The following is a 115,343-nucleotide window of genomic DNA, read 5'->3' on the forward strand; positions in this document are numbered from 1 at the left end:
ATTAGTTTTACGGGAGCATGCATTTGGTATTTGAAGAAGAAAGCAGATGAACTGGAATTGGATATATGTACTCCTGGACATCTTTCGATACTTTCTACGGTTAAAGTAGACCTGCTTATGCAAATAATGATGCAGGACAAAGAGGTGCGTCAAATCTTAATACCCTTTAAGGATGCCTTGGAAAAGAAAGCTATGGAACAGCTATCTGGTCAAACAAGTACGGTTCAAATCAGTTTATCCAAGTTGGCAACCAAAGAGATTTTTTACGTGATGTCGGGCAATGATTTCACATTGGAAATTAACGACCCCGACCAGCCCAAAATACTATCCTTACAAAACAACCCTGAACGTAAACAAGTGTACTCCGCAGCTTTGGGCATGTATATGAACGGACTCATGAAAAAAGTCAACAAACCACAAAAACGGCCCATGGCTTTAATATTAGATGAGTTGCCGACACTATTTATCATGTTATTACGCACCATTATTGATACCGGTAGGGAAAATAAAATAGCCACGATTTTAGGTATACAAAGTTTTACCCAATTGGTTTTGGATTACGGTAAAGATATGGCAGAGGTAATTTATGATAACTGCGCAAATGTTATCTGTGGAGCTGCCAAAGGAGAAACAGCAAGAAGATTGAATGAACTATTCGGAAAAATACATCAAGAACAGATCAGTAAAAACACAAGTTCCAATGATGTTGGCACCAATATAAGTACACAAATGATGGATCTATTACCAAGAAGTAAAATTGCGACCATGTCCACTGGATATTTTGCAGGCATTGTTGCAGATACGTTCGAGCATCAAATCAAGGAAAAAAAGTGCTTTGGACAATTAGAACCAGATATTCGTGCAAAAAGCTCAGCTATGGGATATGAATTACCTATAATCAATGAGTTCGTCCCAAAAGACTTTCAAATGAAGCATGATATGCTTCTAAAAGAATTGAAGGCTGTTTACAAGGTTCCCTTTTTTAAATCACTTTTTGAAGAAACGAAAAGGCAAGTAGTCTTAGGAAGTTCATTTTTCTTTGAATATATAGATAAATATGAAAACAATGCTACAAAAGCAGTTCAGATGAAAGGCTTAGCCAAGCGCTATAACTTGGTGAAACATAAGAAAGATCTAGTGAATGTAATGTCCAGTGGAAATCCAGATAAGGCGATAAGGGAATTTTTCTCCGATATCATTAGAGAATATCTTATTGCATGCGAAATAGAGAGCGTGTCCAGCCAGAACTTTGAAAACATTATGAGGGAGGTTGACACCTTAGTGAAAAATGAATATTCATCGTTAACCGGTGAAGTTTTAAAAAATGCAATCTTTGATGAAGAAAAAATAAATAGTGAAATGGCCAGTGCAATGAGTAATTCTGATGAAGCAGCCAAGTCCTTTATGGAGAACTTCCAAAAGAACTTGTCCGAGGAGGATTTAGAAACTTTGATTACATTGCAGGAAGAATATGATACGGAAATGGAAGAGCCTTTTTCTTCCTATCCCATAGAAAGTTATGAATGATGGATATTGAAGGTATAATAAAACTTGATTCAAAGGACTTTGGTTATATTGGAGAACGTTTAAAGGAGATACGTCTTGAATTAATTGAAATAGATGATATTTCAGATAAACGGTTCAGCGAATTTTCGTTGACGAAACTGAGTGATAAGCTCCAAATAGACCGTAATACTTTAGTAAACGTAGAGCGGGGAATGTCCACGGTCAATTCTATAAAAATTATCCTTTATTATTATACTTTAGGCTATAATCCTATCTGGATTTTACTCCCGGATAATGAATTTGTGCCAAAACGTAGTTTGATTGAAAACATGGCCTACAAGGATGATCTTCAAAAGAAATTCCTTGAAATGGAATCTCAGATGATAGAGGCCATGAACGAATTCAAATCTTCATTGTAATACACCAGAACTTCATATTAACGACGTTCACTTCCTTATTTTCAGCATTTCTTGAACTAATTAAATGCTAAATATATAGCTATAGGGCATTATTCATTTGAAGTACTAAATCAATAGATATAGCATTATTTGTATATAGCAATATTTACATATAGTAATAGCGATACCTATAGTTGAACAAAGCATTGAGGCTAGCATTAGCCCAATAGTGCAACCATTACATCTATAAACATATAATCAAACCTATATAGCATCATATGACTATATGTTCATATGACCCTATTGTCATATGATGCCAAAAACGAATACTATGAAAACAACAATTATATCTTGTGCAAGTGAAAAGGGAGGCAGTGGCAAAACGACCATTAATATTATACTGGCTACTAACTTATTCTTTAAGCACGCTAAAAAAGTGGTTCTAATAGACTTGGATAACCCACAATACTCGGTTTACAAGAAACGGCAAAGGGATTTAAAGGAACTTTCTGAAGCGGAACAGCAGACCGCTAAATTTTACCCAATAGAAAAATCAACTGTGAAAGAGTTGGATTCTATTATCAAAACCTACTATGGAACCGTTGACTTCATCATTTTAGACTTCCCTGGTAATCTTAACGAAGAAATGGTGAAAGGCCTCCTTTATGTAGAACATATATTTATCCCTTTCTTTTTGGATGAACTAGAAATCAATAGCACCGTAATTTTTTATAAAACATTAAAAAATAATTTTTTAGAAAACGATGGTCGGGTATTAAGAGGAGTTAACTTGTTCTTTAATCGCTACGAAAAAATAAAAGTAAACAAGTTTGCAGCAATAAGGCGAGGTTTTAAAAAATCAGGCATGCCGCTAATGCAATCAGTAGTGATGGATAGGACTATTTACAGAGAGAAGTATCGCAATACCCTACAACCCATTCCTGAATCCCGTGAAAACGGTGAAATGGAATTGAATGAATTCATAAACGAAGTAATCGAAATTTTAAATGATTGACCATGGGAAAAAAAATAAATGTTAGCAGCTTGCTTAACGCGGCAATGAACGACGATATGAGTCCGGCAGAAACTGTAAAGAACTTAAAGGCTCAGCGGAATGAGGGAACCTCACCCGACATAAATCCAGGTAGTAGCCGAAGTAATAGTAATTTTGATGAAATATCCAATGCTTCTATTTCTACCCATCGGAATATAACAGCAACTAAGGAACATCCTAAGATTATAGGCTTGGAACACCTTTTGGCAGAGGAAAACTTTTCAGACAGAAAAGAACAATTTATCTTTAGGTTGAGCCAACAGTGTTTTGATGACTATGAAGAATTGACAAGGACTGTTAATTATAAGCTACATAAAAAGCTATCGAGGAACGATATTATGCGAAAAGTACTTGAACATTACCATACCAATGAATTGGAAGATTTATTAAGACTATTACATAACATTTGAATTGGAAATGGGAACATATCGCTTGGTTAATCATTGGTGTACTTTGTATTCTTTGGTATATCATCGTATTTGTTATTTTGAAAAAAAGCAAACAAAAAAAAATTTCCGATTCTCTTTCAAATGTGCAAAATTCTAATATATTTGTAAATAATTCATCTTTTGAAGATTTAGACATGGACCATTTACTCAACCAAGTCGATAAGAATGTAAGCAGTTCCGAACTGTTGGACATTTTTGGAACGTCTGAAAAGGATACCGAATCCTTAATTCCTAAAAAAAATGAAAAACTCAAGGTTATCAGAAATGAAGACCTTCCTGAGAACGAGGAAGGTCAGCCCCCACCAGATTAAGTATCTTCTTTTTGGTGGTATCCTATTATTACTACCATTTGAAACCCATGCTCAAATTAATGAGCTGGTAAATCAAGTAAATGCTGCCGAGCAAGGTGCATCACAAATTGGGAATAGTATTTTTCGAATAATCAAAATTGCTGCAGCCGTATTACTAGGAATCGCCGCAATTACTTTTTTGATTGTTCGGGAACAAAGTCAGGATTTGACCAAAAAAGTCGGGAATATCATTCTTGGCTTGGTAATTTTCTATGGACTATTGGAAATAGGCGAGAACCTATCTAGGTAGTCATGGAAGATAAATATTATCCTATCCCTAAGGCCTTACAGAAGGACGTGACCTTCTTTGGCCTAAAGGCTAAATATGTAGACCAAGCATTTAAAGGCATATTCATTTCGCTTGTACTTGGTATGATCTTAGGTGCCTTCACCACAACCTTACTAGGGTTTCTAGTGTCGTTAATAGCAGCATTTAGCTACTTTTTTCTAATGCTTTACTATTCATTTTCATTTGGTGAAAGTGGTTATTTAAAGGCAAGGGCAAACAAAGCCAGACCTACCTCCATTAAAGGGTCCTCAAATAAAAAAACGCTCTTGACATGGATACACTAAGCTTAATGGATGCTTTTCCAATTTATGGATATGAATCCCCGATCCTAGTTTCCAAAGAAAAAGGATGTCTTTGTATTCCACTCGAATTAAAACTCCCGGAAATATTCTCATTGGACAAGAATGATTATGCCAAGTTCAATCGCTTATTCGCCAATATTATAACCACTTTGGGAGAAAATACTTTGGTTCATAAACAAGATTTGTTCCTTACCGACAGATACAAACTGGACAAAACGAGAGTTGATAAGGATTTTTTTGAATTGGAGGACGAGTTACACTTTGTAAACAGACCTTTTTTGAAACATCGCTGTTTTCTTGGACTTCATCTAGTTCCAAAGAATTATTTTAAATGTAATCCGCTAAGCGCAAATGGTTATTTAAAAAAATCAAAAAATGGTCTGTTCGATGGTCCAATACCTAAGGAGTACCTTGATACGACGGTCTTAGAGACTTTTAGGTTAAAGGCAATGGCGATTAATCAACTTATAAATGAAAGTGAGCTTTTAACTTCTACAATATCCAATTTTGACCACTTATTTGAAAAGGACGGCTATTATTCGAATTATTTAGAGGCAACATTTGAGGAGGGCTCCGGTGTTGATATTGATTTTGAAAATGCAACCTTATTCAATGGAAAAAAACAAGGTCAATTTTTCACATTGGAAAATTTGGATCAATTTGATACCGAAGCCATTTTTGATCATAGCTATTACGGTAAATATCACTCTGATGAGCATCCCTTTCCTATTGGAAACCTTTTCTCCTTAGGGTTCAAAATACCCTACGAACACATTATCAACCAGTATATATATCTACCGCCCAAGGACGCAGGTGTTAATAATCTTAAGAAAAGGGCAAAAAGGTTGAATAAATATGCAAACAATCGTAAAGGGGATAAAAATAGTATCTATAGAAATCAAATTCATCAGTTTGAGCAGAATTTGATTGAAGAGCATCAAGAACTGGTCTACTATCATTTAAATGTTTTGGGGTATTCTGAACACAGTGATGATTTTGGCATGATGTGCAATACCATAAAATCAGCTTTTAAAAAAATAGGGGTTCATGTCAAGACCAATTCTGTAGATAGAAAGAATTTATTCTTCGGCGGAATTTTAGGAAATGGTGTCGGGATAAGTTCAGAATTATATAGCCCAATGTCTTCCAAAATGGCTGCTTCCCTTCTTTATTCAGAGGGAGGTTATAAAAATCCAGTTCATGGATTACATGGACTTCGAATGATTGACCGCGCTACACACAAGCCTTTGTTGGTAAGCCTATATAGGGAACCAGAAAAAAATCATTGGATTTTTAATCGGGGTATGTTAATAGCTTCTGGCTCAGGTGGTGGTAAGACGTATTTTGCAAATGCCTACCTATATGCCGAATATCGGGAGGGTGCAGAGGTCATCATTTTGGAAAATGGCAATTCTTATGACAAGCTAACAGCTTATTTGAAAGGTTTTACCATAGAACACAATGATGATAGGCCCTTTTCGTTCAATCCCTTTGTTCTGGACGAACAGGACTATCATATGAATCAAGACAACCTACAACTGGGAGAGCATAAATTGACACAATTGATCGTATTGTTACAACTTATTTTAGGACATGAGAAAACCAAAAGAAGCACGTCAAGCAGTATCATACACCAGACAATTTTTGAGCGTTTAATCAACGGTTATTACCAAAATTCAGAAGTAACGGATAATTCCAATTTCGGGTTCAATAGTTTTTATAGCTATTGTGCTGATGCACTGCCTTTATTACTTAGTGAGCATAAAATCAACACCGACACTTTTGATTGCAATACCGCATTAATGATTTTAGGGAATTATGCTGAAGGAGGACCCCGAGAATACCTTTTGAACAGTAAAGACGAAAGAATATCAAAGCTAACGGGAGAACGCTGGATTTACTTCAAACTAGGTAACCTAATAGATAATCAACAGTTATTTCCCATCATCTCCTTTTTACTTATGGATGTTTTCAATAAAAAGCTTAAAGACCCCAAAAAATTAAGCATCAATAAAATACTTAATGTTGACGAAGCCTGGAATCTTTTTGATAATGAAATCATGGCGCAGTACTTAAATGCCCAGTCTAGAATGGCTCGGAAATATGGAGGCCAGCCTATATTCATTTCCCAAAAAGTGGACGATTTCATCACATCAAAACATATCGGAAAAACACTTGTGGTAAATAGTCACATAAAGGTTTTACTTGACATGGCCGAGTACTCCAATTCCTTTGATGACATTCAGGAAATATTGGGTCTGAACGCTAAGCAAAAACAAATGGTACTGTCCTTAAACAAGGACACATCTGAAAAAAGAAAATATAGGGAAATTGCCATTTGTTGGAAAGAAAAGGTAGGAGTATATGGTCTGGAAACGTCTTATTCTACAAAATGTCTCTTTGAAACTAATCCAAATGAAAAGGCGCTTATCAATTCTCTTTTGGAAAAAAATAAGAACGATTGGAAAAAAACTGCACTTGACTATAAAGAACTAACTACAAAAAACGAGTCCTTATGAAAAAAACGACACTAGTACTCATACTCTGTCCAATATTAAACTTTGCTCAAATACCTGTAACGGACGTTGCGGCAAATGGTCAATTGGGACTTTTAAATACGAACATCCTTGCCCTTCAAGGTCAGGTTAGTTCATTAAACGGAAATATGGCGACCTTAATTCAATTGATGCAAAAAAACGTTACGGCTACCACCAGTACATCCAAAGACATATCCCAAGAAATTTCAGCCAAGCGAACAACAGCAAGTTTTGTGCTTGGAGCTCCTGAAATGTCACAGCTTATAACTATCAAGAAAAAATTTCTAGAGGCGTATAATGGTGTGAAGAAGAACTTAAATGATTATAACCATTTAACGGAAAAAGAGCATCATGAAGCGGAGCAATTTCTAAGTGAAATGGTTGCAATGTTATCCACACAGATTGCGCATGCAAAAACGATGGCTTCAACTCCTGAACTAATAGATTCCTCTGCACGCCTCAACAAACTCCAAAATATTGTTCAAAAAATGGAAGATATTTTGAATAGTGTAATTGAACTCAACGGGAAATTGGCGCAAAGAAACGAGCACCGTAGGGCGATACAATCTATAATTTCCGTAAACTGATCAGAGCATGCAAGAAAGTTCCGGCTTCCGTTTCTTGGTCAATACACTTTTTGATGAATACCTTCAGGAAGCTTTTGATTCATTGGGCCCCACCTTATCGGTTGGATTCCATTTTGCGAAGATTGGTATCGGCATATTTGCAATACAGCACTTTGCCAGCCCAGACAGGGGCGATTTATGGAAAGCATTAAAATGGTTCCCCTTGTTATTTATACTATTCAATTACGAAGTGTTTGCCTTAGCCATTTTTGAGTTCTATGACAACTTGGGAAAATCCTTTGTTGGCACTGAAAAAAATTGGGACAGTATTAATATGAAGGTGGCCAAAGCTCAAATCGAGTTCTTTTCAGAATCCACAGCGGAATGGAATCTATTTAGTATTGACCTAAATGCGATACAATCCCTTGCTATGGCGGGGCTATCTGGGGGTATAACTTCAATTGCGCATGTAGTGTCGTCCATAATATTTGTAGGTATCAAATCACTCTCTATTATTTATTTATTCATTCTCATCATTTTTGGACCCATAAACATTGGGCTTTCCTTTATCCCAGCCCTTTCAGGGCTTTTCAAAGCATGGCTCCAGAAATTCATGAGTGTTTGTTTATGGGTTCCCATGTTATATGTTGTAGACGCATTTATGGTAGAACTAGTTGACTTGTTGACCACGCATTTGCTTCAGAATAATGCAAAAGATATTGGCATAGTCCTAACCGCATCCCTTTTAATATTGATGACCTCTTTTTTTTATATCAAAGCCCCTACCCTAGCCAATTTTGTTGTGCAAGGTTTGAACATTTCGGGGGGTAATATGGTCTCAAAACCTAAACATTATGGGAAAAAAGCAATAAATACCGTAATCGATGCCAAAACTGGGGGTGCATCAAAGGGGATACGAACCTTAACACAATGATATTATGAATAATCACACCCTCCTGAATGGTGCAGTCGGGCAGGTTCGACCCATGAAAAACGATAAAAATAAACAGATGAAACATCAGTATTACATTTTTAATGATATCCAAAGGAATCAAAAGAGAAATAGGATTTTGGTTTATTTAGCATTAGCCGTGGTCCTGATAACCGCTATCGTTTCAATGTTTCTAGTCCATAACGCACATAAACAGGCGCGCTTTAATGCCTATGTTATCCAAGGAGGCCTGCGGACACCAATTGAACCTATCACAGACAAAAAAGAGCAGCTTCGTTTGTTGACAGAAGGCCATATTCGTCAGTTCCATGAGCTTTTTTTCTCCCTTGAGCCCGACTTAAACCACATAAGAAATAATATAGAACAAAGAGCTCTTTACATGATCGACAATTCAGGTAAACGGTTATATGTTCGGTTGGTCGAAAAAAAATATTTCCACGATGTTGTAATGAACGACTATCGCTATCTTATTGAGCTTGATTCAGTTGTAGTTGATTATTCAAAGTATCCGTTTCCATTTACCTACTATGGAAAACAATCTATAGAAAAAGGAAAAAATATGACCTACAGAAATTTGCTTACTAAGGGATTTGTAAAAGAAACCGGAATAACGGCAAATAATTTAAACGGAATGAAAATTATGGACTTTGAGGTAGTCGATAATTCTGATGTAACAAAGTAAATGATGGGAGATGTAAAATCTAAAATAAATGATTTTAAGGATTGGGTGGTAAAACATAAAACCCTCTCCATTGCACTGCCGATAGTTTTTGTACTCAGTAGTTTTTTTGTCATTGAAAATATAAAGGATTATCAATCCATTTCCTTGAAAGCAGAGGAATCAAATGGTTTTAATCCTAACCTTCCTTCACCAAACACAAAAAAATCAACACAGTTAGAAGACGAGGCATTATGGAAACAATCTTCTACGAATGATGTCTACCAAAATTCCAACTTTGAAAACTCTCCGGAATTGATTGAAAAATCTCAAAAAGAGGATTCCATTAAAAGGGTTTTAAAGGAATTGGAAGATATTTCATTTGACTTAGAACAAAATCAACTTTTAATATACGAAGAAAGTTTAACTCAAGAAAAAGAGGGAAGTAAGAGCTCCAGAGGACAAGGAGGCCAAATGAATGAAACTTTGGAAGCTCGCATTAACTATAAAGAATTACTGCGGGAGAGCAAAGAAAAAATGCTCGAAACCAGTAATGCGAATCCCCCTTCACTTCTAGCCGAAAAAGGGACTCAAATATCCAATTTGGTTCAAGCTAAGGTCAAAGTTTACCGAGATCAATTCGTGTTGCCCGATGATCGGGTTCAACTCATTGTAGCTGAAGAATTTAAGTATGATGGCAAAATTATTCCTAAGAATACATTTTTTTATGCCCTCGCATCTGTACAAGGGAATCGGGTGCTATTAGATGCGGATAACATAAACCATATACCGATTAAGGCAACATTAAAGGACCTTAGGGATGGAATGGAAGGAATTTATAGTGAAAGAGCTGGGGGTCTATGGGGAGAGTACATGGCCGAATCCCAAAATAGGGCCGTAACCGAATTAACAAATGAATTAACCACTGGATTGGGCGGGAATGTAAGCGGTCTTATGACAGGCTTGGGGTCTTTTTTGAAAAGGAAAAAATTAAGGGAAAGAGATAAAATTCTATTGATCAATAATCATGAACTTCTAATGACAATTGAATGAGGCATATTTACCTTATACTATTAATCATCTATCCTTACGATGTTCTATTCGGACAAGCGGATACCATTCAGGTTTCAAAGGATTATAAAACCATTTTAGTTTTACCGGAACCCTTTTCATTCTCAATAAATGGCAAAGATTTGAACTTTATTGAATCATTCCCTAAAAGCACTTCTGAAAAGGCTACCCACATCGTAATGCTTACCTATAACGATGTTGCACCGGTCAAACAGGACTATACCAACTACACGGTTTATACAAAAGATGGATTGGCTTACGATTTTATTCTTGATTTGATAGACATCCCAAAAATTAAACGATGGAATATCAATATAGAAATGGCAGATAATGTATCCAAGGAACATCTTGCAATAAATAATTCCGAAAATACCGATAAAGAAATCATCAAAATAGAGGATGTAGCATTGCCCAATCAAATTGAAACTTCAGCCAATGACGGTATAGAAAATATTAAAATCACCCCACTATCAACTTCTTTATATGACGAAGACAGAATTGCCTATCTGAAACAAAAATGTGAAAACCATATTGGTGATAAAGGAAATATAGCCCGATATTTTTCAAAAATTGGGGACGTTTTTGTTTGGCTAAAGGGAGTGTATTATGATCGTGAAGAGCTATATTTTTTATTTAACATAGAAAACAAAGAGCCAATAGACTTGGATATCAATTTTCTCAAATCTTTCATCGGCACTAATTACAAACAAAGTAGCAGCAACCAAAAAAGTGAATTCGAGCCAATATACAGATATGCCCAACCCTCCAGGGTAGAAGGAAATACATCGACCACATTTTTCATGGTTTTTGAAAAATTCACATTAGATAAAAACAAGCACCTAGTAATAGAACTGGATGAATTAAATGGCAATAGAAATATTGGTCTTGACATTGAACATCTATTGATAAATCGACCTAAAAAATTTGGAAAATGAGAAAAATCAAAAGATATGCTTTCGTATTAATTGGTATACTTTCCTTTCTTTTAGGAGGCCAGCATTTAAAAGCGCAAAACTATGCCAGTAGTTTGGAATTATCCTCAGGTATAGTCGAGGATGGTTATGGGATAAATGCTGGGTATAATTATTACCTAAATAGGTTCAGATATATTCAAGGGGCCGTGTTCTTATCCTTTGCTGAAGATAATCAACAGGGTTTCAGTGTACCCTATAACAATTTCACCCTAAATATTGGCTATTTCAATAATATCATTGAGGCCCTTAATAGAAAATTTACCGCTTCTTTAGGTGCTGGGCCGGTAGTTGGGTATGAAATTATAAATAACGGGGAACAAGAACTTTCTACCGGAGCCTTGGTCAATAATAGTTCTGAATTCATCTATGGTGGCTTCGTTGGCGCAGAATTGGATTTTTATTTGAGTGAGTCATTTTCAATAATTGGAAAAGCAAATCAATACTACCACCCCTCAAGTGATTTAGGTCAATTCGCCTTTTTCGGTGGGGTCGGTATTCGGTATATACTGTTTTAGGGTTATCCCCTGCAAAATTGAGAACATATGAAAAAACGAATTAACCCACTATTTGGTCTTTTGTGCCTTTTCATTTTTACAACTTGTGACAAAGATGTTGAAATCATTAGCAGTTTCGATTATACCATCTCTATGAATTTTAGGGATAAGGCCACAGTAAACCTTCCCGAAAACGTATCTCTTTCCGTTGTACCTGAGCGCTTGGTAAAAACACAGTCGTACCAATTTAAGTATGAGTCGAAAGACGGTTCAGGGTATTTTGTATCGGATGGGTCAATACTACCCCAAAGAGAGTGGATGCCTCTTAACGAATTAACACTTTCCCTTGACTTTGTGGCGCCTACCATTGGTTCAAAAGAAATCGAGGTAACTTTTACAGATGCCGATGGACTGGAAAAAACCGAAACTTTAAACTTTTTAGTAGCGCATAATCCATTTATTTGGAAAGCATCAACAACAACCAATACGATAAACATTAATGAAGAGGTACCTATTTCATTGTTATTAACCAATACAGGAATTGATGAAAATGCTACGTATGAGCGAAACATATATTTTATCCAAGGATCTGGAAATTTAAACTTTGTCAATGAAGAAGAAGCATCGGAAATCCCAATTGAAACTGGAAAATTTGTTGAAATGCAACCCGGTTCTTTCAATTTAAAAGGAGAATTTAAGGAAACAGGTGTCAATAAATTGATTTTTGAAGCTAGGGATAAAAATGGTCAATCCCAGAAAGACACATTGAGCATAACGGTGGAAGAAATCGAGTTTTCCTTTACCGCTTCGCCGCAGAAAAATGAAATTGACATAAGCGAAAACACCAATCTAAATTTCAATATTACGGAATCAAATCCTTCAGGGACATCCTACCAAATGAGGTATGAGATTATCTCAGGTAGTGGTATTATTAGCTCAGGAGGCGAGACAGTTGCTCCCAATACATTTACAGTTGTACCAACTGGCAATTTTTCATGGGATTTTGAATCCAGTACACCTGGTAATGTTGAAATGATATTCTTTGTCAGAAATGAAACAGGAGTTGAAAGCCAGCGTACAGTCACTTTAGTAGTTTCAGAAAGGGATTATGACCTTACCGTTACACCGGCCGCTATTGAAGCCTTCGTGGGCAGTTCCATTAACATTACACTTCTAATAAACGAATTAGGTGCAACCGGAGACACATATACTGGTTTTTATTCTTCCACCGGCACTGGGTCTATAAAAATAGCAGGGGATGAATATACAGCAGGCCAGCAATTTGTACTCACCAAAGAATCAAATACACTTATATATACTGGAATAAGTGAGGGGAGGCATGCATTGACTTTTAAAGTAAAATCGTCTTCAAACATTGAAAAGGAAGTAACGACTGAGGTAGATTTTGTGAGTATTGACTTTGATTTTTCAGGTAGTGTCACGGATAATGATTTGTTCATTACTGAAACAACAAACCTCAACTTTATAATAAACCAAACAGGCATAGGTGCAACAACCTATGAATCCCGGTATGTCATAAATCAAGGAGAAGGTCTTGTTCGTGGTTCAAATGGTGCCCTATTAACACCAAATACGTATTATGGGACATCGGAAGGTCCAGGTAACTATACCTGGAGTTTTGAAGCCACTAAGGCCGGTAGGGTGGATATTACCTTCTTTACCAAAAACGTAACAGGACAAGAAGAAGAAATTCGGTTGTTCATTGATGTAGAAGCCACGGATTTCAGTTTAGATGTAGTAGCAGCAAACACCAATGATTTTGTTTTTCAAACCGTACCATTAAGTTTTACTCTAAACCAACAAGGTGTGGAACAATTAAACTACAATATGACCTATTCCAGTAACGGTGATGGGGTATTAACTATTGGAGGAGTGGATTATAATCCCGGTGAAAATATTGCCTTGACGAGTGTACCTGGAACGTTTAATGGTTCTTATACCGGTAATTCTGTCGGAAACCATCAAGTGACATTTAGAGTGGTATCATCCAATAATATCACCGAAGATAAGACCGTAAATATTAATTTTAACACCATTGGATTTCAAATTAGTGTACCGGCCAACCTTTCTATTAAAGAAACATTGACCGAAAATTTTAATGTGGTAATTAATCCAGACAGAACTGATTTGAATGTGAATTATGAGATTCAATTGGTAACTGATCAAAACGGCAGTTTTAACTACGGTGCCATCAGTCCAGGAATTTTTAGACCAGCTTCAACGGGAAACAATTCATTTAACTACACGCCATTGGATTATGCCAATGGAACCCATATAATTTCGGTTTCGGTGCGGGACAACTTAGGCAACACCAAAGTTGAAAATATGACGGTAAATGTGAATAGAAGGCCTGTTGCTTTTGGGCGAGCTGAAAAAGAAAATGTGAGTTGTGGAGGCTTAAATGGCTGTGATTACCGAGTACGAATGTATATAAGGAGGTCCGGCTTTGGGGAATCCCAAGCATTTGATGGGGCAACTATAACTACCGTCCGAATCAGGATATACAATAGGCAGGACAATCGTTGGGATACAATTGTCAGAAATTTTAATGAATTGGAAACCAACACCCAAGGGGATATCTATTGGCGCTTGGAAGAGGAAAATAGGGAAAGTAGGCTTCGTTACTTGGATCAGGATTTTGAAATTGAAGTGCAGGATAGCGATGGTATCTGGTCGGATAAAAGTTTTGGGTCCGTTATACGTGTTTAATCAATCTCGATTAAAGATATAATTGACTCGAATGGTTTGACCATCAATGACTTCATCAAATTCCAACTCAAGGGTGTTTGAGGATAGTTCTTGAACAAAGTATATAATATCGCTTTCAACAAAGCTTAAAATCGTTTTGTCATCATTGAACATATAATTATCCCGGAACTTGGTTGAGCTTCCTTGCGGGGTGTCATTGCATCTACTTGCGTTTTCATCAATTCTAAAGACATTGGCTTCTCCCCCGGTATCCCCAAAAAAGAACAGGTCGTCCAACAAACAGGTTTCAACCTCTTCAAATCCATCGGTATTTGGAATACCGTCATTATTAAGGTCAATTGATGGAGTTAGGGTAATGGCCCTAAAGCTCCATTGCCCCTTGATGGCTTCATTCCTGTTTTCTAAGGCAAAATCATCGTCTTGACAAGCTGACAAAAGAAAACAAGAGAAAATCAAAAGAAAATTATTTTTCATTATCTACTCAATTAATCAATTTAAAGATAACAAAATTATGGCTGTTCTATTTGGCTGGAATGGCAGAAGGCAAGTGCTTTCCTTGGTAAACGAAACTTGTGATTTTAAAGCATGTGTGGATGTTGCAAGGGGCTTTAAAATGCAAGACTGGAGTGTTGCCAAAGAAAGCTCTTGCCGCGCACCCGAGGAGGTTGGTCATTGCACCTAACTTTAGGAGGGTACAACTGGCCAACTTCCGCAGGGGGATTATTCTCTGTATTTTGACTTATCGTTTTTTGTCATCTTTTTCAATTCTGTCATAAGCATGTCCTCTTCTTGACCCAATGGGAACAAAACATGATACCACATACAATTCATATTGTATTTTAAAATTCTGAACCATCTTGGGTATTGTGATTTTGCCACTTATTGCAATTAAGACACTTAAGATAGTGATTTATAATTTTTTAGTAGCCTGATTTTATCATTTGATGAAGTTCAGAATGGCCAAAGGCAAGTGCTTTCTTTGGCATGCGCCTTGTGGTTTTAAAGGGTATTTGATGGTGCCGTTGGAGCTTTGAAACCGCAAAGCGGGCGTGTGCCAAAGAAAGCTCTTGCCGCGCACCCGAGGGGGTTGGTCATTGCACCCGACTTTAGGAGGGTACAACTTACCAACTTCCCCAGGGGAATTGCATAAGTAAGAAATCTATACTTGAAAATAAGTTTTGTTTTATCACTTTTTCTTGGAGATAATAAAACGGAATTTAAATTTGGTTAGGGCATCATAGATGTTTATTTTAACAGTTATTTTCCGTTGTATCCCCCTACAAATTCCGGAATTCAACTAACTGATTAAAAAGCAGAGAATTACATATGTCATCAAGTGAAAAACTAGACCTTACTTCTCCAGATTTTGTAAATGAAAACTTTGAAAAGCTGGCCGAATTATTCCCTAATTGCGTTACGGAAAGTGCAGAAGGAAAAGCAATCGATTTTGATTTATTAAAGCAGGAACTGAGCCATGCGGTGGTCGAAGGTAATAAGGAGCGTTATCGCTTGGAATGGCCAGGCAAAAAAGAGGCTATTGTTACCGCAAATCTACCTACCACTAAAACTTTAAGGCCAGTTCGGGAAGATTCTGTTGATTTTGACAATACAGAGAATCTCTATATAGAGGGCGACAATTTGGAAGTGCTCAAACTTTTACAAGAAAGTTATTTGGGCAAAATTAAAATGATTTATATCGACCCCCCTTATAATACTGGGAAAGACTTTGTCTATAAGGACAATTTCAGTAATGATAGGCAAGAAGAATTGCTTGATAGTGGTCAAATAGATGAACTTAATCAGCGTTTAATAGCAAATCCAGAAACATCAGGACGTTATCATTCAGATTGGTTAAGCATGATATACCCAAGGCTAAAACTTTCACGTAATCTTTTAACCGATGATGGTGTGATTTTTATTTCAATCGGTGAAGATGAGGTTCAAAACCTAAAAAAAATATGTGAAGAAATTTTTGGGGGGAATAATTTTATAGCTCAAATAGTCTGGCAAAAAAAATTTTCAAGAGCGAATGATGCGACATATTTTTCAACAATGCATGATTATATACTTTGCGTGGCTAAAAAACACAAATTAAATGATCCTATTGGATTTGAACTTCAATTATTACCAAGAACATTAGAAGAAGCCTCAGGTTATTCTAATCCTGACAATGATCCCAGAGGGGAATGGACTTCTGTTGTATTAAGCACAAAATCTGGTTCGGCCTCATTAATTTATGAGATTGTAACTCCAAGTGGAAGAAAGTGTTTTCCACCTGATGGAAGATTTTGGGGAGTTAAAAAAAGTAAATTTGAAGAGTTAGTTGAGGATAATAGAATTTGGTTTGGGAAAAATGGAGAAGGCATACCACGATTGAAAACTTTTTTTAGCGAAGTTCAATCTGGTTTAAGGCCAAATACTCTATGGTTTCATGAAGAAGTAGGACATAACCAAGAGGGAAGGCAGGAATTAAAAAAACTATTCGATGATAAAGGTTATTTTGATGGTCCAAAACCAGTTAGGTTATTAAAACAAATATTGCATGTAGCAAATACAAAAGATTCAATTATTCTAGATTTTTTTTCAGGCTCGGCAACTACAGCACACGCAACTTTTCTGCTTAACACTGAGGATGGCGGAAATAGAAAATTTATACAAGTGCAATTACCAGAGGCAATTGATGAGGACAGTGAGGCTTTCAAAGATGGTTTTAAGAATATATGCGAAATAGGACAAGAACGCATCCGACGTGCCTCAAAGAAAATCAAGGAAGAAACAGGAGCCGATATTGATTATGGCTTCAGGGTATATCGTCTTGACGAGAGTAATATGGAGGATGTGTATTACAAACCTCAAGAGTATAGCCAAGATAAACTTGATTTATTTGCCGACAATGTGAAGTCTGATAGAACTCCTGATGATTTGCTTGCTCAGGTGATGTTGGATTGGGGTTTGCCACTTTCACTCAAAATAGAAAAAGCCAATATTGAGGGTAAAAATGTTTTCAAGGTCGCTGAGAATTCTCTTTATGCCTGTTTTGATGAAGGTATAGATGAAGCTTTAGCAAAAGCCCTAGCGGAAGAAAAACCTCTGCGTATTGTCTTTAAGGATAGTGGTTTTAAAGATGATACAGCCAAAACCAATGTAAAACAGTTGTTGAAGCAATTGAGTCCTGAGACTGAAATGAAAGTTATATAAATGCAAGAATTAAATATGCAAAGCCCAAATTGGGTAAACGAAAATAGCAAGTTCATAGCCGAGAGGTTCCCAAATTGTGTTACTGAAACAGCAGAGGGGTTTAAGGTAGATTTTGACTTATTGAAGCAAGAGCTATCAACTGATTTAGTTGAAGGAAACAAAGAACGTTATCGCTTAGAATGGCCAGGTAAAAAAGAAGCTATTGTTACAGCCAACTTGCCTACCACTAAAACACTGAGACCTGTAAGGGAAGATTCAGTTGATTTTGATACCACCGAAAATCTTTATATAGAGGGCGACAATTTGGAAGTCCTCAAGATTTTGCAGGAAAGCTATTTGGGCAAAATCAAAATGATTTATATCGATCCGCCCTATAATACAGGTAAAGACTTTGTATATAAAGACAACTTTAGCAAGGATAGCCAAGAAGAACTTTACGAAAGTGGTCAACAGGATGAGAACAGCCGTCGATTAATTTCAAATCCCGATACCTCAGGTCGTTACCATTCTAATTGGTTGACTATGATTTATCCCCGCTTAAAATTGGCAAGAAATTTATTATGCAAAAAGGGAATAATTTTCATATCCATAGACGATATCGAACAACATAATCTAAGAAAAATATGTGATGAAATATTCGGGGAAGAAAATTTCATTGCTAATATTATTTGGCAAAAAAAATATGCTCCGCAAAACGATGCTAAATATTTTTCTGATAGTCATGAACACATTTTAGCATATTCAAAGAATAAAGAATTTTTTAAAATTGGTTTGCTTCCAAGAACAGAGGAAGCAAATAAGAGATACAGTAATCCTGACAATGATCATAGGGGGCCATGGAAGTCTAGTGATTTGACAAGAGCAGAGTATCGCCCAAATGATGATTTCGCAATAGTCAATCCAATTAACGGAATGGAGTTTTATCCACCAAAAGGAAATAGCTGGCGTCAACCTAAGGATAAAATAGAAGAGTTAATCTCGGAAAATAGGATTTGGTTTGGGGTAAATGGGGACAGTAGGCCTTCATTAAAAAGATACTTAAGTGATGTAAAACAAGGAATTACTCCTCAAACTATTTGGGAGCGAAAGGACGTTGGTGACACCCAGGAAGGAAAGAAAAGAGTTAAAGAGATTTTTGAAAATGCATCAATCTTTGAAACAGTAAAACCACATAGATTAATTCACAGGATGCTTAAAATTGCGAATGTTAAACAAGGAGATACAGTTCTTGATTTCTTTTCAGGTTCAGGCACTACTGCCGAAGCAGTACTTCGCTATGACTGTGATTTAAAATTCATACAAGTTCAAATTCCTGAAAAAACAGATTTAACAAGTGAAGCTCACAAAATGGGCTTTGATAACATCTGTGAAATAGGAAAAGAACGCATCCGACGTGCCGCAAAGAAAATCAAGGAAGAAACAGGAGCCGATATTGATTATGGCTTCAGGGTATATCGTCTTGACGAGAGTAATATGAAGGATGTGTATTACAAACCCCAAGAATATGCCCAAGATAAACTCGATTTGTTTGCCGACAATGTAAAATCTGATAGAAATCCTGATGATTTGCTTGCTCAGGTGATGTTGGATTGGGGTTTGCCACTTTCACTCAGAATACAACAAGCCAACATAAATGGCAAAAAAGTGTTCAAAGTCGCTGAGAATTCTCTTTTTGCCTATTTTGATGATAATATAGATGAAGATTTTGCAAAGGCAATTGCAGAAGAAAAACCTCTGCGTATTGTCTTTAAGGATAGTGGTTTTAAAGATGATACAGCCAAAACCAATGTAAAACAGTTGTTGAAGCAATTGAGTCCTGAGACTGAAATGAAAGTATTATAATTATGAAGTTACAATTTAAAGAACAGGATTTTCAGTTAGAAGCTGTTAAAGCAGTCGTAGATTGCTTTGAGGGCCAACCACTAAAAACAAACCGATTTACCTTGGAGCGTAGTAAAGAGATTATGCGCAAGGCTAAAATGGCCGCTACAGGAGCTTCCACGTTTGATTTCAGTATCGAAGAGGAAATTGGTTATAGAAATAGCAGTATTCAGATTCTAGAAGGTCAGGTGTTGAAAAACATTCAAGAGGTTCAAAAGGAAAATGACCTTTATCAAAGCCAACAAGTAGAACGTCCAAAAGGCGTTAAGCTCGGATACAACCTGACGATTGAAATGGAAACGGGCACGGGTAAAACCTACACCTATATCCGAACGATGTATGAACTTTTCGAGAAATATGGTTGGAGCAAGTTCATTGTAATTGTTCCAAGCATTGCCATTCGAGAAGGGGTTTATAAATCGTTCCAAGTGACCCAGGATCATTTTCAGGAAAAGTACGGTCACAAGATCAATCCATTTATATACAATTCTGGTCGCCCACAGGACATTGAGAATTTTGCTTCGGATAGTCGTATCAGTGTCATGATTATTAATACCCAAGCCTTTAATGCGCGTGGTAAGGATGCCAGACGAATTTATCAAGAGTTAGATCAATTTGGTACGAGAAAACCAATTGAGATTATTTCCCAGACCAATCCCATTCTGATTATTGATGAGCCTCAATCGGTTGATGGCAAGAAGACCCTGGAGAGTATGCAGGATTTTAATCCACTCTTCACATTGCGTTATTCTGCAACCCACAAAGTGGAGTATAATAAAGTCTATCGCTTGGATGCATTGGACGCCTACAACAAAAGGCTAGTCAAAAAAATCCAAGTGAAGGGGATTAATCTCAAAGGGTCAACAGGGACGACAGGATATTTGTATTTGGAGCATATCAGTTTGAGTACCACCAAACCGCCTTTTGCGGTCATGGAATTTGAACAACGTTCGGGTTCAGGGGTTAAAAGAGTTCGCAAAAAGCTGGGAGAAGGGGACAATCTTTATGAATTGTCCGGAAATATGCCAGCTTATAAGAATCAAACGATTACTGAGATTAATGGGTATTTGAACAAAGTTGTTGTGGGTGGCGAAGAAATATATCCAGGTGATATTGTCAATGACATGGATGAATTGGCATTCAGAAGAATCCAAATACGTGAATGTATTTTATCCCACCTCCAAAAAGAAAAACAACTCTTTGAAAAGGGGATTAAGGTTCTCTCACTATTCTTTATCGATAGTGTCGATAAATACAGAATTTATGATGAGTTTGGAGGCCCTCAATTAGGTGAATATGCTCAAATTTTCGAAGAAGAATACAAAAAAGCGGTCAATGACTTCCTAGACCTATTCCAACAAGATTATAATGATTACCTGAAGGACAACGATCCAAGTGATGTTCACAAGGGCTATATGCCAGTAAATTACAAGGAATATCTGAAAAGGGATGATGCCGATAAGGTACATAACGGCTATTTTTCGATTGATAAGAAAGGATTGAGTGTTGACCCTAAGGTTAAGCGCGGAAGTGAAGAGTCTGATGATATATCCGCCTATGACCTGATTATGAAGGATAAGGAAAGGCTTTTAAGTTTTGAAGAGCCAACCCGCTTTATCTTTTCACACTCGGCGCTCAAAGAAGGATGGGATAACCCCAACGTATTCCAAATATGTGCTTTAAAAAACCCTGAGAGTGGTAGTGAAACCAGAAGAAGGCAAGAAGTTGGGCGTGGTATGCGCTTATGCGTCAATAAAAATGGTAATCGATTGGATTTCGAAGCCGTTGGCGAACAAGTTCATGAAATCAACAAATTGACGGTCATTGCCTCTGAAAGTTATGAAGCTTTTGCTAAAGGATTGCAAAAAGAAATTGCGGCGACATTAAAAGATAGACCACAAAGAGCAGAGGTTGATTATTTTGTCGGCAAGGTGGTGACGGATGAAAAAGGCGAAGAACATCGTATCACCGAAGAAGAAGCAAAAAAGATCCAGTTCAAGCTGATTGTCGGTCAAGTCATCGATGAAAATTATAAGATAACTACGGATGGTAAGGAATTGATTGAGCAGGATAAGATGCCACTTCCTGAACAGTTGGAATCCTATAGAGCTTCAATCGGTAAGTTATTACAAGCCATTTATACAGGAGAAGAATTCAAACCTGAAAATGAACGGGAAACGGTTGTTTTAAGAACTAACAACAATTTCAAGAAAAAGGAATTTCAAGCACTTTGGGACAAGATTAACTTAAAGACCATTTACGAAGTTAAGTTCGATACCGAAAAGCTAATTGAAGACAGTAAGATTAAAATCAATGCCCAACTACATATTGGAGACAGGGTTTATGAAGTTAAGACGGGTGAGCTTCATGATGGGACCAAGGACCAAATGAAGGATGGTTCTCTTATCAAGGAATCTAAAAGAGAACAACAAAAACTGTCCAATGATTTATTTGCTGATGCGGTCTATGATGTTGTCGGTGAAATTGAAGAGCAAACCAACCTAACCAGACGAACCATTGTTGCGATATTAAAATCCATCAGCGAAAAGAAATTCTTGCTCATTAGAAAGAACCCCGAAGAGTTTATTGCCAAGACAAGCAAGTTGATCAATGAAGTTAAGGCCAGTCTAATCATTAACAATATTGTTTATCATAAAACCGAGGAAAGACATGATGCTAAAACGGTTTTCACCAATGATAAATTTGCGCTGAGAAAATCGGACTTGCTTAAAAAGCATATCTACGATTTCCTCACATCTGACTCAGGCATTGAATCCAAATTTGCGGAAGCATTGGAAAATAGTGTTGAGGTTGTTGTTTATGCCAAGCTACCAAAAAGCTTTTATGTTTCAACGCCTGTTGCCAATTATAGTCCAGACTGGGCAATTGTTTTTGATAAGGACAAGGTGAGGCAAATATATTTTGTGGCTGAGACCAAAGGCTCGGACTCTGATTTGGATTTAAGGGAAATTGAGAAACTTAAAATCCATTGTGCGGATGAGCATTTTAAAGAAATCAGTGGCAATGAAGTCCGATTTGAAAAGGTCAGCAATTATGCGAAACTATTGGAAATAGTGCAATCAGAATAGATGAATGAAATTAATTGATAACGTAAATAACCGCCTTGGCGATGACTTGAAAGAAAGTATAGAAAGAGGCTCAAAGCTGAGTATAGCGGCAGCCTCTTTCTCCATTTATGCATTTGAAGCCTTGAAAAAGGAATTGGGCAAGATTGAAGAGTTGAGATTCATCTTTTCATCACCAACTTTCATTGAGGAAAAGTTCCAAAAATTAGACAGAAAATTTTACATACCGCACATTTATAGGGAATCTGAACTATGTGGAGGTGAATTTGAACTTCGTTTAATGAACCAATTGAACCAACGCGCTATTGCAAAAGAATGCGCAAAATGGGTCAAAAACAAGGTAACTTTTAAATCTAACAAGCAAAGTAATCTACCTTTGAATGGAATGATTCATGTCTCAAATAATAATGAGAATGAATACGCCTATACGAATGTCAGCAGTTTTACTTCATCAGATTTAGGCGTTACCCATAAAAAGGGATTTCCAACTTTAATTCAAAAGACTGAGTTTCCCGATAGTAAACACTATCTAGACTGGTTTAATCAGGTTTGGGAAAACGATGAATATTTACAGGATGTAACAGAGCGTGTTCAAAGCTACTTTGAAAGTGCCTATAAGGAGAATAGCCCTGAATTCATTTACTTCATCACTCTATATAATATTTTCAACGATTTTCTCGATGATCTTTCCATCGACAACCTCCCAAATGACCAGATAGGCTTTAAAGAGTCTGTTGTTTGGCAAAGGCTATACAATTTCCAGCAGGATGCGGTTATCGGGGCAATCAATAAGTTGGAAAAATACAAAGGCTGTATTTTGGCAGATAGTGTTGGTTTGGGTAAAACCTTTTCTGCTCTTGGCATTATTAAATATTACGAGATGCGTAATAAAGACGTGTTGGTTTTATGTCCGAAGAAGCTAGAGGCCAACTGGAATACTTTCCGGCATAACGACAAGAATAATATATTAGCAAAAGACCGTTTTCGTTATGATGTTCTCTTTCATACGGACCTATCAAGGGACAGAGGCACAAGCAATGGGCGCAATTTGGAATCCGTCAATTGGGGGAATTATGGCTTAATTGTAATTGATGAATCCCATAATTTCAGAAATAACAACACTGTTGTCGGCAAGGAAAATCGTTATCAAAGATTACTAAGAAAGGTTATCCAGGAAGGAATTGAAACAAAAGTCCTCATGTTATCGGCAACACCAGTGAACAATCGTTTTAATGATTTGAAAAATCAATTAGCCTTAGCCTATGAAGGTGAAGCGGTAAATATTGATGACAAATTAGAAACAGACCGCGGTATCGACCAAGTATTTAAAAGAGCACAGACCGCATTCAACATTTGGAGCAAATATGATGCTTCGGAGCGAACAACGGACAGATTGCTCGATATGTTGGATTTTGACTTTTTCGAGATTTTGGACTCCTTGACCATCGCCAGGTCTAGAAAGCACATAACCACCTATTACGATACGGCTGCTATTGGCAAGTTTCCAGAACGAAACAAACCAGTTTCCATTCAAGCACCTTTGACCGAGGAAATGGATGTTACTTATGTTGATATTGCAGAAAAGCTAACCTTGCTTAATCTGTCCATTTATACACCGCTTAATTATATCCTACCTAGTAAGATGCAACTCTATGCAGATTTATATGACAAGACGGTAAAGTCAGGAAGGCTTACCCAGATTGACCGTGAGAATAGTTTAAGAATATTAATGCGGATTAACCTTCTTAAGCGATTGGAGAGTTCTGTTGATTCATTTAGGATTACACTGGAAGGCATTATATCTCAAATAGAGAATGCTATAAAAATCATTGATAATGGTGACAAGTCTGATTACGAAGGCCTTCAAGCAAAATTGGATGACGAGAACTTTGATTGGGAAGCGGATTGGGGTGATGAAGAAAACGTAATCGGCAAGAAGATCAAGGTGCATATTAATGACATGGATGCAACCAAATGGCGTGAAGACCTAAATGAAGATTTGGAGGTTCTACATGGACTTTGGAATAGCGTGGTTGACATCACAGGTGAAAAAGATGCGAAGCTTCAAAGATTGATTTCAATTTTAGATGAAAAGATAAATAACCAAATTAACCACGGAAATAAGAAAGCGATCATCTTTACGGCATTTGCAGATACTGCAAATTATCTTAATGAGCATTTAAGTAAACACCTAAAGAATAGACATGGCTTGAATACGGCCTTGGTGACTGGAATTAAGAAGTCTTCAAATGCAAAGAAAATCCCACCAGATTTAAATGCAATCCTTTCCTGCTTTTCCCCAATTTCAAAAGATAAAGCCCAACTATATCCCAAGATTACTGAGTCAATCGATTTATTGATTGCAACGGATTGTATTTCAGAAGGTCAGAACCTGCAAGATTGTGATTACCTTATCAACTATGATATTCATTGGAATCCGGTCAGAATTATTCAACGATTTGGTAGGATTGATAGAATTGGATCAAAAAATGAATCGATTACCATGGTCAATTTCTGGCCAGACATAACGCTCGATAATTATATAAATCTAAAACAACGTGTTGAGAGCAAAATGCTTATCAGTAACATGGCCAGTACTGGAGATGACAATATTCTCAACACAGATGAAAAGGATTTGGATTACCGGAAAATCCAACTTCAAAAGTTGCAAGAAGAAGTCATCGATTTAGAGGATTTGCGAGAAGGGGTCAGTATCACTGATTTAGGCCTCAATGATTTTCGGGTGGATTTGACTAATTACATTAAAACTTACGGAGAATTAAAGGATATTCCAGAAGGTTTGCATGCTGTTGTTGGGTCAACGCCGATTTTGGAGCCAGGTTTGATTTTCATTTTGAAGAATGTCAACTCAGGGGTGAATATCAATAAGTTGAATAGACTGCATCCTTATTACATGGTTTATATAAAAAATTCCGGTGAATTATTCCTAAACCATATTGATTCAAAGAAGATTTTAGATGCTGTAAGAATGCTTTGTAAGGGTAGGTCAGAACCGATTGTTGATCTTTGTCAGGACGTTGCAAAAGAAACAGATGACTACCATGAGATGCAAGGATATTCTGAGTTATTAAAGAAAAGCATCGGCAGTATACTTCAAGTTGAAGAAGAAAAGGAAATTCTCAGTCTTTTTAGATCTGGGGGTACCACCGCCTTACAAGATAAGATCAAGGGTATTGAAGATTTTAAACTCATTTCATTTTTAATTGTGCGATGATGGAATATTTTAATCTTCCAGAAACAACAAGGGTGAACAGAGTTGTTCCGAAAAATGCTTTTGACAAGTACACCAACTCGAAACAAAAAAAGCGTTTTACGGATGTTGTACAGCGTATTTCTTGGACCAATAAATTATCGAAGGATACGATCAATTTAAGAAAAGGGGGAGTCGAAGAAATTCAGCTATTCCAAATAGAATTAAAGGTTAAAGATGATATCCGAGATTTGCTAGAAATAATTGATAAATCTATTCCATATCCACTTGTCTTTATCCTTCGATTTCAAAAGGAAGTATTGGTGTCATGCGCAAAAAAGCATGCCCACCCAATAAATGAAGACCATGCGGTGGTTGATTGGGTTTTTAGATCTGGTTGGCATCCTGTGACGGATAAAAGATATGTCTTAAATCTAAAAAAGGATTTGGGCTTTGTAATCCATGATTTATGCCTTCAATTATCAGGCAGAAAGGGTGCTTCAAACGTTTCTTTTGAAAACTTAATTGAGTTTCAGCAAAAGAAGCATTCTTTAGAAAATGAGATTACAAGGCTTGAAAATGCAATGGCGAAGGCAAAACAGTTTAACAAAAAAGTGGATTTGAACACTCAATTAATTGAGACTAAAAAAGAACTAGAAAAATTACTGGCTATTTGAATAATGCAACTAACCAAGACAGATTACATACAATATTTAAATTGCCCAGAATCACTTTGGTTATTCAAAAACAAACCCGATGAATACCCTAATGGCGAATTCTCTCTTTTTCTTCAAAAATTGATTGATGAAGGGTATGAGGTTGAAGAGTTTGCACAAAAATTATTTCCTCATGGTATAAAGCTACCGGAATTTGGTACATCAAAGGACACAGAGGACGCGTTGGAGAATGACGGTGTTTGTTTTTTTCAAGCCGCATTTAAAACAGATAAAGGAGGTTTTGCCCGCATTGATATCTTGGAGCATCTTCATAATAACACCTGGCATATTTATGAGGTGAAATCATCCACGAGTGTCAAGACCAATAAAAAGCATAATCATCTTAAAGATGCCTGTTTTCAAAAAAATGTCCTGGAACAAAATGGGTATAAAGTCTCTAAGGTTTCAATTATTCATTTGAATAAAGATTACATTCGAAATGGTGCTATTGATCCTGGGGCATTATTAACTGTTGAAGAGGTCACTGATCGCATAGAGGAAGTTTATGCAGATGTGGCTATGGAAGTAGAACAAGCGGTTCACTATATTAATCAACCTAGCATTAATGAGACGAAGTGTTCTTGTCGGTTAAACACGCGTACAAATCATTGCGATAGTTTTAGCTATTTCAATGAGGATATTCCGGAATTTAGCATCTATGAAATAGGAAATATCCGAGCTAATAAAATTGAGGAACTTCATGATGCAGGAATTCTTAAAATCAAAGATATACCTAACAATTTCAGTCTAAACGCTAAACAAACCTTGCAACTACAATCCGCTCGAAAAGACAGTCCCATAATTGCACATGCTAAGATTAACAAAATTCTATCTTCTTTAGAGTTTCCCTTACATTTCATTGATTACGAGACCTATGCAAGTGCAGTGCCCCGAATTGATGGGGTAAAACCGCATCAACATATTCCGTTTCAGGTTTCCATTCACACGATGCAAATAGATGGCTCAATAGAGCATTTCGAATTTCTTGCCGAAAAACTTGAATTGCCAAACCAGATGGTAAAGTCAATGTTGGATTATACAGGAAAGGAAGGAACTTTTGTTTCGTGGCACAAAAGCTTTGAAATGGGCCGAAATACTAACATGATTGAATGGTTTCCTCATCATACCGAGTATCTGGAGTATATGAATTCTAATATGTTTGATTTAGAGGACATATTCAAAACAGAATATGTTGATTATCGTTTCCATGGCTCAACATCTATTAAAAAGGTTTTGCCTGTTCTTCTACCCAAATTAAGCTATGATGATTTGGAAGTTCAAAACGGAACAATGGCTCTAGACCTATGGGGTCGAATGGTTCTGGATAATGACTTTGATGAGGATATAAAAGAAGTCCGTCAAAAACTTCTAGAATATTGTAAGTTAGACACTTGGGCTATGGTTAAGCTTTATTGTGTCTTAAACAAAAACTGAAAAAAGAATACGGAAATTTAAATTATGAAGGTTTGTAGGCTAAAAATAAAAAATTTTAGAGGGGTAAAAAATGCAGTCTTAGACTTTAATTCCCAGAACCTTTTGGTTGGCAAAAACAATGTTGGAAAATCAACAATCTGTGAGGCTTTAGATTTAGCATTGGGACCTGATAGATTGAATAGAATTAATGCAATTGATGAGTATGATTTTTACAATAGCAGATATCTTAATGAAGAGGGAGAAAATCCCAAAATAGAAATTGATGCCTATCTGATAGATATGTCAGATGAATTGAAATCTATTTTTGGTTCTCATTTGTCTTTTTGGCATCTAGAAGAGAATAGACTTTTGGGAATAGGTGAAATTGATCATGTCGATGAAGATATCATTGATGAGTGTTTACACTTGAAATTCGTGGGAAGTTATAATGAAGAAGAGGATGAATTTGATGCAAATACATTTTATGTGGATACGGTTGGAAGCGATGAAAGCGATGAATTAGACGTTGTGCGTAAATCATCTAAAAGGATGATTGGGTTTTTATATTTAAGAGCTTTGAGGACTGGTAGAAGAGCTTTGAGTCTGGAAAGAGGCTCCCTATTGGACATTTTATTGAAAGTTGGCGAGTTACGGCCAAAATTTTGGGAAGATACCAGAGCCAAATTAATGAATTTATCTCCACCTTTAGAAGATGACATAGGGTCTTTAAGAACTGTTTTAAACGGAATTGAGGAACGTATAGGGCAATATATTTCTTTGCCAAATGAAGGGAATTCAACGTCCCTCAATGTTTCACAATTAACAAGGGAGCATTTAAGGCAGACTTTATCCTTTTTTATGAAGGGTACTTCAGGGCAATCACATGTTCCTTTTCAGAGACTAGGCACAGGTACTTTAAGTACTTTAGTTTTTGCTATGTTATCGGCGATTGCAGAGCTTAAAAAAGAGAATGTCATTTTTGCTATGGAGGAACCTGAAATATCAATTCCACCCCATACTCAAAGGAGAATTGTTAATTATCTTTTTGCGTCAACCAATCAATCATTTATTACATCCCATTCGCCATATATTATTGAAAGATTTGAAGCCGAAAACATTAATATTCTTGCTAGAAATGAAAATGGTGATTTAACCAATACTAGAATTTCTGACTCTGACTTTATTAAACCAAAAACATATCGCAATAGAATAAGGCATTCAATTGCTGAAGCGATTTTGGGAAATGCGGTCATTATTGGTGAAGGGCTGTGTGAATTAGAAGTTCTATCTGCTGCTTCCGATATACTTGAAAATGATTGTGATAATTACCCTCTGGATTTATCAGGAATCACAATTTTTGATGCCGGAGGTGATGGGCAATTGATAAAGTTCGGCAAATTTTTTGCCTCATTAGGTTTAAAGACCTATGCGTTTTTTGATTACCTGGATAGAACCCCGGAACAAAAAGTAGAATTGAATGAAACTTTTTGTCATTACAAAGAGATTGAATACAAGGGTATTGAAAAATTACTTGTTAATGAGATAAATCCAGATATTCAATGGGAGTTTTTAATATCACTTAAAGAGATGGGGGATTTGCCAAATCATGTAGATATTGAACCTGATAATAGACCTCAAACTAATGCAGAAATATGTGATATAGTATTCAAAATATTGAAAGGGAATAAAGGAGAGCAGATGGCGGTTAGATTGCTCTCGTCCTGTCAACGTACTGAATTACCTAATTCCATTGTTGAATTTTTGAATAAAATATATGAACTACACCCTAAGCCTGATGATGTAGAGCCTTTTGATTTTAATATAGAGCCGGAAAGCGGTAGTCAAAATTAGGTATAGGTAATGGACTTAGATGAAAACAGACGAAAAATAATTAGGTCTAATAGTAACATTTTAGTCATTGGAGGTCCTGGAAGTGGGAAAACTACAATTGCGCTACTTAAATGTTTTGATTTTATAAAGGAAAAAAAATTAAATCGAGGGCAGCAAGTACTTTTTTTAAGTTTTTCCAGAAATGCAAAAGCAAGAGTCATAGAGTCCGCCAGTAGTTTTGAAGAATATGTAGAGCTTAAAAATAAGATTGTAGTTCAAACATTTCATGGGTTTTTCTTGGATATTGTAAAAGATTACGGATATCTATTAGGTGCGAGAAAAAAGATTTCAATTATACCGCCCCATGATGAGGCAATCTTGAGAAGAGGAAGGGAGGAAAATTCCCCAGATTGGTTAAGTGAGCTTGAAAATAATTTTGTAGAGGAGGGTAAAATTGTTTTTGATTTGTTCGCTCCTAAGGCTTTGTCAGTTTTAAAGCGCAGCAGAAGAATACTAAAATTACTTTCAAATAGGTTTCCATTAGTAATTGTGGATGAAGCCCAAGATACTGGTTCTACTCAATGGGAAATTGTCCAATGCTTTTCAAAATACTCGCAATTACTGTTGTTAGCTGACTTGAAACAACAAATATATGACTATAGGCCAGATGTGAGTATTGAGCGAATAAATGAAATACGTGAAGTTTTAAGACCGGTTGAGTATAATTTAGAAGGTGATAATTTCAGAAGCCCCAACACTGAAATTTTGCAGTTTGCATTAGATATGTATGAACGGAAAGATATTAAAAGAACCTACAATGGAGTTGAAATATTTGGTTACAGAAATCAGCTGGGTTATAAACAAAGAGCTTTAAAAAGAGCATTGGGTCAAACATTCAAAACTATTAAAGAAGCCACTGGCGAGTCTCCAAAAAGCGTTGCCATACTTTGTACAAGAAACAAAGGGGTAAAATCAGTTTCAAAGATTTTAAATGAGGCTGGAATATCACATAAATATCAATTTGATGAAATCGCGACTAATATATCTAGTAGGTTAGTAGCCTGCCTCTTAGAACCTGTAATGGATGAACAACAACATTTGATTTTTTGTTTATTTATTGTCAGAGAGTTTTATAGTTCTAAAGGAAAGTCAAAAGATGTTGATAAGGTTGATCGTTGGATTAATGATGTTAAAGAAGGTAAAAGAATAAGAGGAACGTTTGTTTCTTCTCTATCTAGAGTTATATCACAAATAAAGCTAGTGAGATTTTCAGGAAACCCAGCTAAAGATTGGAGAAATATTCAATCGATATTGGTGGATTCAAATAATAACAATGAGCTTATCAGAATTGCAAAGTACTCAGAAAATCTCGTTGCGTTTAACCGAGGGAAAAAAATAATGGAAGGGTTGACCAGGGCTTGGGATCAAATGAGGGGTTATATTGATGCCAGAGGTGTTTTACAAAATGCATTGATAGAAACTCAAATTTCTAATACGACTCCAAAGGAAAATGGAATAAATGTCATGAATATGCATCAATCCAAAGGGAAGGAATTTGACTCGGTAATCATTTATCAAAATGATTACGAATGTTCATTTGAATTAAGAGATGAAAGAAATAATCAAGAAAAAATAAGAAAATTACTTTTTGTAGGTTCGACTAGGGCAAAACAGCATTTACAAATTGTAATTCAGTTTGGTGCGAATATTTCAATGATTCAAAACCTTAAAACGGCATGAGAAGTAACAAAAAATAATTGGCACTTGATAGTATAGAAAAATCTCAAAATAATTATTTCCTAAATCTCCAATCTCTCCTGATATTCATCCATCACATGCGTTGGCAGTCCCTTGATGTAAATTTCCGTAGTGGAGAGTTTGGAATGACCGAGCATTTTACTCAAGGCATTAATTGGCACATCATTTAAAATGAGATTGGTCGCCATTGAGTGACGGCTTACATAACTGGTCAAATGCTCTTCAATGTCGCAAAGGCCCGCAATTTCTTTTAGGTTTTCGTTATAGCGTTTTCTTTCCCACCGCATATCATTGTATTGATGTAGGGGCGATTTGCGTTTGATAATAGGGAAGATAAAATTGTTCTTGGACTTACCCTTTGTATAGAATTTCAAGATAGAGGATAACTGTTCTGTTATCTTAATATCATAGGGCTTGGCCGTCTTTTGTCTTTTGTATTATACCCGTCCATCAATAATATTAACTCATTTTTAAAAATGCGAAATGAATCCACCAGATAATTTTCAGTAATTCAAAGTATCTTGAATATTTAGTATATTCGGTATGGATGGATACCCTAAAAACAGTATGGGTAGTTTAATAATTATATTTGCTCCATAAATATGGCTATAATTCGAACAAATATCGAACAAATTTCAATAACATATAATATAGTATATTGAAAATAAGAAATTTAACTTATGGAATATGATATTCAGAACGTGTTCCACAATATGAACGAAGAGGGGTAAACCCGTTTATTTTTCGGTATTCAAAACATGCACTAGACACTTAGTACTATTTACTAAATACTTTGTACTAAATACTAGAAACTAAAAATCCCCCATCACTCAAATAAACCCGGGTCAATATCCGGCAACAGTTTTAGGGCGTTTTTGTAGTACACTTTTTTCAACACCTCATCAGGTAGGCCTAGTCCGTATAGGGCCCAAAAGGCATGATATTTCTTGTGGTAGGGAAAATACTCGTCGCTCGATTCCAACACCCTAAAATAGGTGGGAAATTCCTTAGGTTTCCAACTGTCCTTCCCAAATAGGATGCGGTCTTGGTACTTTACAAAAAAATCGTGTGCGAACCGGGGTTGACGGCCTAATTCGGCAATCACCGCCGATATGCCCACATACATATTGGGCATGGCATCCAACAATTGACTTAGTCGATCCAAATCATTGGCAAACCAGCCCATATGAGCATTAACAAACTTGGTTTTGGGGTGTTTTTTGAACATACGGTGTTGTTCGGCAATGATCTGCTCCCAAGGGGCCGGATTTGTAGCCGAACGCTTTCGCCTTGGATGCGTCTTCAGCTCTAACCAACGTTCGTTATCGGCATCCATGGGGTCCCAAAACGATTTGGGATCGGCCGAATGGATCAAAACCGGCATACCCAACTCCCCGCACTTGGTCCATATCGGATCTAGACGGGGATCGTCGACCGCAATGCGCTTACCATGCACATCTTTGTTCCGTAAACCCAGACTTTTATATACTTTGAGTCCGCGTGCCCCGTTATCGTAATCGGCCTGTAGCTGACTTACGGCTTTTTCGGCCCAATCGGCCGTACCCACCCCTTCGAAATCGACATTGGCAAAAACGATAAAGCGGTTTGGATAATGCTTTTTCACATTGGCTACGGCCCGTTTTAGGTTATCGCCATTACCGCCACTTAAATTCACCATAACCGCCATATTAAGAGCATCCATTTCTTTGATTAAAACCGAAAGGTCTTGGGTGGGCATACGAAATTGATGGCTATGGATATCTACAAAAGGGAACTTGGCCCGTTTCACAGAGTCTCCGGGTACCACCAAGGTGGAGGTGGGGTTGTATTCTTCAAAACCCATATTTTGGCCCCATACCGTTGCCGTACCAAAGATTAGCAATGCCATTAAGGGTATACGAAAAGTAAAATGCATGATTTATTAATTGGTTCACCCCTAAAAATAAGGGAATAGGCATAAACCGGAAGAAATTTAACACCTTCTTACCAAGACCATCCTATCAGTTAGGATTGCGGCTCAAAAGAATACTCAGGCACTTTTCCCAAAGCCCCCTTAAAAAAGGCTTCGAAACGGGCCATATCGGCAGCCACATCGCCTGTGGTGTATTGGGGTTCGGAGAATCGAATTTCCTTTTTGCCATAATCAAAGGCCACCAGTACTACCGGTACCTGGGCCCCATGGGCGATATAATAAAATCCGGTCTTAAGTTTAGCTACTTTTTTGCGGGTACCCTCGGGCGCCAAAGAAAGTCGGAACTCGTCGCGTTCGTTATATATATCGATGATCTGCTGCACAAAATTGGTCGATTTACTGCGATCTACGGGTACACCGCCGAGTTTTTTGAACCACCAGCCCAAAGGGGAATCGAAAAGACTTTTTTTAGCCACATAGTTTACTTGGGCGTTACGCGAATTCCGCACGAATATGCCCAAAAAGAAATCTTGCCAATGGGTATGGGGCACCACCGCAATCAAATATTTTTTTAATTCTGGGAAACCTCCGATTACCTTCCAACCCCAGACTTTTTCCAAAAAGAATTTTGAGAATCCCATGTGCACTTTGGTTTAGCTATTAGATTGAGACCGCTTCGCTTTTAGACTTTACAGTAAATTAATCCCGTTTATTCTAATAATCCATCTTACATCGGCCTTTGCGGCCTATTATATTTTTCTATACAACCCTTCGATCAATTCCGGGCTGACTTGTTTTTTCCAATCTGCGCCCAAGGCATTTTCCCATAAAGGTTCTAACGATAGGGCCACTTTTACCATAGTTTGCATTCCGGCATCATCTACCTGTGAACAGATATCTTTGGGCAATACAATCTTATGTTTTTCACACATTTCATGGAACAGGGCGACCCCTTCGGGGTAAAAATCAGACAAATGACGGAACACCAAACAATTGCCAATACCATGGCGCACCCCTAACAAAAAGGACAGGCCATAGCTAAGCGCATGGGCTACCCCGACTTGGGAATAGGCAATACTCATACCCCCATGCCACGAGGCCATCATCAATTTTTCGCGACTGGCCAAATCGCGTTCGCCATTCAAGAACACCTCTTTACAAAGCTCCATGGCCTTTTCACCATAACTTTGGCTAAAAGCGTTCAGATAAGTACCATTCAACGATTCAACGCAGTGAATATAACAATCCATGCCGGTATAGAACCATTGGTGGTTGGGTACGCCTTCGGTAAGCTCTGGATCGAGCACCACCTGATCAAAGGGGGTATGATCCGAATTGAGCCCCAATTTTTTCTCCGGACCCATTAAAACGGCTGTTCGCGATACTTCGGCCCCGGTGCCACTTATGGTAGGTATACCCACATGGTACAGACCGGGTCGTTTTACCAAATCCCATCCTTGGTAATCGGCCGCACTACCCGGGTTGGTCATTAACAAAGCTACCGCTTTGGCCAAATCGAGTATACTGCCCCCGCCCAAGCCGATGATCCCGGAAGGTATTTCCTCGAAATTATCTTGTAACAGGGCCACCAAGCGATCTACTTGTTCCGTTTTGGGTTCTTCGGTGGTATCTATAAAAATGAGTCGGTCTTCAAAACGCAAAGGCAATTTTCCGAGTAGCGGCTTATCTTCAAATACGGCATCGACTAGATAAATAAAAGGTGCCTCGGTATTTCTGCGTTTGGGCATCAATATGCTATCCAATTGGTCTATACAGCCCGGGCCATAGACTACCCGAGGTACCATTGGAAAATTTCTGAATTGCCCCATATATCAGTGTTGGTTTTACAAATATTTTAAGACCCCACGAATGGAATCCAAACTTAAATAGGTATCGGAAGCATGGTCACCTTGTACCATTTCGTGCTGCCAAGTGGTATGGAACGGAATATGGATGGCCTGTGCCCCGATGTTTACGATAGGCAACACATCCGATTTCAAGGAGTTACCTATCATCAGGAATTTCTCGGCCGGAATACGCAAATGCTCCAACAAATTGCTATAGTTAGTTTCCTTTTTCTCACTTAGCACCTCTACATGATGAAAATATTGGGCCAAACCGGATTTTTCCAGCTTCCGCTCTTGATCTAACAAATCGCCCTTGGTCACCACCATAACATGATATTTGGGAGATAAGGTCTTGAGTACCTCTTCTACCCCATCGAGCAATTCTACCGGATGGTTGATCATTTTCTTTCCGATTCCGATAATCTTATCCAATACTTCCAGAGATACCCTGCCATTACTGATTTCCATGGCCGATTCGATCATTGAGAGCATAAAGCCCTTGACCCCATAACCATACAGGGCCAGGTTGTCCATTTCTTTTTTGAACAATTCTTGATCGATCTTGTTTTTGGTCTCGTATCCTTCCAACAAAGAAGCAAAGGCTTCCTCGGCCTCCCTGAAATAAGTTTCGTTTACCCAAAGGGTGTCGTCGGCATCGAAGGCGATGTATTCTATTTTCGAAAAATCTACTTCCATACGGCCTTGGCTTTGGCAAGATCATCGGGGGTATCGATCTCGATACCGGTAACATGGGTCTCCACCATTTTTATTTTTTTTCCGTATTCCAAATAACGGATGGCCTCTATCTTTTCCGTGGCTTCCAAGGCCAACATAGGTAAACGCTGAAAATCCATTAGGGCCCTTTTACGAAAGGCGTACACTCCTTTATGCTTAAAGTATTTGGCCCCGGCATTGATATCGCGTGGATAGGGAATCGGTGCCCGTGAGAAATAGAGGGCAAAGTCTTTATTATCGACGATAACCTTTACGTTATTCGGATTATTGATGTCTTCCAAAGCGGTAATCGGGGTCATTAAACTCGCCAGATCAATCTCTTCGGTTTTGTCTTGCTCGAACACCTTTACCAAACTGGCCAAACTTTCCTTTTCAGTAAAAGGCTCATCTCCCTGAACATTTATGATGATATCGACCTCCATATCGGATACCGCCTCAGCGATGCGATCGCTACCACATTCATGTGCTTTTTGGCTCATCATGGCCTTGCCTCCGGCCTCGGTAATGGTATTGAAAATGGTTTGGCTATCGGTAACCACGATAACCTCGTCGAACAAGCCGGTATCGCGGGCCGCTTCATAGGTACGGACGATGACCGGTTTTCCGGCAAGATCCTTCATCAATTTCCCAGGAAATCGGGAAGCCGCGTAACGGGCCGGGATCATGGCAATAATCTTCATCTAGTCTTAATTAGGTTAACTGACTGGGGTTACACTTCTTTTATCCGACCTAAAGCATTCCTTATTCACACCCGTACTGGAAAAAATCAGAATTTAAGGGTTGACCGCCCCTTTTTTCGGACGTAGTTTTCTATAGATCTTAAAAATGAGGGCTAAAATAAGAATAACTAAGATGGCGGCAATAACCGGTGCGAAAATTGACGCGGTAGAAACCACTACACTGGCACCAGTCTCGGTGGCCGACACCAATGGATTGGCCAAACCGCCCGTACTTGCCGTTGATGCCAACCTGCCGGTGGCATTCGCCCCTTTAATGGCCGTTGCCGTACCGCCCCCGGCGATTATCGCCAAGGTCCAGGTTACCATAGGGTCGAGACCGGCCACGGTACTTACCATAACCGCCGTACCCGCGATGGCGGCCAAAGGCACCGCAATACTGTCCAAAAGATTATCGAACCAGGGAATGAAATAGGCAAAGATTTCCAATACCATGGCCACGCCTAAACAGACCAATGCCGGTAAAGTACCGATCCAGGCCCAGTTGTCGTTCAGTTCCCAAATATTGAAATAGGCCGCCAAACTTAGGGCGAACATGGGCAAAAAGACCCGAAAACCCACCGAAGCGGCCAGGCCCACACCCAAAAATATACTAAGTATCGTATCTGAATCCATGTAAATGTGTTAGTGTATCTTATTGTACGAATAGCGAAAAACGTGCCGTTTTGCATCAACATTCATCTGCCAAGGCCACGCTTACTATCTTGTCTTAAATATACACTATTAGTCCGCTTCGAAAAAATCATCCTTGAATCCGATCAGGTAGAGTTTCTTTTTAGCTCGGGTTATGGCGGTATACAGCCATCGCAAATACTCGCGATCCGTTCCATTGGGTAAGTAAGGTTGTTCTACGAAGACCACGTCCCATTGCCCCCCTTGCGATTTATGGCAGGTCATGGCATAAGAGAATTTCACCTGAAGGGCATTAAAGTATTTGTTGTTCTTTACGGCCATAAAGCGTTTGTAGTTCGACTTTTCGTTGGCGTAATCTTTGTTTACCTCTTGATATAGCCTGTTTCCGTCTTCGTATGACAAAGATGCCGCTTCGGCCGTAATGGTATCTAACAACAGAACGGTTTCAAAGGGGCTCATATTCGGGTAATCGACCATCTTTACCTTAACCTCGGCAAAAGAGAAACCGTACAACTCCTTTATGGCAAAAATCTCGAGTACTTCGATAATATCACCATTAGCTATAAACCCGGCCTCGGAATGGGGTTGCAACCAAAAATAATTGTTCTTGACCACCATCATATAATCGCCAACGGCAATCTGGTTCTCTAAAAACAAAATCCGTTCGCGTATATTGGCGTTGTATAGATTCGCCCTTTTATTAGAGCGCACGATAAAGGCCGTTTCTTCGCGCCCATGTTCCGAATAAGCACTATCTATAGCCTCTTGTACTTCGTGCCCATCTACCAACCTTTGTATGTCGGTATACCCCTCCAAAGCAAATTGGGGTTGTATATCAAAGGCATCCTCTAAATCGAGCCGTAAACGGGTAGCGTTGGAGAGTATTCCGGAATCCGCAGCCTGTCGTACTACCTCATCCAATAGCTGTTCGCTAACCTCCTTATTATATTGTAACGCCAAACGGTCTGGATCTAAAGCCGGACTAATACTTAAATGTACGGGGGGCAACTGGGCCACATCGCCCACCAACATCAACTTACAGTTATGGCCCGAATACACATATTGCATTAAATCGTCGAGCAAGGAGCCATTTTCAAACAATTTGGAATCGGATGGGGCATCCGGGATCATAGAGGCCTCATCGACAATAAATACCGTATCTCGATGTTTGTTGGGAGACAGAACGAATTTTACCCCGCCCCCTTTTTCCTTGCGAGGTACATATATTTTTTTATGGATGGTCAGTGCCGTGGTTTTGGCATAATTCCCCATTACTTTGGCCGCCCTACCCGTGGGCGCCATTAAAACGGCCTTGGCCCGGGCCTTCCACAAATTTGAAACCACCGTACCCAACAAGGTTGTTTTACCCGTACCCGCAAAACCTTTTAACAAGAACACCCTATCTTTTTCCTTACCTAGAATAAAGTGCGCCAGTCCGTTAAGGGTCTCATCTTGTTTTTCGGTGGGTTGATGCGGGAAACCTTCCCGTAAAATCCGGTAAAATGCTTTGGTATCGATTACTTCCATGAACCCCCAAAGATAGCGAAGGAAAATGCCCTAAAAACTTTTGCGATAAAAAAAAAATTGTAGATTTGTCACAACCACTAAACATAATTAACACTTAAGAAATGAAAACCCTTATACAAGTAGTACTTTGGCTCGTGTGTATCTTTTTGGGATATCAAATTTACCAATCTGTAAACGCTCCCATCAAGTTTAAGAAAGTGAAGCAAGAGCGTTTTGCCGAAGTAATTTCTTCATTGAAGGACATCCGTAATTCCCAGGAGGCTTACAAAACCGTAAACGGGGTTTTCGCCAAGGACTTCAATAGCTTGGTAAAATTTGTTGATACCGGAAAATATGTAATCACCCAACAGCGTGATTCTTCTTATATGGAGTATGACAAAACCTATCAAATCGACCTTTTGAAAGAGGTTAAGATAATTGACACCCTTGGTTTTGTTGCCGTAAAGGATTCTTTGTTCAAGAACAGCGACCGTTATAAGACTATGATGAACGTTCCCAACGCCCAAAACGGTGAGAAGTTCGAAATGAAATCCGCTACAGTTGAAAAGAGTGGCTACAAAGCATCCGTATTTGAAGCCAAGGTCAAAAAAGACGTAGTGCTTTACGATCAACCCCAAGATTTAAGAGAGCGTGAAAACGTTATGCAAAGTGTAGAGGAAGTAAATGGCGCTGAGATTACCGTAGGTTCATTGGACGATGTTAGTACCAACGGAAACTGGCCTCCTATCTATGACAAAAAAAGTGACAACTAATACCGAAGATTTACATATTTCGGATTACCATACATTGTCCATTCAAGTGAGCTTGAATGGACTTTCTTTTTGTGTTTTCGATACTTTGGCCAAAAAGGTCTTGCTTACCGAAAAGACCAGCTTTACGGAAGCCGTACCCCCAAAGCGGATAAAACAATCGTTACAGGCCCATTTGGCCAAACACGGCATTGACGGCAAAGCTTTTTCCAAAGTGACCGTTATACATCGTAACCCTAATTTCAGCTTGGTTCCAAAGGCGTTGTTCGACTCCAAGAAATTGGCACACTACCTTAAATTCAATACCGAAATCGACAAAGACCAACATATCGTTTTCGACGATTTGGAACATGCCGACATGGTAAATGTGTACACGCCATTTGAGAACATAAACAATTACCTCTACGACCTTTTCGGCGACTTTGAATCACAGCACAGCTCTTCGGTAATGATTTCGTCATTATTGGCAGATGCCAATCGCGATGCCGCAGCCAGTTGTTATGTATATTTCGGGGAACAGCACATGGACCTAACCATAGTGCAGCAAAAGCGATTACTACTGCATAATATTTTTGAGATCAATGCCCCCGAAGACGCCACCTATTATCTTTTGTTCGCTTTGGAACAATTAAAATTAGACCCAGAGACGACCCCGGTCAAAACCTTTGGTAACATAGAGGAAGGCGACTCCCTATATCAATTGATACATACCTACATCGAAAAACTAGGGGTTTTCGTGGTGGAAAATCCAGCCTATTTGACCGAATCGGAAAGCGAAGCCATCGACTTTACGGTAATGAAGACCTTATAATGCGTATAATCTCCGGTACCCACAAAGGAAAGCGACTGGTAGCCCCAAAGAACCTACCCGTTAGACCCACAACCGACATGGCCAAAGAATCGTTGTTCAATATTCTGAACAACCACTATTTCTTTGAAGACCTATCTGTACTCGACCTGTTCTCAGGCACGGGTAATCTGGCCTATGAATTTGCCTCCCGAGGTGCCGTTCAAGTCACCGCTGTAGACATTAATGCCCATTGTGTGCGCTATATAGACCGTACCGCACAACAACTCGATTTTCCGATTACCGTTATTAAAAGCGATGTTTTTAAATACCTGGAACGCGCTCGAATAGCTACGGATATCATCATAGCCGATCCGCCCTATGACCTGCCCAAATCGGAATTCGAAAAAATCGTAACCATGGTTTATGAGAATGACCTACTCAAAGAAAATGGGGTTTTGATTTTGGAACATTCCAAGCATACCGATTTAACGGATCTGGCCCATTTTTCCGATGCCCGTAAATATGGTGGTAGCGTATTTAGTTTCTTTTATGCCGAAACAGAAGAAGAAGACTAAGCCCTTATCCCAAATTTTTCTAAACGGATCACCCAAACCGTATACATTTTAAAAGACGAAAAATCTAAGGTCGATTATTAACGTGCATGTAGCCAGTATGCTTTGCGCTTAGTTGGCTTGCTATGTCTTCTTTTGTAATTCAGATATTATATTTATTTCCTATTTAATCGAATTCAGGTTAAAAAGTAAAAAGCAGGCCATAAGCCGGGTTCTGTACCCCGCGAACAGGGTTCCCTATCATTTATCTAGGCCATGGATTACCCCATGGCTCGATCCGCCTACCCTCCAGCATGGGCGTGCAACCCTCCCCCGACCAAGGTCGGGACGCTGGTATACATGGCGTTTCACCACATAGAGTTTACCTGATTTCACTACAGCATTACCTGTACATACTTTCTGCTGCACTTGTCCTCGCTTTTCAACGGACGGGTGTTACCCGCTATGTCACACTACGGTGCCCGGACTTTCCTCCCCTTACCGAACAAGTTCGGTTCGCAGCGATAAGGTGGCCTGCTTAGCCGCCAAAGGTAAGCCAATTGTTGATAATTTAAGTAACTACCCTGCCTTTCATTACCCAATGAATGCCCCCGTATTGCTATATTTGCCCTATTCGTTAACCCATTTCGCCTTTGGAACCTTTTGTAGTATCGGCACGGAAATATAGACCCCAGACATTTAAAGATGTGGTGGGCCAAGCTTCCATTACCAATACCCTACTCAATGCCATTAACAACGACCATTTGGCCCAAGCCTTATTGTTCTGTGGCCCTAGAGGGGTTGGTAAGACCACCTGTGCCCGTATCCTGGCCAAAAAGATAAACCAAAGCGATACCGATAGTGAGGACGAGGATTTCGCTTTCAATATTTTTGAGCTCGATGCGGCCTCGAACAACTCGGTTGACGACATTCGTAGCCTTATTGACCAAGTACGGATTCCGCCTCAAGTAGGGCAATACAAGGTCTATATTATAGATGAGGTACATATGCTGTCGCAGTCGGCTTTCAACGCCTTCTTAAAGACCTTGGAAGAACCGCCCAAGCATGCCATTTTTATCTTGGCCACTACCGAGAAGCATAAAATAATACCGACCATATTATCGCGTTGCCAAATCTTCGATTTTAAACGCATTACGGTTACCGATGCCGCCGAATACCTCAAGTACATAGCAGAAAACCAGGGTATAGAAGCCGATCCGGATGCCTTGCACATTATTGCCCAAAAGGCGGATGGCGCTATGCGCGATGCCCTTTCCATTTTTGACCGGGTAGTCAGTTTTTCGGGCAACAAACTCACCCGTAAGGCCGTTACCGAAAACCTGAACGTACTCGATTACGACACCTATTTCGAGGCTACCGATTTAATTTTGGCCCATGACATCCCGGGCTTGTTGTTACTTTTCAACAAATGCCTGGCACAAGGTTTTGACGGCCATCATTTTATTGCCGGTCTGGCGTCACACTTCAGGGATTTAATGGTATGCCAACAACAAAGCACCATATCGCTTTTAGAAGTCGGGGAAACCGCCAAGGAAAAGTATCTAGAACAGGTAAAAAAAACCGGACTGGCCTTTTTGATTCAGGCTTTGGAAATCGCGAATACTTGCGACTTAAAATATAAGACCAGCCAAAATAGGCGTTTGCTCGTCGAACTTGCCCTAATGAAACTGGCCTCTATCGGATTCGATGGAGAAAAAAAAAAGTGAGCACCCTAGTTAAAGGTGCCCTACTCTTACCCATAATACCCGCTTCCCATTTTAGGAACGAACCACCGAAACCCGTTATACAACCCAGTACGGGAGACCGGGCTGAAAAATCTACAGCCGAGATTTCATCGATTGAGGTAACCAAACCCAAAACCGTTACCCCTACCCCAGCTCCGGTCGAAAAACCGAAGATTACTTTAAAAAAGCTGGACATCAACCAACCCAAACAACGGGTATCGGGTCTATCGTTATCTAGCCTACGAGCCAAAAAACAGCACGAACTCAACAGACAAGAGCAGGAAGAAAAACCCGAAAACCTACCCAAGGATGCCTTTACGGAAGCCGACATGCAACGGCATTGGCACGATTTCGTTGAAAAGATAAAAGGTGAAGGGAAACATATTTTAGCCTCCAATCTCAATACGGATGTGCCGAAAATGAAAAATGCGGAAACCATTTGGATCGAACTGCCCAATGAGACCATGAAAAAGGAAATTGAGCGCGACCAATACGACCTAATGGTTTACCTAAGGCAAAAGTTGAACAACTATAGCGTAAACCTCTATATCACCATAAACGAGGAAACCGCCAAAAAATACGCCTTTACCCCTCAGGAAAAATACGAGAAGATGCGGGAAAAGAATCCGGCCATAGAAAAACTAAGGCGTGGATTTGATTTGGAGATTTAACATCACTCAAAATTTAACCAACTTATTTTACAACACACCGTTACTTAACCATAGCATAAAATTGTTACTCAGCACATTTTGCATTTTGCAAATCCAATAAACTAGGATTATATAGATTTCCAGAACACATATATTCTTCTCCAGGCTCTCCATAAAATCCTTCCCCTAAATTTCCGTTTTGAAGTAACGAGTTAAGCCCACAATAATCTGACAATTGGGCGTTTCCAATAAAAACGATTTGTTCAACACTTTCAAGGTTTTCCAATCCTGTTAAGTCCTTTATTAAAGTACCTTTGACCTCGAATTTACCTTTAATCGATTTAATCTTTTTTAAATCTTCTAGGGTTCTGATTTCTTTTTTCTCATTATCAACCCAGCTTTCACTTATAGTTAAATCCCCATCAATAGTATGATAGTAATCCCTGACTGTGAGTTGACGAATATCATATGTATCATGAATCGAATAATCTCCGTGATAAACTCCTTCTGGTATTTCATTTGAACAATCAGAGTACACAATATCATAAACACTAGGATTATATCTATTAAAGGAGGTTAAACCAAAACCACCACTATACCCCTTGTTTTGAATCAATGATTTAATACCGCAATAATTATATAGCGCAAAATTCCCACTAATCCGAATATCTACGACGCTTTTAATTGAAGAAAGCCCATTTAAATCTTCTATGAGTTCATTTCCTTCAACAATTAAATCCTCTTTAATACTTGTAACCTCTGAAAGACCATCTAAATTCTTAAGTTTCGGATGATTTTTAATACGTAAATTATCCCCTACCTCTTGTATATTCGACAAACCATTTAAGTTAGTAAGCTCCTTATTAGACAGTAAGCTTAAATAACTAGACAGCTTAGTTACACCAAGAAGCGCATCTATGTCTTTCAATGCATAATTAGATAACAATTGAATACTAATCCCAACATCTAGATTTTCTAACCCATCTAGATTCTCTAACTTACCAGTACTAACTACCTGAAGACTACCTACATAAACTATTTCGTTCAGACTAGCAAGACTAGTAATCTGGGACACAGTATTAATATTCCCAATATTTAAGGCCCCTGTAATTTCGGTATATCCTAATTGAGCAAAGCTCTCAACTTCATCTTGGGTATTAAGTACCACTGAACCTTCAAATATTGAATCTACGCCAAAACCACTAATCAAAATACTTTCATCCCCTTCTGTAGCGTTTGACTCAATTTCAATGGAACCACTATAATCAAGTATTTCCGAAGGACTAAAAGTAACTACAAACTCCTTGGTCGTATCTGGAGAAATATTTACAGATGTAACATCTATTGTAAAACCACTAGGCAGCCTTACATTATTTATATTCAAAGTAGAATTACCCGTATTCTGAACACTGAAAATTCTGGTAGTCGTGATTCCAACAACAACATCACCAAAGTCAATCTCATTGGAATCATCAATTAACACATTAATAACTGCCGTTTCTTCAACTTTGGATTCAGGCACTTCCTTTACCTCTTCTTGATCATTTGAAGAACAACAAGACAAAGTAAAAACAAAAAACAACAAGAATGTGCCGAGGAAATACCTTACTAAATTCATAAGTTTTTCTTAATAAAACGCCCTTTGTTACGTTTTATTATCTCTCACAACTTATTAAAAAACTTACCTCTTTTTTAGACAAAAAATTACTTCGGTGTACGCCACCAATACAGCAACATCACCAAGGCATTGATACCCAAACCTAGGGCTTCCCTACCTTCCTCAATATTTTTGATATCGCCTCCGTCTATACTAAGCCCTTCGTAGGTCTCTGGCCAAAAAAGAATACCACCGATTACAAAAAGTACGGCCAAAATCATATAGACCATCTTCGGAAGCGCATTGACAATAAACAATAAAGAAGCCACTACGGCCGCCCCATAGATAAAATACCACAAGGTGGCGTCTTGGTCGTTGGCATTCACGCTGGCAGCCCATACAAAATAGCCACCAAAGGCAAATGCGAGGATTTTAAAGAACACCTTCATAATCTTATATTTTGGTTATTGATCAACAATATGTCGTTTGAGCAAATCGTACACTCCGACCGCTTCCAACCCCTCAGGGAACTGACAGTCCAGGTGATTGGTAATGAACACCGGATGATCTTCTTTCTTTTTTGGAATACAACCATGCGAGCCTTTTACCAATTCTGGTTTTAGGGGAATTACATCCATCACAGTCCTAAAACCCAGTTTTTTCTTGATGAGTTTACCAATGATTTTGGGCACTACAAATGGGTCTTGGGGATCGGTGAACATTTCCACCGGATCATAACCGGGCTTTTTATGGATATCGACCATACGTGCATAATCGGGTGCCACGGCATCGTATTCCCAAAAATAATAGGTAAACCAGGCGTTTTCTTCCGCAACCAAAACGATATCACCACAACGATCGTGGTTTAATCTATACTCTTCCAACGCATCACCATGTAAGACCTGCGCTATTCCCGCTTGCCCCTGCAATACTTGCAAAACCATTTCCTTTACCCCTGGGTCGTTCAGATAAATATGGGCGATTTGATGATCGGCCATAGCAAAGGCCTTTGAAGCACCGGCATCCAACAATTCCAGACCTCGCTCAACGCGAATCTGTAGTAAGTTGGCCGCCCGCAGCATCCGATTGATATGTATGGGCGTATCTACATCGGTTATACCATATTCGGACAACAACACTACACGCGCTCCCTTAGCTTCGTAATAATCGACCAATTGGGCCACTACCCCATCTACTTCTTGCAGGTCTTTGGCGATTTTCGAAAAATCGTTCCCATGCCGTTGTACGTTATAATCTAAATGCGGCAGATAGATAAAAGTGAGTGTAGGATCGTGTTTTTTATCGGTATGTATACTGGCATCGGCGATCCATTGACTGGATTTTATGGAAGTTTTAGGTCCCCAAAAATGGAACAGCGGAAACTCGCCCAACTCTTGTTTAAGACCGTCGCGAAGTTCGGCCGGGTGTGCATAAAAATCGGGCGTCTTTCTTCCGTCTGCCAAATAATTAGGCCTTGGTGTGGCCGAAAAATCGACCGTAGAATACATATTGTACCACCAAAACATATTGGCGCAGCTAAAGTTTGGATCAAGGGCTTTGAGTTCGTCCCAAATCTTGGGCGCCTCGACCAACTTATTCGATTGTCGCCATAGTTTTACCTCGCACTCATCTTTAAAGTACCAACCATTGGCCACTATACCGTGCTCTTGAGGCCATTTACCCGTGAGATAAGTAGATTGGGCCGTACAGGTAACCGCCGGCAACACCGGTTTAATAGTGGCCCCCTTTCCCCTATCTTGAAACGCTTGGATAAAAGGGGTGTGTTCCCCAATCAATTTTTGGGAAAGCCCAACTATATTAATAACAACCGTTTTGTTCATCACGATTCAAATTCGCTTTTTAACCACTGCAACTCCCGAATAATACAAGCCCCCATTTCGGTCTTTAAGTCAGCCGGAAGCACATCCCAGGTATAGGTTTCCACCTCCCAGTGCTCGCTTACCGCGTGGGTTTTGGCATAATCGACCACAGCTTTTATTTGGTCTTGGGTACTTTGTAAAAGTCCGTAACGTTCCAAGAAAATAGGCACATGAAAATGGGCACGTAATTCGGTAAAATCGCCTTTGTGCGCCAATAAATCGGGCAGATCGGCATAGGTTTTCACCCCTTCTTCAGTTTGCTGGGTTACTTGGTGCAAATAAGTGCTTTCGTCAAAGGCTTCCAGCACTTGCCACACCTTATTAGGCTCGGCATCGAAAAGTATGCGCAGGGCGGCACTTACCTGTACCTTACCCACTTGAATTCCGGCTTGTTTTAGGGCCCCTAGCGTATATTCCGGACTTTCATAGGCTAGGGCAAAATGACAGATATCGTAACAGAGGGTCAAATGCCTCTTGATCAGTCGTTCCGCTTCCTCAGCAGAAACCCCTAACTCGTTTTGAAACTTAGGCTTACCCAATCTCAACAGATACTCTTGAAAGAAATCGAGTACTTCCGGGCTGTTTTCCAAAAACCCATCGGGTTCGGGCTCAATATCAAGATGCAGGTATTTACCGGTTTCTTTCTCCAATTGATGCAAGTACAGTGCCACTTCCAGCATTTGACTTGCCCCTTTCTCCAGAGCCCCTTCAGATTCAGATTGGCCTTTAAACCAATGCCGATAACCCACCGGATTGGTCGATACCCCGCCAGACATACCTTGGGGTAAAATCTGGGAGAGTATAAAAAGCAACCGTTTGCTATAGTCTAATCGGGCCTGGGTGATCCAGTCAGGGGCATGCACCTGATCTTTTACCACCGTATTATGAAAACTACCGAATGGAAAACCGTTCATGGTAAACACATAGGTATCCGTCTCGGCCATCCAGTTTACGAATTCAGTCAAGTTATTTCCCTCCAGAAGTTCTTTGGAAGCGATATCGGACAAACGCAGACCAATCCCAAAAGACTTATCAGGACTCACCTCGGTCTTAATCCTCGGAATATATTGTTTCAGTTTATCAAACACCTCTTCCCAATGCTCTCCCGCATGGATGTTGGTACAATAACTAATATGTCCGAAAGGGCTTAACTCCATTGATTCAATTGCCACATGGCCTTTTTCATGGTCTCTTTATCAATGGTATCTACATCTACCTTTTTACCGATTTCGGAAATTAGGGTAATACACAGTTCCCCGCCCAAATGTTCGCGAAACTCTTCCAAACCAACCAAAAGACTATCTTCTTGCCCTTTTTCAATGGGTATTTTAAGCTCGAAACCACTATCGGTTAAGGTGGTTTTGATACGTTCTAAGGTCGTGGCATCGATCATACCTATTAAATGGGCATAGGTAACATCTAGGGCCATACCAATGGCCACCGCCTCACCATGACGCAGTTCGTATTGGGTCAATTGCTCCAATTTATGGGCCGCCCAATGACCAAAATCCAACGGACGGGACGAACCACTTTCGAAAGGATCTCCGCCTTGGGCAATATGCTGCATATGCAATTCGGCACAGCGATGGATCAAATACTGCATGGGTTCCATCTCGCGACGCGCTAAGGCCTTGGCATTAGCCTCTAGATAGCCATAGAAAGTGGCATCTTTGATCAAGGCCACCTTTACCGCTTCAGCGATTCCGGAAACCCAATCGCGTTTTTCGAGGGTGGTTAAAAAATCACTATCGTTTATAATGGCAAAAGGCGGGGCGAAAGTGCCCAAAAAGTTCTTTTTGCCAAAAATATTCACACTGTTCTTTACCCCCACTGCAGCATCGTTCTGTGAGAGTACCGTAGTGGGGATACGTATCAACTTAACCCCCCTATGGGCAATGGCAGCGGCATAACCGACCATATCTACCAACGCACCTCCACCAATGGCCAATACAAAAGAATGTCGGCAGATTCGGTTACCATCGATAGCTTCCAATACCGCATTCAAATGGGCTGTATCTACCTTGGCCTTTTCACCTCCGGAAACCACCAGTACTTCGGTAATGACCATATTATCGGCAAAGTGTTTTCCATAGGCCGCAATCTTATCGCTTAAATCTGGATGCGCTTGAGACACGGCATCATCTACAACGGCCAATAGCTTCACCTTACCTTGCGAGCTATAGTCTTTTAACAGCTCATACAGCAAAGGATTATCGGCCCCAAAAACATCTTGGGTAAAGTGAAGGGTATAATCATATTCAACGGCAAAACGCTGCCGTATCGGTTTTAAAAACTCCATATCTGCAATCTACGTAACAGCGAATTGCTTCGCCAAGAATTTAGACAGCGGTAACAACAACAGCACCAAAAGTGCCATTTGCCATACCCCTGCCGCGGCACACCAAACCGAAGCGAGCAATACAACGCCCATAACCCCGGCAATTACCGCTTTTTTAATATTCGTGGGACTATTTTGTGAATACGCCCGAAACAGCGGAAGATACACAAATCCGGTAAACAGCAGGGCAAATGGTAGTACATACCACAGATTTCCAAGGCCGTTTGCCACCCAAAGCAGACTTACTACAACCGTTGCGTACATTATGCCCGCAACCACGATCTGCAACTTATTTTTCCCGAAAACCTCGCCCCTACTGATCAAGGTAATGGCATAAATATAAACTACGGGTACCAAAGCGAACCACCAGTTTTCTACCAACCCTAAAACAGACATACCCAACAACAGATTGAGCCCCCTACAGCTTCCCATGACCAATGGCCCAAAAAAGCCGTGTTTTTTGGCTAAGGCATCGTACAATAGTATCGCCAAGGCCAAAGCCAAGGCCAAACTGCCGGCCAAGACATGTACCAAAAAAGCTAAGGCCACACCAATAGACATCAAGGAGGCACCAAATAAAGAGGCCGCTTTTACTGCAATAAGACCACTAGGTAAAGGGCGCTCGGGCCGCTCGACCCGATCAATGGGCAGATCGAAAACATCGTTTAAGATTACACCTGCAGCATACAGCAACACACTTGAACTGAGCAATACCAAGAAATCCAACCATGGTACTGCAGACCAATTGGAGCCTTGAATGGCTACAAAAGCCCCAGCCAAAGAAGCCCCGGCCACAATATCGGCTGCACTCGTAGGTAAATTGGCCGGTCGGGCCAATTGCAGGTATCCTTTTAGTTTTGGGTTCACTACTCTATATGCTCACTATCAATCCTAGGCGTTTGTCCCCTTAGGATACTATTATCATTGAACAATTGCGACTGATCGATGCCCTTGGCGTTCTTCCAGTGTTCTTCTTTCATAACCCCGGTTTGGCTGTAGGCCTCCAAGGCGTTACTATAACAAGTTTTGATCACATCTTCGCGCGATACGCCCGAACGCAACATTAAACCTGCCGTTTTTGGTACGGCCATAGGATCGCTTATACCCCAATCGGCCGAACTGTCGACAATAATGCGCTCACTTCCAAAACGTTTTACCACTTCTACCATACGGGCATTTCCCATTTTCGTTTTCGGATAAATGGTAAAGGCCGCCCAAAACCCTTTATCGAGTACATCTTGCACCGTTTCCTCATTGTTATGATCAATGATTACCTGCGAGGGCTTAAGGCCATGCTCCAAACAGACTTCCATACTTTTGCGGGTACCTTCTTTTTTATCGCGATGGGGGGTATGTACCTGTACCAAAAGATCCAATTCCTTGGCCAACTCCAATTGGGCCCTGAAATACTTGTCTTCGGCCGGGGTTTGATCGTCATAGCCGATCTCTCCGATACCCACCACATTTTCTTTATGCAGATATAAGGGCAACAACTCCATTACTTGTTCGGCCAAAGCTTCATTGTTGGCCTCTTTGGAATTTAAACCTATCGTACAATAATGTTTGATCCCGAACTGACTGGCACGAAAAGGCTCCCACCCCACCAAACTGCTAAAATAGTCTTGAAAACTCCCAATCTGGGTACGGGGTTGGCCCAACCAAAACGAAGGTTCGATTACGGCCACTACGCCGGCGGCAGCCATGGCTTCATAATCGTCGGTCGTACGGGCCGACATATGTACGTGGGGGTCTATAAGCATCAACTTCTCTTCCATATCAATTCTTTAAGGTATTCCAATTCAATTCATTTGTTTGTACGGCCTCGCTAAACTCAGGATATATCCCTAACAGCGCCTTGGCTTGGGTATTGGTGGCATTTGAACAACATAAGGTCGCCGCCTTGCGCTCTACCGGATCTTCACTCTGGAACAAACGCTCCATATCTTCTAACAACACCCCTTCTAAATAATGGGTTACCGGTCGCCAAATATGGGCATCGATAGTTCGCGAAGCCGCCCAACGTTCGTGGGCATAGTCGGACACGATACGGGCCAAATCGGCATTGCCTCGAGCTTCTATATCACGTATACCATTCAAATCGCTTTGGATAAAAGCAGCCTTTAGGAACATTTGGTTCCATTGCTGGTCATTAAAATGTAGCGCCGGATACGGATTATCTTGGGAAATGGCATCGAAAACCGTCCCAATATTGGTTCTTAGCGCATCTACCGCCGTATCCCTAAAATATGCAGCCTGGGGAAGGAAATGAAGATACTTTAAAAAGGTCTCCAATTCGGTAATATCGGCCACTTGGGTCAGTTTGACCACCTTGTCCTTAAAAAAATCAAAGTCTTGCTCCAACACATATATCAAGAGATACATACGGGCTATTTCCAGCTCGTTTGCCCTATGCGATTTAAAGTATCCCAAGCCGCTATCCTCCCCATCCTCGATTTCGAGTACATTAGAGGTCGCTTTCCTAGCCAACAACGTATAGGTCAAGAACAAATCTTTAGCAGATTGGTTCGCTACTATTATTTCTGATTTTTCCGACAACCATTGGGCCACGGAATCTGTAAGTAAAGGCAATATTTTATCGGACCTTAACATGGGCAACAACATTTTTTCGGACTCCTATTTTTGGTTTCCTATCCAAATAACGGATAGGCCCTAGTTTACAACTCCATTCTAAAGGGATTCGTATGCCAAATTGCGTATAATCCCAGTAATTATCGCTTGCTAAGTTCAATTATTTTTACCTTTGGAACAAATATTTTACAGATGCTAGGCCTAAAATTACCGACCGACCCCAGATGGGTCAATATTGTTGAGAAAAACATAGCCGAAATACTAACCGATCATGCGTATTGCGAACAAAAAGCGGCCAGCATGGCCATTTCTTTGATCGTAAAATTCCCGGAAAAAGTAGATTTGGTACAATCGATGACGGCTTTGGCCCGTGAAGAAATGGCCCATTTTAAAATGGTGCACGATTGGATCATAAAACGAGGTTATGAACTGGGCCGGGAACGTAAAGACGAATATGTGGTGGCCCTTCATAAGTTTTTCCCCAAGGGAGGAAGCCGCAATACCCATATGATACACCAATTGTTGGTAGCCGCCCTAATTGAAGCCCGAAGCTGCGAACGTTTTCGTTTATTATCTGAAAACATAGCCGATAAGGAATTGGCTGAATTTTATCGTGATCTTATGGTAAGTGAGGCCAATCATTATACCATGTTTCTAAAATTCGCCAGGGAATATGGCGACCGGGCCGAAGTGGACCAAAAATGGGAAGATTTATTACAATATGAGGCCGAACTAATGAAAGAGCTCGGTAAAAAAGAGACTGTGCACGGATAATTAACCATTATAACAAAATATAAAAAGACCGTTGTTTACCGCAACGGTCTTTTTTTTACCCTAATCCCAACTTTTTAAAAAACAACACGTTACCACAACCTACTACCCTACCTAACACCCTGGACTTCCCTCAGTTTGAAAAAATCGGGTTTTATGACAAATATCATTTGTTTTTAATTATTCTAAATAAACGTTGTGAGTTAAAAATAGAGCACATACATTTGTTGTCTATTTTTAATTAATCTAAATAATGCAACTTAGAACTTTCTTGTTCGCTACCCTAGGATTCTATGCCATTCAAATAGGCAGCGCACAAACCGACGATAGAGATCAGCTTAAAAAGGAACTTAAAGAAGAAATACTTGCCGAGCTAACCCTAGCTGCCGATTCCCTTAAAAAAGAGGACCCTTTATTTCAATGGAGCAAGTTTACCCTTCACGGTTATGGCGTCGTAAACTATTATGCCAACGACCACGATACCGACCCAGACCTAAGAAACAAATTCGACGCGGAAAGGCTGAACTTGTATTTGAACTATCATTTCAACAAAACCTTCGCCTTTAAATCGGAAATCGAAATCGAACATGGCGGTACCGGAAGTACTTTGGAGCTCGATACCCAAGAAGAATTCGGTGAATTTGAAACGGAAATCGAGGCCGGAGGGGAAATCCAACTCGAGCAAATCTATATCGACATCAAAGCTACCCCATGGTTGGGCATCAAAATCGGAAAGTTTAAAAATTACTTCGGTACGGCCCAAAACCTCGATACCCCTGACGAATATTTTACCACCTACCGGCCCGAAATGGAAAACACCTTGCTTCCCGTAGGGTTTTATGAAACCGGGGTAGATTTCTACGGTACTTTTGCCAAACGCTTCAACTATCATTTGGCCGTGACCAGCGGTTTCGATTCTTCGGGCTTTAGTTCGAGAAATTGGATTCGGGGTGGACAACAGACCAAATTCGAAATGGTAAACGCCGATGCCTTAGCCTTAATGACTCGCTTGGACTATAAATTCGGCACCCACAAAAATACGTATGCCGGCGTCGCTTTTTATATCGGGGATGCCGCTGCAAACCGACCCAAGGACGACATTAACGAAACCGCCTATGTAACTATGGCCGAGGCCCACATTACCATAGACGAACACCCCTGGCGATTTAGCACCATGGGGCTTTATGGTCAGGTCGAAAACTCGGCCCTCATATCGCAACGCAATGCCAACCTACCCAACGCCCTTGGTGCCAAACGTACCCCTGTCGGAAAAAATGCCGTGGGTTTTTCCGCAGAACTAGGCTACGATATACTACCCCTGCTCGTAAACAACACCAAAAACATGATGCTATACCCTTTCGTTCGCTACGATTATTACGATACCATGCACCGGGTAGAATCGCCAGTAATCAACAATCCCCGATGGGAAAGGAACAGTTATACCGGAGGAATTAACTGGTTCATCCACCCCCAAATTATCTTAAAAACACAATACAACTATAAAAAGTTAGGGTCTATGCACAACGACCCTACTACACTGGAGCCCACCGGAGAAAAGCAGGTTGACAGGACTTTCTCTACCGGTGTCGGTTTCCGATTTTAATTCTAATCATCTATTTCAAACATTTCATTTTTCACATTATGAAAACCTATTTTAATCCTAGAACACTCTTAACCCTTTTGGCCGCCTCCATAATTATAGCCTGTAGTTCAGACGACAATGGCGGAGAAACCCCACAACCTAAATCAGACTATAAAGGCGAACTAACCAATACGGCCAATAACGTAATAACCGAAACCTATAAAACCTTAAACGACCGGGCCTTGGCTTTACAAGCCGCCGTAAACGACTTTACCATTGGCGATGATGCCGATTTTGAAACTGTAAAAACCGCTTGGAGAGAGGCCCGTTCGCCTTGGGAACAATCAGAAGGCTTCTTATACGGACCCGTGGATACAGAAGGTATTGACCCTGCCATAGATTCGTGGCCTGTAGATGTAAACGCCATTGATGCCCTATTAGCCAGTAGCGAGCCAATTACCGCCACCCTTTTGGCTACCAATGATGATGCCCGTGGTTTTCACACCATTGAGTATTTCATATGGGGTCTGGACGGATTTAAAAAATCGGGCGACCTAACCGAGCGGGAAGTAGAATACCTAAAGGCCGCTACTGCAGATTTCCAATCTAAAACCCAACAGTTGTACGATGGCTGGAAAGCCAGTGGCGGAAACTATGCCGCCAACTTTATCAACGCTGGGGAAAACGGAAGCCTATACACCTCACAAGTATTGGCCCTAACCGAATTGGTAGATGGCATGATTACCATTGCCGATGAAGTAGGTAACGGAAAAATCGAAGATCCTTTGAACGGAAATGGAGGTAACGCTAAGCCTGAGGCCGAAGAATCGCGTTTTAGCCACAACTCCAAAAAAGATTTTGCCGATAACATCCGTAGTATCCAAAATGTTTACTTAGGCGATTATGCCGCCGTATCTGGAAAAGGTTTGACCGATGTCGTTACCGCCAACAATGCCGATCTAAACACCAAGATCATCGATCAAATTGCCGATGCCATTACTAAAATCGAAAGTATCCCCGGTACTTTCACCAATGCCATTGCTAACAATAGAAACGAGGTAGCCAGTGCGCAAACTGCGGTCAAGACCTTGCAAACCACTCTGGAAAGTGAACTAAAACCACTGATCCAAAACCTTAAATAACAATCACAGCCCCTTGGGTGTCAGGAACCAAGGGGCTTGTTTATTCTTTTAAAGCTATGATACGTAAACTCCTCTATGCGATTCCTATTGGGATATTGCTGATTTCCTGTCAAGACGACAACGAAACACCACCACAACCCCTAGATCTCACTGCCCGCCTAATGGCCGGTGGGGAAACCACGGTACATTCAGCCACTAGTATTGCCTTTGAGACACCAGCACCAAATATGACCGCCAAAAACCTAGCGCTGCACTTGGCTGGAGACGCCCAATTTGAAGCTGTTTTCGTAACGGCGCCTGCAGAGGTAAACCAAGGCCTTGGACCGATTTTCAACAACAAAACCTGTATTGAGTGTCACCCTAAAGACGGCAGGGCCGCTTTTCCCACTGGAGATATTAATGCTTTAAGTGGCTTCTTTTTAAGAACCAGTGTCCCTGGTAAAGATCCACATGGTGGCCCGGTCCCTACCCCCGGATTTGGATTACAATTACAAAACCAGGCCATCCGTAATTACGAACCGGAGTTAAAGTTTAAGGTTACCTATACCGACATTGTCGAAACCCTTGCCGACGGAACTAAGATCACGCTTAAAAAACCGAATTATAGTATTACCGACCCTTACACCACTTTTCCAGCCAACGCCATGTTATCGCCACGAATCGGCCCTCCCGTATTCGGACTAGGCCTACTTGAAGCCATTCCGGAATCGGTAATTCTTTCGAGACAAGATATTGACGATTCTGACGGTGACGGCATATCCGGTAAAGCCAATTATGTATGGGATCCCGTGGCCGAAAAAATGGCCGTGGGCCGCTTTGGCTGGAAAGCCAATACCGCAACGGTCTTACTACAATCAGCCGGGGCCTATAAAGAAGATATGGGGATAACCAACTATGTCTTTCCCATAGAAGCCGGAGTAGATCAAAGCAACGGTAACGACGGCTTGGGCGATGACCCCGAAATTGCCGATAGTATTTTAGATGAAGTCACTTTGTATTGTCGTACCCTGGGCGTACCGGCCCCAAGGAATATCGATAGTCCTCAAGTACAAAAAGGTGCCGAAATCTTCGAAACCATCGGATGCGCCCAATGCCATGTTCCCCAGCAGACATCGGGCAATTTTCCAGGCATACCATCGATTTCCAATCAAACCTTTTACCCTTATACCGATATGTTGTTACACGACATGGGTGAAGGTCTAGCCGACGGCAGGCCTGATTTCTTGGCAGATGGGAACGAATGGAAAACCCGGCCACTTTGGGGCATTGGGTTAACCCAATTGATCAACGGACATACCGATTTCTTACACGATGGGCGTGCCAAAAACCTCACGGAAGCCATTCTATGGCATGGCGGTGAAGCCTTAAAAAGTAAAGATTCCTTTAAGGAGTTATCGACAGCGGACCGGGAAAGTCTTTTAGCCTTTCTGAATTCGCTTTAACTAGTGTTTGTTCCAGTTAGTTGAAAAGAGGTCGTTTTACGGCCTCTTTTTTATGGGTACCGCCAAACTCCCGAAGGCTACAGGAATTACACCAAGGTAGTCTATTCTCCTAATTTGGCCTGATAGTAGTCGTAACTCGCAAATTGTGACCGTACTTTAGGGCGGTCGTCTCGTAAATAGGCATTGTCTTGGGACGCAGAGAACACCCGGGCCTTTACATTATCGCGCCAAGAAATCTCAAAAGTATCCAGTAATTCCTGCTTTACGTCTTCGTCATAAATAGGACAGCTCACCTCTACCCTATAATCGAGGTTTCGGGTCATCCAATCGGCTGAAGAGATGTACACTTGTGGATCGCCCCCATTCCCGAATATGTACAATCGGGGGTGTTCCAAAAATTTATCGACCACACTAATGGCTTCAATATTTTCACTCATACCCTCTACCCCTGGTATCAAACAACAAATACCCCTTACGATTAGCTGTACCTTAACCCCGGCCCTACTGGCCTCATACAGTTTATCTACCATCTTATATGAAGTCAGGGAATTCATTTTCACCTTAATATAGGCTTCCTTGCCTGCCTGCGCATTTTCGATCTCTTGATCGATCATCTCCCTAAAAGCGCCCTTGGTATAATGCGGGGACACCAACAGGTGTTTGTATTTCTTCAACAGATAATTGGCATCGAAAAATTCGAACACCTTACCTAAATCCTTTAAAATACCTTCATGGGCCGTGAATACAGTATAATCGGTATAAATCTTCGCGGTAGATTCATTAAAATTACCAGTACTGATAAAACCATAACGTTTTAAGCCTTGGGCTTCTTCCCGTTCTACCAAACAAATCTTACTGTGTACTTTTAATCCGGGCACCCCGAAAATCAGACGAATTCCCTCGGCCTGTAGTTGTTCGGCATAAGCAATATTGGCTTGCTCATCGAAGCGGGCCTGTAACTCGATCTGCACGGTAACCTGTTTCCCGTTTTTTGCGGCATTTATCAAACTGGCGGCCACTTGCGAATTATTGGCCAAACGATACACTGTCAGCTTAATCGCCTTTACCTTCGGATCCAAAGCTGCCTCCCTTAAAAATCTAATTACATAGGAAAACGACTGGTAAGGGGTATAGATCATATAGTCTTTATGGGCAATCTGCTCCAAAATACTGCCCTCGGCATCCAAACCTTTTACAGGCAATGGCTCTATAGGGGCATACATTAGATCTTTACGCCCTAAACTAGGGAAGCCCATATAATCGCGACGGTTATGGTAGCGCCCACCGGGTATAACACTATCGGTATCTTCAATACCCATCTTACCTTTTAGGAACTGTAGGGTATCGGAAGCTATGCTCTTGTCGTAGACAAAGCGCACGGGATCACTCATTTTTCGGTGATCGACACTAGAGGATATCTTCTCGATAAAACTCTTCGAAAGATCATTATCGATATCCAACTCGGCATCGCGGGTAATTTTGATCATATGGGCCGAAATGCTCTCAAATGGGAACATATTGAAAATGGTGCCCAGATTGTATCGGATAAGATCATCGAGTATAATGATACAGTCGTTGCCGTCTTCCTTGGGCAACACCACAAAACGATCGACCCCCTTGGGTATTTCGATCAGGGCGTATTGAAGCCCTGGTACCACATTTTCCTCCTCGGCCTGCAACTGCATACGAACGGCCAAATAGGCCGCCGTATCCTTAAGGGTCGGAAAATCGGTTTCATCGCCCAGGATTATGGTCATCAAAACCGGACTTACCTTATCTAAAAAATACTGTTTGGCAAAAGCTTGTTGGCGCTCAGAAAGTTCATTCTCTTTAACGATAAAAATACCTTCGTCGCGTAACTCATCCTCAACTTGCCCCAGTATCTCAACACTTTTAGCCTGTAAACGGATAACCTCGGTAGTAATCTCCTCCAAAAGATCCTTTGCTTTTTGTCCGCCCAATTCACTCTTCCCCTTTTTACCGGCATTTACGATACGTTTTACCGTAGCATAACGCACCTTAAAGAACTCATCGAGATTATTGGAGAAAATACCTAAAAAGCGTAATCTTTCGATCAAAGGGACGTTTTCTTTATCGGCACTTTCCTGTAATACACGTTCGTTGAATTTTAGCCAACTGATCTCGCGGTTTATATATTGGTTTTTGGTTTTGTTCATGCTTTGAGTTCTTTAGGAAACAGTAGTTTGGTGGTTTTACCTTCGCTAACCTCGGCCCATTGATCTTGCGAAAAGGTTATACGGGCCAATCCGGCCGTGGGGAGATTCTCTATGGAACGGCTCCCAAAAAAATTGACCAAATTGGTAAAGGCATAATTATGGCCAAAAATAAACACGGTATGTAAATTATCGTTTAAGCTTTTTATAAATCTGTGTACAGATTCTCCCGAAAAATCATACAAATCTTCGACAAGCTCAATTTTATCCGCCGAGTAACCCATTTCGTGCGACACAAGCACGCTGGTAGCTTGGGCCCGCTTGGCCGGACTGGTATATACGGCATCAGGCTGTATGTTGTTTTCACGGAGCCATGACCCAATTAAACGGGCGTCGTTGGTACCACGGGATTTTAAGGGGCGCTCTCGATCTGAAACCTGATGCTCCCAGGAAGATTTTCCGTGTCTGATAAAGTAAAGGGTCTTAGGCATAACCGGAAGTGCTAGCCTATAAAAATACGCTTCCCGGCTTAAGAAACCGCATTTTCCATTAAAAAATCATGGAGACAATCGTTCAATGGTAAACGAATAATCCGATTGGAGGCTGTAGCGAATACGATCATGTAATCGATTGGGCCTGCCTTGCCAAAATTCCAGCTTTTCGGGCCGTACCAAATACCCACCCCAGTGGTCGGGACGTGGCACTTCTTTTCCTTCATATTTGGCTTCGGCTGCTTTTAGTTTTTCCTCTAAAAACTCTCTAGAAGGTACTACCTGTGACTGTTCCGAGGCAATGGCTCCCAATTGGCTGCCTACAGGCCGCGATTCAAAATAACCATCGGAAAGGTTGGGTGCCAATTTCTCGGCCTTCCCCTTTATAATTACCTGACGCTCCATATTGGGCCAGAAAAACGACAAGCACACCTCCGGATTTGCCGCGATAGCCTTGCCCTTATCACTTTCGTAATTGGTATAAAAAATAAAACCTTCGTAAGTATATTGCTTGAGCAGCACGATCCTAGCCGCCGGAAAGCCATCGGCACCGAGGGTAGACAAGGTCATGGCATTGGGTTCTTCCACACCCCGGAATTCCTCTACCTCATAAAACCACTTTTGAAACAACTCCATAGGATTTTCCGGAAGATCGGACTCCAACAATTGTTTCTTTTCGTATACCTTTCTGTAATCGGTAAGATCTTTCATGCCTTAGTATGCTAGTGAAATAGTAATTAGTGGGCTAGTGAGTCAGTAAATAGTGACCTAGTGAATTAGTTTACAGTGCGCAAGTAATTTTCAGCTAGCCGATAGTATACAAAGTTCAACAATTCGGATCAAAAAAAAGGAGAGTCACCCCTTAAAACTGGAACTCTTTACCGTCCTCGGCCAAATGCACATGGTCAAAAACGGTTTCCGCTTCGGCCTTAAAATGGTCGAGATTGGTGTATCGGGTCGAATAATGCCCCAAGATCAACTGTGAGACTTGGGCCTTTTGGGCAATGGTAGCCGCATCTATGGCCGTACTGTGCTTGGTCTTACCCGTAAGCCTTCGCTCCGACTCCAGAAAAGTAGATTCATGGTACAACACCTTTACATTTTGCAATAAAGGCACAATATCTTCTTTGTACACGGTGTCGCTACAGTAGGCATAACTCCACGGATGCGGCGGATTATCGGTGAGTAGGGTATTCGGTATAATACGACCATCTTCCAATACCGCATCTTTTCCGTTCTTCAAATTTTGAAAATCGCAAACGGGTATATCGTATTTCCTAACCTCTTCTATATTCAGTTTGCGCTCGCCCAATTTTTCCTTGAACAAATAACCATTGGTATAAATGCGATGTTCTAAAGGAATGGTATACACGGCTATAGCATCATCCTCAAAAATGAGTTCGGAAGTTTTAGATTCCAATTCATGGAAAACCAAATCGTAATTGGTCCATGAGTCGCCAACTTTAAGCATTAAGGTAACCGCTTCCTTAATACCTTTTGGACCATAAATATGCAGTTCTTTTTCGCGCCCCAACAACTTGAAGGTGGACAATAAACCCGGAAGGCCGAAAAAATGATCCCCGTGCAAATGGGAGATGAAAATATGGTCGATCTTCGAAAAACGAACCTTCTGCTTACGCAACTGCATTTGGGTACCTTCGCCACAATCGATCAAAAACAAACGGTTCCGCAACTCCAACACCTGGGCAGACGGATTGGTCATGGAACGGGGCGTAGCGGCATAACAACCAAGGATCTTAAGCTTCATAAGGCTTTAGGTTTATCGACATTTACGCAAAAAACGGGCCTAAAAGCCCAAATCGCGCTCAATTTCTTCCATTTCAATAAAATCCATAGCCTCTTGCAAAGTGGGTACCACACAAATACTTTCGGGCAGTTCGTCGTAAGACACCTTAGCGGTTACCAACACAAACGATCGTTTCTTGCCCCTATGGTTATCGGACAAGGGCTGGAATTCCAATACCTGGCTTACGGTGAGATCTTCGAAGGAAAACAATTTCACCACCAAATTGTCGTGGGTCAAATCCTCCAATTTTGCATTTAAGTTGGCGATAAAAGCCTGTATATCTATATCCTCTTGGGAAACTATGGTGGTCGTTCCTTGTTTATCTATTATCATATGGATTTGATTTTAGAGGCCAGTAGATAAATTACCGCCATACGTACGGCAACCCCGTTTTCTACTTGGTCCAAAATAATGGAATGTGACGAATCGGCCACGGCACTGGTTACCTCTACCCCCCTGTTAATGGGCCCGGGATGCATAACCACGATCTCTTTATCGAGTTGGTTCAGGCGCTCCATGGTAAGTCCGTATTGCATGGCATACTCCCGTGTTGATGGAAAATAGCTAATATCCATACGTTCATTCTGTACCCGAAGCATATTGGCCACATCGCACCAGGCCAGGGCTTTTTGAAAATCGGTCTCTACCGACACCCCCAAATCCCCGATGTATTTAGGAATTAAAGTTTTAGGCCCACATACCTTTACCTCGGCCCCCTGCAACTTTAAGGCATAGATATTGGACAAGGCCACGCGCGAATGCAATATATCGCCCACGATTAACACCTTTTTACCGGCTACATCGCCCAAACGTTCGCGAATGGAGAACGAATCGAGTAAAGCCTGTGTGGGGTGTTCATGGGCCCCATCGCCGGCATTTATGATGGCGGCGTTTACATGCTTGGCCAAGAAAATGCCCGCCCCAGGGTTAGGGTGGCGCATAACCACCATATCTACCTTCATCGAAAGGATGTTGTTCACCGTATCGACCAAAGTCTCACCCTTTTTCACCGACGATTGTCCGGCTGAAAAATTCACGATATCGGCCGACAGGCGTTTTTCGGCCAATTCAAAAGACAATTTGGTTCGGGTACTGTTCTCGAAAAAGATATTGGCAATGGTAATATCACGCAAAGAGGGAACCTTTTTAATGGAACGGTTGATTACCTCCTTAAAATGGTCCGCAGTCTCAAAAATGAGCTGGATATCGTCCTCGTTCAGGTATTTGATCCCCAACAAATGATCCACACTCAGTTCAGCCATATTCTTGTATATAAAAAAGGGACGCCCAGCGCCCCAAAACGATTAATCTTCAATTAAATAAACGGCATCGACGCCGTCGTTCTCTTCCCAGAGCACCTTTACCTTTTCGTGGTTTATCGCATCTACCTGTCGGCCCCTATAATTGGGTTGAATGGGCAAATGCCTACTAAAACGACGATCGATCAAAGTCAACAGCTCTATCTCCGAAGGTCTCCCGAAGGACTGTAGGGCCGTTAGGGCCGCCCGGATACTTCTACCGGTGTACAATACATCGTCTACCAAAACCACTTTTTTGCCTTCGATCAAAAAATCGATATGGGTACTGTTGGCCTGTAAGGGTTTATCGCCCCGTCGGAAATCGTCCCTAAAAAAGGTAATGTCGAGTAAGCCCAACTGAACCCCATCGGCTCCATATTCCGCTTTTAGGATATGTTCTAACCGTTGGGCAAGGTATTTACCCCGAGGCTGCAAGCCCACCAAAACGGTATCGGAAAAATCGAGATGGTTTTCCAGTAGTTGACAAGCCAGTCGGTGTAAAATGATATTGATCTCTTTGGCAGAAAGTAGTTCTTTTTGACCCATAGTGCTAATCGGCTCGGTACCGGATAACAAAAGTAGTGAATAATTCAAAAAGGCCCGACTTATTCTTTAAGCAAGGAATCCAATATAAATTGAGTCTTTGGTGCATATAATCGATAGTTGCCCTTGCGCACAACTTCTCCTTGTTTATTAATAATCATATGTGTCGGGAAAGCTTTTACGGCATAGAATTTTAAGATATCATCTATCTCCTCTTTACCAAATTGAAAATGAACCCCACTAACTTGGTTTACCTTTATGAACTCATTTCCTTTTTTATGATTTAAATCCATTTGCAAATACACAAATTCTATTGGCTGGCCTTCGTATTTTTCGTGTTTAATCGGTCCACTCTTAACCATATCCGCATGACAAGGAGCACACCAACTCGTCCAAAAATCTACCAACACAACCTTATTAGTTTCTTTTTGAATTAAACTATCCAAAATTTTCATTACGCCTTCTTGCTTAATATCATAAATACTATAGGCTTCAATCGACTCTAGAGGAATTCCTGACTTTTTCAACTTAACATACTCCTTCAAAAGCCTCTCCTTTAACGATGGATCTTGGATTAGCGAAAAAAGATGCTCTTGCTGGGCTTGAAAAGATTTTAAAGTATAGTTCTCTAATTGGCTTTTCCCAAATAAATACAACGCATAATCCCTTTGCCGCGCATTTGTAAAACTGTTGTAGGTTAAATCTAACCATGCAGTCATATTATTAGGATCAATTTTTCTATTATCACGTTTGTTCAAATAGGTCAAATACAAGGCTCTTGTATACCCGAAAGCTTCATTTTCCACCAAACCTTCAGACACATGAATCTGCTCTATGTCATTTTCCATCGATTCCGTCAAGGTCAAATTGTATCTCACACCATCAACACTTTGTTGCCCATTAACTTGGCTAGCATTCCCAAATACATCAGACACTTTCGCGTGCCTTTCAGAAAAATTCACATTATACAACGCATACTTTAGTAGTCTTTGGAAACGTTCATTAAGTAATTCAGAATGTAAGGTTGTCCGCAAGCCTCTTGAGACCATACTTTCCTCCAACATTCCATTCAAAACATTGCTGTTTATCTCTTGAACACTATCAAGGGTTGTCACATAGGAATCTCCATCTAGCAGGGTAGTTCTTGGATTCAAGTCATCTCCTAAATCTTTCTTAGCATAAAACCGATTCAAGAAAACATTATCTTCGACACCATCCCCTTCAATAAGCATTTTCTGTTCTCCCGTTAAATCAAGCGTTACAAAAATACTGTCACCGGGTTTAGTATATACGTAGGTGTGGGAGAATGGAGTGATTCGAAAAGTTTGGGGGATTTCTTGTTCAAATTCTAATCGAAAACTTCCGTCTTTAGAAAAATCGGCCACATCCAATTCGCGGCGGAATCCAGGAAAGGGCTTGATCTTTAGTAAACGTAAGCCTTCATAAGTGTCATAATTCAGAACTTTTCCGGTAACGATGGTTTTCGACCGTGTTGACCCCTCTTTCTTTTTAACATCTTGACAAGACAGAAACAGAAAGACTATTACAAGAGCGAAGTATTTCATATCGTGTTGGTTTGGAAATTAAAACTACATAAATACCAAACACGATTTTTATACAAATCGTTAAATCACATAAAACCCACAAAACAAAAAGCCCGGGCAAAACCCGGGCTTTCGTTATAAAGAAAGAATATTTCTTACTTCTTCTTAGAATCGGCTTCCATTTTGGCTTTCAAGGCCATAAGGGCTTCGTTAGCATCTCCAAGGGTTGGCTTGGCCTCATCGGCAGCAGCGGCAGCCTTACGCTGGGCAGCTTTGATGTTGCGTTGCTCTTCTTCCCTGAATACAGCGGTATGGCTAGCTACCACACGCTTAAAGTCCTTACTGAACTCAATGATCTTGAATTCGGCGGCTTCACCTTTCTTAAGCTTGCTTCCGTCTTCTTTTTCCATGTGACGCGATGGAACAAAGGCTACGATATCTTCGTTCAACTGAACGGTAGCCCCTTTATCTACCACCTCTAGGATTGAAGCATTGTGGCTAGAGCCCAAAGCGAACTCTTGCTCGTACTTATCCCATGGGTTCTCGGTAGTCTGCTTATGACCCAAGCTTAGCTTACGGCCATCAACATCCAATTCCAATACTTCCACTTCCAAAGTATCGCCAACATTTACGAACTCAGATGGGTGCTTCACTTTCTTGGTCCAAGAAAGGTCAGAGATATAGATCAATCCGTCGATACCTTCTTCCATTTCTACGAACACACCAAAGTTGGTAAAGTTACGTACGATACCTTTGTGACGCGAGCCAACAGGGTATTTGGTAGTAATATCGGTCCATGGGTCCGGGGTCAATTGCTTGATACCCAATGACATTTTACGCTCTTCGCGATCCATGGTCAAAACAACGGCATCAACCACATCACCTACTTTTACGAAATCTTGGGCCGAACGCAAGTGCGTAGACCAAGACATTTCAGAAACGTGGATCAATCCTTCTACACCTTCGGCTACTTCGATAAAGGCACCGTAATCAGCGATTACAACCACCTTACCTTTCACCTGGTCACCGATCTTGATCTCATCGCCAAGAGCATCCCATGGGTGCTTCTCTAACTGCTTAAGACCTAATTGGATTCTTGATTTGTTGTCGTCGAAATCCAAGATAACCACGTTCAACTTCTGATCCAATTCCACCACTTCGTTCGGGTGGTTGATACGGCTCCAAGAAAGATCGGTAATGTGTACCAAACCATCTACGCCACCAAGGTCGATAAAGACCCCGTAAGACGTGATGTTCTTGACCACACCTTCCAATACTTGACCTTTCTCCAATTGGGAGATGATCTCTTTTTTCTGCTCTTCGATATCGGCCTCGATAAGGGCTTTGTGCGAAACCACCACGTTCTTGAATTCGTGGTTGATCTTCACCACCTTGAATTCCATGGTCTTACCTACGTACTGATCGTAATCGCGAATAGGCTTCACATCGATCTGTGAACCTGGCAAGAAGGCCTCGATGCCGAATACATCAACGATCATACCTCCTTTAGTCCTACACTTCACAAAACCATTTACGATTTCTTCTTTGTCGTGGGCGGCGTTCACACGATCCCATGCCATAATGGTACGGGCCTTACGGTGCGACAATACCAACTGACCGTTTTTATCCTCGCGGATATCGATCAAAACCTCTACGGTATCACCTACCTTAAGGTCTGGATTGTAACGGAACTCGTTCAAAGAAATAACCCCTTCACTCTTGGCGTTGATGTCAATAATGGCCTCACGCTCGGTCAAGTGGATCACCTTACCTTCAACTACTTCCTCATCGGCGGTATCTACGAAATTCTCAGATACCATTTGCTCAAACTCCTGTAGTTTAGAGTCGGCTACCCTTTCAATACCCTGCTCGTACTTTTCCCAGTTAAAGTTCTCTAGAAACTCAGCCGGATTTTGTACTTGCTCGGTGGGTTGTGCTACTTGGGCTTCCTGGTTTTCCTCGGCCGCCGGTGTTGTTTTTTCTTCAGCCATAATGCTGATTAAAATTTGTATCCCATTGTGCGACAAAGGCTAACACACACAACAGAAGTGTTTATATTCAAATAATCCCTTTTTCCTTTGTCAGGTGCTAAAAAGGAGTGCAAAAATACAACGAATAATGGGTTTTACCAAGCTCTTTTTGAGATACTTAGTTTAACCACAAAATTTAATTCAGCTATTTCCTCGCTACCCCCCCCTCTAAGCGGAAGAGGGGCTGGCTTGTACTACTATAGCTATAGGGAGAGATGAAAATACTGCTACAATCAGAAACAACCTCTTTATTTTCTTGTTTGGGCGTTTCCCTCCTACCGTCGGGCCGGGCTTTCTGTTGCAAATCCTCGCTCCTATCGGGCTGTGGGTTTTTCACGTCAATCCCTAACGCGCGACATAAGCCAACATAACTTTTTAACCTAGCTCTTTTCCCTAAAATCGAAAATGTACCCTACCTCTCGAATTTTATTAAGATAATTCGTATATTCAGCCTATCATTTAACCATTAAAACACACATTTCATGAGCGTTAAAGCAAAGTACCAGCCTGTTTTGGAACTTGGTGAGCAATTAGGTATCCAAAATGGCGATGTTTGGGAAGAAGCCGGTATCCTTAAGGTAAAAGGACAGGCAGCTACCCAGTACGAAAAAAACATCATCTGGGACAAGATAAAGGAAATCGGAGGAGAGAGCCCGGCCGATATCAAAGCCAACATTACCGTAGCCGATGAGTCGGTTTACCACCGCCATGTAGTAAAAAGCGGGGAGTCTTTGAGCAAGATCGCCAAACATTATTATGGCGACCCTATGAAGTACACGGCCATTTTCGAGGCCAACACCAACATTCTTAAAAACCCGGATGTAATCCATCCCGACCAAGAATTGGTGATTCCGAACCTATAGTTTTTATTCGGAAAGGTTTAAAAGAAAGCCCTGCAAAGTGCAGGGTTTTTTTTATTCCTAAAAACTAGTATAATATGTCGACATAGAAATTGTTGTAATTCCACAAACTCTTCGTATGCCCTACAATGAACCTTCACTCTCAAAAGTTCTACTTATAACAAGCATCTCATGTCTTACACTCCTCTCATGCAAGGAAAATACCACGACTAAATCAATTGAAGAGATAGTGGTACGACATCATGAAAATGCCTACACCGCTGTACCATCGAGTATAGACTCAACCTTATACTCTATAACGTATCACAAAAAGAAAGTCTTTCATGCCTTAGGACTTCAAGCGGATAACACTTTAGACTATGTACTTATTAAAGATCCAAATATGCTGGATACGTTTTACTATTTAGGACAAAAAATGCCCTGTGAATCCGAAAAAGTCCTCATCCATGATTCAAAGCAATATATTGTTCACCGATTTTTACATGATTTACCAGATGGAGCCGATGAAGAAGGATACTTTTACGCCATAAACAACAGGATTGTTGCTTTCCGATCTCTACCCTGGCAAATAGCGGATATTTACGAATTCGACACCATTCCCTCCAACACTATATTAAACTCCGACACTACAGGATTCTACCGGCCAGTTAGGGGATTCGAAATCAAAACAGCTAAACAACATTACTAACCCCCAATACGATCCTGGGCCAAACTATAGATACGCTCGAATTGGTCTTCCAAGCCCATATGGCTGTTATCGAAGGGTACGGCGTCCTCGGCTTGTTTTAAGGGCGAATGCTCGCGATGCGAGTCTATATAATCGCGCTCTTGTACGTTTTTCAAAATCTCGTCGTAATTCACATCGTCTCCCCTATCCAACAGCTCTTTGTAGCGTCTATGGGCCCTGGCCGAGGCCGAGGCGGTCATAAATATTTTCAGCTCGGCATCCGGGAAAACGACGGTGCCTATATCACGGCCATCCATAACCACACCTTTGTCGGCACCCATCCGGCGCTGTTCGGCCACTAACTTTTCGCGAACGGCCGCAAGCTCAGAAACGATACTGACTTTGGTAGAAACGGCCATAGTCCGTATCTCACGCTCTACGTTTTCACCGTTCAATATCATATCGGCCTTTCCGGTATCCCCATTACGCTCGAACCTTAGATTAATGGCATCCAATTGAGACTCCAGTAACGGGGTATCCAATTGCTTGGAATCGTCTATCGCCCCGATCCGAATCGCGAAAAGGGTTACGGCCCTATACATGGCACCTGTATCTATGTACACATATTCCAATTTCTCAGCCAACATTTTGGCAATGGTGCTTTTTCCGGTGGACGAAAAGCCGTCTATAGCGATAGTTATTTTCATTTTAATGCATTCAGGGTTCAAGACAAAGGATTCTAAAAGTACGTCATTCTTATAAACGAACCCATGAAAAAAATCAGGTTTTCCTTTTTCATTCAGGGGCTATTCCATTACTGACCGCTTATAGTTTTTTAGCATTTTTCACCTTTTGTTTGGTAACCGCTATATCGATCACCTCACTCATTTCGGTTACATAATGAAAGGTTAGTCCTTTTAGATATTCTTCTTTAATCTCCAAGATGTCTTTACGGTTATCGGCACAAAGTATGATTTCTTTGATCTTGGCCCTTTTGGCGGCTAGAATCTTTTCTTTGATACCCCCAACCGGTAACACCTTACCCCGTAGGGTAATCTCACCGGTCATGGCCAAACTTTTCTTCACCTTGCGCTGGGTATATAACGACACCAAAGAGGTCAGCATGGTAATACCGGCACTAGGTCCATCTTTCGGGGTAGCCCCTTCAGGAACGTGAATATGTACATTGTACTTATCGAACACCTCGACCGGTATACCAAATACTTCGGCATTCGACTTTATATACTCCATGGCAATAGTGGCCGACTCTTTCATGACCTTGCCTAAATTACCGGTAATGCTCAGCGCGCCTTTACCTTTGGATAAAAGGGATTCGATAAACAAAATATCACCCCCGACCGAGGTCCAGGCGAGTCCGGTTACCACACCGGCCACATCGTTATTCTCGTACTTATCGCGCTCTAAACGGGCCGGTCCTAATACGGTTTCAATATCGGCATTGGACACTTTGACGTCGTACACCTCTTCCATGGCGATGTTCTTGGCCGCATAACGTACCATTTTGGCAATTTGCTTGTCCAAGGTTCGTACGCCAGATTCCCGGGTGTAACCTTCCACGATCTTCTCCAACTGGGGTTTCCCTAACTTAAGATCCTTGGCCTTTAAACCATGCTCCTTTAATTGCTTGGGCAACAAATGGCGCTTGGCGATCTCGACTTTTTCCTCAATGGTATACCCACTTACATTAATAAGCTCCATACGGTCGCGTAAGGCCGGCTGAATGCTGCCTAGATTGTTGGCCGTAGCTATAAACATCACCTTAGAGAGGTCGTAGCCCATCTCCAAGAAGTTGTCGTAGAACTCGCTATTTTGTTCGGGATCCAATACCTCTAACATGGCCGAGGAAGGATCGCCTTGGTGGCTACTGGACAATTTATCGATCTCATCCAAAATGAAAACCGGATTCGAAGTACCCGCTTTTTTGATGTTCTGAAGAATGCGACCGGGCATAGCCCCAATATAGGTTTTGCGGTGCCCACGTATCTCGGCCTCGTCGCGCAAACCACCTAAAGACATACGCACATATTCGCGTCCCATGGATTCGGCTATCGATTTACCCAAGGAGGTTTTACCCACGCCGGGAGGGCCATACAGACATAAAATGGGCGATTTCATATCGTTCCGCAGCTTCAATACCGCCAAATACTCTATAATGCGCCTTTTTACATCTTCTAGACCGTAATGGTCGCGATCTAAGATCTCTTGGGCTTTTTTGAGGTCGAATTTGTCTTTTGAAAATTCATTCCAAGGCAACTCCAAAAACAACTCTAGATAATTACGCTGAATGGAGTACTCGGCCACCTGTGGGTTCATGCGCTGCATTTTGGCCAGCTCTTTATTAAAGTGCTCGTTTACCTTTTTGCCCCACTTTTTCTTTTTGGCCTGGGCCCGCATTTCGTCAATCTCTTCTTCATAAGACACCCCGCCCAACTCTTCTTGGATGGTCTTCATCTGCTGATGCAGGAAGTACTCCCGTTGCTGTTGGTCGAGATCGTTGCGTACCTTAGACTGTATATCGTTTTTAAGCTCCAATTTCTGAAGCTCCATATTCATATGCTTTAAGGCGGCCAAAGCCCGTTCTTGCAGATCCCCGATCTCGAGTAACTCCTGCTTGTCGGCCACCCCCACATTAAGGTTGCTCGACACAAAGTTCACCAAAAACGAATTGCTCTGAATGTTTTTAATGGCAAAGGAAGCCTCCGAAGGTATATTCGGACTATCTTTTATAATACGCAGGGCAATTTCCTTGATACCATCGATTATGGCCATGAATTCCGGATCTTCGGCCTCTGGCCTTACTTCTACCGTTTCACGTATCGTGGCGGTCATATAGGGCTCCTCGGTAATCAGCTCGGCCAATTCGAAGCGTTTTTTACCCTGAATGATAATGGTAGTATTGCCATCGGGCATTTTCAACACCCTTAAGATACGGGCTACCGTACCCAAGGTATTGATATCGGCCAAGCCCGGATTCTCTACCGCCTCATCTTTTTGCGACACCACACCAATGACCTTAGAACCGTTGTTGGCATCGTTGATCAATTGGATGGAGGCATCCCTTCCGGCCGTAATCGGAATAACCACCCCGGGAAAAAGAACCGTGTTACGCAAAGGTAAGATCGGCAAGGTTTCCGGTAAGGGTTCGTTGTTTATCTCTTCTTCATCTTCAGGGGTCATTAACGGAATCAATTCCTCATCTTGATCCAAGCCCTGCAATGACATGCTGTCAATATGTATGATTTTAGAATCTCCCATAGCTAATATGTCGGCCAATCTGTCAGTTACCAAACGACTACCGACCCTCTTCATTATTGGTTAAGTCCCCTCAAGCTACTAAAAACGGTATTTGGGGGCATATATTTCGCTATGGAAAGGGCAAAGGCTATGCCACAATGATTTTTTTTCAAGAAAACTGTAACAAAGGAAAAAAGGCCGCATCTTTAGGGTAAAGAATTACTTTTTGAGCCAGCAAAATGAACATATCGATGTTCTGTTACAACAGTGTTTAGCAGGAAAGCAAAGCGCGCAATTCAAGGTATATCAAAAATACCAGAAAGCCATGTACAACACCTCGCTACGGATCGTAAAAGATAGTATGGAAGCCGAGGACGTAATGCAAGAGTCTTTTTTAAGCGCCTTTTCTAAACTGCATAGCTTTAAAGGGGAGGTTACCTTCGGGGCCTGGTTAAAACGCATTGTGGTAAACAACAGTATACAGCGGTACAACAAACGTAAAAAAGAAAACAGCACATCGCTGGAAGATCATTTATATAGGGTCGAAGATGATGATGTAGGCTCCCAGGATTATGGGGAGACGGAACGAAAGGCTCAAAAAGTACTTCAAACCATGAACCTACTCAAGGAGAACTATAGAGTTTCTTTGACCCTTCATTTGATCGAAGGATACGATTATGACGAAATAAGCCAGATTATGGATATGAGTTACGCCAATTGCCGTACCACCATATCCAGGGCCAAGGACAGTTTACGAAAGAAAATGGCCCAACTGGTATAACAATAGTAATGATGGAAGAGAAAGACAACATAACCCAAATGTTCGAGGATCTACGGGAACATTTCGACACCGAGGCCACACCGGCCGGGCACGAAATGCGATTCTTGGACAAACTGGCTCAGGCCCAGGGTACGGCCGTTACCCAAAAGCCCAAAAGACAACTTTGGAAACCCCTTTCCATTGCCGCTTCTATAGCCATATTAGTGGCAGCAGGCCTCCTTTTTACGATGCAACCCCAAAGCACGGACGAACAATTGGCAGAGACCGCCCCTGAGGTTTCGAACACCAAGAACTACTATGCCGGGCTCATCGAAAGGGAAATCGCCAAACTCGAGACCGAGGCCACTCCTGAAACCCGCCAAGTAATCGACGATGCGCTTGCGCAATTGGAAAACTTGGAAAAGGACTATGAAAAATTAGAACAAGACCTCTTAGACGAGGGCAACCCAAAACTGTTGCTCAGTGCCATGATCACCAACTTCCAGACTAGGATAGACCTGTTGGAAAACGTGATGGAACAAATAGAGGAAATAAAAATGTATAACAAACTTAACGATGAAAGCGATATTATATAAAACTACCCTAACCCTCTTAACGCTCGTTACCCCGCTACTGCTTACGGCCAATACCGGCAAGCTTAAAGGCAAGTACGAACGCGAAAAGACCCTTAAGAAAGAGTATACCGTAAACCCGACCGCGCTCTTAAAAGTGAGCAACAGCTACGGCGACCTGAACATTACGTCTTGGGACCAAAACAAAGTAGTGATAGAAGTACGGATTACCGTTAGTGGCAACAGTGAAGAAAAAGTCGAGAAAAAACTACACAGTATCGATGTAGATTTCGAAAGCTCGCCATCCGAGGTTTATGCCAAGACCATCTTCTCCAAAAACAAAAGCTGGGGCTGGAACTGGGGGCGCAACAATGTTAGCATGCGTATTGATTATAACATTAAAGTACCCGTAAAGAACAGTGTTTCGCTCTCCAACGATTATGGCGCCATTATCTTGGATCGTATAGACGGGCACGCCCGAATAAGTTGTGATTATGGTCGTTTAGATATTGGGGAACTACGTGGCAGGGAGAACCAGTTGAACTTCGATTATACCTCAAAATCTAAAATCGGCTATATGAACAGTGGTAAGATCAATGCCGATTATTCAGGGTTTACCATTGAAAAAGCCGGAAACTTGGATATCAATGCCGACTATACCAATTCGAAGGTCATAGAAATGGACGATTTGGAGTACCACTGTGATTACGGTAGCATCGAAATCGGAAAGGTTAACCATATAGATGGTAACGGAAGTTATCTAAGCTCAAGGATTGGAAAAGTGAATGGCAATTTGGATATCGTATCTGATTACGGTTCCCTAAAAATCGAGGAACTTACCGCCAATGCCGGCGATGTAAGCATCCGATCGGATTATACCGGAGTAAAAATAGGCTATGCGCCTGAATACGAATTCACCTTTGAGATCCGTACCGAATATGCCGGCGTAAAAGGTAAAGACGATTTTGAGATAAACATCAGCAAAGAACGCTCTTCGGAACGCTACTACAAAGGCTATTACGGTTCTAGCAACAGCAACAACCATATGTCCATCAACAGCGAATACGGCAGCGTTAGCTTTTATCAAAATTAATAACCCTTGTAATCAATCAACCCTTAATACAATTACATCATGAAAAAAACGACAACACTTTTAACCTTGGCCCTTTTGAGCAGTGTTATGCTACATGCCCAATGGTGGGGAAAACACATCAAAGGCAATGGAAACGTTACCGAGATCGAACGTTCGGTGGGCGATTATGACAAAGTAGCCGTAGCCGGAAACTTCGATGTGTACTTGGTAGCCGGAACCGAAGGCGAACTGACCTTAAAGGGAGAATCCAACTTATTGGAGCACATTAAGACTGAGGTAAAGGATGGAAAACTGATCATTAAGACCAAAAATAACGTAGAGCTACGTCCATCCAACTGGAAAAGTAAAGCCTTATCGATTACCGTACCAATTGAAGATATTTCTGCCGCTACCCTTTCGGGATCTGGCGATATTGTAGGTAAGACTTTGATCAAAGCCAATAAATTCCATACCGCCGTAGCCGGTTCCGGTGATATTACCTTGGAAGTAGATGCCCAATCGGTGTCCGCCGCCGTTTCAGGTTCTGGCGACTTACGTTTAGAGGGTACTGCCCAAGATTTTGAAGCCAAAGTAGCCGGTAGTGGCGACATACACGCCTTTGACTTAAGGGCCGAAAACGTGACCAGTGCCGTAAGCGGATCAGGCGATGTTCGGGTAAGCGCCAGTGGCTTATTAAAAGCCCGTGTCTCGGGATCTGGCGATGTGCATTATCGTGGCAACCCCGATAAAATAGACAGCAAAGTATCTGGTTCCGGCGATGTTTCCCGGAGCTAAAAGCAGACAAAACAAGTAATTAAAAAAGCTTCCTTCGGGAAGCTTTTTTATTGATTATTGATTATTGTCTATTTTCTATGTTCTATTTTCTATGTTTTTTTTAATACCGACTAACCAACATACTACCCCTGCCTATCTTTTGGTACCCGGTACAATAACACAATACCGAACAAAAAGAAAAGGAACAAAAACAAAATACCGTTACGCATACTGCCGGTTATTTGATCGATAAAGGCAAAAATGACCATCCCGATAACAATACCGATCTTTTCGGCCACATCGTAGAAACTAAAATATGAAGTGGTGTCTTCCGTTTCAGGCAGAAATTTAGAGTAAGTAGAACGGGCCAAGGCCTGTATGCCCCCCATAACCAAGCCTACAATAGCCGCGGCAACATAAAACTGCAAGGGTGTTTCCATAAAGTAGGCATAAAAGCACAATCCCATCCATACCCCATTTACAGCAATCAAGGTTTTTATATTCCCATATTTACCCGAAGCATTCGAGGTAAGATAGGCGCCCAAGATGGCCACTAACTGGATTACCAAAATACTTACGATAAGCCCCATGGTTTTTTCACCATCGCCTCCCCAGGCAATTTCCTCCTCCCCGAAATAAACAGCGATAAGCATAATGGTCTGCACGGCCATACTGAATACGAAAAAAGCGTACAGGTAGCGTTTTAACCGTAGATCGGTCTGCAATTGGGCCCAAACACTTCTTAACTCGCGTAACCCGTTAAAGAAGATGGCCCGGGTAACCTTTTCACCATTCGAGGTACCTTTTGGTAAATAATAGAACGTATATTGACTGAACAAAGCCCACCAAATCCCAACGGTGACGAAAGATATTTTCATAGCCTCGAAAGAAGCCGCATCCTTTACAGATTTTTGGGCTGCGGCAATCTCGGCCTCCGAACCATTGGCCAGAATCGCAGGGTCGATGCTCAAATCAAAACCAAACCATTGCGGAAACATAACCATCAAAAGGTTAAGTACCAACAACAAGACACTGCCAAAATATCCTAAAGAAAAGCCCTTAGCACTAATTCCGTCTTGTTGTTCGGGAAAAGCGATATCGGGCAAATAAGAGTTATAAAACACCAAACTGCCCCAATACCCAATTAGGCCCATAAAATAAAACAACAGGCTCAAATGGATCTTATCCGGAGTAATATCGAACCAATACAGCCCAATACAACCTACACTACCAACATAACAGAAGAATTTTAAAAAATTCATTTTATTTCCCACATAATCGGCAATACCCGACATAATGGGCGAACTTACGGCCACCACCAAAAAGGTAAACGCGGTAACAAAAGTGATCAAGGCCGTGCTTTTGAACTCCATACCAAAAGCCCAAACGGTTTTAAGCTCGGTTGTGGTAGACACGAACAGGGCCGAATAGAAAATAGGGAAAATCGAAGAAGCGATGGTCAAGGTGTAGACCGAATTGGCCCAATCGTAAAAGGCCCAGGCGTTCAACAATTTTTTACTGCCTTTAGCCAATGGTTCTCTTTGCATCTGTATGGTTTTGGTTATTGGCGACTTAGCCTAATGACCAAGCCACAAAAAAGCCGCTACCCGAAAACGAGCAGCGGCCCAATATACAATATATCTTAGTAGCCACCATTCGTGACCGAATGTTAGAAACGAGAACGCTTCACTTCTAGAATAAAGAAAATAGACTTTTAGACCTTTAACGTTTAATGATTTCGTTTTACACAAAACACTTGATTAAACCAAAGAAGACAACTATTTCGGATTCGGATTGGTTTACGGACGAATAAAATGTAAGCGCCTTGTTTTCAATAGTCTTTATTCTTTAGTCTTTATTCTTTAGTCTTTAACCAATAAGATTCGGATATCTGCGGGTTGCCACAAACTATTTAAAGGTGGTTACCCCAAATTTTGCAGCTTCGGCTTTGGCGTTCGGCGCCCATTGGGTAAGATTGGCAATACGCGTATCATTAGAAGGGTGCGTACTCATGATTTCCGGCGGGGCTTCACCTCCACTGGCCTTCATACGTTTCCATAATTCGGCTGCCTCATCGGGGTTGTAACCCGCAATTGCCATGAGGGTTAACCCAATTTTATCGGCTTCCGATTCGTGTCCCCTACTAAAGGGCAACATCCCTCCTACTTGAGAACCCAAACCGTAGGCTTGCATCCACATATCTTGGTTGGCCGCAGTTTGACCACTAGTGGCCACTGCCACGCCTACAGCGCCAATTTGCTGTAGGGTACCGGCACTCATACGCTGGGCGCCATGATCGGCCAAGGCATGGGCTACCTCATGACCCATTACCACGGCCACCCCTGTTTCTCCTTGACAAACCGGTAAGATACCCGTATAAAAAACGATTTTACCCCCTGGCATACACCAAGCATTAACCGTTTTATCGTCTACCAAGTTATAATCCCAACGGTAATCTTTCAGATAGCCCGGGTACCCATTGGCATTAAACCAACGTTCGGCCGCCGAAGCAATTTTCTTCCCTACCCTTTCGATCATCTGCGCATCTGCAGTACCTTCAATTACTTTATTCTCATTTAGAAATTGATCGTATTGCGCAAAAGCCGTAGGGAAAATAGAACTATTGCTATGCATATTAAACATCTTCTTTCCCGTAAACGGATTCGTCTTACAGGCTGCCACCATTAAAAACACCATGAGGGCCAATGCAATTTTCTTCATCTTGTAATTCATTAAATATTAAGGATTAAGCCACATAAAGCAACACCTTAAGGTTAGTATTTTTCCGAGCTGAAATTACAAAATTATCTGATACCAAAACGAAGAACCTATCCCAATTCGACCTTTGGCACCACCGGTTTGTTTTACTGCAAAATAATTTTTGGCATCCTTTTTGGTTATTACTAATTGAAACTGGGACATTGCACCTATAAAGCTGCCCCAATGATGTGAAACGACAAAAACCAAAAGTTATGAAAGCAAAGATTTTTACCCTAGTTATACTTTTCGCCTCTTTAGGCTTTATCGCTTGTGAAGGTCCGGCCGGACCTCCTGGACCTCCCGGATTCGACGGTATTAATGGTGCCGACGGTGCCGATGGCGCTACCGCCCTAAGCCAAGTTTTGGAAATAGAAGTCGATTTCAATGCCGCTAACGATTATGCTACTTTATATGAATTCCCAAATACCGTAGAGGTCTTTGAGGCCGATTTGGTATTGGTCTATTTACTTTGGGAAACCATTGATGGCAGCGACGGTGAGCCCGTAGATGTTTGGCGCTTGTTACCCCAAACCCGAATTTTAGACCAAGGCTTATTACAATATAATTATGACCACACCTTTTTAGATGTAAACTTGTTCCTGGAGGCCGATTTTGACCTAGGTACCCTGCCCGATGGCGATACCCAAGATCAAGTTTTTAGAATAGCCATTGTACCGGGCGAATTTGCCCAATCTGGGAAAATGGACCGAAGCAATTTGGCCGAGGTCATGAAAAAAATAGGGGTTACCGAAGAAACCGTAACGCGATTGCGTTAAACTATGAAGATGATGATTGTAAGCCCGGCCCTAGCAGCCGGGCTTTTTTATGGATACTTTTGAAAGGTCTATCCGACTAGGTCGTCAAAATAAAAAAACAGGATTATGAAACGGATGTTACTAATGGGCATAGCCTTATTATGTATAAGTTGTCAAGGGATCGCCCAAGAGAAAAAGGAAGAAAAGAAACAGTTTCCTATTACCAAAACCGATGCCGAATGGAAAGCCGAACTAACTAATATGCAATATTATGTGTTGCGTAGGGCTGGTACCGAGAGGGCTTTTAGTAGTGAGCTATTGGAAAATAAGGACAAAGGCACCTATGTCTGTGCGGCATGTGAAACCCCATTATTCAAGAGTAAACACAAATTCAGATCCGGTACGGGTTGGCCCAGTTTCGACCGTGAGATTAAAGGCAATGTGGCTTTTGATGTAGATTATAACATCGGATATGCCCGAACCGAAGAACATTGTGCCACTTGTGGCGGACATTTAGGCCATGTGTTTGACGATGGGCCTAAAAAAACCACAGGTAAAAGACATTGCATTAATGGGGCCGCCCTTAAATTCGTACCAGAAAATGAGTAAATACCCAGTCGACAAATCGGAAGCAGAGTGGCAAGAGCAATTAGACGACATGGCTTTCCATGTCTTAAGGAACAAAGGCACGGAGCGCCCATTTACTGGGGAGTATGACCTGCATTTCGAAGACGGAAAATACCATTGCAAGGGCTGCGGAACCCTCCTTTTTGCAAGTTCCCATAAATACAATAGCGGCTGTGGCTGGCCGGCTTTTGACCAAGCCGAACCCGGAAGCATTGAATACATCCGAGACACTACGCATGGCATGATCCGAACCGAAACGGTCTGTGCCAATTGCGGCGGTCATTTGGGCCACGTTTTTAATGACGGCCCCAGGGAAACTACCGGACAGCGCTACTGTATAAATTCGGCCAGTTTGCACTTTAACAAACAAAATGACTAAAACCTAACCGACTTGGATTATATTCCGCATTTTTTAGAAACCACGAGAAAGGAATTCGAACGTTTTAAAACCATGGGCGAACGTACCTTTGAACAACTAAGCGAACAAGAAATCCATTTTACCTATGCACCCGACGATTTAAGTGTGGCCTTAATCGTTAAACATATGGTTGGCAATATGCTTAGTAGGTGGACCAACTTTTTGACCGAAGATGGGGAAAAAGACTGGCGTAACCGGGAAACGGAATTTGAAGCCCCCTATAGCACCAAAGCTGAAATGTTGGCGGCTTGGGAAACCGGATGGTCTTGTTTATTCAACGCCATGGAGAGTATAAATCAAAACAACATGGACAAGCAGGTTTTTATAAGGGGACAAGCACACACTATTACCCAAGCCTTGCTCAGGCAACTAGCCCATTATCCATCCCATATTGGGCAAATTATGTATTTAGGCAAAAGTATAAAAGGAGCCCAATGGCAAAGCCTATCCATTCCCAAAGGCGAATCGGAGGCCTTCAACAAGAAAATGTTCAACACCAATTAGCCAATCAATCATGAGGGCTATTGCATCAATTTAAGTACACCAGAACAAAAAAGGATGTTTTTGTATTTTATGCGCAAAAGTTAGGGTAAAATCATTGTTCATACCCGTGGTTTTCATTACATTAGTCCAAGACATTACTGTCCAAAAACAAAACGCACACTATAATGAAAACCACTAAACTTTTCCTATTTCTATCTCTGCTGGTCTTAGGCCATGGCTTGCTATTCGCACAAGACGTTACTACGGTTGAAGCTATTGATGAAAACATAGGGGAAAATCTCGACTTGGAAGCTGTTGCCTCCGTCTTTACTGATTCAGAAGACTTAGAAGACTTCGAAAAACGATTGAACGACCCTAAAACCCAAATATCCAATCTAGACCTTAACGGTGATGGTGAAGTCGATTACTTACGTGTATTGGAAAGTTCCAAAGACAATACCCATGTGGTCACCATTCAGGCCGTAATCGGTAAAAATCAGTTTCAGGACGTAGCCACAATAGATGTGGAAAAAGACGATAAAGGCGAAACCACCGTACAAGTTGTAGGCGATGTACATATGTATGGCCCTGGTTATATCGTCCATCCGATTTATGTACGTCCTCCCGTCATAATCATCTGGTTTTGGGGGCCAGTTTACCGTCCATGGCGCTCGCCCTACTATTGGGGGTATTACCCACCCTATTACCGTCCTTGGCGGCCACATCCGAGAAATGTTTATCGTACCCAAGTAAACGTGCACGTACATAAAGACATTACTTTTAACAGAACCTCGGTAAGGCAAAGTAAAACGGCCGTAGAAATCCAACGAAAAGACAGCAAAAAAGATTATTCCAGAAACCCTTCGCAGTATAAAAAAAGTAGTGATAAGGCTGCAACTGCCAAATCCAAAGCCGGCGACACCAAATCGACTGGCAAAAAGGTAGACGACAACTGGAAAACCGCTTCGGAAAAAGCAGGTAAAGATTCTAAGGTTAAGGATAACAAGGTTTCCGTTCCCTCAAACAAAACACCTAAATCAAAACCTAGCAGTAAACCAGCCAACAAGCCAGCGACCAAACCCAAAAGCAAACCAAAAGCCAAGCCCAAAAAAGGGCGTAAAAACTAAAAGAATTTACCTCTAAAAAAGAGACCCAGCTTAAATAGGGTCTCTTTTTTTGTTCTAAATCCAGCCCCCCCCACTGCCTATAATTTAGGTGGAAGATGACATACAATAAAGTGTAACTACCACTACCATTAAGACCTTACCTTCAAATTAACCCATCTTTTTAAGATCAGTTTGGATGTGACCAGTATTACACCCCATTAAACTTCGTTTTGGTTTCGTACCTTTGGGGCTGCAAATTTTAATTTTGCATACCAGCTTAAGGCAAGCCCTAAGCTTGGCAACCAAAAATTCCAATAGTTTCGAGTGAAAATCCGAAACAATTAATCTCGATTATCGAGTAAAACATATATATATGAGCAATTTCGATGTTATCGTATTAGGCAGTGGCCCCGGAGGTTATGTAACCGCCATTAGGGCCTCTCAATTGGGCTTGAAAACAGCCATAATCGAAAAAGAAAGCCTTGGGGGTATTTGTTTGAACTGGGGCTGTATACCCACCAAAGCCCTTTTAAAATCGGCCCAGGTTTTCGAATACCTAAAGCACGCATCGGACTATGGTTTAACCGTAGACAATGTAGATAAAGACTTTGATGCCGTAGTAAAGCGTAGTCGTGGTGTAGCCGAATCGATGAGTAAGGGTATCGAGTTTTTGATGAAAAAGAACAAGATTACCGTAATCAACGGATACGGAAAAGTTAAACCCGGTAAAAAGGTGGCCGTAACCGATGCCGATGGTAAAGAGAGCGAATACAGTGCCTCGCATATTATCATTGCCACCGGAGCCCGTAGCCGCGAGTTACCAAGCCTTCCCCAAGATGGCAAGAAAGTAATCGGATACCGTGAGGCCATGACCCTGCCCAAGCAACCCAAGAAATTGGTCGTTGTAGGTAGTGGCGCCATTGGTATCGAATTCGCCTATTTTTATAATGCCATGGGTAGTGAAGTTACCGTGGTAGAATATATGCCAAACATTGTTCCTGTAGAGGATGAAGATGTTTCGAAACAATTGGAACGCAGCTTTAAAAAGGCCGGCGTAAAAATCATGACCTCGGCCGAGGTTACCCAAGTAGATACTTCAGGCAAAGGGGTTGTCGTAAGTGTAAACACCAAAAAGGGTGAAAAAACCATTGAGGCAGATGTTGTATTATCTGCTGTGGGTATCAAAACCAATATCGAGAATATCGGACTGGAAGATGTGGGCATCATTACCGATCGCGACAAAATCTTGGTGAACGATTATTATCAAACCAATATCCCAGGATACTATGCCATTGGCGATGTAACTCCAGGACAGGCCTTGGCACACGTTGCCTCTGCCGAAGGTATCCTTTGTGTAGAAAAAATCGCCAACATGCATGTAGAACCCATCGATTACGGTAATATACCCGGTTGTACCTACTGTATTCCTGAAGTGGCCTCTGTCGGTTTAACCGAAAAACAAGCCAAAGAGAAAGGTTACGAGCTTAAAGTGGGTAAATTTCCGTTCTCTGCCAGTGGTAAAGCCAAAGCCGCCGGTACCCCTGACGGATTCGTTAAGGTTATCTTCGATGCCAAATATGGCGAATGGTTAGGTTGCCATATGATCGGAGCCGGAGTAACCGATATGATCGCTGAGGCCGTTGTGGCACGTAAACTGGAGACCACCGGACATGAGATTTTAAAGGCGATTCACCCCCACCCTACCATGAGTGAGGCGGTTATGGAAGCCGTTGCCGATGCTTATGACGAAGTAATTCACCTCTAAGGAAAACCATATGCTAAGATCATTTAGGATCATAGCCCTACTTGAGGGCATCTCGTACCTATTATTGTTCGGTATCGGGATGCCCTTAAAGTATTTGGCTCAAATTCCAGAACCCAACATTTATATCGGTTACGCCCACGGACTCCTTTTTGTTTTGTTCGTTGCCGTAGGATTGTTATTTACCATGGAAAGCAAATGGGGCATGAAGAACTTCTTTATTTCCTTTGTGGCCTCGCTATTGCCTTTCGGTACTTTTTGGTTAGATAAGAAGTACTTGAAGCCCCTGGCCGAAAAGGCCTGATCAAGGAAGTAGATCACAATACCAAAAGGCATTGTCCCAGGATACCTCAACTTGGTAGCAATCTTCGCCATCTGAGCTAGGCGTATAGCTTTTCTTAACGATTTCACCCATTTTAAAGTCCACGGCCCGATTAAAAATGGGGCCGTCGTAAACAAAGGTGTGGAATTCCCCATTTTCACCACAGGGATCTATACCATCTGGTAAATCCGAAAGAAACGAAGCGTCCAACTCGCGCCCGCAAAAAGAGGCATCGAGCAACTTGGCATTTACACAAACGGTAATGGCCTTAAAGCCTAAGTCTAAAAACTCGGTCATTAAGGTTTTGGTATCCTTTTTCCAAAGCGGATAATGTCCTTTAACACCAACCTCTGCCAGTTTACCATCGCGATAGGCCCGCAGGTCTTCTAGAAATATATCCCCAAAAACCGTATCTCGATAGCCTTCTGAATACAGCTCCTCCATGGTTTTACGCATAACCGCATCGTAGGTAACCATGGATACGTTTCCGGCCAAGGCTACTTTTTGTAACGGTAGCTTTAGGGCTTGTGCTTGCCGTTCTAAAAGCCCGTTACGCAATCCATGCATGGACACCCGATCAAAATCGGTATTTACGATGGTCAGTAAACGGTCGACTTGAAGCTTGGAGCCTTGTTGGATTTTATACAAAGCCAGGGCAGAATCTTTACCCGTACTCCAGTTAAAATAAGCCTTCTTCATAGGCTGGGCTATTTTCTATTGGCCTTAGACAAAGGTGCCGGGTATATGCCTTTGGACTTCCACAACTCCATAAACTTGGGTAACTCTGCCACAAAACCATCAAAATCTTTCTGTTTTTTGGGCGTCCAGCCAACTTCGGCATAGGCCGCAATTCTTGGAAACACCATATAATCCATATAGCCAGAGGTCGGGATCCATTCGCCCCACATTTGGCAACCCAATCCTTTGATACGGTTATGGTATTTGGTATCTAATTTCTCTGGTATTGGATTAAAGTCGTAAGCTTTTTTCAATGAGATGCTCACATAGGGATAATCTAAATAGGTAGCCCAATTAGCCGAGTTTACGATATCATAGCCCTCTTCTGCCGCTTGGGTCATTAGTTTAATATTACCTTTCCAAAAATGCACAACGGTACCTTTGGCCAATTCTTCTTCGGCCCCATCATCTTTTTTATATTGGTAATCGTGTATGTTCTGGCCCATAATCTCGTTCCAGCCCATCATTCGCTTTCCCTTACCTTCTAAATACTTCGAGATACGATTGGTAAAAGCTACTTGCAAATCGGCAAAAGTCTTTAATCCGTTTTCCTTCATATAGGCCTTTATCTCAGCAGAGTTCTCCCAATGATCGTATTTGGCCTCGTCTCCCCCGATATGGACCACCTCCGATGGGAATAAGGCGATTACCTCGTCCAATACATCGGTTAGAAAGTTATACACCTTAGGGTCCGATACTTTGTAGATATCTTCACTCACACCAAATTTTATAGGCACTTCTATTTTTTTACCAGAAGACCCTAACCAAGGGTAGGCGGCAATGGCTGCTGATGAATGTCCGGGCATCTCTATCTCCGGTACGATGGTTATATGCCTTTCCGCCGCATATTTTACGATTTCCTTGATTTCTTCTTGGGTGTAATACCCTTCGTGAGGCACACCAGATTGAATTTCACTACGCCATTGGTCTGGCCCCACCTGGGTACTCGGACGTGTAGACCCGATTTCGGTAAGTAATGGATACTTTTTGATTTCGATGCGCCAACCCTGATCATCTACCAAATGCCAATGGAATACATTCATTTTTAGACGGGCCATCTCGTCCAATAGTTTTTTCACCTGTTCGGCTCCTTTAAAATAGCGGCCTTCGTCCAACATAAAGGCCCGCCATGCGAACCTTGGGGCATCGTTGATGGTAACAAAAGGTAAGCTACCGTCTGTTCCTATCAGTTGAAAAAAACTTTGCAGGCCATAAAAAAGACCGGTTTCGTTAGAAGAGCGCACGGTTACACCCTTCTTGTCTACTTTCAAGGCATAGCCGCCTTTAACATCTTGTCTACCACTATCGAGTTTGAGTCTAAGCTGGGCATCTTCTGATTTGGAAACCACGAAAACACCTCCCAAATCTTCTTGTACCGCTTGCGTATCGATATAATTTACCAAGGCGAATAAACGCATGTCATTAACATGCAGTTTCAATTGTCTATCCAATTGAAACACACTGTTTTTTTGGCTGATGTTCGCGGGTTGGGGAATTATCCGAACCTTTTCTTGTGAAAGCACCGGGTTCAGGCTAAATAGTACTACTACGAGTACACTACTTAATAAGGTCTTCATATAGTCTGGTTTAATGGGTCTGGTAAATAAAAAGGTTTGACTACCTTAAAAAACTCTCTAAGGCCAAATCGTAACCTTTTAGCCCGAAACCGATCACTAGACCGGCGGCCCCGGCAGCGATATACGATTGATGACGGAATTCTTCACGGGTATAAGTATTGGAAATATGCAGTTCTACTACCGGCGTTTCTATGCCTTTAACGGCATCGCCAATACCCACAGAGGTATGGGTATATGCCCCTGCATTGAGTACGATACCATCGTTATTAAAACCCACTTCATGCAACTTATCTATAAGTTCACCCTCTATATTCGATTGGTAATACTCCAATTGCAATTGCGGGTATTTGGCCTGTAAGCCAGCAAAATAATCTTCGAAGGTAGTACTGCCATACACCTCGGGCTCCCTTTTTCCCAAAAGGTTTAAGTTAGGGCCGTTTATGATACAGATCTTCATGTAATGTCTTTGGTTTTTTATGGAAGCCTTAAAAGTATAAAAAAGAAATGACCTCCCTTGCCAAAAGCTACAGGAGGCCATTCATCCACAAATCATTTCTTATGATTACTTCTCCGCATTAAAAACACGGTCTTGGCATGCAATACCTTTTCAATTTGGAAAAGGATATTGATTGGTTTTTGAGAAACACTATGCCATATTTTCGTTTTTATTTTCTTATCTATACAGAGTAAAATGGCCCATAATAGGATCCATAGACTTGGCACCTGCGGTCTCTTCTACTACATACCAATAGTCTCCCGAAGGCAATGGCATGCCTTCATAGGTACCATCCCAAGGTTCTAAATACCCCAAACGGGCCACCACCCGGCCATATCGATCATATATCAAGGTTACCGCACCCGGATACTGATCGATATTGGTAGGTCGCCATTCATTATTGGTGGTGTCGCCATTGGGCGTAAAGAAATTGGGGATATATATGGGGAAAAACTCTAATTCCATGGCTAAAACCCGTTCGCAACCCGCCGCATCGCGAACCATCATTTCATATTCACCTGTTTCCGATATGGTAAAGTCGGTGTCAGGACCAAAAAAACTATTGTTAAAACGGAATTCGTAAGGAGGTGTACCGCCATGGGCACTTAATTTTACCGTATTTTTTACACTGGTATCTGCAACAAAGCCTAAAGGTTTTATCTCTTGTACAATAAAAGGAAGCGCTTCGGTAACACATCCATTTTTATAAGCAATGGTCAAATGATGCTCCCCAGGGCTCAAATTATGGAAATCTGGTTCAATTTGGGTAGTTTTAGAATCATTATCCAAGGTAAACAACACGCCATCCAACAAGGCCGGATCCATTTCCACTTCTAAACTATTTCGTATATCATCATTAGTTTCATAACAGTAATACACCATTTTCAAGGTAGAAGTTAAATCAACGGAAGGTGCCAGCTCTACCAACACTTCGGTAACACAACCAATACTATCGCGTACATATACGGTATAGATTTTACCTCCCGATAGCCCATAAAATGAAGTGCGATCTATTTCGTAAGCCGCATTAAAATTGGTATTCAACGCAGTTTCATAGGGTGGGTATCCGCCTTCGATATCTACATGGATCACCCCGGTAAGATCGCCCATACAAAGTTCTTCTTCTATACTGGCGGTAGCCGTTAATGGCCTTATACCCGATATACTTGCCGAGGTCTCTCCCGAACAACCGGCAGAATCGAATATTTGTACCCTAATGTTCCGATCTTCAAAAGTGTCTTGTATATAGGTCGCTTCCGTACCTGATTGTAGCAAGGTGTCGTCGCTACTGTCGTTGGGCGTATTGGCATCCCAATAAAAATCGAAACGACTCCAAGTTCCGGTTCCTCCGGTAAGTTGTTCTACAGGTACACGAACCAAAATACCACGACTTTGTTCACCCAAGGCGTCACAAACAGGTGGTTCAACTATGGCTTCGGGCGTACTTATCTGAGGGTATACCATTAGCTCAACCGGATCGGTCACCGCCTCACAAAACTGTCCGTCTACCTCGGACCTTGCCATACGCCTGTACCAAGTCGTTGACGTTAAACTAGGGGGCTGGTAGTGCATTTGGGTGGCGCCTTCAATATTCTCGAAATTGATATTGTCCAAACTTTGCTGCCATTGATACGATACACTGCCATAGGACTCAGCGGCCGTACTCTCTATTAGAATCGCTGCCTGGCTATCGTAACAAATGGGTTCCGGTGTTGCCAAAACCCCTGCAGTTACACCATTTACCTGTATTTGAACAGCATTGGTCAAGGTTTCGCAACTATTCCCGTTTAATTCAGATATCTCTTTACGTCTAAACCAAGTAGTCCCTTCCAAAATACCTGGGTCTAGATTTTCGCTTGTTTCAGCCGGTAAATCTTCAAACTGTTGTCCATCGGTACTCATTTGCCATTGGTAACCAAGGGTACCGCTGGCCTGCGGAGTTATTTGGGATAAAATGGTCTCGACATTTTCACCCGGACACACCACCCTATCAGGACCAATGGTACCGGGGCTAATATCATTTACAACTAATTGTACCGGATCTGTTGGGGCATTACATTGTTGGCCATCGATATCGGAAATATCTACCCGACGATACCACATATTTTCAGAAATAGGCCCTAAGGTCAATTGGGCCAACACTTCATTGGGCAAGTCTTCAAAGTCGACCCCATTTATACTATGTTGCCATTGATATTCGATATTTCCTTGGGCCTGAGGCGGCGTCTCTGTAGTTAAAGGAACAGGGGTATCGCCATTACAATACGTATCGGCACCTGTTATGCTTCCTGGAACTATATCATTAACACGAAGCTGAACAACATTTGTGGTATCGGAACAATAATGATTATCTCTACGAGAATTATCTATACGTCTATACCATTGGTCGTTCTCTAATACCGGAGGAACATAATTTTCATTGTTAGCCCCAGAAATATCGGTAAAGGCAATTCCATCGTCACTACCTTGCCATTGGTATTCGGGAACACCCAAAAATCGTGTAGATGTCCCAGTACCCAATTCGCCGGGCGTGGCACCCCTACAAAGAATTTGATTACCGACAATGGTACCTTGCGCATCAATACCGTTTACCCGAATGGAAATAGTGTTTGTTTCACGCGGACAGGTTTGCCCATTAATCTGGAACAAATCCAATCTTTTGTACCAACTATCCGTGGTAATGGAAGCTACGGTTAAGTCAGGGCTAGTTTCGCCAGGTATATCGGTAAAGTTTACCCCATCTACACTACTTTGCCATTGATGTGTATAGGCATTGATCGTTATCGGTGGTGTATCTTGATTAATTACAGTGCTTCCGTCACCTAAACAAATATAATCTGGCCCGGTGATTACCCCAGGTATATCGCCATCCGGCACATTTACATCCAAGGTTCTAATAAACTCACAAGTACTGTTTCGAACCGTCAGGGTAACGGTATAATCACCTGGTTGGGCATAGGTATGCCGAATTCTTGGGTCGATACCGGAAGACCGACTCGTTCCATCTCCAAAATCCCAGAAATACTCATCAGCCCCACCTTGGGCAAAATGCTCGGACATACTGGCATCAAACTCGAATTCAGAGGTACAAGCATCCAAACTATCTTCAAACCTTACCGAGTTTTCCTGAAAGACCGGTATGGTATATGACAAGGTTATCTTACAGGTTTGATTCACCAAAGAAGTCATGGTACAAGTATATGTATCTCCCGGGACCGGGTTGTTTACCGTAATACTTCTTGTGGTGGCCCCATTACTCCAATCATATGAAAAACCATCGGGAGCACTGAGGTTAATAGACTCCCCCGGGCAAAAATCACTCGTATCCAATTCAAAAGGCCTACACTGCATGGGTTCAAAATAAGCATACCCGAAGTGGGCTCCATAACCACAATCGGTTGTGGTGAATACCAAGGTTAGGTCTTGATTTGCAAAAGCGGATAAATCGATACCAACAGAGGCCCAATCTTTATAGACTACCCTTCCATTATTACAATCGTTAAAACCTGGTAAATTTGACGTAGATACTACTCTATAGTAGCCACAATCCCGATCAACCAAGTCTCCGTTGGAATCCAGAACACTCAATTCAAAGGCAGGCTGTTCATCATGAGGATGCCCCGGATCCTCTAAAACCACTGCGTAGCGATAAATAAACAAGGGGTTATCTGGATCTACCGTCATCCGATAATGGAGCGACTCAGAACGTGAGCCAACCGAATCGTTACCTAAACGAATCGAATAATCGCTGCCAGGATAAATAGTTGGCAGGTTACCACAAGTATTAGGATCTAGGGTCGATTCTGTAATTATAGTATGCCGACCAGGTATAATCTGAGCATCAGTACCCATGTTAATGGGACAACACCTACCGATATAACCTTGCCAACGGTCATCAAAAACACCTCCGAAAACATTAGGGCATGAATAATTTGGCGGAGCGAAGTCAACCACGTTTGTTACTGGCTCTGAATAACTATTGTGATTATGACCTTCGGGGTCAGCCTGATGCATACCTGACCAATACTCAACATCCCTTGAATGGTCTTCATTGGCCATCATAACCACATGATTTCTATCCCTTTGGATTAAACCAGACTTGGTACGCTTACTTGGCAGAACGAATGGCAAAAGAAGAAATAATGGTAAGTAGTTACGTAGACGCCCGAATTGGGTTTTCTTGAGATAATTGGAGCTAGATGCACGCCCCAGTCGTTGGTTGAAAGGGTACATAAGTAGGTGTGTTTGTGGGTATTCCAAAGATATGGCCGAGCAAGAACCATTATTATACTTTTTAAGATGTATTTACCTACATTTTAGATGTAATGGCCCTACCGTGAATAAAAACATAAAGTAAGCCTAGCATAAGTAGTCGATAAAGTGTCTAATTAATCCGGCTAATCGATATCTTGACCAAAGCTTCGTATTTTTGGGTCATGGATTGGAACCAAGCGATTACCCAATTTACCTCCTATTGTACCATTGAACGCGGCCTCTCTGCCAATACCGTTCAAAACTACTCTATGGATGTACAAAAACTGGTCGATTTTCTTTTAGCCAGATCCTTATCCCCATCTCCTTTAGACATTGAGCAAGAGACCCTATCCCAATTTATTTACGAGCTGGCCAAACAAGTTAAACCCAGAAGCCAGGCTCGGGTACTATCTGGACTAAAAGCTTTCTTCGCCTATTTAGTTTTTGAAGACTACCGAACCGATAACCCTACCGATTTAATTGAATCGCCTAAAATTGGCCGGAAACTACCCGACACCCTTTCCGAAAACGAAATCGACGCCCTTATTGCCGCCATTGATCTTTCAAAACCAGAGGGACACAGAAACAAAGCCCTTTTGGAAACCTTATATGGTTGTGGGCTTCGGGTATCGGAATTGGTCGCATTGAGAATGTCTGACCTCTATTTTAATGAAGATTTTATCAAAGTCACCGGAAAAGGACAAAAACAACGCCTGGTTCCCTTAAGCACCTTGACTAAAAAATACATAACGCAATATATTGAAGAACAAAGGGTACATATTCCTATAGTCCCAGAATTTAGCGACACCCTATTTTTAAATAGAAGGGGAAAACAACTTACCCGGGCCATGATTTTTACCATAATCAAACAACTGGCAAAAAAGATTGGGATGGATAAAAAGGTGAGCCCGCATACCTTTAGGCATTCTTTTGCCACCCATCTATTACAAAATGGGGCCGATCTTCGTGCCATTCAGCAAATGCTCGGGCACGAAAGCATAACCACTACCGAAGTATACGTACATGTAGACCGTCAGCATTTGACGGAGGTCATGGAAAAATTCCACCCTAGGGGCTAATCTTCAAAAGCCGAATAATCGCGTTTGTACGGCCGTATAATCAAACGGGCCTCACGATCAAAACGGATATAATTATACACCCAATTCACGAATACTACTACCCTATTGCGAAACCCTATGAGGAAATAGAGATGTACGAACATCCAAATGAACCAAGCGAAAACCCCTTGAAAACGCATGCCTTTCATGTCTACCACGGCCTTATTACGGCCTATGGTCGCCATGGTTCCTTTATCTTTATAAGTAAAGGGTAACAATGGTTTTTGCGAAATAATCCGAAGTAGGTTTTTACCTAAATGCCTCCCTTGTTGCATAGCCGGTTGGGCCATCATGGCATGCCCATGCGGATAATCTTCCGTTTGCATGCAAGCGATATCACCTATAGCAAATACATTAGCTACCCCTTCTACCCGATTGTAGGCATCCACCTTTAGTCGGCTACCGCGAACCGTAATCTTCTCATTATCCAATCCGGCTACCAAAGCCCCGGTGACCCCAGCGGCCCAGATTAGGGTTGCCGTTTCAAAATGAATTTCCCCTTTTGTTTTGGCCAATTTACCATCGTAATCGGTTACCCGTGTATTTTTCCATATTTCTACCCCCAGTTTCTCCAAAAACATTTCAGCCTTTTCAGAGGCCACTGTACTCATTCCTGGTAAAATACGGTCTCCGCCTTGTACCAAATGAATCTGTACCCGACGTGTATCGAGATCCGGATAGTCTTTGGGCAATATTCCCTTTTTTATCTCGGCCAATGCCCCAGCCAACTCCACCCCAGTGGGACCACCCCCTACGATTACGAAATTCATTAAGGCATCGCGCTTGGGTAGGTTATCGGTAAGTAAGGCCTGTTCAAAATTCTCCAAAATCAAACTTCGTAGGTTCAAGGCTTGGGGTATGGTCTTCATGGCCATACTGTTCGTGGCAATCCGTTCGTTCCCAAAAAAATTGGTCTTGGATCCTGTAGCAACCACTAAATAATCGTAGGACAAGTCACCAATGTTCGTATGAATGATATTATTATCCGTATCGATTTGGGCAACCTCGGCCAATCGGAAAAAGAAATTCGGATATTCTTGCAATACCTTGCGGATCGGATAGGCAATGGAATCGGGTTCCAAGCCACCCGTAGAAACTTGATACAACAAAGGCTGGAAATTATGATAGTTGTGCTTATCTAGTAGTACCACCTGAACCTCGGTACCACTTAACTCCCGTGCCAAGGAAATTCCGGCAAAGCCACCCCCGATGATCACGACCCGAGGGTCGCTCGAAATTGGTATGTTCATCACAAAAAATTGGTCTTCCAAATTTACGAAATACCTTTGGCAAGCCTACAAAAGCTAATTTGGTTTTGGCTATATTTAACGATTCAACTGACTAAACAATGACACTAAAACACACATTTTTTCTAGGGGTATTGGCCTGCTTTTCTCTGGGGCAAGCCCAAACCAGCTCCAAAGAGGTATTACGAAGCTTGGACCAAAAATCGGAGCAGTACGGAAAAATCGCCCAAGAAATTTTCGACTTGGCCGAAATGGGGTACCTCGAAGAACAAAGTTCAGCCTTGTTGCAACAAACCCTGAAAGAGGCCGGATTTACCATAAAAACAGGAGTAGCGGGTATACCTACCGCCTTCGTGGCCGAATATGGTAGCGGTAGTCCAGTTATAGGAATTCTTGGCGAATACGATGCCTTACCCGGCCTGTCGCAAGATCGGGTGGCCGAAAAACAAAGTTTGGGTAAAGCGGCCGGACATGCCTGTGGCCACCATTTATTCGGTACCGGATCTGCTGCGGCAGCCATAGCTGCCAAAGAATGGTTATCCCGAACCAAAACCCAAGGTACTGTGCGATTCTATGGTTGTCCTGCCGAAGAGGGTGGATCCGGTAAAGTGTATATGGTACGAGCCGGCCTATTCAACGATGTAGATGTAGCTTTGCATTGGCATCCTGCCTCGGTAAATGCCGCCAGTGCTGGTGCAGCCTTGGCCAATAAATCGGCTAAATTTAGGTTCCACGGGGTTTCGGCCCATGCCGCGGGTTCTCCGGAAAGAGGTCGTTCTGCCCTAGACGGCGTCGAGGCCATGAATATGATGATAAACATGATGCGAGAACATGTGCCTGAAAAAGTGCGAATCCATTATGTTATTACCCAAGGCGGTAAGGCACCCAATGTAGTGCCCGACTTTGCGGAGGTCTACTATTATGCCCGCCATAACAGTAGGGATGTAGTTATCGATGTTTTTGACCGTATGGTAAAAGCAGCAGAAGGGGCAGCCCTAGGTACGGGAACCACCATGGATTATGAAATGATCGGCGGTACGCACGAGCTGCTGCCCAACCTCACCTTACAGAAACTAATGCACGACAACCTCACTAAGGTTGGCGGACAAACCTATACCCCTTCCGAAAAAACCTTTGCCGACAAAATCGCGAAAAGCTTAGGGGCCAAAGATGGTGTTAACGCCGATATGGCCTTAGCCGTACAACCCTATAAAGAAACTGCTAAAGCCTATGGTTCAACCGATGTGGGCGATGTTAGTTTTGCCGTACCTACCGTAGGAATGGCTGCCGCAACTTGGGTGCCTGGTACCCCGGCCCATAGTTGGCAAGCTGTGGCCGCAGGCGGAACCGAAATTGGGAACAAAGGCATGATGATCGCTGCCAAATCGCTGGCTTTGACCGCCATTGATCTCTTTAAAAACCCGAAATGGGTACAAGCGGCCAAAACGGAATTTTTAGAACGAAGGGGAGCAGATTTCGAATACATCCCGCTCCTGGGCGATAGGCCACCAGCCTTAGATTATAGAAAGTAAACACAAACCGGTGCCAAGCGCCGGTTTTTTTGTAACAAATTATTTACTTCGCCTACTAATGGAATGAAACCGGAGTTGAAAGCTCCATTGTAAACCAACCTGAAACATACGTGGACCAGAAACTGGAACAACATTTTGTGGCCTTACTCGAAGAGAACCAAAACATTGTGCATAAGGTTTGTAGCCTATACACGCATGATCAAGACGCCCATAAGGATCTTTTCCAGGAAATAACCATACAATTATGGAAAGCCTACCCCAAGTTTCGGGGCGACTCCAAATTCAGCACCTGGATGTATCGAGTGGCTTTGAATACGGCCATAACCTTGTACCGAAAATCTAAAAAAAGAGTAAGGACCCAAGATTATGATTCGGTCATTTTCAAAATTAAAACCGAAGATTATGACCCTACCGAAGAACAACAACTTAAATTAATGTACAAGGCCATTAGGCAGTTGAACGATATTGACAAAGCACTTGTTTTCTTGTATCTGGAAGACAAAAACTATAAAGAAATAGCGGAAACTATGGGTATTAGCGAAGTTAATGCCCGGGTTAAGATGAACCGCGTAAAAAATAAATTGAGAACTATCTTGAATCCCTAATGCTATGATGGATGAATTAGATTTGCTCAAAAAAGATTGGCAACGTAAAGGGGATTATTTCCCCAAGGTTAGTAGTGATGAGATACACCAAATGATCTGGAAGAAATCGTCTTCTATAGTCAAATGGATTTTTATCATCAGTATACTGGAATTCATTATTCCGCATTTATTCTATTTATTCCCCCCTTCGATGCAATTAAAGGAAGGTTTTGAAATGTACGATCGTATGGGAATTACCCCATGGTTCATTGGGGCCAGTGTATTACAGTACTCCATTATATTCTACTTTTTGTATCAATTCTATCGCAGGTACAAAGAAATATCGGTGTTGGACAACGCCAAGGCATTAATGGCCAAAATCCTAAAAACCAAGAAAACAGTTACGTATTACATTATAACTAGCCTTACCTTCTTGTTTATGACCTGTGTGTTTATTGCTGGTTATTTCTATTTCATGGATGATATAGAACAAGTTTTGCAATTGCCTGAAAATGCGAAGAAAATATCCCCTACTAAACTTAAGAATATCTTCGCAGGTTCCATTCTAGTACTTGGAATAATTGCCACGGTGTGTTTTGGTGGATTGTATTATTTGATATACGGCCTTTTACTGCGTAAACTGAACCGTAATTTCAGAGAATTAAAGAAAATGGAAATGTAAGCCCGACTAGGTTTAATGAACATCGCATTACATTATTCAGGTAAACCAGATTACCTTAACGCCATTTCAGAAGTGTTCAACAATCTCAAAAATCGGATTATGAACAACTCCAAGTTGACGGAAGGAGAACAGAATGAGGCGTTAAAAGAAATTGAAAATCAGCACAGAAAAGCGAAAAAAGAAGCCAAAACCAACCTATATTAAACTGCTGAAACTCGTTAAGACCAATTAAAACTCCCGTTTCTTATTCTGCTCTTCGTAGGCCTGAAGCTGGTCTTTAGGTATTACCTTCAAAAATGATGGATGTTGTTCTATGGCATATTCCAACTTCTCAATTATCTCGGCCACCGATTCATTGTCATAATCAATCTCTAACGGATCCTTGATTACCATAGATTGCAGTATACCCTTCTTTTTAATAAACAGTCCTTTTTTATCAAATGACCTACGGAAGCCATCGATTACTACGGGTACTACTACGGGTTTGTATTTTTTAATGATATGGGCCGTACCTTTTCTTAAGGGTTTCCATGGGGTGGTGGTTCCTTGCGGAAAGGTAATTACCCACCCATCGTCCAAGGCTTTACCGATGTTGGAAATGTCACTGAATTTTACCTTGCGGTTTACATCTTGCCCTGCCGAACGCCATGTACGTTCAATACTGATAGAGCCGGCATAAGCCAATACTTTGGCCAACAAACTCTGTTTCATGGTCTCGGCCGCGGCCACATAATACAGGTTCAGTTTGGGTTGCCATAAATACCCCACATTTCGGATATTATCTTCACGCCCACTTAAACTGGCATTGAATACATGGAACATGGCCACTACATCGGCAAAATAGGTTTGATGGTTACTTACAAACAGCACATTGGTCTCAGGTAAGTCCCGTAGTACCTGTGACCCCTCAATCTCTAGGCGGTTAAATCCCTTATAGCGCGAATGCGTTATAACACCGGCGATACGGATAAGCCATTTCTTTAAAAATAATATATGTCCGAAAGGGTTCTCTTTAAAAATCCCCATAAAAGTTGCGTCGTTTGGTGCCCAAATGTACAAAATCAATGCTTATTGCGCCCGAAACCATAAGTCCCTGATTTCCGACAACATCATGGCCGTGGCTCCCCACACCACATGATCTTGTAATATAAAAGCCGGCACTTTCATGGTATTCGCATAAGACGTACTCAATTCCCTTTCTTGCACCGATTCAACCGCCAAGAACTCGGTCAAGGGTACTTTGACTAAGGCTTCCACCTCAGATTCCTGGATTATAAATCGTGGCTCTGCGGCACACCAACCCAAAAATGGGGTCACTAAAAAATTACTGGGCGGAATGTAGACATCGCTTAACTCACGTACCAAACGAATTTCATTAACTGGTACACCGACTTCTTCAAAAGTTTCCCGCAAGGCCGTATCCTGAATATGGCGATCATCCATTTCTACTTTCCCGCCGGGGAAGCCTATTTGGTTCGCATGTACCCCTTTATAGGTTTTTCTCAAAATCAATAAAAGCATCGTGTTACCTGATTCGTTTGGGTAGCACAAAGCCATAACCCCTGCCCTTTTGGCTTGTTCAGGCACTGTCATATGCTCCAAATCGCGACGACGCAAGGGCGGAACCATTTTCGCATGAGCCGATAGCCCGGGTAAGGGTAGATTTTTTATTTTTGGGAGTTGTTCTAAAAAAACGTTGAATTCCATGCGTAACTATTTGGCCGCTCTAGGGGCTTTGGCAGCCCTTTTTGGTTTCCATTCTTGTAAAGATACCCCAAAAATGGAAGCCACACCCGAAGTTGAAGTTGTTGAAACCCTAAAAGACACCGTGGTTGTAGACTCCGCCGAAGAACCGGAAGAAGAACCTTTTCGGTTAAACGAGGATAATGCAATCGATTTTTTCTTCAACTACGCCAAGGATCTAAAGGAAACCAAGGTAAAAATCAGTACCAACCATGGCGATTTTACCATTCAACTCTACAACAACGTTCCCTACCATAAGGCCAATTTTATTTATTTGGCCAAAGCCGGATATTTCGACAATACCTACTTCCATAGGGTCGTAAAGAATTTTATCATTCAAGGAGGTAATGCCGATAACAAGGAAACTTCACGGAAGAGACGGGAAATTGGTCGTTATCTGTTACCGCCAGACACCCGAAAAGGACACAAACATCATAGAGGTACCGTGTCTATGCCCAGTAGTGAGATAAACAACCCGCACATGCTGGCCTCACCTTATGAATTCTTTATCGTAGTCACCAAACCCGGATCGTACCATCTAGATGGGGAGTATACCCCTTTCGGTAAAGTTATATCCGGTATGGATGTGGTGGATAAAATCAATAATTTACCTGTAGATGACGGGGACTGGCCAAAACAAAACGTAGTCATTACCAAGGCCGAAGCCTTCTAGCCCCCCTATGCTTTTTCATTGTATAAACTAGGTAAACTCACCTTAAAACGAACGGCCCATAAGCGAATACCTATTACCGCAAGTATACCCAAAATGTAACAATAGGGTTCAGCCAAGGGGGTCAATCGGGCTAAAAAATATAAGCTTCCGCCTGCAATACAGGCCGTTGCATATATTTCCTTTCTAAAGATCACGGGAATCTCGTTACATAAAATATCGCGTATTACGCCTCCAAAACAGGCTGTCATAGTACCTAAGGCGATACACATTATGGGTATTAATCCGGCCGTAAGCCCTTTCTCAATACCCACCAAAGTATAAAGTCCTATCCCAATGGTATCGAACAAAAACAACGACTTGGCCAAGTACCGAAGTTTTTCACGAAACAAAATGGCAAAGGTAACCGAAGCCATTATGGTAAAAATGTAAACTGAATCGGTGAGCCAGCCTACCGGTGTATTACCGATGAGCATATCACGCAGCGTGCCACCACCAACAGCGGTCACAAAGGCAATGATAAAAACCCCGAAAGGATCTAAGCGCATACGCAAGGCAACCAATACCCCTGAGATAGCAAAGGAAATCGTACCTAATATGTCCAATACAAAGTAAAAATCCATGATAGGTTTTTCAGTTCTTTAAAAAAAAAGATTTAACGCCTGTAAACCTCGATTTTTCGGATCAAACGGTCTTCTAGATAATCGCAACTTCCGGCCAATTCTACTAATATAAGACTAGCTTCCTTTTTATAAGCTTCAACTTTTTCTTCAGTCCAAAACTCCGGTGGCTGCTGCAAATTGGTAATGCGATCGGCCAATTTAACCAAGGCCACTTCACGTGGAAAGGTTTTTATCCGATCCAAACTATCCTGCATCCGCTTTTCCTTGGGAAGGTTTTCATCCTTGGTCAAGGCTGATACACCAAAGGCTACCGGGCCATCGAACAGTTCGATCAATTCCAGCATATCGGTATCCGTATCTTCCAAAGTATCGTGCAATAATGCCAACTGAACCGCAAAATCGAGGTCAAAATCGGGTTGCTGGGCATGGGCCAACATAACCTCCATGGCCACGTTGGACACATGTGCCAAATAGTTGGTTTTGGTACCCGGCACTTGTTGCTTCGCATGCTTGGCACCTGCAAACCTTATGGCCTTTTGATAAAGTTCTTGCGTCATAGAAACTAATGTGGATTACATACGTTGGGTGTAGTAGTTGTAATCTTTAAGTACCGTATCTATATATTGTCGATCATAGAGTTCGCTACCGGTCTGCAATATACCATCTACTTTGGTACGCAGCACCCGCATAGTCTTAAAATCACTACTTTGTTTAGCGATCAAAAAGGCTTCCTTAATCAATCGTACATCTTTATCGGTAAGCAGGGTAACATTGGTAAACTGGGGTTGATAGGTGTCTTCTACCTCTTCCAAAATAGTATGGCTAACCTTGGTCTTGTTTTTGGTACTTACCACAACGGTGCCTGCTGCGGCATCGCCCAAACGTTGGTGCTTTTCAGTAAAAACGATAGACATGATACCGACAGAGCCCATAAAAACCCATATGTCGATCAAACGGAACATCCAACGCACTAAAAAATGGGACCAGTGCACCGGGGAACCATCTACCTTAACCACACGTATTTTTAGTAACATTTTACCCACGGTACGCCCGTTGAACAACGAATGCATAATCAAACTATAACAGGTAGCAGGTAAAAAAATAAGTCCAACCACACCCCGTTGGGTCCAACCGTCTTGGTATACATAACCAATGGCATCGCCCACTAGGTTGACCAGTACCGAGTAGATATACAACACCAAGCCATCTATCAAAAAAGCCAGGATTCTTTCACCCAGGCCTACTATTTTATAATCTAGATTGACATTTTGCGTTGTATTGATTCGTAGATTGGACATTTCCGACTATTTTTAACTGCTAAACTAACCAATGGCATATGCGCGAAGCCGCCTTTGTAAAACAAAATAAGGAAAAATGGATCGCTTTCGAAAAAGGATTGGAGCATGATTCCTTATTGTCTCCCGACGATTTGGCCGATGGCTATATTCAATTGACCAACGACTTGTCGTATGCCCAAACCTATTACGCTGAAAGTAAGACTTTATTGTATTTGAACGCCTTGGCCTCTAAGGCGCATCAAAAAATATATAAGAACAAGAAAGAAGAAGGCAATCGCATTCTCGATTTTTGGTTAAAAGAGTTTCCCTTATTCTTTAGACAGCACCACCCTACCCTATTGTTCGCTTTCTTGGTGTTTGGCATTGCCACGGCAATTGGCAGTATCTCGGCCATGCGCGACACCGATTTTGTCCGTCTGATTCTAGGGGATGCCTATGTGAACCTTACCTTAGAGAATATCGCCAAAGGTGAACCTACCGCCATTTATAAAAGTGGTACCATGGTGGGTTCTTTTCTAGGTATTACGCTAAACAACATAAAAGTGGGCATATTTGCCTTTATCTTGGGCGTAACCGCTGGGGTGGGCACCGTATGGATCTTATTTTCCAACGGCATCATGCTTGGGGCCTTTATTACCTTTTTCTATACCAAAGGGGTCTTTTTAGAGGCCAATAGGCAAATTTGGTTGCACGGTACCATTGAAATATCGGTTATAATCGTAGCAGGTTGTGCCGGCTTGGTCATGGGCCAAGGTATTCTATTCCCAGGCACCTATGCCCGAAGGCTATCATTTATGAAAGCGGCCAAAGATGGGCTGAAAATTATCGTCAGTACCCTACCCTTTTTCGTGGTCGCTGGGTTTATTGAAGGTTTTATTACCCGTTATTCGAACATGCCCGATTTTTTGGCCTTTACCATAATCGGCGGGTCGCTTTGCCTAATCTTATTCTACTATATCATTTACCCCATTCAAATCCATGCAAAATACGCCCGATAATATTTTCAATAGATATATAGAGTTACGTATTAACCGTGATTTCGGAGCCATACTCTCTACCTATTTCGATTTTGTACGACAGAATTTTAAACGTTTTGCCAATATATTCATTAGTTACAACGGTCTGTTTTTAATTGGTCTGTTGATCGCCAGTTATTTTATGGTAACCGGGTATATCGGCATTTTCAGTTATGAATTAGATCCGTATGCCGATGGGCCAACTACAGAAAGCCATTTAATCGACGTCTTTATTGGTGCTGGGTTATTCTTTTTGATTTTGATTGTAGTAGGCGTCTTAAATTATGGTTTATCGGCCTCTTATATTGTGCTGTATCAAGAAAAAGGTGAACTCACCCCAATTGACCGAAAAGAAGTTTGGGCCTTTACCAAAGCCCGAATGGGTAAGAGTATTTTATTTTTACTATTGGTTATTGCCATCGCCATTGGGGTATTTCTAGCCGCCGTAATCGTAATGATAATTCCGATAATAGGCATGTTCGCCCAATTGGCCGTTCAATATGGATTAATGGCATGGATTGGCGTTTCTTATTTGGTTATGATGAAAGAAGACAAAGGCATAACCGAAGCCTTTTCCGAAGGATGGAAACTGGTTTTTAAAAACTTTTGGACATCAATAGGAGTAAACTTTATTCTCGGGTTCTTGAATCAAATATTCTTGTTGGTGGTTATGATCGCACCTACTATACTTGTTGGGCTTTATACCTATCATATCCTTTCCAATGATGTCGATTTTACCCAGGTAACCCCCAAAATCATCTATACCTTAGCCCTCTGTCTTTTCTTACTTACTGCCGTATTCGGCCAATGTCTTACCCAATTTGTAAATGGTATTCTGTATTTCTCTTTGCACGAAAAGACGTATAATACCCATTTACAAGAAAAAATAGATCAAATAGGACAATTGGATGCAGAGTAGGCCTGAAAACATATTGGGTACCACCACCGATTCCCTCGGATTACAATACGATTCGGAATCTAGTTTGCACCTACGTGAATTTGCCGAGGGCATGGGAGAAAGGTATACCGGGGACGAGTTCCAATATGTAGTTGATGCCCCGGAAAACACCAATTTCCTGTTCCGGATCATTGGTTGGGTTTTGGATATGATCAGTTCTTTTCTGCGTTGGTTGTTCGATGGCCTAGGCATAGAACTTACACCAGAACTTATGCAATTGATGGAAATTCTGGTGTACCTTGTTTTCGGCGGAGTGGTACTGTACTTTCTAATTCGCTTTTTTTCTAAGGAAAGTGCCCGCAGTTTATTCAGGAAAAAAAGCCATGTACTGCCTACGGTAGACCTAAGCCAGACCCATATTGACACCTTAGACCTTAACAACCTATTGGACAAGGCACTACAAGCCAAAAATTACCGTATGGCCATTCGGTACCATTATCTTTTGGTATTGCAACAACTATCGCAAAAACTACTCATAGACTGGCAATACGATAAAACCAATGCCGACTATATACGGGAATTGGCCCAAACTAAGTTCAATACCCCTTTTGGGGAGGTATCTTATCTCTACAATCATATCTGGTATGGCGAGCAACCCATAGATGCCATTATTTTTGATAGAGCGGTGCAACCGTTCCAACGTTTAAAACAAGACTTGGATGGATAAACGCTCAAAAATCATAATAGGCCTTTTTGTGGGGGTGGTCATTTTGATCATCCTCACAGAGTTTACCAAACCCAAACCATTAGATTGGCGGCCATCGTATACCTCGTACCACAAAAAACCCTTTGGGGGCCATATTCTGTTTCAAGAACTGAAAAGTATATTTCCTGAAGGTGCCGCCTTAAAAAACAGACCCACCTATTCGGTGCTTACGGAATTGGATTCGACAGAAACCAGCAATTACTTGATCATAGGCGGACATGTGGATTTAGACCGAACCACAACCGAGAAACTCTTGGACTATGTGCATAGGGGAAGCTCTGTATTCATGGCTACCGAACGGTTACCTCGCTATTTGGCTGACACCTTGAACCTTTCCATTCAGAGTGCCAGTACGATACTGGAAGACTCTGTTCAACTTTCCTTAACCCATAAAACATTTAGGGGTCAAAACGCATTCATTCAAAGAGGAAGCTCAAAATCGCACATAAAAAGTCTCGATAGCCTCAATAGCACCATTCTGGGCCATGCCAGTTTTACTAAAGATAGCCTAGAGACCCTTCTGGAGGGCGAATCCGAATGGGGCCAGATTGAAGTTGAGGAAGTCAACTTTATCAAGACCAAAATGGGTAAGGGACATTTCTATGTGCATGCCAACCCCATCGCTTTTACCAACTATTATTTGCTGCATGGCAATCCGGAATACGTTTCACGTTGTTTATCATATTTACCGGAACAACCCACCTATTGGGACGATTATCTTAAAGATGGTAGGCAGATTATTGACTCGCCCTTACGCTATGTACTCAATCAAGATGCGTTACGTTGGGCCTATTATCTGGGGGTTGTAGGTTTGTTACTGTTTATGATTTTCCGGGCTAAAAGGGAACAACGCATCATTCCGGTCCTAAAACCATTGGAAAACTCTTCGGTGGCATTTGCCAAAACAGTGGGCAACCTCTATTTTCAGCATCAAGATTATGCGGACCTTATCCAGAAAAAAACCAACTTTTTCTTGGCAGAAATCAGGGCCAATTATCATGTAGACACACAAACCCTCGATATGACCTTGGCCAAACAATTGGCCGCCAAATCGGGTAATAGCCTAGAAAAAACCGAAACGCTTTTTAAGGCTATTCAAAAAACACAACAAAAAATACAATTGGGTCAGGCCGACCTAATCCGTATCAATAAACTAATAAATGAATACAGGCACCCTTAATGGGTATTAACCGATAAAGGATTTTATAAATGGAGCAAAACAACATACCTGAAGAAAACCAGCCGCTTTCCTTTGAAAACCGCATTGACTTGGCACCCTTGCGTGCAGCAGTAGACAATATTAAAAAGGAAGTAGGGAAAATCATTATTGGTCAAGAAGCCATGATCGACCTATTGATTATATCCATTCTGGCCAACGGGCACTCCTTAATCGAGGGGGTACCCGGGGTAGCCAAGACCGAAACCGCCAAAGCCTTGGCCAAAACCATGAACGTGGCTTTTAGCCGGATTCAGTTTACCCCAGACCTAATGCCCAGTGACATCTTAGGTACGGCGGTCTTCAATGCCAAAACCACTGACTTCGAATTTAAAAAAGGCCCCATATTTTCGAACATTGTTCTTATAGACGAAATCAACCGGGCTCCGGCCAAAACCCAAGCGGCACTTTTCGAGGCTATGGCCGAAAGACAGATTACCATAGATGGCCATGAATACCCTATGGAACCTCCGTTTCTAGTATTCGCCACGCAAAACCCTATTGAACAAGAAGGCACCTATCGACTTCCTGAAGCACAGCTAGACCGATTCTTATTCAAAATCAATGTGGCTTATCCTTCGTTGGACGAGGAGGTCATGATCTTGGAGCGTAAACACGAACAAAAAAACAAAAAGATAGACGATGTAGTTTCGGGCGTGTTGACCGCCACTGATATTGCAAAATACCAAGATACCATCAAGTCCATATTGATTGAAAAACACTTGATCCAGTACATCGCCAGTATTGTGGAGAACACCCGAAGTAATGCCAATCTCTATCTAGGAGCTTCACCCAGGGCCAGTATTGCCATAATGGATGCCTCCAAAGCTTTGGCAGCCATGAACGGACGCGATTTTGTAACCCCGGAAGACATTAAATCGGTAGCACCTGCCGTATTGGGGCATCGTATTATTCTAACCCCAGAACGTGAAATGGAAGGCCTGAGTGCCGAAAAAGTAATCAAACAAATTATAGAATCCATAGAAATTCCGCGCTAGTGTCCCGATTCTTCAAGAACATCTATTTACGTAACCCTTTCTTTATAAGCTGGGGACTTTTGGCGTTGGGCTTTCTTTTGGCCTTTATGTTTCCTCCTTTATACTTTATCGTAAAACTGTTCTTTTACCTTTTTCTCCTATTTCTACTCACCGACATCATTCTACTTTTTGGAAGCAAGGGTAAAATTGATGGGAAAAGAAAATTACCGGACAAATTATCGAATGGCGATCAAAACCCCATTCCCCTAGAATTGACCAATGGATATCTTTTTCCTGTCCGCTTGAAAATCATCGACGAAGTCCCCATACAGTTTCAAAAAAGGGATTTTAAAATCACCCAAACCTTAATAAAAGGGGCTAGGCATAGCATTGAATATCAAGTACGACCGGTTACGCGTGGTGTTTACCAATTTGGGAGCCTGAATGTATTTGCCAGTACACAATTGGGCCTTCTATCGCGTAGGTTTACTTTTGATGCCGAAGCGGAAGTTCCGGTTTACCCTTCATTTTTACAATTACGCAAATACGACCTATTGGCCTTTTCGCAAAAATTGGCCCTACACGGATTAAAAAAAATCAGACGCATTGGACATACGATGGAATTTGAACAGATTAAGGACTATGTATTGGGCGACGACATCAGAAACATTAACTGGAAAGCCACGGCCAAGCGTAACCAATTGATGGTAAACCAGTTTCAAGACGAAAAGTCTCAACCGGTATATAGTATTATCGACAAAGGGCGCATTATGAAAATGCCCTTTGATGGCCTTAGCCTGTTGGACTATGCCATAAATGCCACTTTGGTCATCTCCAATATCGCCCTAAAGAAACACGATAAGGCCGGTATGTTCGCCTTTAGCAATAAAATTGAAAACCGTGTGGTTGCCGAAAGAAGAAGTAGTCAAATGCAACTGATTTTGGAGACCTTATACAATTTAAAAACAGAGTTTGTTGAATCGGATTTTGCCCGATTGTATATAGATGTTAAACGAAACATCAACCAACGGAGCCTTTTGTTGCTCTACACCAATTTTGAGACCATGGATGCCCTACATAGGCAACTGCCCTATTTACAAGCCTTGGCCAAGCAACATTTATTGGTGGTCATCTTTTTCGAAAACTCGGAATTAAAGGCCTTTAACCAAGAAAAAGTTAGTGGTGTACAACAGATATTTGAGCAGACTATTGCCGAGAAATTTGTCTATGAGAAAAAACTTATCGTAAACGAATTGAACAAACATGGGATTCAAGCCTTGCTTACCCAACCCGAAAACCTTACGGTGAACACCATTAATAAATATCTCGAAATCAAAGCCCGTGGACTGTTATGAACCTAGTGAAATGTGGCGGCTTTGTTAGGGATGCGTATACGTTTGCGCTGTAAACGCGGCAGCTAGGTTACCGGAAGCCCCAAGTTCAAAATGGTTTGGCCCTGAATCGAATTGAACCGCCAAGGGCCCACAGGTAGGGCCATGCCTATGGCGAGACCTTCTATTTCTTGGCAACACCAAATCTAAAACAACACCAGAAATCAAGCCTCCCAACACTGTATATGCGATATCGGCATTATCCCAAACCCCATGTCTAGGTTGATCATATAACTCCTTGGCCACCCCAGCCGCGGCACTACTTCCTATGGCCCCGGCATACATCCAACCCCGTTGGCCATTAAAGAGTTCGTAGCCCATCCATCCACCTACGGCACCAATGGCCGCCCCGGCACCCAAATGTTTCAGTTTATCTTCCTCTATTTGAGCCTGACCAGAATAATAGCCAAAAAGAAATAAGGTGAACAGCACCCCTTGTTTTACCTTGTCCATGGTGTCATAAACTATCCGCCTACAATAACGGGGCATTCGCGGCACAGCTTCTAAATTCCCCGACCAAATTCTTTATTATTTGTTCAACCGGAAGTATGTCATGGATCACCGAGGCCACTTGGCCGATCTCCAATTCCCCATTTTCCAAATCGCCTTCGAACATTCCTTTTTTGGCGCGGGCCCGACCTAAATGGGTCTTTAAATCGTCTACATTACCTCCTTTATTATAGATCTCTTGGATTTCGGTATAGAATTTATTTTTTAATAAACGTACCGGGGCCAATTCTTTTAAGGTCAAATGGGTTGCTCCTTCCCCAGCATCAACCACCATTTGTTTAAAATCGGGATGGGAAGAAGCCTCTTCACTGGCTACAAATCGACTACCTAACTGTACCCCATCGGCCCCCAAAGCCATAACGGCATACATGGCAGCACCCGTTGCTATGCCACCTGCGGCAATCAAGGGAATGTTTATCTTTTCTTTTACGGTCGGAATCAGGGTCAATGTCGTGGTTTCGTCCCGTCCATTATGTCCGCCTGCTTCAAAACCCTCGGCCACTATCGCATCAACACCAGCCTCTTGTGCCTTTAGGGCGAACTTTAAACTGCTTACCACATGTACCACGGTAGTACCATGGGCTTTTAACTTGGCGGTCCAGGTCTTGGGGTTCCCGGCCGAGGTAAATACGATTTTCACGCCTTTTTCGACCACAATCTCCATGAGTTCCTCAATATTGGGGTATAACATGGGAATATTTACCCCAAACGGTTTATCGGTGGCCTGTTGGCATTTTTCTATATGCTCCTTAAATACCTCCGGATACATTGACCCTGCCCCGATCAATCCTAAACCACCAGCATTGGAAACGGCCGAGGCCAAACGCCAACCACTGGCCCAAATCATGCCGCCTTGAATTATGGGATATTGGATTCCGAACAGTTTACATATTCTATTTTCTGACATAGGTTGCGAATAATTAAGCGGAAATTACCCCGGAACAAATCAATTCGTTTTCGAGATAACATGCCACGAATTGGCCTTCGGTAATCGCCGATTGCGGAATTTCAAAATCGACGAACACCCCATTATCGACACGGTATACGGTAGCTTTTTGCAATGGTTGCCTATATCGAATTCGGGCCAAAACTTCTTTGCTTTCACCCACCTGAATCCCTAAATCGGGTCGTACCCAATGCATTTCATTGGCATTTACGAACAAAGTAGCACGAAACAGTCCCGGATGGGTTTTACCTTGACCGGTATAAATCACATTCTCCTTTACATCGGTAGCAATTACAAAAAGAGGTTCTTTGGTACCGCCCACATCCAAGCCTTTACGCTGGCCTATGGTAAAGAAGTGCGCCCCTTGATGTTCGCCTACCACTTTTCCGTCCGCAACCACATATTCCGGTTGCTTTGCCTGATGCTTGAGCAATACTTCCTTTTGTTCCGTAGCCGGCACATCTTTTTGATATACTGATAAATCGGAAGGCACCTCTACGATAACTCCTTTTTTAGGTTTAAGTTGCTGTTGCAAGAAATCTGGTAAACGCACCTTACCTATGAAACAAAGCCCTTGGGAATCTTTTTTCTCGGCCGTAACTAATTCTTGTTCGGCCGCTATTTTACGGACTTCGGGTTTCTGCAATGCCCCAATCGGAAACAAGGTCTTTGCCAATTGTTCTTGTGATAATTGACATAGGAAATACGACTGGTCTTTGTTTAAATCGGCCCCGGCCAATAAGCGATGTATTTCATTGCCTTCGGCATCAAAAAATGAATCCTTTTGACAATAATGCCCTGTAGCCACATAATCGGCACCTAAATCCAAGGCAATTTTTAAAAATACATCGAATTTTATCTCGCGATTACAGAGTACATCCGGGTTTGGGGTACGCCCCATCTCGTATTCACGAAACATATAGTCTACGATACGCTCTTTGTATTCCGCACTCAAATCGACGGTTTGAAACGGAATCCCCAATTTTTCTGCCACGATCATAGCATCGTTACTATCCTCTAGCCAAGGACATTCATTGGATATGGTTACCGAATCATCATGCCAATTTTTCATGAACAACCCGATGACCTCATAACCCTGTTCTTGAAGCAAATAGGCCGCCACACTGGAATCTACCCCGCCCGAAAGCCCTACCACAACTTTTTTCTTTTCTTTTTCCATAATAACAGACTGCAAAATTACGAAAAGACTTTTTAGTCTTAAGCACTAGAGCTGATCGCACTAATTCCATACTTTATTAGTTTTTGAGGACTAAGCTTCCTGTACCAACAAAAAACAAAAAGCCCCACCTAAAAGGCAGGGCTCTTACATATCAATTACATTAGTCTACTTTTTCACTACTTTTCGGAACAGGGTTTCCTTATCTGTTTTAACCCGTACTAAATATACTCCCGACGGTAAATTACCTACTTCACAGTCCCAAGTGTTTTTACCAACCTCCAATGTACGCTCTTCGGTCTTTTTATACACCTTGCCTCCAGGGCTTATGAAATCGACTTTTATTTTTTGTCTGTATGGCGAATCCGCTTCGAGTGTTATCCTGTTTTTGAAAGGCACCGGATAGGTCATAACCTTAAACTTGGTCGGAATCTTAACCGTATTACCAGGAGCGGGAGCCCCTGTCTGCTCTGGATTTGCCGTATCGCGAAGTACCCTACACTCATCAAAACCTCTATTTATGGCATCTAAAGCACTAACGATATCGCTTAATGCCAATCCTCCCGGATTTTCACCCCCTAGGGCCGCATTAGCCAAATCGAACAGGTATGCGCCATTCGCTTGATTGGTACTATTCAAATAGTTGATTACCGACATTGGAATCGTAAAGGTCTCCGTAGCCTCCTCTGCGGTATCGCTACCACAACTCTCCAAGGCAGATGTATGGAAAGTAGGCTGTAGATCCCAATAGGCCAAAGCCGGGTTCAAATTCAAATTGAAGTAATACGTGAGTGCCTGACTAAACAGCACATTCTGACTCTTACCATTATTATTCAAGGGAACCGCCGACCACGAACCGCTATCTGGATAGGTTGCCGTTCCATTAAAGGCAGCAGGTGAACCTCCACCCGGTAAAATATCAAATACGGCGCCGGCTGCTATATCGGCAGCAGTAAGGGTAAAGTTGTTGGTGGCATTACCAAACACTGCTTGTCCACCATTGGCATTAATGACCATTGTCATAATACCCAACGCATTGGTACTGGATCCGTTGGGCAGACAAGCTGACCCATTGGCATTGCCATAGAAACCTTGGGTATAGGTACAGAAACCATTGGAATCGCCCATACCATCTTCCAGGGTTACTTCACATTCGGTGGTACACCCGTTCTTGTCGGTAACCGTAACGGAATAGGTACCCGCACTTAAGTTTTCGATGGTTTGGCCAGTATCACCATTACTCCATTCATAAATGTATCCGGGGCTGCCACCCTCGGCCATCACGGTGACCGAACCGTCTGTGCCGCCCATAACACTTACAGGGGTTACCACTTGTGCCATACATTCTAATGGCATAGGCTCATCAATGGTCAACATGAGTTCTACCGATTCCATTGTAGCGTCAGTAACCGTAACGGTATAGTCACCGGCCATTAAACCGGAAACATTTGGCGTAGTAGGTCCATGGCTCCATGTATAGGAATACGGAGCAACACCTCCGGTAGCTTCAACTGTTGCTTCGCCATCGGTCCCATTATTACAAAGTACATCAAACAATAAAGTTACTTCCAGTATCAATTCATCAGGTTCGGGTTCGGAAATAGTCACTTCGCAAAAGGTTTCACAATCATTGGCATCATACACCTTAACCGAATAATGACCAGCCATTAAACCATCTATCGTTTCGGTCGTTGCCCCTGTACTCCATAGATAGGTGTAAGGTGCCGTACCTCCCATAACCAATACTTGGGCCACCCCGTCAGATCCACCTGGGGTCGTTACATCGCTATATTGACTTATATCGCAAGTTAAGGCCGTATCTGGCTGTGTTATATCAACTTCCTTAAAGCAGGTTTCCCCATTGTTATCGGTTACCGTTACCGTATAGGTACCGGCCATAAGTCCGTCGATACTAGGGGTGGTAGCTCCCGTATTCCAGCTATAACTGTAAGGTGCCGTTCCACCACTAACGGTAACACCTATCGCTCCGGTATCGGCCCCATAACAATCTACGTGGGTTTGGGTCGCTACACTACAAACCAATTCTACGGGCTGAGGTTCAGTTATGGTAACTGAACAAGTGGTTTTACAATTATTGGCATCGGTTACGGTCACCGAATACTCACCTGCCACAAGATTTGTAATACTATCCTCAATACTTCCTGTACTCCATGAATAGGTATATGGAGCGGTACCGCCTGCGACAAGAACAGTTGCTTCACCATCGGAACCTCCTGGGGTGGTCACATCGGTATGCTGATCCAGATTACATGTCAACGCCATATCTGGTTGGGTAAGCGTTACTTCCTTGGTACAGCTTTGATCCATGCTATCGGTAATCGTAACACTATAAGTACCTGCCACCAATCCGCTGATAGTAGGCGTATTATCTCCCGTATTCCAAAAATACTCGAATGGGGCGACACCGCCAGAGTGGGATGCCGTTATCGAACCGGTGTCATCTCCATAACAAGATATATGGGTTACGGCATCTATATCACAGACCAATTCTTCTGGATCGGGTTGGGTGATGGTAACCACACAAGTCGTATAACAAGAATTGGCATCCATAACCTTAACGGAATATTCACCCGGCGCCAAATTATCGACTGAAGCCGAGGTTTTGCCATTACTCCACTCATAGGTATATGCTGGATTACCTCCTGTAGGAGTTACTGTGGCGGATCCGTCATTGGCACCATAGGTACTCACATGGCTTACTTGGGTTATTTCACATAAAAGTTCGGGTGCCCCGGTAATCTCTACCTTACATTCCGAGGTTGTACCATTGGCATCTTTTACCGTAACAGAATAGGCCCCAGCCGAAAGCCCGGCTGCTACTTGGGTCGTTTGTCCGTCTGACCATTCATAAGTATAAGGTGCGGTACCTCCTGAAGGATTTACCATGGCCTTGCCATCATTACCTCCATAGCAACTCACTGGGTCTACCATCATGGCCGTACAGCCCATTTCGTCGGGCTGGGTCACCACTACTGTACAATAGGTAATACAACCTTGCTTATCGGTAACGGTTACTTGATGCTCCCCAGCTGTAAGTGCAATGGCCGTTGGAGCAGTTTCTCCATTATCCCAATCATAGGTATAGGGACCTACGCCACCGTCTACACTTACCGTAGCTCTGCCGTCATTCCCTCCAAAACTGGTTACACCATTTTCCAAGATTACGGCGCAGGTAAGATCATCCGGTTCTCCAAGACAAATAGAACAGGTAGTTGTATTCCCATTGGAATCTGTAACGGTAACCTTGTGGACACCAGCCGTAAGCATGGTGGCCAAAGCCGTGGTCTCACCGTTATCCCACAGATAAGTATACCCCCCGGAACCACCTGTTGCTGTGACCAGGGCACTGCCATCATTGCCGTCATGACAACTGATTTGTTGACGCTGTTCTATACTACAGGCCAACTCTTCCAATTCTTCCGGAATACAAATAGAGCAACTTGTCTCACAACCTTTACTATCGATTACCGTGACTTCATGTACACCAGGAGTAAGCGAAGTAGCCGTAGCCGTTGTTTCACCATTTTCCCAGAGGTAGGTAAAGGGCCCTACGCCACCAGTAACGGTTACAGTCGCACTACCGTCAGGTCCACCACTGGAAGCTGTACCCAAAGAAACATTACATAAAAGTTCCTTAGGCTCTACAATGCAAATATTACAGGTGGTGGTATTCCCATTGGAATCAGTCACCGTAACAGTGTGTACACCAGCATCCAAACCTATGGCTGTTGCTGTGGTTTCCCCGTTATCCCATAAATAAGTATATCCTCCAGACCCACCATCGGCAGTTACCTTAGCAGAGGCATTGGAAGCCCCGAAGCAACTTAATTCCTCAACTAGAGCCACGCTACACACCAGTTCTTCCTCTTCATAGGTAATACATATAGAACATTGGGTGGTACATCCGTTGGCATCGGTTACCGTTACCCACCGGATTCCCGGAGGCAAAGCAGTAGCCGTTTGGGTAGTCTCGCCATTATCCCATAAATACGTATATCCTTCGGTGCCCCCGGTTGCATTAACCGTTGCGGAACCGTCGTTAGAAGTAGCAGAGGAAGCAGCATTGATCTGGGAAATGTTACATAACAACTCTTCGGGTTCAACTATGCAAACGGTACAAGAGGTGGTATTCCCATTGCCATCGGTCACTGTTACCCTATGTAAACCTGCTGTTAGGTTATTCGCGATAGCCGTGGTTTCCCCATTATCCCATAAATAGGTGTATCCTCCAGCCCCGCCACTGGCAAACACTTCGGCTTTACCATTATCATCCCCTTTACAAAGGGCATTTTGAAGAATCTTAATGCTACAAACTAAAGGATCATCTGGTTCTTCTATCGTAACCTCACAACTGGTCATACATTGATTGGCATCATATACCGTGACCGTATGCGTACCGGCAGAAAGGTCCGTGGCAGTAGCACTTGTTGACGTACTACTTGTACCCCAATAGAAGGTAAAAGGTGCCGTACCACCGGTTACAACTACTGTGGCAGATCCGTCATTACCGCCAACTGTAGTAACATTCGTAATATTTTCGAAGGCACAACTGAGTTGAGTTTCCGTAACTACCACTTCCGCACTGACCTCAGGACAACTGCCACTGGCCGCTATCGTATAGGTATAGGTGCCCGCACCGGCCAAGGTCGGGGTCCAAAAACCGCCCGAACCCGGGATGCCTCCCAAGGCCGCGAACAACTGTGAAACCGTTACCGTTTCTCCGGCACATATGGTCAATTCCCCATTTGCACCCGGGTATTGAGGTTTTTGAATTTCTAATGTAATCGGTGTCCTTGTCGCACTGGTACAATTGGTGGTCGTATTTCGGGCCTCGGCATAATAGATCACACTGCCCACACCTGTCAAGGTCGGGCTGGCCACCGGCGTACCACCTGTGGCCGCATCGTACCAATCCACAACCTCTCCGGCTCCTACCGTCGCCATGGCAGTCAGGGTCTGGGCAGGGTCCATCAAACATTCATTTTGACCACTGCCCACAGGGGCCTCAACAACCGGACAACTACAGTCAGGTGCCATAACGGCCAACTCGGCCATACAATCGTTATCATCCATTACCGTTAGGGTAACATCCGTTCCGGAATCTATCCCGGATACCGTCCAGCTTCCGCCACCGTTATCGGTAACCGTACCCGAGGTACTGCTCACCGTACCCGTGCTAACCGTTACGCTAACACTATAGGTCTTTAGATCGGCAGCACAGGTCGGTCCGTCAGATACCATAATAGTCGGTAACGGGTATATCTTTAACCCAATCGGTGTTCTTGTCGCACTGGTACAATTGGTGGTCGTATTTCGGGCCTCAGCATAGTAGATCACACTGCCCACACCTGTCAAGGTCGGGCTGGCCACCGGCGTACCACCTGTGGCCGCATCGTACCAATCCACAACCTCTCCGGCTCCTACCGTCGCCATGGCAGTCAGGGTCTGGGCAGGGTCCATCAAACATTCATTTTGACCACTGCCCACAGGGGCCTCAACAACCGGACAACTACAGTCAGGTGCCATAACGGCCAACTCGGCCATACAATCGTTATCATCCATTACCGTTAGGGTAACATCCGTTCCGGAATCTATCCCGGATACCGTCCAGCTTCCGCCACCGTTATCGGTAACCGTACCCGAGGTACTGCTCACCGTACCCGTGCTAACCGTTACGCTTAGGCTATAGGTAGTAAGGTCGGCCGAACAAGTCGGAGCCTCGGATATGGTAATGATCGGTAGTGGATTAATCACATAAGCTACTGTATCACTACCCTCACAGCCATTACCATCTGTATAGGTATAGGTGAACGGCCCGGTGGCTGGGTCCGCTATTGTGGCATCACCAAGGATTCCGCCTCCGTTGCTCCACACACCTCCGGTCTGACCGGCAGGCTCCAAGTCCGTAAGGTTTACAATGGTCGTATCTTCACATACCTCCTGATTGGCTATTTCGATAACAGGGGCAGGATTGATCGTTACGGTCATCGTATCAGAATCACCGACACATGGGCCCGTAGGATCTTCGGTGGTCCAGGTAAGTACCACGGTACCACCGCTTACATCGTTCGCACCCGGGGTATAGACCGCTGTGGCCGAGCTGGCATCGTCGAAACTACCATCACCCGCCGTACTCCACATTCCGGGGGATGGGCTGCCCGTTAGGTTCACCGTACCTCCGGAACAGATCGTCTGGTCGTCGCCGACATCGGCTACCAATTCCTCGTTTATCGTTACGGTCATCGTATCGGAATCACCAACACATGGGCCGGTAGGATCTTCGGTGGTCCAAGTAAGTACCACGGTACCACCGCTTATATCGTTCGCACCCGGGGTATAGACCGCTGTGGCGGAATTGGCATCGTCGAAACTACCATCACCGGCCGTGCTCCACATACCAGGGGATGGGTTGCCCGAAAGAGATACCGTAGCGCCAGAACAGATCGTCTGGTCGTCACCGGCCTCGGCTACCAATTCCTCGTTTATCGTTACGGTCATCGTATCGGAATCACCAACACATGGACCGGTAGGATCTTCGGTGGTCCAGGTAAGTACCACGGCACCACTGTCTATATCGTTCGCTCCAGGGGTATAGACCGCTGTGGCCGAGCTGGCATCGTCGAATGTACCATCGCCAGCCGTGCTCCACATCCCGGGGGATGGGTTGCCCGTTAGGCTGACCGTACTTCCCGAACAGATCGTCTGGTCGTCGCCGGCATCGGCTACCAATTCCTCGTTTATCGTTACGGTCATCGTATCGGAATCACCGACACATGGACCGGTCGGGTCTTCGGTGGTCCAGGTAAGTACCACGGTGCCACCGCTTATATCGTTCGCACCCGGGGTATAGATCGCTGTGGCGGAATTGGCATCGTCGAAACTACCATCACCGGCCGTGCTCCACATACCAGGGGATGGGTTGCCCGAAAGAGATACCGTAGCGCCAGAACAGATCGTCTGGTCGTCACCGGCCTCGGCTACCAATTCCTCGTTTATCGTTACGGTCATCGTATCGGAATCACCAACACATGGACCGGTAGGATCTTCGGTGGTCCAGGTAAGTACCACGGCACCACTGTCTATATCGTTCGCTCCAGGGGTATAGACCGCTGTGGCCGAGCTGGCATCGTCGAATGTACCATC

General features: G+C 42.1%; 97 protein-coding genes, 1 other RNA gene and 2 pseudogenes (2 of these 100 only partly in view). 55 read left to right on the top strand and 45 right to left on the bottom strand.

Annotated elements, in window-relative coordinates:
• The 14 genes from B7P33_RS01780 to B7P33_RS01850 all read left to right on the top strand — a co-directional run.
• A protein-coding gene (locus B7P33_RS01780) for a type IV secretion system DNA-binding domain-containing protein (RefSeq protein ID WP_097440244.1) crosses the window boundary here: on the top strand, positions 1 to 1,527 show its 3' portion. Its footprint begins 936 nt before the window's first position; the window shows 1,527 of its 2,463 coding nt (coding positions 937-2,463); its start codon lies beyond the left edge, outside the window; it ends in the stop codon at positions 1,525 to 1,527.
• Complete coding sequence (locus B7P33_RS01785) at positions 1,524 to 1,925, top strand: helix-turn-helix domain-containing protein (protein ID WP_097440245.1); 402 nt, start codon at positions 1,524 to 1,526, stop codon at positions 1,923 to 1,925. The genes B7P33_RS01780 and B7P33_RS01785 overlap by 4 nt, the downstream gene beginning before the upstream one ends.
• A 310-nt stretch (positions 1,926 to 2,235) precedes the next feature.
• Positions 2,236 to 2,919 carry a ParA family protein gene (locus B7P33_RS01790; protein ID WP_172435826.1) on the top strand — a complete coding sequence of 228 codons (684 nt, stop codon included), beginning with the start codon at positions 2,236 to 2,238 and terminating at the stop codon, positions 2,917 to 2,919.
• Between the two features lie 2 nt (positions 2,920 to 2,921).
• The gene (locus B7P33_RS01795; RefSeq protein ID WP_097440247.1) at positions 2,922 to 3,368 is read left to right on the top strand and encodes a hypothetical protein; all 447 of its coding nucleotides are present in this window, start codon (positions 2,922 to 2,924) and stop codon (positions 3,366 to 3,368) included.
• Entirely contained in the window at positions 3,365 to 3,718 is a 354-nt protein-coding gene (locus B7P33_RS01800) for a hypothetical protein (protein WP_097440248.1), read from the top strand. Before B7P33_RS01795 ends, B7P33_RS01800 begins: the two co-directional genes overlap by 4 nt.
• 291 nt (positions 3,719 to 4,009) lie before the next feature.
• Entirely contained in the window at positions 4,010 to 4,330 is a 321-nt protein-coding gene (locus B7P33_RS19805) for a DUF4133 domain-containing protein (RefSeq protein WP_097440250.1), read from the top strand.
• Positions 4,318 to 6,867, top strand: a complete 2,550-nt coding sequence (locus B7P33_RS01815) for a TraG family conjugative transposon ATPase (protein ID WP_097440251.1) — start codon at positions 4,318 to 4,320, stop codon at positions 6,865 to 6,867. The genes B7P33_RS19805 and B7P33_RS01815 overlap by 13 nt, the downstream gene beginning before the upstream one ends.
• The gene (locus B7P33_RS01820) at positions 6,864 to 7,472 is read left to right on the top strand and encodes a hypothetical protein (RefSeq protein ID WP_097440252.1); all 609 of its coding nucleotides are present in this window, start codon (positions 6,864 to 6,866) and stop codon (positions 7,470 to 7,472) included. Before B7P33_RS01815 ends, B7P33_RS01820 begins: the two co-directional genes overlap by 4 nt.
• 7 nt (positions 7,473 to 7,479) lie before the next feature.
• Positions 7,480 to 8,385 carry a type IV secretion system protein gene (locus B7P33_RS01825; protein WP_097440253.1) on the top strand — a complete coding sequence of 302 codons (906 nt, stop codon included), beginning with the start codon at positions 7,480 to 7,482 and terminating at the stop codon, positions 8,383 to 8,385.
• Between the two features lie 4 nt (positions 8,386 to 8,389).
• A complete protein-coding gene (locus B7P33_RS01830; protein ID WP_097440254.1) occupies positions 8,390 to 9,085 on the top strand; it encodes a hypothetical protein in 696 nt (231 codons plus the stop codon).
• Positions 9,086 to 10,114: a conjugative transposon protein TraM gene (gene traM, locus B7P33_RS01835; RefSeq protein WP_097440255.1), complete on the top strand. Its 1,029-nt coding sequence runs from the start codon at positions 9,086 to 9,088 to the stop codon at positions 10,112 to 10,114.
• Positions 10,111 to 11,067 (top strand): DUF4138 domain-containing protein, encoded by a 957-nt coding sequence (locus tag B7P33_RS01840; RefSeq protein WP_097440256.1) that lies wholly within the window; start codon positions 10,111 to 10,113, stop codon positions 11,065 to 11,067. The genes traM and B7P33_RS01840 overlap by 4 nt, the downstream gene beginning before the upstream one ends.
• Positions 11,064 to 11,621, top strand: coding sequence for a conjugal transfer protein TraO (locus B7P33_RS01845; protein ID WP_097440257.1), 558 nt, complete (start codon positions 11,064 to 11,066; stop codon positions 11,619 to 11,621). The genes B7P33_RS01840 and B7P33_RS01845 overlap by 4 nt, the downstream gene beginning before the upstream one ends.
• Positions 11,622 to 11,648: 27 nt before the next feature.
• Complete coding sequence (locus tag B7P33_RS01850; protein ID WP_097440258.1) at positions 11,649 to 14,330, top strand: TraQ conjugal transfer family protein; 2,682 nt, start codon at positions 11,649 to 11,651, stop codon at positions 14,328 to 14,330.
• On the opposite strand, the gene B7P33_RS01855 is transcribed toward B7P33_RS01850, so the two are convergent.
• Positions 14,331 to 14,804: a hypothetical protein gene (locus B7P33_RS01855; RefSeq protein WP_097440259.1), complete on the bottom strand. Its 474-nt coding sequence runs from the start codon at positions 14,802 to 14,804 to the stop codon at positions 14,331 to 14,333.
• Positions 14,805 to 15,656: 852 nt separating this feature from the next.
• Here B7P33_RS01855 and B7P33_RS01860 point away from each other — a divergent pair.
• Genes B7P33_RS01860 through B7P33_RS01895 form a run of 8 tightly spaced genes read left to right on the top strand, consistent with a single transcriptional unit; the run spans position 15,657 to position 31,405 of the window.
• A complete protein-coding gene (locus B7P33_RS01860; RefSeq protein WP_097440260.1) occupies positions 15,657 to 17,528 on the top strand; it encodes a site-specific DNA-methyltransferase in 1,872 nt (623 codons plus the stop codon).
• Positions 17,529 to 19,370: a site-specific DNA-methyltransferase gene (locus B7P33_RS01865; protein WP_097440261.1), complete on the top strand. Its 1,842-nt coding sequence runs from the start codon at positions 17,529 to 17,531 to the stop codon at positions 19,368 to 19,370.
• 2 nt (positions 19,371 to 19,372) lie between these two features.
• The gene (locus tag B7P33_RS01870; protein WP_097440262.1) at positions 19,373 to 22,498 is read left to right on the top strand and encodes a type III restriction-modification system endonuclease; all 3,126 of its coding nucleotides are present in this window, start codon (positions 19,373 to 19,375) and stop codon (positions 22,496 to 22,498) included.
• Between the two features lie 4 nt (positions 22,499 to 22,502).
• Positions 22,503 to 25,730: a helicase-related protein gene (locus B7P33_RS01875; RefSeq protein WP_097440263.1), complete on the top strand. Its 3,228-nt coding sequence runs from the start codon at positions 22,503 to 22,505 to the stop codon at positions 25,728 to 25,730.
• Positions 25,730 to 26,383 carry a DUF4391 domain-containing protein gene (locus tag B7P33_RS01880; protein ID WP_097440754.1) on the top strand — a complete coding sequence of 218 codons (654 nt, stop codon included), beginning with the start codon at positions 25,730 to 25,732 and terminating at the stop codon, positions 26,381 to 26,383. The genes B7P33_RS01875 and B7P33_RS01880 overlap by 1 nt, the downstream gene beginning before the upstream one ends.
• A gap of 3 nt (positions 26,384 to 26,386) precedes the next feature.
• Entirely contained in the window at positions 26,387 to 27,856 is a 1,470-nt protein-coding gene (locus B7P33_RS01885) for a DUF2779 domain-containing protein (RefSeq protein WP_097440264.1), read from the top strand.
• A gap of 24 nt (positions 27,857 to 27,880) precedes the next feature.
• Complete coding sequence (locus tag B7P33_RS01890) at positions 27,881 to 29,686, top strand: ATP-dependent nuclease (RefSeq protein WP_097440265.1); 1,806 nt, start codon at positions 27,881 to 27,883, stop codon at positions 29,684 to 29,686.
• A gap of 9 nt (positions 29,687 to 29,695) precedes the next feature.
• Entirely contained in the window at positions 29,696 to 31,405 is a 1,710-nt protein-coding gene (locus tag B7P33_RS01895) for a UvrD-helicase domain-containing protein (protein ID WP_097440266.1), read from the top strand.
• A 59-nt stretch (positions 31,406 to 31,464) separates the two neighbouring features.
• On the opposite strand, the pseudogene B7P33_RS01900 reads toward B7P33_RS01895, so the two are convergent.
• The 8 genes and pseudogenes from B7P33_RS01900 to B7P33_RS01935 all read right to left on the bottom strand — a co-directional run.
• A pseudogene (locus tag B7P33_RS01900) lies at positions 31,465 to 31,836 on the bottom strand (tyrosine-type recombinase/integrase); the annotation flags it as partial.
• Between the two features lie 413 nt (positions 31,837 to 32,249).
• Positions 32,250 to 33,338 carry an amidohydrolase family protein gene (locus tag B7P33_RS01905; protein ID WP_097440268.1) on the bottom strand — a complete coding sequence of 363 codons (1,089 nt, stop codon included), beginning with the start codon at positions 33,336 to 33,338 and terminating at the stop codon, positions 32,250 to 32,252.
• A gap of 89 nt (positions 33,339 to 33,427) precedes the next feature.
• Positions 33,428 to 33,976 (bottom strand): 1-acyl-sn-glycerol-3-phosphate acyltransferase, encoded by a 549-nt coding sequence (locus B7P33_RS01910; protein ID WP_097440269.1) that lies wholly within the window; start codon positions 33,974 to 33,976, stop codon positions 33,428 to 33,430.
• Between the two features lie 108 nt (positions 33,977 to 34,084).
• Positions 34,085 to 35,164: an iron-containing alcohol dehydrogenase family protein gene (locus B7P33_RS01915; RefSeq protein WP_245871601.1), complete on the bottom strand. Its 1,080-nt coding sequence runs from the start codon at positions 35,162 to 35,164 to the stop codon at positions 34,085 to 34,087.
• 15 nt (positions 35,165 to 35,179) lie between these two features.
• Positions 35,180 to 35,878, bottom strand: a complete 699-nt coding sequence (locus tag B7P33_RS01920) for an HAD family hydrolase (RefSeq protein WP_097440270.1) — start codon at positions 35,876 to 35,878, stop codon at positions 35,180 to 35,182.
• Positions 35,869 to 36,597, bottom strand: a complete 729-nt coding sequence (gene kdsB / locus B7P33_RS01925) for a 3-deoxy-manno-octulosonate cytidylyltransferase (protein WP_097440271.1) — start codon at positions 36,595 to 36,597, stop codon at positions 35,869 to 35,871. The genes B7P33_RS01920 and kdsB overlap by 10 nt, the downstream gene beginning before the upstream one ends.
• Before the next feature lie 93 nt (positions 36,598 to 36,690).
• Entirely contained in the window at positions 36,691 to 37,269 is a 579-nt protein-coding gene (locus B7P33_RS01930) for a DUF4126 domain-containing protein (RefSeq protein WP_097440272.1), read from the bottom strand.
• Positions 37,270 to 37,377: 108 nt separating this feature from the next.
• Complete coding sequence (locus B7P33_RS01935) at positions 37,378 to 38,814, bottom strand: ATP-dependent DNA helicase (RefSeq protein ID WP_097440273.1); 1,437 nt, start codon at positions 38,812 to 38,814, stop codon at positions 37,378 to 37,380.
• Between the two features lie 101 nt (positions 38,815 to 38,915).
• Here B7P33_RS01935 and B7P33_RS01940 point away from each other — a divergent pair, with 101 nt between their 5' ends.
• Genes B7P33_RS01940 through B7P33_RS01950 form a run of 3 tightly spaced genes read left to right on the top strand, consistent with a single transcriptional unit; the run spans position 38,916 to position 40,928 of the window.
• Positions 38,916 to 39,566 (top strand): hypothetical protein, encoded by a 651-nt coding sequence (locus B7P33_RS01940; RefSeq protein WP_097440274.1) that lies wholly within the window; start codon positions 38,916 to 38,918, stop codon positions 39,564 to 39,566.
• Positions 39,544 to 40,374 (top strand): DUF3822 family protein, encoded by an 831-nt coding sequence (locus B7P33_RS01945; protein WP_172435828.1) that lies wholly within the window; start codon positions 39,544 to 39,546, stop codon positions 40,372 to 40,374. The genes B7P33_RS01940 and B7P33_RS01945 overlap by 23 nt, the downstream gene beginning before the upstream one ends.
• A complete protein-coding gene (locus B7P33_RS01950) occupies positions 40,374 to 40,928 on the top strand; it encodes an RsmD family RNA methyltransferase (protein WP_097440276.1) in 555 nt (184 codons plus the stop codon). Before B7P33_RS01945 ends, B7P33_RS01950 begins: the two co-directional genes overlap by 1 nt.
• A 185-nt stretch (positions 40,929 to 41,113) precedes the next feature.
• On the opposite strand, the gene rnpB is transcribed toward B7P33_RS01950, so the two are convergent.
• An RNA gene (rnpB, locus tag B7P33_RS01955) (RNase P RNA component class A) lies at positions 41,114 to 41,445 on the bottom strand.
• Between the two features lie 112 nt (positions 41,446 to 41,557).
• On the opposite strand from rnpB, the pseudogene B7P33_RS01960 reads away from it, so the two are divergent.
• Positions 41,558 to 43,320 (top strand): annotated as a pseudogene (locus tag B7P33_RS01960) (DNA polymerase III subunit gamma/tau).
• Positions 43,321 to 43,384: 64 nt separating this feature from the next.
• Here B7P33_RS01960 and B7P33_RS01965 read toward each other — a convergent pair.
• The 8 genes from B7P33_RS01965 to B7P33_RS02000 all read right to left on the bottom strand — a co-directional run bounded on the left by B7P33_RS01965 (position 43,385) and on the right by B7P33_RS02000 (position 51,724).
• On the bottom strand, positions 43,385 to 44,917 hold the full coding sequence (locus B7P33_RS01965; RefSeq protein WP_097440277.1) for a choice-of-anchor D domain-containing protein: 1,533 nt from the start codon (positions 44,915 to 44,917) through the stop codon (positions 43,385 to 43,387).
• A gap of 86 nt (positions 44,918 to 45,003) precedes the next feature.
• Entirely contained in the window at positions 45,004 to 45,345 is a 342-nt protein-coding gene (locus B7P33_RS01970) for a transmembrane 220 family protein (RefSeq protein WP_097440278.1), read from the bottom strand.
• Positions 45,346 to 45,360: 15 nt separating this feature from the next.
• Positions 45,361 to 46,737, bottom strand: coding sequence for an alkaline phosphatase family protein (locus B7P33_RS01975; protein WP_097440279.1), 1,377 nt, complete (start codon positions 46,735 to 46,737; stop codon positions 45,361 to 45,363).
• Complete coding sequence (gene eboE / locus B7P33_RS01980; RefSeq protein ID WP_245871602.1) at positions 46,737 to 47,948, bottom strand: metabolite traffic protein EboE; 1,212 nt, start codon at positions 47,946 to 47,948, stop codon at positions 46,737 to 46,739. Before eboE ends, B7P33_RS01975 begins: the two co-directional genes overlap by 1 nt.
• Entirely contained in the window at positions 47,924 to 49,075 is a 1,152-nt protein-coding gene (locus B7P33_RS01985; RefSeq protein ID WP_097440281.1) for a 3-dehydroquinate synthase, read from the bottom strand. The genes eboE and B7P33_RS01985 overlap by 25 nt, the downstream gene beginning before the upstream one ends.
• A 9-nt stretch (positions 49,076 to 49,084) precedes the next feature.
• Positions 49,085 to 49,981, bottom strand: coding sequence for a UbiA-like protein EboC (gene eboC / locus B7P33_RS01990; protein WP_097440282.1), 897 nt, complete (start codon positions 49,979 to 49,981; stop codon positions 49,085 to 49,087).
• Positions 49,981 to 50,889: a TatD family hydrolase gene (locus B7P33_RS01995; RefSeq protein ID WP_097440283.1), complete on the bottom strand. Its 909-nt coding sequence runs from the start codon at positions 50,887 to 50,889 to the stop codon at positions 49,981 to 49,983. Before B7P33_RS01995 ends, eboC begins: the two co-directional genes overlap by 1 nt.
• A 1-nt stretch (position 50,890) precedes the next feature.
• The gene (locus tag B7P33_RS02000; protein ID WP_097440756.1) at positions 50,891 to 51,724 is read right to left on the bottom strand and encodes an EboA domain-containing protein; all 834 of its coding nucleotides are present in this window, start codon (positions 51,722 to 51,724) and stop codon (positions 50,891 to 50,893) included.
• A 171-nt stretch (positions 51,725 to 51,895) separates the two neighbouring features.
• Between B7P33_RS02000 and miaE the strand changes: the two genes are divergently transcribed.
• The 4 genes from miaE (at position 51,896) to B7P33_RS02020 (ending at position 56,640) form a co-directional block, all read left to right on the top strand.
• Positions 51,896 to 52,477, top strand: a complete 582-nt coding sequence (gene miaE, locus B7P33_RS02005; protein WP_097440284.1) for a MiaE family protein — start codon at positions 51,896 to 51,898, stop codon at positions 52,475 to 52,477.
• Positions 52,478 to 52,727: 250 nt separating this feature from the next.
• On the top strand, positions 52,728 to 54,077 hold the full coding sequence (locus B7P33_RS02010; protein ID WP_097440285.1) for a hypothetical protein: 1,350 nt from the start codon (positions 52,728 to 52,730) through the stop codon (positions 54,075 to 54,077).
• Positions 54,078 to 54,115: 38 nt separating this feature from the next.
• Entirely contained in the window at positions 54,116 to 55,198 is a 1,083-nt protein-coding gene (locus B7P33_RS02015) for an imelysin family protein (protein ID WP_097440286.1), read from the top strand.
• 56 nt (positions 55,199 to 55,254) lie between these two features.
• Positions 55,255 to 56,640 carry a di-heme oxidoreductase family protein gene (locus tag B7P33_RS02020; RefSeq protein ID WP_097440287.1) on the top strand — a complete coding sequence of 462 codons (1,386 nt, stop codon included), beginning with the start codon at positions 55,255 to 55,257 and terminating at the stop codon, positions 56,638 to 56,640.
• A 101-nt stretch (positions 56,641 to 56,741) separates the two neighbouring features.
• On the opposite strand, the gene ppk1 is transcribed toward B7P33_RS02020, so the two are convergent.
• From ppk1 to rpsA, 9 genes are all read right to left on the bottom strand, one after another.
• Positions 56,742 to 58,817 (bottom strand): polyphosphate kinase 1, encoded by a 2,076-nt coding sequence (gene ppk1, locus B7P33_RS02025; RefSeq protein ID WP_097440288.1) that lies wholly within the window; start codon positions 58,815 to 58,817, stop codon positions 56,742 to 56,744.
• A complete protein-coding gene (locus tag B7P33_RS02030) occupies positions 58,814 to 59,305 on the bottom strand; it encodes a SixA phosphatase family protein (RefSeq protein WP_097440289.1) in 492 nt (163 codons plus the stop codon). Before B7P33_RS02030 ends, ppk1 begins: the two co-directional genes overlap by 4 nt.
• A gap of 66 nt (positions 59,306 to 59,371) precedes the next feature.
• Entirely contained in the window at positions 59,372 to 60,016 is a 645-nt protein-coding gene (gene pdxH / locus B7P33_RS02035) for a pyridoxamine 5'-phosphate oxidase (protein WP_097440290.1), read from the bottom strand.
• Between the two features lie 151 nt (positions 60,017 to 60,167).
• Positions 60,168 to 61,073: a ribonuclease Z gene (locus B7P33_RS02040; RefSeq protein ID WP_097440291.1), complete on the bottom strand. Its 906-nt coding sequence runs from the start codon at positions 61,071 to 61,073 to the stop codon at positions 60,168 to 60,170.
• A 39-nt stretch (positions 61,074 to 61,112) separates the two neighbouring features.
• Entirely contained in the window at positions 61,113 to 61,445 is a 333-nt protein-coding gene (locus B7P33_RS02045) for a ribonuclease Z (RefSeq protein ID WP_097440292.1), read from the bottom strand.
• The gene (locus B7P33_RS02050; RefSeq protein WP_097440293.1) at positions 61,442 to 62,374 is read right to left on the bottom strand and encodes an aspartate carbamoyltransferase catalytic subunit; all 933 of its coding nucleotides are present in this window, start codon (positions 62,372 to 62,374) and stop codon (positions 61,442 to 61,444) included. Before B7P33_RS02050 ends, B7P33_RS02045 begins: the two co-directional genes overlap by 4 nt.
• Positions 62,375 to 62,416: 42 nt before the next feature.
• Positions 62,417 to 62,956, bottom strand: coding sequence for a bifunctional pyr operon transcriptional regulator/uracil phosphoribosyltransferase PyrR (gene pyrR / locus B7P33_RS02055; RefSeq protein ID WP_097440294.1), 540 nt, complete (start codon positions 62,954 to 62,956; stop codon positions 62,417 to 62,419).
• A gap of 59 nt (positions 62,957 to 63,015) precedes the next feature.
• Entirely contained in the window at positions 63,016 to 64,518 is a 1,503-nt protein-coding gene (locus B7P33_RS02060) for a TlpA family protein disulfide reductase (protein WP_097440295.1), read from the bottom strand.
• A gap of 134 nt (positions 64,519 to 64,652) precedes the next feature.
• Positions 64,653 to 66,488 (bottom strand): 30S ribosomal protein S1, encoded by a 1,836-nt coding sequence (rpsA, locus tag B7P33_RS02065; protein WP_097440296.1) that lies wholly within the window; start codon positions 66,486 to 66,488, stop codon positions 64,653 to 64,655.
• A 521-nt stretch (positions 66,489 to 67,009) separates the two neighbouring features.
• Here rpsA and B7P33_RS02070 point away from each other — a divergent pair.
• Together B7P33_RS02070 and B7P33_RS02075 are read left to right on the top strand one after the other, a co-directional pair.
• On the top strand, positions 67,010 to 67,390 hold the full coding sequence (locus tag B7P33_RS02070; protein WP_097440297.1) for a LysM peptidoglycan-binding domain-containing protein: 381 nt from the start codon (positions 67,010 to 67,012) through the stop codon (positions 67,388 to 67,390).
• Positions 67,391 to 67,505: 115 nt separating this feature from the next.
• Entirely contained in the window at positions 67,506 to 68,075 is a 570-nt protein-coding gene (locus B7P33_RS02075; RefSeq protein ID WP_097440298.1) for a hypothetical protein, read from the top strand.
• Here B7P33_RS02075 and cmk read toward each other — a convergent pair.
• Positions 68,072 to 68,761 carry a (d)CMP kinase gene (cmk, locus tag B7P33_RS02080; protein WP_097440299.1) on the bottom strand — a complete coding sequence of 230 codons (690 nt, stop codon included), beginning with the start codon at positions 68,759 to 68,761 and terminating at the stop codon, positions 68,072 to 68,074. The genes B7P33_RS02075 and cmk overlap by 4 nt on opposite strands.
• Before the next feature lie 118 nt (positions 68,762 to 68,879).
• Entirely contained in the window at positions 68,880 to 71,330 is a 2,451-nt protein-coding gene (gene lon / locus B7P33_RS02085) for an endopeptidase La (RefSeq protein ID WP_097440757.1), read from the bottom strand.
• 205 nt (positions 71,331 to 71,535) lie between these two features.
• Here lon and B7P33_RS02090 point away from each other — a divergent pair, with 205 nt between their 5' ends.
• From B7P33_RS02090 to B7P33_RS02105, 4 genes are read left to right on the top strand one after another with little or no spacing between them, the layout of a single operon-like run.
• The gene (locus B7P33_RS02090; RefSeq protein WP_097440300.1) at positions 71,536 to 72,090 is read left to right on the top strand and encodes an RNA polymerase sigma factor; all 555 of its coding nucleotides are present in this window, start codon (positions 71,536 to 71,538) and stop codon (positions 72,088 to 72,090) included.
• A gap of 8 nt (positions 72,091 to 72,098) precedes the next feature.
• A complete protein-coding gene (locus B7P33_RS02095; RefSeq protein ID WP_245871605.1) occupies positions 72,099 to 72,665 on the top strand; it encodes a hypothetical protein in 567 nt (188 codons plus the stop codon).
• A complete protein-coding gene (locus tag B7P33_RS02100; protein WP_097440301.1) occupies positions 72,646 to 73,734 on the top strand; it encodes a hypothetical protein in 1,089 nt (362 codons plus the stop codon). The genes B7P33_RS02095 and B7P33_RS02100 overlap by 20 nt, the downstream gene beginning before the upstream one ends.
• Positions 73,735 to 73,773: 39 nt before the next feature.
• Complete coding sequence (locus tag B7P33_RS02105) at positions 73,774 to 74,508, top strand: head GIN domain-containing protein (protein ID WP_097440302.1); 735 nt, start codon at positions 73,774 to 73,776, stop codon at positions 74,506 to 74,508.
• Between the two features lie 122 nt (positions 74,509 to 74,630).
• On the opposite strand, the gene B7P33_RS02110 is transcribed toward B7P33_RS02105, so the two are convergent.
• Together B7P33_RS02110 and B7P33_RS02115 are read right to left on the bottom strand one after the other, a co-directional pair.
• Positions 74,631 to 76,034: an MFS transporter gene (locus tag B7P33_RS02110; RefSeq protein WP_097440303.1), complete on the bottom strand. Its 1,404-nt coding sequence runs from the start codon at positions 76,032 to 76,034 to the stop codon at positions 74,631 to 74,633.
• A gap of 361 nt (positions 76,035 to 76,395) precedes the next feature.
• A complete protein-coding gene (locus B7P33_RS02115; protein WP_097440759.1) occupies positions 76,396 to 77,208 on the bottom strand; it encodes a M48 family metallopeptidase in 813 nt (270 codons plus the stop codon).
• Positions 77,209 to 77,459: 251 nt separating this feature from the next.
• Here B7P33_RS02115 and B7P33_RS02120 point away from each other — a divergent pair, with 251 nt between their 5' ends.
• The 7 genes from B7P33_RS02120 (at position 77,460) to B7P33_RS02150 (ending at position 82,702) form a co-directional block, all read left to right on the top strand.
• Positions 77,460 to 78,023, top strand: coding sequence for a hypothetical protein (locus B7P33_RS02120; protein WP_097440760.1), 564 nt, complete (start codon positions 77,460 to 77,462; stop codon positions 78,021 to 78,023).
• Positions 78,024 to 78,128: 105 nt separating this feature from the next.
• Complete coding sequence (gene msrB / locus B7P33_RS02125) at positions 78,129 to 78,611, top strand: peptide-methionine (R)-S-oxide reductase MsrB (RefSeq protein WP_097440304.1); 483 nt, start codon at positions 78,129 to 78,131, stop codon at positions 78,609 to 78,611.
• Entirely contained in the window at positions 78,604 to 79,008 is a 405-nt protein-coding gene (msrB, locus tag B7P33_RS02130; protein ID WP_097440305.1) for a peptide-methionine (R)-S-oxide reductase MsrB, read from the top strand. The genes msrB (B7P33_RS02125) and msrB (B7P33_RS02130) overlap by 8 nt, the downstream gene beginning before the upstream one ends.
• A gap of 12 nt (positions 79,009 to 79,020) precedes the next feature.
• Positions 79,021 to 79,551 carry a DUF1572 family protein gene (locus B7P33_RS02135; protein WP_097440306.1) on the top strand — a complete coding sequence of 177 codons (531 nt, stop codon included), beginning with the start codon at positions 79,021 to 79,023 and terminating at the stop codon, positions 79,549 to 79,551.
• A 164-nt stretch (positions 79,552 to 79,715) separates the two neighbouring features.
• Positions 79,716 to 80,657, top strand: a complete 942-nt coding sequence (locus B7P33_RS02140; protein ID WP_097440307.1) for a hypothetical protein — start codon at positions 79,716 to 79,718, stop codon at positions 80,655 to 80,657.
• A 352-nt stretch (positions 80,658 to 81,009) separates the two neighbouring features.
• Positions 81,010 to 82,401: a dihydrolipoyl dehydrogenase gene (gene lpdA, locus B7P33_RS02145; protein ID WP_097440308.1), complete on the top strand. Its 1,392-nt coding sequence runs from the start codon at positions 81,010 to 81,012 to the stop codon at positions 82,399 to 82,401.
• A gap of 10 nt (positions 82,402 to 82,411) precedes the next feature.
• Complete coding sequence (locus tag B7P33_RS02150; RefSeq protein WP_097440309.1) at positions 82,412 to 82,702, top strand: DUF3817 domain-containing protein; 291 nt, start codon at positions 82,412 to 82,414, stop codon at positions 82,700 to 82,702.
• Here B7P33_RS02150 and B7P33_RS02155 read toward each other — a convergent pair whose 3' ends face one another.
• From B7P33_RS02155 to B7P33_RS02170, 4 genes are all read right to left on the bottom strand, one after another.
• Entirely contained in the window at positions 82,703 to 83,419 is a 717-nt protein-coding gene (locus B7P33_RS02155) for a Dph6-related ATP pyrophosphatase (RefSeq protein ID WP_097440310.1), read from the bottom strand.
• A gap of 8 nt (positions 83,420 to 83,427) precedes the next feature.
• Positions 83,428 to 85,035: a beta-N-acetylhexosaminidase gene (locus B7P33_RS02160; RefSeq protein WP_097440311.1), complete on the bottom strand. Its 1,608-nt coding sequence runs from the start codon at positions 85,033 to 85,035 to the stop codon at positions 83,428 to 83,430.
• Positions 85,036 to 85,075: 40 nt separating this feature from the next.
• A complete protein-coding gene (gene aroQ, locus B7P33_RS02165) occupies positions 85,076 to 85,492 on the bottom strand; it encodes a type II 3-dehydroquinate dehydratase (RefSeq protein ID WP_097440761.1) in 417 nt (138 codons plus the stop codon).
• Between the two features lie 216 nt (positions 85,493 to 85,708).
• Positions 85,709 to 89,383, bottom strand: a complete 3,675-nt coding sequence (locus tag B7P33_RS02170) for a T9SS type B sorting domain-containing protein (RefSeq protein WP_172435829.1) — start codon at positions 89,381 to 89,383, stop codon at positions 85,709 to 85,711.
• A gap of 584 nt (positions 89,384 to 89,967) precedes the next feature.
• Between B7P33_RS02170 and xerD the strand changes: the two genes are divergently transcribed.
• Positions 89,968 to 90,864, top strand: coding sequence for a site-specific tyrosine recombinase XerD (gene xerD, locus B7P33_RS02175; RefSeq protein ID WP_097440313.1), 897 nt, complete (start codon positions 89,968 to 89,970; stop codon positions 90,862 to 90,864).
• On the opposite strand, the gene B7P33_RS02180 is transcribed toward xerD, so the two are convergent.
• Entirely contained in the window at positions 90,861 to 92,153 is a 1,293-nt protein-coding gene (locus B7P33_RS02180) for an NAD(P)/FAD-dependent oxidoreductase (protein WP_097440762.1), read from the bottom strand. The two genes, xerD and B7P33_RS02180, sit on opposite strands and share 4 nt — an antisense overlap.
• A 98-nt stretch (positions 92,154 to 92,251) precedes the next feature.
• On the opposite strand from B7P33_RS02180, the gene B7P33_RS02185 reads away from it, so the two are divergent.
• From B7P33_RS02185 to B7P33_RS02200, 4 genes are all read left to right on the top strand, one after another.
• Entirely contained in the window at positions 92,252 to 93,682 is a 1,431-nt protein-coding gene (locus B7P33_RS02185) for an amidohydrolase (protein ID WP_097440314.1), read from the top strand.
• Between the two features lie 110 nt (positions 93,683 to 93,792).
• A complete protein-coding gene (locus B7P33_RS02190; protein ID WP_097440315.1) occupies positions 93,793 to 94,287 on the top strand; it encodes an RNA polymerase sigma factor in 495 nt (164 codons plus the stop codon).
• A 4-nt stretch (positions 94,288 to 94,291) separates the two neighbouring features.
• A complete protein-coding gene (locus B7P33_RS02195) occupies positions 94,292 to 94,948 on the top strand; it encodes a hypothetical protein (RefSeq protein ID WP_245871607.1) in 657 nt (218 codons plus the stop codon).
• 15 nt (positions 94,949 to 94,963) lie between these two features.
• Entirely contained in the window at positions 94,964 to 95,152 is a 189-nt protein-coding gene (locus B7P33_RS02200) for a DUF1542 domain-containing protein (RefSeq protein WP_097440317.1), read from the top strand.
• A 24-nt stretch (positions 95,153 to 95,176) separates the two neighbouring features.
• On the opposite strand, the gene B7P33_RS02205 is transcribed toward B7P33_RS02200, so the two are convergent.
• Together B7P33_RS02205 and B7P33_RS02210 are read right to left on the bottom strand one after the other, a co-directional pair.
• A complete protein-coding gene (locus B7P33_RS02205) occupies positions 95,177 to 95,974 on the bottom strand; it encodes a lysophospholipid acyltransferase family protein (RefSeq protein ID WP_097440318.1) in 798 nt (265 codons plus the stop codon).
• 42 nt (positions 95,975 to 96,016) lie between these two features.
• Positions 96,017 to 96,655 (bottom strand): NUDIX hydrolase, encoded by a 639-nt coding sequence (locus B7P33_RS02210; protein ID WP_097440319.1) that lies wholly within the window; start codon positions 96,653 to 96,655, stop codon positions 96,017 to 96,019.
• Between B7P33_RS02210 and B7P33_RS02215 the strand changes: the two genes are divergently transcribed.
• Positions 96,654 to 97,364 (top strand): peptidylprolyl isomerase, encoded by a 711-nt coding sequence (locus B7P33_RS02215; RefSeq protein ID WP_097440320.1) that lies wholly within the window; start codon positions 96,654 to 96,656, stop codon positions 97,362 to 97,364. The two genes, B7P33_RS02210 and B7P33_RS02215, sit on opposite strands and share 2 nt — an antisense overlap.
• 5 nt (positions 97,365 to 97,369) lie before the next feature.
• On the opposite strand, the gene B7P33_RS02220 is transcribed toward B7P33_RS02215, so the two are convergent.
• From B7P33_RS02220 to B7P33_RS02230, 3 genes are read right to left on the bottom strand one after another with little or no spacing between them, the layout of a single operon-like run.
• Entirely contained in the window at positions 97,370 to 97,984 is a 615-nt protein-coding gene (locus B7P33_RS02220) for a trimeric intracellular cation channel family protein (RefSeq protein ID WP_097440321.1), read from the bottom strand.
• Positions 97,985 to 98,016: 32 nt separating this feature from the next.
• Positions 98,017 to 98,541 carry an HD domain-containing protein gene (locus B7P33_RS02225; RefSeq protein WP_097440322.1) on the bottom strand — a complete coding sequence of 175 codons (525 nt, stop codon included), beginning with the start codon at positions 98,539 to 98,541 and terminating at the stop codon, positions 98,017 to 98,019.
• A gap of 15 nt (positions 98,542 to 98,556) precedes the next feature.
• On the bottom strand, positions 98,557 to 99,282 hold the full coding sequence (locus B7P33_RS02230; protein WP_097440323.1) for an RDD family protein: 726 nt from the start codon (positions 99,280 to 99,282) through the stop codon (positions 98,557 to 98,559).
• A 38-nt stretch (positions 99,283 to 99,320) separates the two neighbouring features.
• Between B7P33_RS02230 and B7P33_RS02235 the strand changes: the two genes are divergently transcribed.
• From B7P33_RS02235 to B7P33_RS02260, 6 genes are read left to right on the top strand one after another with little or no spacing between them, the layout of a single operon-like run.
• On the top strand, positions 99,321 to 100,280 hold the full coding sequence (locus B7P33_RS02235; protein ID WP_097440324.1) for a stage II sporulation protein M: 960 nt from the start codon (positions 99,321 to 99,323) through the stop codon (positions 100,278 to 100,280).
• Positions 100,261 to 101,217, top strand: a complete 957-nt coding sequence (locus tag B7P33_RS02240; RefSeq protein ID WP_097440325.1) for a hypothetical protein — start codon at positions 100,261 to 100,263, stop codon at positions 101,215 to 101,217. Before B7P33_RS02235 ends, B7P33_RS02240 begins: the two co-directional genes overlap by 20 nt.
• Positions 101,207 to 101,923: a DUF4129 domain-containing protein gene (locus B7P33_RS02245; RefSeq protein WP_097440326.1), complete on the top strand. Its 717-nt coding sequence runs from the start codon at positions 101,207 to 101,209 to the stop codon at positions 101,921 to 101,923. Before B7P33_RS02240 ends, B7P33_RS02245 begins: the two co-directional genes overlap by 11 nt.
• The gene (locus B7P33_RS02250) at positions 101,916 to 103,142 is read left to right on the top strand and encodes a DUF4350 domain-containing protein (protein ID WP_097440327.1); all 1,227 of its coding nucleotides are present in this window, start codon (positions 101,916 to 101,918) and stop codon (positions 103,140 to 103,142) included. Before B7P33_RS02245 ends, B7P33_RS02250 begins: the two co-directional genes overlap by 8 nt.
• Before the next feature lie 29 nt (positions 103,143 to 103,171).
• Entirely contained in the window at positions 103,172 to 104,176 is a 1,005-nt protein-coding gene (locus B7P33_RS02255) for an AAA family ATPase (protein ID WP_097440328.1), read from the top strand.
• Positions 104,176 to 105,510: a DUF58 domain-containing protein gene (locus tag B7P33_RS02260; RefSeq protein WP_097440329.1), complete on the top strand. Its 1,335-nt coding sequence runs from the start codon at positions 104,176 to 104,178 to the stop codon at positions 105,508 to 105,510. The genes B7P33_RS02255 and B7P33_RS02260 overlap by 1 nt, the downstream gene beginning before the upstream one ends.
• A 24-nt stretch (positions 105,511 to 105,534) precedes the next feature.
• Here the strand turns inward: B7P33_RS02260 and B7P33_RS02265 are convergent, their stop codons facing one another.
• The 4 genes from B7P33_RS02265 to B7P33_RS02280 form a co-directional block, all read right to left on the bottom strand.
• The gene (locus tag B7P33_RS02265) at positions 105,535 to 105,999 is read right to left on the bottom strand and encodes a hypothetical protein (RefSeq protein WP_216359343.1); all 465 of its coding nucleotides are present in this window, start codon (positions 105,997 to 105,999) and stop codon (positions 105,535 to 105,537) included.
• Between the two features lie 19 nt (positions 106,000 to 106,018).
• Positions 106,019 to 106,963, bottom strand: coding sequence for an NAD(P)H-dependent flavin oxidoreductase (locus B7P33_RS02270; protein ID WP_097440330.1), 945 nt, complete (start codon positions 106,961 to 106,963; stop codon positions 106,019 to 106,021).
• A gap of 13 nt (positions 106,964 to 106,976) precedes the next feature.
• Positions 106,977 to 108,182 (bottom strand): tRNA 2-thiouridine(34) synthase MnmA, encoded by a 1,206-nt coding sequence (mnmA, locus tag B7P33_RS02275; RefSeq protein ID WP_097440331.1) that lies wholly within the window; start codon positions 108,180 to 108,182, stop codon positions 106,977 to 106,979.
• Between the two features lie 165 nt (positions 108,183 to 108,347).
• Positions 108,348 to 115,343 carry the 3' portion of an Ig-like domain-containing protein gene (locus tag B7P33_RS02280; RefSeq protein WP_097440332.1) on the bottom strand. 528 nt of this gene lie beyond the right edge of the window, so 6,996 of the gene's 7,524 nt are visible here — the last part of the coding sequence; its start codon lies off the right edge, out of view; it ends in the stop codon at positions 108,348 to 108,350.

It is taken from the genome of Sediminicola luteus (assembly GCF_002514735.1).
Taxonomy (GTDB): Bacteria; Bacteroidota; Bacteroidia; order Flavobacteriales; family Flavobacteriaceae; genus HQA918.

Excerpts from the sequence above, each read along its gene's own strand:
- B7P33_RS01845 (WP_097440257.1), top strand. The coding sequence starts at position 11,064 with ATGAGAAAAATCAAAAGATATGCTTTCGTATTAATTGGTATACTTTCC.
- B7P33_RS02235 (WP_097440324.1), top strand. The coding sequence starts at position 99,321 with ATGCGCGAAGCCGCCTTTGTAAAACAAAATAAGGAAAAATGGATCGCT.
- pdxH (WP_097440290.1), bottom strand. The coding sequence starts at position 60,016 with ATGAAAGATCTTACCGATTACAGAAAGGTATACGAAAAGAAACAATTG.
- B7P33_RS01820 (WP_097440252.1), top strand. The coding sequence starts at position 6,864 with ATGAAAAAAACGACACTAGTACTCATACTCTGTCCAATATTAAACTTT.
- aroQ (WP_097440761.1), bottom strand. The coding sequence starts at position 85,492 with ATGAAGATCTGTATCATAAACGGCCCTAACTTAAACCTTTTGGGAAAA.
- B7P33_RS01840 (WP_097440256.1), top strand. The coding sequence starts at position 10,111 with ATGAGGCATATTTACCTTATACTATTAATCATCTATCCTTACGATGTT.
- B7P33_RS02120 (WP_097440760.1), top strand. The coding sequence starts at position 77,460 with ATGAAAGCAAAGATTTTTACCCTAGTTATACTTTTCGCCTCTTTAGGC.
- B7P33_RS02000 (WP_097440756.1), bottom strand. The coding sequence starts at position 51,724 with ATGTTAAGGTCCGATAAAATATTGCCTTTACTTACAGATTCCGTGGCC.
- B7P33_RS02250 (WP_097440327.1), top strand. The coding sequence starts at position 101,916 with ATGGATAAACGCTCAAAAATCATAATAGGCCTTTTTGTGGGGGTGGTC.
- B7P33_RS01785 (WP_097440245.1), top strand. The coding sequence starts at position 1,524 with ATGATGGATATTGAAGGTATAATAAAACTTGATTCAAAGGACTTTGGT.
- B7P33_RS01920 (WP_097440270.1), bottom strand. The coding sequence starts at position 35,878 with ATGGAAGTAGATTTTTCGAAAATAGAATACATCGCCTTCGATGCCGAC.
- B7P33_RS01945 (WP_172435828.1), top strand. The coding sequence starts at position 39,544 with ATGACAAAAAAAGTGACAACTAATACCGAAGATTTACATATTTCGGAT.
- B7P33_RS01915 (WP_245871601.1), bottom strand. The coding sequence starts at position 35,164 with ATGGGGCAATTCAGAAATTTTCCAATGGTACCTCGGGTAGTCTATGGC.
- B7P33_RS02195 (WP_245871607.1), top strand. The coding sequence starts at position 94,292 with ATGATGGATGAATTAGATTTGCTCAAAAAAGATTGGCAACGTAAAGGG.
- msrB (WP_097440305.1), top strand. The coding sequence starts at position 78,604 with ATGAGTAAATACCCAGTCGACAAATCGGAAGCAGAGTGGCAAGAGCAA.
- B7P33_RS02210 (WP_097440319.1), bottom strand. The coding sequence starts at position 96,655 with ATGGAATTCAACGTTTTTTTAGAACAACTCCCAAAAATAAAAAATCTA.
- B7P33_RS02030 (WP_097440289.1), bottom strand. The coding sequence starts at position 59,305 with ATGCCTAAGACCCTTTACTTTATCAGACACGGAAAATCTTCCTGGGAG.
- B7P33_RS02140 (WP_097440307.1), top strand. The coding sequence starts at position 79,716 with ATGAAAACCACTAAACTTTTCCTATTTCTATCTCTGCTGGTCTTAGGC.
- B7P33_RS01875 (WP_097440263.1), top strand. The coding sequence starts at position 22,503 with ATGAAATTAATTGATAACGTAAATAACCGCCTTGGCGATGACTTGAAA.
- B7P33_RS01865 (WP_097440261.1), top strand. The coding sequence starts at position 17,529 with ATGCAAGAATTAAATATGCAAAGCCCAAATTGGGTAAACGAAAATAGC.
- B7P33_RS01995 (WP_097440283.1), bottom strand. The coding sequence starts at position 50,889 with ATGGAAGAGAAGTTGATGCTTATAGACCCCCACGTACATATGTCGGCC.
- B7P33_RS02225 (WP_097440322.1), bottom strand. The coding sequence starts at position 98,541 with ATGACGCAAGAACTTTATCAAAAGGCCATAAGGTTTGCAGGTGCCAAG.
- B7P33_RS01950 (WP_097440276.1), top strand. The coding sequence starts at position 40,374 with ATGCGTATAATCTCCGGTACCCACAAAGGAAAGCGACTGGTAGCCCCA.
- B7P33_RS02110 (WP_097440303.1), bottom strand. The coding sequence starts at position 76,034 with ATGCAAAGAGAACCATTGGCTAAAGGCAGTAAAAAATTGTTGAACGCC.
- B7P33_RS01885 (WP_097440264.1), top strand. The coding sequence starts at position 26,387 with ATGCAACTAACCAAGACAGATTACATACAATATTTAAATTGCCCAGAA.
- B7P33_RS01850 (WP_097440258.1), top strand. The coding sequence starts at position 11,649 with ATGAAAAAACGAATTAACCCACTATTTGGTCTTTTGTGCCTTTTCATT.
- B7P33_RS01825 (WP_097440253.1), top strand. The coding sequence starts at position 7,480 with ATGCAAGAAAGTTCCGGCTTCCGTTTCTTGGTCAATACACTTTTTGAT.
- B7P33_RS01930 (WP_097440272.1), bottom strand. The coding sequence starts at position 37,269 with ATGGATTCAGATACGATACTTAGTATATTTTTGGGTGTGGGCCTGGCC.
- B7P33_RS02050 (WP_097440293.1), bottom strand. The coding sequence starts at position 62,374 with ATGGCTGAACTGAGTGTGGATCATTTGTTGGGGATCAAATACCTGAAC.
- xerD (WP_097440313.1), top strand. The coding sequence starts at position 89,968 with ATGGATTGGAACCAAGCGATTACCCAATTTACCTCCTATTGTACCATT.
- B7P33_RS02060 (WP_097440295.1), bottom strand. The coding sequence starts at position 64,518 with ATGAAATACTTCGCTCTTGTAATAGTCTTTCTGTTTCTGTCTTGTCAA.
- B7P33_RS02040 (WP_097440291.1), bottom strand. The coding sequence starts at position 61,073 with ATGAAGCTTAAGATCCTTGGTTGTTATGCCGCTACGCCCCGTTCCATG.
- B7P33_RS01870 (WP_097440262.1), top strand. The coding sequence starts at position 19,373 with ATGAAGTTACAATTTAAAGAACAGGATTTTCAGTTAGAAGCTGTTAAA.
- B7P33_RS02045 (WP_097440292.1), bottom strand. The coding sequence starts at position 61,445 with ATGATAATAGATAAACAAGGAACGACCACCATAGTTTCCCAAGAGGAT.
- B7P33_RS19805 (WP_097440250.1), top strand. The coding sequence starts at position 4,010 with ATGGAAGATAAATATTATCCTATCCCTAAGGCCTTACAGAAGGACGTG.
- B7P33_RS02105 (WP_097440302.1), top strand. The coding sequence starts at position 73,774 with ATGAAAAAAACGACAACACTTTTAACCTTGGCCCTTTTGAGCAGTGTT.
- B7P33_RS02075 (WP_097440298.1), top strand. The coding sequence starts at position 67,506 with ATGCCCTACAATGAACCTTCACTCTCAAAAGTTCTACTTATAACAAGC.
- B7P33_RS02255 (WP_097440328.1), top strand. The coding sequence starts at position 103,172 with ATGGAGCAAAACAACATACCTGAAGAAAACCAGCCGCTTTCCTTTGAA.
- cmk (WP_097440299.1), bottom strand. The coding sequence starts at position 68,761 with ATGAAAATAACTATCGCTATAGACGGCTTTTCGTCCACCGGAAAAAGC.
- B7P33_RS02220 (WP_097440321.1), bottom strand. The coding sequence starts at position 97,984 with ATGGATTTTTACTTTGTATTGGACATATTAGGTACGATTTCCTTTGCT.
- B7P33_RS01940 (WP_097440274.1), top strand. The coding sequence starts at position 38,916 with ATGAAAACCCTTATACAAGTAGTACTTTGGCTCGTGTGTATCTTTTTG.
- B7P33_RS01965 (WP_097440277.1), bottom strand. The coding sequence starts at position 44,917 with ATGAATTTAGTAAGGTATTTCCTCGGCACATTCTTGTTGTTTTTTGTT.
- B7P33_RS02170 (WP_172435829.1), bottom strand. The coding sequence starts at position 89,383 with ATGGGTACTGATGCTCAGATTATACCTGGTCGGCATACTATAATTACA.
- B7P33_RS02245 (WP_097440326.1), top strand. The coding sequence starts at position 101,207 with ATGCAGAGTAGGCCTGAAAACATATTGGGTACCACCACCGATTCCCTC.
- B7P33_RS02020 (WP_097440287.1), top strand. The coding sequence starts at position 55,255 with ATGATACGTAAACTCCTCTATGCGATTCCTATTGGGATATTGCTGATT.
- B7P33_RS01855 (WP_097440259.1), bottom strand. The coding sequence starts at position 14,804 with ATGAAAAATAATTTTCTTTTGATTTTCTCTTGTTTTCTTTTGTCAGCT.
- B7P33_RS02160 (WP_097440311.1), bottom strand. The coding sequence starts at position 85,035 with ATGAAGACCTTATTAAGTAGTGTACTCGTAGTAGTACTATTTAGCCTG.
- mnmA (WP_097440331.1), bottom strand. The coding sequence starts at position 108,182 with ATGGAAAAAGAAAAGAAAAAAGTTGTGGTAGGGCTTTCGGGCGGGGTA.
- traM (WP_097440255.1), top strand. The coding sequence starts at position 9,086 with ATGATGGGAGATGTAAAATCTAAAATAAATGATTTTAAGGATTGGGTG.
- kdsB (WP_097440271.1), bottom strand. The coding sequence starts at position 36,597 with ATGAAGATTATTGCCATGATCCCGGCCCGTTACGCGGCTTCCCGATTT.
- pyrR (WP_097440294.1), bottom strand. The coding sequence starts at position 62,956 with ATGGGTCAAAAAGAACTACTTTCTGCCAAAGAGATCAATATCATTTTA.
- miaE (WP_097440284.1), top strand. The coding sequence starts at position 51,896 with ATGCTAGGCCTAAAATTACCGACCGACCCCAGATGGGTCAATATTGTT.
- B7P33_RS02270 (WP_097440330.1), bottom strand. The coding sequence starts at position 106,963 with ATGTCAGAAAATAGAATATGTAAACTGTTCGGAATCCAATATCCCATA.
- B7P33_RS01970 (WP_097440278.1), bottom strand. The coding sequence starts at position 45,345 with ATGAAGGTGTTCTTTAAAATCCTCGCATTTGCCTTTGGTGGCTATTTT.
- B7P33_RS01910 (WP_097440269.1), bottom strand. The coding sequence starts at position 33,976 with ATGGGATTCTCAAAATTCTTTTTGGAAAAAGTCTGGGGTTGGAAGGTA.
- B7P33_RS02015 (WP_097440286.1), top strand. The coding sequence starts at position 54,116 with ATGAAAACCTATTTTAATCCTAGAACACTCTTAACCCTTTTGGCCGCC.
- B7P33_RS02230 (WP_097440323.1), bottom strand. The coding sequence starts at position 99,282 with ATGTCCAATCTACGAATCAATACAACGCAAAATGTCAATCTAGATTAT.
- B7P33_RS02100 (WP_097440301.1), top strand. The coding sequence starts at position 72,646 with ATGAAAGCGATATTATATAAAACTACCCTAACCCTCTTAACGCTCGTT.
- B7P33_RS02180 (WP_097440762.1), bottom strand. The coding sequence starts at position 92,153 with ATGAACATACCAATTTCGAGCGACCCTCGGGTCGTGATCATCGGGGGT.
- B7P33_RS02185 (WP_097440314.1), top strand. The coding sequence starts at position 92,252 with ATGACACTAAAACACACATTTTTTCTAGGGGTATTGGCCTGCTTTTCT.
- B7P33_RS02240 (WP_097440325.1), top strand. The coding sequence starts at position 100,261 with ATGCAAAATACGCCCGATAATATTTTCAATAGATATATAGAGTTACGT.
- B7P33_RS02095 (WP_245871605.1), top strand. The coding sequence starts at position 72,099 with ATGATGGAAGAGAAAGACAACATAACCCAAATGTTCGAGGATCTACGG.
- B7P33_RS01895 (WP_097440266.1), top strand. The coding sequence starts at position 29,696 with ATGGACTTAGATGAAAACAGACGAAAAATAATTAGGTCTAATAGTAAC.
- lpdA (WP_097440308.1), top strand. The coding sequence starts at position 81,010 with ATGAGCAATTTCGATGTTATCGTATTAGGCAGTGGCCCCGGAGGTTAT.
- B7P33_RS01975 (WP_097440279.1), bottom strand. The coding sequence starts at position 46,737 with ATGAACAAAACGGTTGTTATTAATATAGTTGGGCTTTCCCAAAAATTG.
- B7P33_RS02265 (WP_216359343.1), bottom strand. The coding sequence starts at position 105,999 with ATGGACAAGGTAAAACAAGGGGTGCTGTTCACCTTATTTCTTTTTGGC.
- B7P33_RS02205 (WP_097440318.1), bottom strand. The coding sequence starts at position 95,974 with ATGGGGATTTTTAAAGAGAACCCTTTCGGACATATATTATTTTTAAAG.
- B7P33_RS01985 (WP_097440281.1), bottom strand. The coding sequence starts at position 49,075 with ATGGAGTTTTTAAAACCGATACGGCAGCGTTTTGCCGTTGAATATGAT.
- B7P33_RS01795 (WP_097440247.1), top strand. The coding sequence starts at position 2,922 with ATGGGAAAAAAAATAAATGTTAGCAGCTTGCTTAACGCGGCAATGAAC.
- B7P33_RS01880 (WP_097440754.1), top strand. The coding sequence starts at position 25,730 with ATGGAATATTTTAATCTTCCAGAAACAACAAGGGTGAACAGAGTTGTT.
- B7P33_RS01830 (WP_097440254.1), top strand. The coding sequence starts at position 8,390 with ATGAATAATCACACCCTCCTGAATGGTGCAGTCGGGCAGGTTCGACCC.
- msrB (WP_097440304.1), top strand. The coding sequence starts at position 78,129 with ATGAAACGGATGTTACTAATGGGCATAGCCTTATTATGTATAAGTTGT.
- lon (WP_097440757.1), bottom strand. The coding sequence starts at position 71,330 with ATGGGAGATTCTAAAATCATACATATTGACAGCATGTCATTGCAGGGC.
- B7P33_RS02010 (WP_097440285.1), top strand. The coding sequence starts at position 52,728 with ATGCAACTTAGAACTTTCTTGTTCGCTACCCTAGGATTCTATGCCATT.
- B7P33_RS02200 (WP_097440317.1), top strand. The coding sequence starts at position 94,964 with ATGAACATCGCATTACATTATTCAGGTAAACCAGATTACCTTAACGCC.
- B7P33_RS02115 (WP_097440759.1), bottom strand. The coding sequence starts at position 77,208 with ATGAAGAAAATTGCATTGGCCCTCATGGTGTTTTTAATGGTGGCAGCC.
- B7P33_RS02150 (WP_097440309.1), top strand. The coding sequence starts at position 82,412 with ATGCTAAGATCATTTAGGATCATAGCCCTACTTGAGGGCATCTCGTAC.
- B7P33_RS02215 (WP_097440320.1), top strand. The coding sequence starts at position 96,654 with ATGCGTAACTATTTGGCCGCTCTAGGGGCTTTGGCAGCCCTTTTTGGT.
- B7P33_RS01790 (WP_172435826.1), top strand. The coding sequence starts at position 2,236 with ATGAAAACAACAATTATATCTTGTGCAAGTGAAAAGGGAGGCAGTGGC.
- rpsA (WP_097440296.1), bottom strand. The coding sequence starts at position 66,488 with ATGGCTGAAGAAAAAACAACACCGGCGGCCGAGGAAAACCAGGAAGCC.
- B7P33_RS02070 (WP_097440297.1), top strand. The coding sequence starts at position 67,010 with ATGAGCGTTAAAGCAAAGTACCAGCCTGTTTTGGAACTTGGTGAGCAA.
- B7P33_RS01860 (WP_097440260.1), top strand. The coding sequence starts at position 15,657 with ATGTCATCAAGTGAAAAACTAGACCTTACTTCTCCAGATTTTGTAAAT.
- B7P33_RS01935 (WP_097440273.1), bottom strand. The coding sequence starts at position 38,814 with ATGGAAGTAATCGATACCAAAGCATTTTACCGGATTTTACGGGAAGGT.
- ppk1 (WP_097440288.1), bottom strand. The coding sequence starts at position 58,817 with ATGAACAAAACCAAAAACCAATATATAAACCGCGAGATCAGTTGGCTA.
- B7P33_RS01905 (WP_097440268.1), bottom strand. The coding sequence starts at position 33,338 with ATGCATTTTACTTTTCGTATACCCTTAATGGCATTGCTAATCTTTGGT.
- B7P33_RS01890 (WP_097440265.1), top strand. The coding sequence starts at position 27,881 with ATGAAGGTTTGTAGGCTAAAAATAAAAAATTTTAGAGGGGTAAAAAAT.
- B7P33_RS01815 (WP_097440251.1), top strand. The coding sequence starts at position 4,318 with ATGGATACACTAAGCTTAATGGATGCTTTTCCAATTTATGGATATGAA.
- B7P33_RS02155 (WP_097440310.1), bottom strand. The coding sequence starts at position 83,419 with ATGAAGAAGGCTTATTTTAACTGGAGTACGGGTAAAGATTCTGCCCTG.